We start from the raw sequence: 115,343 nt of genomic DNA on the forward strand, positions 1-115,343 counted from the left end.
TAGCTCAATCAGGATTGCCATACTACGGCCTCCATAAATTTACGGGCAAAGGCTTTGGCGTTATCTTGTGTTACTCCGGCTAACGTAAAATGGCTAATAAAGCCCTGTTGGCCGTCTGCAATGGTAGCGGCCATATAGAGTGCGTCAAATAGCCCTGGGTAATCTTTATAAGCCCTGACACAAAAAATAACCCGGGTAGCCTGGTTAGCCAGCGCCACAATATCGCTTTGGCAACTAAATTCAGTTATATCGCGTTTGCCAGCACGATTATCGGCATTGCTGTAGGCAATTTTTGCCTGATAATGGTGGTTAAATTTTAACGGAGGTAAATCGGTGCCATCTAACCATTCAAATTGCATTTCCAGTTTGCCGGTGGTTAGGCTTTGGCTTAAATAAATCTCTTCGCTCTGCCCGCAGCTGGCACTGGCCGAGTAGATGCTATTTACTTCTTTACGATCGCTAGAGCGCCCCCAACACTGCACAAAGGGCGCAATATCTTCCGGTACTCTGCCATTGCCAAGTGCCTGCATTTTCCATGCGTCACTTAACAAGGGGCTAAGCATTTGCTGCTGATTAGCCAGTAACTGCTGCAGAATTTGCTGCTGTAAGACGGCCATTTCCGGCACTGTGCTGCCGGCGCGGGCCATAAGTGTATTAACTTGCGCTACCGGCACTACAAAGCCAATTTGGTTGCCGGCGGTGGCCACATTTACCCCAATGACTTCACCAGTACTGTTAACGCTGGGGCCGCCACTCATGCCCGGGTTGATTGAGCCGGTAACATGAAGTCGTGGATAAAAGCTTTGTTGTTTCATGCCATTGAAAGTACCGGGCACCACAACCATGCCTAAGTCATGTGGGTTACCCAGGCTAAATACTTGCTCGCCTTGTGCTGGTAAGCTGCCAGCCAGAGTAAACGGGTGTTGCTGCAATTGCGGCGCGCGAAGCAGCGCTAAATCGTTTATAACGTCAACGGCAATAATGTCTAGCTGCTGGTTGCTGCCAGTACCCAGATTCGCCATTAATTGATATTGTTGCTGTTGCTGAATTTTTTCGGCAATAACATGGTAATTAGTAATAACTAAGTTGTTACTAACGTAAAAACCACTGCCAATAGCCGATTTGCGTTGAGTTTGGTTTTCAATAACCTGCACCTGAATAAGCGCATCCTGGTAATTACTAAACACATTTTGCGCGGTATCGGCCCAAACCGGCTGCGCCAGCATTAACCCTAAACCGCAGAATACTCGGTACCACATAGTGTGCATCCCTGTTAATTAAGTAGCCAAATTAACGGCTTGCGGCCAGAAATACAAGTAACTATCGCGCTTTTAACCGCGGGTTGCCCTTACTGGCACGAGATACCAACTTAATAATACTAAGCAGGCGAAGCTGGTGTAAAGCGCAATAAACACCCAGTTTGGCGCGCTGTAGTACAGCAAATATTGTAGCCAGTGCTGAATAAACGAACCAGTGTAAGTTGCCGCCCCGGCTTGCTCTCTTAAGGCCATTTCCCAAATAGTTAACGGGCAAATAACCCCAAGCCACGACTGCAACACGACGATGCCAATGGCTATCAAATGAAGGATGCGGAATTTTCTATTGCTAACCCAGTGCCACTTTAGACAGTAGCCGAGGTAAATAGCCAGCAGGCCAGAAACTACAAATACTACAAACAAGACGTGGAGCACTAAAATAGTGTCGGCCAGTAGCAGCAGTAACGTCGGGTTAGTCGTGGTCATTAGTGGTGCCCCTTATCATCAAAGTCGATATGCTTTCTTTATTACTGGGCGTAACAGCAGTCTACTTACTGTTGAGTAATTTAGCTGGGTTAATGTTATTCACTACTACTGCGTATGCTTTGGTTTACCCCAACCAGGGGTAGTTGGCTTTGCGGCGCTGCTCGTAGTGGGCAATGTCGGTATCTAATTGCTCGCTGCTGCCAATAAAATCCAGGCCAGATAATAAACGCTGTTTAATGTCGGGGTCGATACTAAAACCCAGTGCGGCATTGTTACCAAACATAATTTCCTGACTGGCTAAGTCAATTTGCCATTGTTGCGGGCCCTGTTGGCAGCGATTAAACAGTAAGTCGATATTGGTTTTGCTTAGGGTAATTAATAACATGGCGTTGTTAACGCTGTTATTAAAGAAAATATCGGCAAAGCTCTGTGCAATAATCACATTAAAGCCCGACTGTTTAATGGCCCAGGGCGCGTGCTCGCGGCTGGAGCCGCAGCCAAAGTTGGCGCGGGTGAGTAATATGCTGGCGTCCTGGTACTGTGGCTGGTTAATAACAAATTCCAGATTGGGGCTGCCATCGGCTAAATAGCGCCAATCGAAAAACATCGCTTGTGCAAAACCGTCCCGGCCAACACTGGTTAAAAACTGTTTCGGAATGATCTGGTCAGTATCAACGTTGTTTTTATCCAGTGGGCATACCAGCCCTTGTGCAAAAATTTTACTCATGGCTGTGCTCCTGGCGTGGTGTTTACTGCCGCAATATTTACGAATTTGCCGGCAATCGCTGCGGCTGCGGCCATGGCCGGGCTGACTAAGTGCGTGCGGGCACCGCGGCCCTGGCGGCCTTCAAAGTTACGGTTACTGGTTGAGGCGCAGCGCTGGCCGGCTTCTACTCGGTCATCGTTCATACCCAGGCACATACTGCAGCCGGGTTCACGCCATTCAAAACCAGCGTCTTTAAACACCGTGGCTAAGCCTTCTGCTTCGGCCTGGCGTTTTACTATGCCCGAGCCTGGCACCACTAAAGCGCGCACTCCAGCAGCTACTTTTTTGCCCCTTACCATGCTGGCGGCGGCGCGTAAATCTTCAATGCGGCTATTGGTGCAACTGCCAATAAACACCACATCTACTTTACAGTCGGTTAGCCGTTGCCCGGCCGTTAAACCCATATACGCTAACGCCTGTTCGGCCGCGTCACGTTTAGTGGCATCGGTAAAGCTGGCGGGGGCTGGCACGCATTGGTCTACCGCCATAACCTGCTCGGGGTTAGTGCCCCAGGTAATTTGCGGCGTAATAGCGCTGGCATCAATGGTTACCGTATGGTCAAAAGGTGCATCGGCGTCAGAGTACAGGCTTTGCCAATACTGCATTGCGGCGTCCCACTGTGCCGCTTTTGGGGCGTGAGCTTTACCTTTTATATACTCGAAGGTGGTGTGATCCGGGGCAATTAAACCGGCTTTGGCACCCATTTCAATACTCATATTGCACAGCGTCATGCGGCCTTCCATGCTCATGGCACTAATGACATTGCCGCTAAACTCGGCAACATAACCATTGCCGCCAGCGGTGCCTAATTGACCAATAACCGCTAAAATGACGTCTTTTGGCGTAACATGCGCACTAATCTCACCGTTAATTTCAACTTTTAAGGTTTTTGCCTGTTGCTGTGGCAAAGTTTGAGTAGCCAGCACATGCTCTACTTCTGAGGTACCAATACCAAAAGCTAAAGCCCCAAAAGCACCGTGGGTAGAGGTGTGTGAATCACCACACACGATAATCATTCCGGGCTGAGTTAAGCCCTGCTCTGGGCCAATAACATGCACTATGCCTTGATCAGGGTGGGTTAAATCCAGTAATTCAATGCGGTTTTCGGCACAGTTTGCCGCTAACGCTTGCAGTTGCTTGCGCGAGGTTTCACCGGCGGCGTCCATGCTGCGGCGTTGGGTTGAAACGTTATGGTCCATGGTAGCAAAGGTTAAGTCGGGCCGGCGCACGCTGCGGTTAGCCAACGTTAAACCAGAGAATGCTTGTGGCGAGGTTACCTCGTGAATTAAATGCCGGTCTACGTAAAGTAAATCGGTGCTGGGGTTTACTTTACCCACCACATGGCTGCTGTATATTTTCTGATATAGCGTCTGGCCCATCATTTTTTCTCCTGGCGTAAAGTGGCAACAATGGCGGCGCCAACTGCAGCAGTGCCATAGCTTGATTTCGGGTTAATATCGCGCGTAACAATGTGTTGCGCTAAGCAGTGCTGTACTGCCTGTTCAATAGCACGTGCCGCCGGCTCTTCGCCAAAGCTGTAACGCAGCATTAAGGCCGCGCTTAAAATTTGCGCGATGGGGTTGGCAATGCCCTTGCCTGCAATATCAGGTGCACTGCCACCTGCGGGCTCATATAAACCAAAGCCACTGCCGTTTAAGCTGGCAGAAGGTAATAAACCCAGTGAGCCGGCAATAGCGGCAATTTCATCCGATAAAATATCGCCAAACAGGTTATCGCACAGCAATACGTCAAATTGCTGTGGGCTGCGAATAAGCTGCATGGCGGCGTTATCAATGTACATATGCTCTAGCGTTACGCCGGGGTAGTTTTTGCCGATACGCGTAACGGTTTCCCGCCATAAAATGCTGGTTTGCAATACATTGGCTTTATCAATAGAGGTAACCTTATTGCTGCGTTTTGCTGCGGCCTCAAATGCTACTTTGGCAATCCGTTCTATTTCCGCCACGCTGTACCGCTGGGTATCGAAGGCATCGGTGGCGCTGCGGCCTTTTTCACCAAAATAAATGCCACCCGTAAGTTCGCGTACACATAATATATCCATACCCAGGCTACTAACCCGCGGGTGCAGCGGCGATAAGTCGGCAAAGGCCGGATAAATTTGGCCGGGACGTAAATTGCAAAATAAGTCGAAGGTTTTTCGCAGTGGTAATAATGAACCACGCTCCGGTTGTTGATCGGGTGCTAAACCACTCCACTTTGGCCCACCCACTGAGCCAAATAAAATGGCGTCGCTTTGCTGGCATACCGACAAGGTTTGCGCTGGCAGTGGCTCACCGGTGGCATCGATGGCGGCACCGCCAATTAGTGCGGGCGTTAAGCTTAAGCCAAACTGGAATTTGTCGGCTACTACTTCTAATACCTTTACTGCTTCGGCCATTACTTCCGGGCCAATGCCATCGCCGGCTAGCACGGCTACCTGGTAGTGTTTGCTTTGTTGTTGGTTTATGGGTTTGCTCATCGTTGTTCACCTGCTGCAATTTTTACTGTGTGCTGTTCACGCGTATGTTTCTGGGCATGTTTATGGGCGTCAATAGTTTGCGCACGTTGGATCATATTTAACACATGCACATAGGCCAGCACTGAGCTGCGCACAATGTCGGTAGCCAAACCGGCACCGTGAAAACGTCGGCCTTCGTGCTCGGCAATAATGTCTACCTGGCCCAGTGCATCTTCGCCGCTGCCTTTAGCTTGTAAGTTAAAATCAACCATCTTAATCGTCAGTTTACTAATGCGGGTAATGGCGCTAAAGGCCGCTTCAACCGGGCCGTTGCCGGTGGCGGCTTCGGTAAACACGTGTTCACCACAGCGCACACCAACCGTGGCGCTGGCAACGTGGCCGGTGTGGGTAGACGAGCTTAAAAATTCCAGTGCGTAGTAATCGTTTTGCTCTTGCATATTCTCAAAAAACACCAGTGCTTCTAAGTCATAATCAAACACCCGGCCTTTTTGATCAGCCAGCGCCACAAAGCTTTTGTATACGGCTTCTACATCATAATCGTCTTTGGTGTAACCCAGCTCGGCTAAACGGTGCGTAATAACATGCCGGCCCGAGCGCGAGGTTAAATTTAGCTCGTTCTGGCGAATACCCACCTGCTCGGGTGCCATAATCTCATAGGTGTTTTGCGCTTTTAATACGCCGTCTTGGTGAATACCAGAACTGTGCGCAAAAGCATTTTCGCCAACAATGGCTTTGTTCGGTTGAATGGGCATATTGCAAATTTGGCTGACTAAGTGCGAACTGCGGTATATCTCGGTAGTTTTAATGTCGGTATACAACGGTGTTAATACATCTTTACGGGTATTGATAATCATTGCCACTTCTTCCAGCGAACAATTACCCGCGCGCTCGCCAATGCCGTTTACCGTGCATTCAATTTGCCGGGCACCTGCCTGAATAGCACCAATGCTGTTAGCTACTGCCAAGCCTAAATCGTTATGGCAATGCACGCTTAAACGGGCTTTATGCATGTTCGGCACTTTATTGCGTAGGGTACTGATAATGGCTGCAAATTCATTAGGAATGGTATAACCGACGGTATCCGGGATATTAATGGTGGTAGCGCCGGCGTTAATGGCTCGCTCAACTATCCAGCATAAATCGTCAATTGGCGTACGGCCTGCGTCTTCACAGGAAAATTCAATATCGTCGGTATAGCGGCTGGCTAATTTAATGGCGGCAACGGCCTGTTCGCTAGCCTGGGCTAATGTTTTACGCAATTTATACTGTAAATGCAGCGGTGAGGTGGCAATAAAGGTATGAATACGGCGCTGCTCGGCGTCTTTTAAGGCCTCGCCGCAGGCTTCAATATCGGCGGCTACTGCGCGCGCCAGGCCGCAAATAACCGGGCCTTTTACTTCGCGGGCAATACGCTGCACTGAGACAAAATCGCCAGGGCTGGACACCGGAAAACCCACTTCCATTACATCCACTTTTAAACGTGCTATGGCATGCGCCAGCTGAATTTTCTGCTTCTGGCTTAAGCTAGCCCGCAAGGCTTGCTCGCCATCCCGTAAGGTAGTGTCAAAAATCCAAATTTTATTATCGCCGCTCATTTGTTTATCCTGTTCCGTTGTTTCGGGTTAGGTGGCAAGCTGTGGCGGGGGCTTTAAAATGCAAAAACCCCGGCCAGTGGCACGGGGTTTTTTGTTATTGGTTCGTTACGTAGTTACCAATAAGCGACACCCCGCGCGCCGATAAGGAGCACGAGGAGGCTAATGGTAGAAACGCGACGATTAAAATTCATTTATTGCTCTTTTTGTTTAATTATTATGATGTCGTTAGCAAGATGCCATTAGTAATAACATGGTTATTTTTTAACTGCAACAGTATAGATGGCTATATGTTGTAAAAAGTTGCTGCCTGTTGGGCAACACGCTAGGCTAGCAGCATAATAATCTTCACACTAAAAAAACAAGGAAGCGGCTTATGCCATACTCTTCGCGAATTGCCATAGCAACATCTTTACCACACCGCCTGTTTATACCGTTATTGCTGTCTGCCAGCCTGCTGCTGGCCACCGCCTGTGGCAAAGCGCCTGAGCCGAGAGTTGCCGCTACTGTCGATGCTGACAATATTGCCCGCCAGTATATGCAGCTGGTGTTAGCGCTGGGCGAGCATGACAGCAATTATGTTGATGCCTATTATGGCCCGGCGCAGTTACGTGATGAGGCGATAGCGCTTGAGCTGAGCGCAGGCCAGATAGCGGCGCAGGCGAAAAATTTATTGCAGAAAATTGATACCCAGCCGGTTTCCGACAACGACATGCAAAAGTTACGCTTGCATTATTTAGATAAACAGCTGCAAGCAGTGGCATTTCATGCTGACAGTTTAAGCCGCGGCAACAAGGCTAATTTTGAAGCCCAGGCCCAGGCGTTATACGACACCACGCCACCGAATTATAGCCTGAGCGATTTTGATGAAGTACTCGCTGGCATTGCTGAGCTGGTACCTGGCGAGGGCAGTTTAACGGAGCGAGTGGTGGCCTACCGCAAAAATTTTGTTATTCCGGCCGATAAACTCGATGCCGTGTTTCAACGGGCCATCAGCGAATGCCGCCAACGCACTGCAGCGTATATTAGCTTGCCCGAACATGAAGACTTTAGCTTGGAATATGTGCAAGACAAACCCTGGAGCGGTTACAACTGGTATAAGGGTAAGGCATACAGCTTAATTCAGATTAACAGCGAGCGGCCGATTGATATTTCCCGCGCGGTCGATTTAGGCTGCCATGAAGGCTACCCCGGCCACCATACTTACAATGCACTGTTAGAGCAGACACTGGTAAACCAGCTTGGTTGGCAGGAGTTTAGTGTTTATCCGTTGTATAGCCCGCAATCGTTAATTGCTGAGGGTAGCGCCAATTATGGCATTGAACTGGCGTTCCCCGGTGAGCAAAAGCTGCAGTTTGAACGTGATGTGCTATACCCACTGGCGGGGTTAAACCCTGCCACTGCCGCTGAGTACGCTGCCTTTTTAACATTAATGGCCCGCTTAAGTTACGCCGGTAACGAAATTGCCCGCCAGTACCTTAATGGCGACATCGACGGCGAACGGGCAGTGGTACTATTGCAGCAATACAGCCTGAACAGCGAGGCCGAAGCACGGCAGCGGCTACGCTTTTTTGACAGCTACGGCGCCTATGTTATTAACTACAACTGGGGTAAAGAGTTAGTAAAACAGTATGTTGAGCAAACGGATGATCAAAACGAGCGCTGGGCCCGTTTTATCCGGCTATTATCATCGCCACGTATTCCGTCATCGTTAGATTGGTAAATAAAAACACTTGCATAAGTAGGCGGCGTTCATTATCATGCGCGCCGTCCTGCCAGTACTTTTCAGTACAACGCAACTCTGCCCGGGTGGTGAAATCGGTAGACACAAGGGATTTAAAATCCCTCGATCGAAAGGTCGTGCCGGTTCAAGTCCGGCTCCGGGCACCATTAACTCCAAGCTTTACAATATCTTTTTGCTCCCAATCTCATACAGACACTAAAAGCCATACAACCATGCTTTGTAGTCAATTTGCAGCGTATTGTTTTTTTTCGAGCCAAATCACAGTTTTTAGCTGCATTGTTGCAAAAAAAAGCATAGTTTAAGGTTTTAATTAACAATTGGATCTGACCCCCAAGGTTAAACAACAACTTCTTACTATTATTGTTTCTAGTAGAATTGGCGACTAGTATTTACTTGCAGGGCTAATTAATTGTAACTGTTGATTCTTCCTTTTCATTACTTGTTTAACAACAGAGGTTTTTACTTTGAAATTTGACGCCCACGGCAGTTACCAGTTGAGCTTGAGAAACAATGTTATTGTGATGACGGTAAGCGGTGAATGGAACAAAGAAGCTGCTGAGCAAGCTTTTAGTGATATTCGAGCGCTTTTGCCAAAGATAACAACCTCGACGTTCGGGAAAATTATTGACGCTCGTCAATGGTCTTTAGGTACTCCTGAGTTTCAATATTTTACTAAGCAAGCGCTGCAAGACCTTGTTGAAAAAGGCTTGCGCTGTGAGGCTTATATTGTATTGTGGGTGAAGGTATGCTTAAAAAAGAACAAATTAGATCAATGACCCCAGATAGTGAACGCTATTCACGAATATTATGCAGCACCTTTGAAGAAGCAGAGCAATGGCTTGCGAACAAGGGGTACACCTAAAGCGTCATCCGTTTTACGCCTGCTTCTTAATAAAAAGGGTCCGGCTTTGGCGTTAATGCGTTAGTCCGTAATTCAACTATCTGCCAAGCTCATCCATGTTACCTAGCATTAGCAGCAACAGAAACAGCGCGACTCAGCACGGGGCTAAACGAGGGCGGCCCGTAGGTTGGCGTAAGCAGGCTTAATTTTGCTCTGACCCCAATTATTTTCTAACCCCAATTATTTCTTGAGAAACATCCTCCAAGCCAATTCGAATGTCGAAAAACTTTACGCATCTAGCCCCACATACTCCGACTTGGCTGCGCATAAGTGTGGCAATGAATTGATATATATAAGAAATTTATTTCTGGTGTAAAAAATGCATTTATAACGTTAGGCGGTTGAACTTTAAGCTGTAGCGAGCCTGATTGTTTTCATCATTTATCCCAAAAGGAAATCATTATGAATATCATATCTAAGCATGCGAGCAGTATACGCAATATCAACGCGCCGAAATCATCATCGGTTCTGGTATTGGCGGTGGTGGGCGTGTTTTGCTGCGCCTCCCCTGCATGGGCCACGCCCATTTTGGGTTCGGCTCAAAGTTTCGCGGTCCTGGGTGCCTCAACAGTGACCAATACCGGCCCGACCACGATCTGGGGAGATCTGGGTCTCTACCCAGGCACTTCGTACACGGGTGGGGGAAGCGTTACCCAGACAGGAACGGTACACCTAACGGATGGGGTCGCGCAGCAGGCTCAGCTCGATGCCCTCACTGCATACAATGTGCTTGCAGGTTTATCGTTCACCAGCGACTTAAGTGGTGTTGATCTGGGCGTCTACAACAGTTCAAACGCGCTGACCCCGGGCGTCTATAAATTTACCTCGTCGGCTCAATTGACTAACAGTCTATATCTAAACGCCCAAGGCAATGCCAATGCACTCTGGGTGTTTCAGATCGGGACGACGCTCACGACCGCAAGCGCCTCGAGTGTCAAGGTGATCAATGGCATTCTTGGTGCAGATTACGGTGTGTATTGGCAGGTAGGCACCTCCGCTACGCTTGGTACCAGCACGGCGTTCGCAGGAAACATTCTCGCGGATCAGAGCGTTACCTTGAATACCACGGCAACGATCCTGTGCGGTAGGGTCATTGCGTTGAATGCGGCGGTGACCATGGATACCAACACCATTTCCAACGATTGCCTCGCTGACAATATCAGCGGCCCCACCGACTACGGCAGCAAAGGCTTCAGCGGTAGCGGCGTCGGGGTCGTGGCCGTACCCGAACCGGTAACGCTGGCGCTGCTGGGCCTTGGATTGGTGGGGCTCGGATTTACCCGCCGTCGCCTGGTCTGAGAGAAAATTTCTCCATAACAGACCCCGCTGCGGCGGGGTTTGTCGTTTCTGAAACTTTGGAGTCAGGTCTTGCTTTTTGCTTGTTTGATGTTTGTGGTTTTTGACTTGTAGCAGTAAACGACATAAATGGCTTGGCAGGTACTTATTTTCAGTAGTTTTTCGGGTTGGCTATGCCGCTAACTTAGCGTAATTATTCAGCTTTTCAATATTGTGTATTAAACAGAACAGCTGCCATTAGCGTTGCAGTTTTTTATTGCTGGTGATGTTACCAAACACCGGCATTACTACTCAGATAACCCGTTTAAGCAGGAAGTTGAAATTTTAATAGCGCGACGCCAGCATGCGGCTAAACGAGGGCGGCCCGTAAGTTGGCGTAAGCAGGTTTAATTTTGCTCTGACCCCAATTAATGACCCCAATTAATATGCAGCATGTAGCGGCTTGATCCGATCCACTTCTTGCTTGACCGACTGCTTTGCCGTCCAAAGATCAACAGATCGCTGCGCGTTCAGCCAAAATTCCGGAGAGTTACCAAACAAACGAGCAAGCCGAAGCGCCATTTCGGGACTGATAGCACGGCGCTCGCGCAATAATTCATTTACTGACTGGCGAGAAACACCCAGAGATCCAGCCAACCCCGCAACGGTCAGGGCATAGTCCGGCAGAAAATCCTCTCTGAGCATTTCACCAGGGTGAGTCGGCTTGCGCTGCATGCCGGCAGTATTAGGTATAGCCATAGTCATCACCTCACTTAGTGGTAGTCACACACTTCGACCTCATGCGCATCGCCATCCTCGAAACGAAAACAGATACGCCACTGATCGTTTATTGAAATTGCGTGCTGCCCCTGTCTGCTTCCCGATAGTGGGTGAAGGCGATTGCCAGGCGGCACTTTCAAATCCTCTAGCTGTTCAGCCAGATCAACGTATTCAAGCTTTCTGGCAGCTCTCGGTGCGACATCCGCAGGAAACTTCTTAAATGTACCTTTAGAGTACAGCTCTTGAGTTCGTTTATCAGCGAAGGATTTGATCATGGGACAAAGTGTATTGCGTCACGTGACACTTGTCAATAAGGATGGGGAATGACTGCATAATGCCCCGTTAACAGGCAAAAAATAGTTGGCTAAAATTAGCGACGAAGGAGCAAAAGCCAACTGTTTTTGTCCTTTTAAGTGACTTGTTAGCATTACGGCCAGCGCTTCTTAAAGTTGTTTTCATGCGCCCACTGACTAAACTCACCATAGCTCTTCGTTGGAATTATTGCGGTAACGGGTTTTGTACCGCAATAACCTTCGGCGCTTGCTAGTAGTATTTGAGATTATCGGCTTTACCTCTGAACGCATAATAGGCTACTGCGGTATAGGCGGCGATAACCGGAATAACCACTACTGCACCCCAAAATATGATCAGTAACGATTCTCTGGAGCTGGCCGCCTGATACAGCGTCAATTGGTTGGGGACGATAAACGGGTAAAAGCTTAGCGCCAGACCCAAAAAGCTGCAGATAAAAATAATGTTACAGATAAAAAACGGCAGCCAGGCGCCATGGTCTTTGGGCAGTGGCAGCCGTTTCAGGGCTAAATAGCCAATAACAAACATAGCAAAACACAAAAGCGGTATGGCGGCAAATACATAGGCCATTGGTGGCTCTGTCCATACTTGAAACACATTGGCATTAACCAACGGGTTAATGGCGCTGACCGCCAAAATACCGCTAAGCGTTAATACTCCGGCTATTTTGCACTGTTTAATGGCGTGCAGTTGCAGCTCGCCACTGGTTTTGCCAATTAACCAGGCATTGCCGATCATGGCATAGGCGGCGGTAACACACAGTCCGCTGAAGCAGGCAAAAATAATGCTGCCTGTATTATATTGCAGCCCCATAACATAAATACCCAGCATAAAGCCTTGGCTAAAGGTGGCGAGCAAAGAGCCTGCTTTAAAGGTGTAATCCCAGCGCGCTTTGCGGTTGGCTTTTACCTTGGCCCGAAAATCAAAGGCTACGCCCCGTAATATCAGGCCAATCAGCAGCAACGCTGCCGGTAAATATAACACATGCAAAATGGCGCTATGTGCCTTCGGAAACGCCACCAGCAGTAAGCCCACTGCTAACACCAGCCAGGTTTCATTGGCATCCCAGAACGGGCCGATAGAGGCAATGGCGGTGTCACGCCACGGCTCATTGTGCATCGGCAGGGTAATACCGACGCCCAAGTCATAGCCATCTAAAATGGCATATAACAGTATTGAAAAAGCGGTAAGGCTGCCAAAAATCAGCGCCAAATGCTCTGCAGTAAGCCAGCTCATAACGATGCTCCTGTTGGCGCGCTTGGTTTCGCCCGGCTTTCGGCTAAGCCGGGTAGGGTTAAGTCGTACTCTTCTACCTCTACCGCACGGTTTGCCAGCCAAAACAGCGTTTTAATATAGGCCGTGAGTAACACGGCATACAGCACCAGATACATGACCAGGGTAAGCGCCACATGCTCACCCGGCACGGTGGTGACCGCATCACGGGTTTTTAATATGCCATACACTAAATAAGGTTGGCGGCCAATTTCGGTAACATACCAGCCGGCTAACGTAGCCACCCAGCCAGAGAATGTCATGCCAATCAGTATTTTAAGCTGCAAGGGCGAGAGTGAGTTGTAGCGCAATAAGCGGTAACTGCTCCACCAGGCCATTAGCAACATCAGCATGCCAATACCCACCATTACCCTGAAACTGTAAAATACCGGCGCCACCGGGGGGTGTTTACCGACAAATTCATTTAAGCCTTTTAGCTCGCCGTTTGCGTCATGCGTTAAAATTAAGCTGGCCAGTTTCGGTATTTCAATGGCAAAGCGGTTTTGTTGGGTTTCTTGATCAGGAATGGCAAATAATACCAGCGGTGCCCCCCGCTGGGTGTGCCAGATACCTTCCATCGCCGCAACTTTTTGTGGTTGGTGCTCAAGGGTATTTAAGCCATGAAAGTCACCAACCACGGCCTGCGTTGGCGCTAAAATAGCGGCGCTAAGCAGTGCCGTTTTAAGAGTAAGCCTGGGGGCTTTTTTGTTGTCACCGCGCAGTATGCGGTAAGCTGAAATACCGGCCACCAGAAACGATACCGTTAACGCTGAGGCTATCAGCATATGGGTAAAGCGATAGGGGAATGACGGGTTAAAGATAATGGCGAACCAATCGGTAGCATGCGCCACGCCGTCGCGCATTTCAAAACCGGCGGGGGTATGCATCCAGGAATTTAGTACGATGATCCAAAAGGCCGAAAACGTGGTGCCCAAGGCAACCAGAAAGGTGGCTAAGGTATGGGCCCAGCGTGGCACTTTATTAAAACCAAACAACATAATGCCCAGCATGGTGGCTTCTAAAAAAAATGCCGTGAGTATTTCATAAGCTAATAACGGGCCGGCGATATTGCCAATGCTTTCCATAAAGCCCGGCCAGTTGGTACCAAACTGAAACGACATAGTAATGCCGCTTACCACGCCCAAGGCAAAGGTTAAGGCAAATACTTTTACCCAAAAACGGTAGGCCCGCATCCACACCGGGTGTGTGGATATATCAAAGCGCACTTTGAAATAAAACAATAACCAGCCCAAGGCGATGGTAATGGTAGGAAATAAAATATGAAAACTGATATTAGCCGCAAACTGGATGCGGGACAAAATTAAGGTATCTAACATAACCACCTCAGTATGATGCTGCTAGGCATCTTTTTTCGAGCGAAATTTATCAGTAAATTCCAGTACCTTGCTCACGCCTGAACCCAGCTTCATTAGCGTGTTCAGTTTTTCCGGTGACAACGACTGCAGGCTTTGCGTCCATTCGGTAATATTTTCCAGTAAATCATGAATTTCAGTAATGCGTTGCTGGGCATATGCTTCGTGTTTATTGCCGGCTTCATCCATCATAATGTCGCGTAGTAGCGACAAGGTCGGGTCCATTTCGCGCTTTCTGCGCTCTTCAAATACTTTGTTTGCCATGTCCCAGATAGTGCCGCGGCAAAAGTAATATTCTTTCCGGTCGCCGGCTTTGTGTTGCACCTGCACCAATTGCCAGCTGCCCAGCTCTTTTAAACCCATGCTGACATTGCCGCGGGAAATGCCCAGTAGCTCGCCAATGTCGTTAGCGCAAATCGGTTCTTCACTCACTACCAGCAAGGCGTAAATTTGCCCTACGGTGCGGTTAAATCCCCAGCGGCTACCCATTTCGCCAAAGTGAAAAACAAAAGACTCAATCATTGGTGTCATTTGCATATATCAATCCTTATTGAACTTTCAGAAATTATTGAAACATATTACGGCAGAAGTTTGATCTGGATCAAGTGCTTTGCTAAAAACTAAGGGTGTATGTAGTTGTGGGCGAGTGTGCTGCATTATTGACAGTTCGGCAGCGGTTGCTCTGGCATCGCAATTGCCAATTCGTATTGGCTTGATATACTGTATACATAAACAGTATTGGTAAGCAGTATTGGTAAAAAGTATTGAGGTGTTCTATGTCTGCAGTATTTCTCGGCAACGCCGATGTGTGGCCAACCCAGCGCATGCCATTTTACAGTGACCCGGTAAAGGCCGGTTTTCCATCCCCGGCGCAAGACTATATTGAGCGCACACTAGACTTAAACGAGCTGTGTATTCGCCATCCTAATGCCACTTTTTTTGTGCGGGTAGAGGGCGACTCTATGATTGACGCCGGTATTTTTGATGGCGATGTGCTGGTGGTAGACCGCTCAATAGATGCCGAGCATGGTGATATTGTGGTAGCGGCTGTGGGCAGCGAATTCACGGTAAAACAGCTTTGCACCCAGCCAGTGCTGCAGTTACTGCCGCGTAATCCGGCGTATCCGCCTATTTGCCTGCAGGATGGCGACGAGCTGAATATTTTTGGTGTGGTTACCAACGTTATCCGGCAAATGAAGCGAAAATGAGCCGCCAATGTCGCTGAAACACATTGAAACGGTATTTGCGCTGGTTGACTGCAATAACTTCTATGCCAGCTGTGAAAAGCTGTTCCGGCCTGATCTTACTGACACGCCGCTGGTGGTGTTGTCGAACAATGACGGCTGTGTGGTAGCTCGCTCGAAAGAAGCGAAAAAACTGGGTGTAAAAATGGGCGTGCCGCTATTTCAGGTACGTGAATTGATGCGCCAGCACGGCATACTGGCGTTTTCATCAAATTATGCGTTGTATGCCGATATATCGCAGCGGGTAATGAGTACGCTGGAAAACCTGGCGCCCCGGGTAGAGGTGTACAGCATAGACGAAGCTTTTTTGGATTTAAGCGGCATGCAGCAACTGCATAACCTGACTGAGTTTGGTGTAACGGTGCGACAACACATTCAAAAGTGCGTTGGTATAACGGTATGCGTCGGTATCGCGCCCAGTAAAACCCTGGCTAAGCTGGCTAACCATGCGGCTAAAACCTGGCAGCAAACCGGCGGGGTGGTTGATTTAACCAGTAAAACCCGCCAGCGTAAGTTACTGGCGCTATTGCCGGTGGCTGAGGTGTGGGGTATAGGCAGTAAGCTGAGTAAACGCTTACAACAGCTGGGTATTGACACGGCATTGCAGCTGGCCGATACCGCGCCTGAGTTTATTCGACTGCATTTCTCGGTGGTGGTAGAGCGCACTGTGCGCGAGCTTAACGGTGAGTCTTGCCTTGCGCTGGAAGAGATGGCGCCAACTAAGCAGCAAATTATTTCTAGCCGAGCCTTTGGCGAGCGCATTACTGATAAAGGGCAGATGGCTGAGGCCATTAGTGAATACATTAGCCGCGCCTGTAAAAAGCTGCGGCATGAGCAGCAGCAAGCCAAGCAGTTAACGGTGTTTTTACGCACCAGCCCGTTTAGTGATAAAGACGCCCCCTACAGCGCCAGTAAAAGCGTGGCACTTGAGCGCCCCAGCAGCGACACCCGGCTATTTTTAGCCAAAGCGCTGCAGCTACTGGATGCACTGTGGGTTAACGGCTACCGCTACGCCAAAGCTGGGGTAATGCTGGCCGACTTTTACGACCCGGGCGTGTATCAGCCAGGTTTGTTTGACGAGCCGCGGATGCAAAAGGGTGCAGACGACAAGCTTATGCAATTAATGGACACGCTAAATGCCAAACACTGCCATACTATTTGGTTTGCCAGCCAGGGCGCCAAACAAGAGTGGAGTATGAAGCGGGAAATGCTGTCACCGGCCTACACCACTAACTGGCAAGAGATACCGAAAGTCAGGTAGGAAAAGAGCCAGGTAGAAAATAGCCAGGCAAACAAAGAGTCAGGTAGGTTAACTTTTGCAATGATGTGTGCTGTACTGTCGTTAGCACTGCCAGCAGCAGGCGATAATGTAAGTACTAAAAATTAACGGAGCGCCACGTATGTCATCTGACAATACTGAACAAAATGAACACGGTATCGCTCAATTTGCCGCCTTGAAAACCGCCATTGCAAATGGTGAAGAGGCCTTGGTAAAAGAGTTATTGGCAAACCAACCGATGGCAGAACTTGAAAAAAACTATTTAATTGACTTAGCTAAGCTGGGCAATAACCGCACTATTATAGCGTTACTTGAAGACATTCCGCTAAAAGAATAGGGTGAAATATCAATCGAGGTATTTTGATCACAGGATGGCTCCGGCGGGGCAGGCAACGTTACGTGGCCTATAAACTAATGTACTGTACGATACGTAAGCTTATTTGATAATACACTGGTTTACTAGTAAGGCTAATGTGTAGCCTGTAACCTAAGCCCATAACCCGGGGCTAGAGACATCAATATGCAGCTTATTTGTTTTGACTTAGACGGCACGCTTTTAAACGACGCCTCTGAAATATCCCCTTTTACTAAAGAGACCCTGCTGCTGTTAAGCGCAAAAAACATAGCCTACACGGTAGCAACCGGGCGCACTATGCTCTCGGCGCAGCGTGTGGTAGCCGGGCATAATTTTGTGTTGCCTCATATTTATAATAATGGGGTAACTGTATGGGACCCTAAGATTCAACAACTTACGTTAGAAAACGTGCTGAGCAGTGCTGAAATTTCCACCATTGTTACTGTAGCGCTTGCCGCGGGTATTTCGCCTTTTGTTAATGTTATCGATAAGCAGCAGCATGTTATTTTTCATGCGGATACACGCCACGAAGTAGAAAAAAATCTGGTACAGAAATATTTTGTTAATACCAGCGCAACGCTGTTGCCGTTGGCAGCATTACCGCTTAATAGCCAGGTAACCAACATTAGTATGATTGGTGATGCCGATATTATTCATGGTATGTGGTTAGCGCTTAATCGCCATGCAAATCTTATTGCTTACTCAGGGCCCGCTTTAGAAGGCAAGCAATTCAGGTGGATGGATGTGCATCATTGCCTGGCCAATAAGGGTGCTGCAGTAACCAATTTAAAAAAACAATTAGGCGCCACTAACGTGATTTGCTTTGGCGATGGCGATAACGACTTAAGTATGTTTGCGCTGGCCAATGAAAGTTATGCCCCCGCCAATGCCACCGCTGAAATTAAGCAGGCTGCAACGGCGGTTATTGGGCATAATCATTTGGATGGTATCGCGCACTTTTTGCGTGAGCGCTTTTCGTTATAGTGGGGCTATTACCACGCCAGTTACAGTGCCAGTGTTAATATTTGCCGCGCTTTGGCTAAGGTAATATCGTTATGTTCACCCAGTGCCGTCATGCCGTTGCGTTCCAGGTTAGCAATTAGCGTATCGATATCGGCTGCGGCCAGGTTGTAATCGGACAACCGGGTTTTTACGCCCATATGTTCAAAAAAGTCCTGAGTCGCTTTAATGGTTTTATCGATTATTTCCTCGTCGCTGCCACTGCTGATATCGAACACCCGCTGGCCAAACTGCAGCAACTTCTGCCGCTTCTTATCGCGCTGCACATACAGTAAAGTGGGCAGTACAATCGCCAGTGTTTGGGCATGATCCAGGCCAAACAGCGCAGTAAGCTCGTGACCAATCATGTGGGTAGCCCAATCTTGCGGCACACCTTTACCAATTAAACCGTTTAGCGCCATGGTAGCAGACCACATTACATTGGCTCGCACGTCATAATCTTGCGGCGTAGCTAAGGCCTTAGGGCCTTCAGTAATTAATGTTTGCAAGATGCCTTCGGCAAACCGGTCTTGTAATGGCGCATTAACCGGATAAGTCAGGTATTGCTCTATAACATGCACAAAGGCATCAACTACGCCATTGCCCACTTGTTTAACCGGCAGTGAAAAGGTATAAACCGGATCGAGCACCGCAAATACCGGCTGCACTAAGTCAGAGCCAAAGGCACGTTTTTGCGACGTGGCTTTATTGGTGACCACGGAGTTGCCGTTACTCTCAGAGCCGGTAGCCGGCAAGGTTAGCACCGCACCTACTGGTAAAGCCTTAGTAAACGATGCGCCTTTGGCCAGAATATCCCATGGCTCGCCGGCAAAATGCGCCGCGGCTGCAACAAACTTAGCACCATCAATTACGCTACCGCCGCCCACAGCCAAAATAAAATTAATGTCTTTGGCGCGCACCAGTTCAACGGCTTGCAGCAGTTTCTCTAAACTAGGGTTAGGCTCTACCCCACCAAACTCATGATACGTTACGCCATCCAGCACCTTAACAACATCATCATAAACGCCATTATGTTTTATTGAACCACCACCGTATAACAGCAGCACTTTGGCATCAGCCGGCAAGCGGCTGGTTACTTCGCTTATCTGGCCTTTACCAAATAAAATCTCGGTTTGGTTCTTAAAATTAAAATTTAACATTACAGCTCCGGTATTTATCATCTGCTGCTACTTAGCAGCCAAACAGTATTATTTAGTGGCTAGTTGTTTTAGCACGGCAGCGGCCAGTGCTTTATCTGAAAAGGGGTTTTGTCCGGTGATGAGCTCACGGTCAACCACCACATTCGGTGTCCAGTTTTCGGCATACTGCATGTTACCACCGGCTTGTTGCATCGCTTTGCCGGGGTAGTATTGCAATTTTTCACCATTAAGCGATGCTTCAAATACCGCCTCTTCTGTGTTGGAAAAAATGGTCATGTTGTAGCCGGCATAAATCCAGTTTTGTGCGGTGGCAGGGTTTTGTTTAACCAGCGCTTGCTGAAATGCCTGCGGGTTTTGTTGCGCTGATAACAGTGCAATAGGTCCGTGGCAAATGGCTGCAGTGGGCTTAGCGTTCGCGTTAAAGTGGCGTAAAATTTCGCCTACTTGCGGATTATCCGCCAAATCAATTAACGGTGCATGGCCACCCGGAATAAATACCGCGTCGTAGTGCGCTAGGCCTCCTTGCAAAATTTCGGTGAGCGACAAGGTGTCGTCAATACCCGGTAGTGCGGCAATTACCTGAGTAATGCGTTGCATTTCGGCTTCGCTACCACCAAAGTAATCAGTAGTAACCGACTTTTTATCCACTGCCGGTGCATTGCCTTTGGGTGACGCCAGTACCAGCTTATAACCAGCTTTTATAAACGCATCGGCCGGTACACCAAACTCGTTTAGGTAGTAACCGGTAGGTTCGGTTTTGCCATCTTGCAGTTGCAGTTGGCGCTCGCTCGATAACAACACCAGTATCTGGCCTTTACTGTCCACGGCCAATGCGGCATTGCTTAAAAGGCCAAATAATGCCAAAGATAGAATGGTTCGCTTGGTCATGCAGACTCCACATTAATGAGGCAGCGACTTAAATGTCAGCTACGTTTTTAGTCAGTAAAGCTTACGGCGTTTTACTTGTGGTTAGAACTCAGCTCTTTTATCATTAGCCATCATATTTCTGATGGCTGGTAAGTTATGTCTTATTTTGTGCAGTTACGTACCTTTGTCGAGGTGTACCGCTGCGGCACTATTACTAAGGCTTCCGCCAATTTAGGCTTGTCACAACCGGCTGCTACTGCGCATATTCAAAGCATTGAGGCATTAGTTGGCTTTGCCTTGTTTGAACGCAAGGCCCGCGGCGTTGAGCCAACGGCTGCGGCGCATGATTTAGCATTACAAGTGTCTGGGCACTTAGATGCGGTAGAGCAAAAACTGGCCTCGGTGCGTAATCGCAGCAATGCGGTGTATGGCACGCTGAACATTGCCGGGCCTGCTGAATACATTAGCAGTATCGCCGGGGCACAGTTTGCTAATTTATTACAGGCTGGCGAAGTAAATTTAGTGGTGCACATTGGTAATAAAGACCGCATTTACCAGTTGCTGGCCGACGGCAGTGCAGAACTGGCGATTACAGCATCAACGCCAGATGCGGCGTTATACGATTATCACATTATCGACAGCGAGCGGTTAATGCTGGTGGCCAATCGTTTTACTGCGGGCCATTTAGCCGAAAAACCGCTTAGTAGCGAGCGACTAAGGTTGTATCCGGTGGTCAGTTATGATCAGACTTTACCGCTTATTCGGCCGTATTTTAATGCGGTGTTTAATGATAGCTGCCAATCGCCCATCGCCGCCATTTGCCCGGATATTCGCGCTATAGCAGGCATTGTTAAGGCGGGTATTGGTTACAGCGTGTTGCCCGATTATTTATGCCGGGCGGCAATAAAAAGCGGCGAGTTAATGCAACTAGGGCAATTAGGCCCAGAAAATTTTATTTATTTAGTCTGGCGAAAAGGGGCACTAAAACACCCACGGGTAAGTTATGCCAAAGATATTTTAATGGCCTTTGCCAATATTAATAAATACGCGGGTACCAGCTAGCGCTCATAAACAGGTAACGCTTCTTTTCTCACTGTCTCTAACCAATATCGCAACTCGTGATCTAGCCGTCGGTCAACTTCGAGCATATTAAAGCTTGCGCTAACATATTGAATAAAATCGTTAAGTTGCTGACTGATTGGCATGCTTACAGCTGTTATTTTTGTTCGTAACTGGCATGCTTGCCAAGCCGCGAGCATAGTGGCAACCGTTACTTGCTCTGTCAGCTCAATGACCCTTATTGCGTCACGTGCGGCGATGGTCCCCATACTTACTTTGTCTTGATTGTGGCACTCAGTTGAACGCGAAAAAACCGAAGCAGGCATAGTAAGTTTTAATGCCTCTGCCGCCCAAGCTGAGCAGCCAATTTGCACGGCTTTAAAGCCATGATGAATGGTCACTTCTGCTGCTGGTGGGGCAGATAAATTTGCAGGTAAACCATTATTAACGCGGTTATCTAACAACAGCGCTATTTGCCGATCATGCAGATCAGCCAAGTTTGCTACAATAACTTTTAAGGTGTCCATGGCCATAGCGATATGACCACCATAAAAATGGCCGCCATGTAACACGCGTTCACCTTGGCCATCAATAATAGGATTATCGTTGGCACTGTTAAGCTCATTTTGGATAGTGTGTTGCAAAAACGGTAAGGTATCGCGAACAACACCAATAATATGCGGCGCACAGCGTAAGGAATAACGGTCTTGTAACCGTGCTGTGTTTCTTGACGCTTGGTGGTCTATTAAATCTTCACGTAACCATGCGGCCACTTGTTGTTGGCCAGCATGAGGTTTGACTGAGAAAAGCATTTCATCAAAATGGTAGGCATTACCGGCAACACCAGCACAGGTAAGCGCTGTAACTTTAGTCGATAGGCGACTAAGATAATCTGCCCTTTGCCAGGCTAAACAGGCAACTGCTGTCATTACTGCAGTGCCATTCATTAGCGCCAGCGCTTCTTTAGGTTTTAGCACGTAAGGACTAACCCCAAGCTTAGCAAACGCTGCGGTAGCCGTCATTTCCTGCCCTTTCAACCAAACTTGCCGCTCGCCAATTAACGCACCTGCCACATATGAAAGGGGCGTTAAATCACCACTGGCGCCAACGCTGCCCTCTTGTGGAATAAGCGGCAACATATCTTGATTTAGCATCAACACCAGATAGTCTAGTAGCGCCATACTGACACCAGAATAGCCCTGAGTTAAAGAACACAAGCGTACAGCTAAGATAGCGCGAGTTTGCTCTGCTGAAAACATTTCACCCAAGCCACAGCCATGAAAACGAGTAAGGTTAATGGGTAACTGTGCCGTTAATTCATGAGGTACAGCTACGGTGCAACTGTCGCCATAGCCTGTAGTTACGCCATAAACTTTGCCTTCTTCTAAAAGTAAGCGCTGCACAAACAGTTCACCGGTATGTATTTTATCGATAAACGCAGTGTCTTTAGAAATACATGCTTCAGCAGTACCCCGAGCTAATGCCACTATATCGGCAAGACTAAGTCGGCTTTCACCATATACAATACTTCTTTTCATTGCTGGTTTTCCTTGTCGTGCCAATCAGTCTCTTTACCTATTTCGTTAACAGGTATGGAGGTTGCAACGGTATAACGTTGGGGAATTTCATGCACCGATAGGTTTTTTATCGCCCACGCGTGTACCTCATTAATTAATGATTTTTCGTCTTCTGCTGACAACTTAACCGCAACAATTAATAAGGCCTTTAAACCACGACTATTATACTCTGAGAGTAATCGTACACGTGCATCATCTACTCTGACATGACGCGCCAACTGCTGTGCAATGTGTGCAGGGAATACATTAATGCCATTAACTGACACCGCCTTGTCTACTCGTCCGACTGGACGAAAGAGCTGCTCGTTTTGCCAGTCTAGAGTATCAGGCAAACTTACTTCAGCCTTGGCAAGGTAATCAAATAGAGTTTTATCTGCCTGCCTTTGCCAGCGGGGTAATAATTGGTAGGGTGCTGCTGCGTCGTTGCGGACACCAATGCCAGCTGTTTCTGAACTGCCATATACTTCTATTATGGTGTCAATGCCTCGTTGCTGCAGAGATTGCAACGTTTGTGCCGGACACGGGCCCGTTGAACTCAGTAGTGTAATGCCTGCAGGCACAGTCCATGTTCGTTTTTCAAGTTGTTGTAATAAAGCGGGGTAAGCAATGACTACATCACCTTGCTTTAAGCGAGCATTTAATAAAATAGCGTAGCTGCTTAACCCACGAGTCACTGGTACAGCGAGCAAGGCAGGTAGCATTACGGTGAATAAAAAGCCATAAATATGATGTGTTGGCACCATGCTTATTACGCGCTCAGGTGTAATGGCCAGTGTCTGAAAATAGTCTTTAAAAAATACAATCTCTGACAGCAGCGTTTGCCAGGTATGCACCATATGCTTTCGGGTACCAGTTGAACCAGAAGTAGAGAAACAAATGTCGGTGCTGCCGAGCTCACGACTTTTAACCACCACTTCTGCCCATTCAGCCAAAGTGTGAACACGAAGCAAGTAATCTTCAATGCCGCTGTGTTGCATTTGAAAAAAAGTAACAACCCGAGACGCGATAGACATCCATTCCAGAGAATCTATAATAATCTCATTGTCAGCACCTTTACTGCGGTGCTGTAAAGTTATAACTGAAGATGCTTGCCACTGAACACTGTTAAGTAAATCGGCGTCTTTGTCGTTGGCTGCGCCCCTACGCATTAGCACCAGCTCATCGGCAATAAGTGAGCCGATTACTGGCACTAAGGTATTGGCAGCTAAGTCAATTGGGCTGGAAGCGTTGGGGATCAAAGGCGTTTAACAAAAACCCAGTAAGAGTCACCAACCGTGGCTTTTTTCATGTGTACTTTAACTTTGGTTGGTTTCATTTCATAGTCGAAGGTGTACTCGAACATGGTATTCAAATTACCGTTTTTTATGCCATCATCAAAGCGGCCTTTAAATTCTTTACTATTGGTACAAGGTGCGACTTCACGGAAAAAATTTTTGCCTATTACCGCTTTTGGATCGCGTCCGGTAATATCACCTTCAGCGGCGTTGTACATTAGCACTTTGCCTTGGGCATCAAGCTGAATGGCGCCAAAAGCAACTTTGTCTAATTGTTCCATAGACATATTTGCTAATTTGTTTTCGATGTCAGTAGTACCAAACTTAATTACTTCCACGATATACCTCATTGGTTAATTGGTTCATTGTTTGAGATTGTTTTAGTTATAATTATGAATGTTAGATCACTCAAAAGGTGTTTTAGGCATTCAGCTAAGCAGTGGTTAGCGAATATATAGATTTTAGCATACATCAAGAAGAATAAGGCTAAAATCAAATGGGATGTGTAAAAGCCATTAGCGATTTTCAGGGGCTCACGATGCGTATTGTTTTATGGTTCGTCATGGTTTTTTGCTGTCAGCTTAGCGCTGCTGATAAAACGCTTACTGTAGCGGTGAATATTGGTCCTCCATGGGCGTTTTATGAAGAAGGAAAAGGTATTACCGGCATAGATGTCGAAATTATCCGGCATGTTTTTACTAACATGGGTTATAAAACGGAGTTTCAGTTACTGGCCTATAACCGGCTGATAAAAGAATTTAATGCGGGTAAGTTTGATGTGGCAAGTCCGGCTGCTTTTTCGTCAGAAAATGGTTATTTAACCATAGCTTATTTGCCCTTTAAGGATGTGGCGGTCTCGCTTAAAAGAAATAATATTACACTCAATTTTATAGGCGATTTAAAAGATAAAAAAATCATTGCTTATCAATTTGCCAGCGCTGTATTAGGTGATGAATTTACTACTGTAATAACAACAGCACATTATTTAGAAGTGGCTGAACGAGAGCTACAATTAAAGCTGTTGGTAAACGATAGAACCGATGTGGTTATTGGCGAGCGACGGCTGTTAACTTATATTGGCCAAAACTTCTTTCCTAATGAAACCCTGGCTATTCACCCTATATTTGTTACAAAATCCTATGGCGCAATTCTAAAAGATAAACACTTACAACAACTATTTGATCAGGAGTTGGCAACGTTAAAAACATCGGGTGTTTACCAACAGATATTAAGTAAATGGCCATAATGTTGCATTGCCAACTTAACCCCGAAGCTTAACGAATAATATGCCAGGCAGTTTGGCGGCCGGCCAGGTAGATAACCCGCTTGCCGTCAAAATAGGCACTTTGTTCCAGTTTTATTTGCAGTTGCTGCTGGCTCCACTCGGGTACTGCCTTTTTAATATTACCCTCAATGGCATGCGCAGTATTAGCATAAAGTGGCCAGTCGCCTTGCACCGTAGTAGGTCCCTGATTATCCCACATACCAATAGTGGGGCCCGGTGCATGGCCGACAAAGCCAATGGCATGGGTGTAAGTGCTGCTATTAATGCCGGCTTTTTTTGAGGCGTTTATGGTGGCCGCCAGTATTTGATTGCCGCTGCGGCCGGTTTTAAACTCGCGGGTCAATAAATCCTGCCAGCGATTACCGGTTGCCAGTGCCGCTTTTAAACCTTCAGGTACAACAGCCTCGCCAATTTTCAGCACATAAGCCATTTCCTGGGTATCGGTACACAATTTCAGGTAACAAATGCCAACATCGGTATGCAGCACGTCACCGCGCTGAATAATGCCGCTGCTGCCACAAAATGGGTTGTCTGCCTCACAGGCGATACCGGCCCGTTGTAAGTTAACGTCGGGCATAAACCACACCGGTAAATTAAGTTGCTCAAACCGCTCACGCATATACCAGGCTACATCGTCGGTAGTGGTTACCCCTGGGGTAATCACCATATTGCTAAAGGCCTCGGCAATGACTGAACGCGCCAGGCTAACAATTTGTGGGTATAACGCCAGCTCGGAAGTGGTGCGCTGTTCCAGCCAGCGTACGACTAGCTTCTCAGCCGACACTAGCCGGCTGTGGTATTCAGTAGGTAACGCCTTAAGCAGCTGCTGGTGTAAGCCAGAGGTTAAGCCATCGGCCACCGGCCAATGTTCAGATATATTAATACCAATATTTTTGGGGTTGCGTTTAACCATTTCGTCGGCCAGTGCCTGCCATTGTGCTGTTAAGTCTCCGCCGGCCCAGGCCGACTGATAAGGCGCCCCTAGCGGATAACGGTTAACCGACAGTTTGGCTACTGAACCATCGGCCTGGCGGCTAAATAGCAGCATGGTGGTGCGCCTTGCGGCAAAGGTAGGTTGCGGTACCAGGGTAAAATACACCGGGTCTTCGGCGTATTCGCGGTTAATTACCAGCCACATATCTAAGTCGGCCTCTGCCATCAGTTGCGGTAGCAGCTTGTCCAGCCGTTCCAGCAGAATATGGTTTTCTGGGGCTATGCGCTGTCGCGGGCTTAGCACCTGGTAATCAGCAGCCGAATTATGCAGCCGGCCTTGTTCAAATTGTGGTTGAGCTGTCTGCGCAAAAGATGCCAGCAGCAGCGTAGCCATTGCCGGAAGTAATATGCCTGCCTTCATTAATGTCTCTACTTATAGTTTTGGTTAGCTTGTTTTAAGCCAGATACTTGTTGAATGCAATATTCCCAAGCGCTAAAGCTCGGTCTTGTCAGTGAAAATAAGAAACGGCTGGCCGCCGGTTTTGGCCTGATACATTGTGTGGTCAGCCTGTTGCAGCAAAACGGCTTGGCTAGTGGCATGCTTTGGCGCCAGGGTAATACCAATACTCATATCCAATTTTACCGAGGTAGTTTCACTGCTATTTTCTGACAAGGTAATATTCAGTGGTTGAACGGTAACCTGATAAATGCGCTCTGCAATAGCGGGCACGTCATCATCGTGCTGAATATGCGCTAATAATGCAAACTCATCACCGCCAATCCGGGCAAGCAATTCATTATTGCGAATGGTGTGTTTTAAACGTTTTGCCAGCGCAATAAGCACCCGATCGCCGGCAGCATGGCCATAAGTGTCGTTAATAAGTTTAAATCCATCCAAGTCAATAACAAACAATGCTAGGCTGTTATTGCTTTGGTCGTTTTTTTGTAAGCCGGCTAAGTGCTCGGCGAATTTTTCTTCAAAGTAACGGCGGTTAGGCAGACCGGTTAGCGGGTCTACATGCGCCAGTCGCTCCATTTCAACTAATTTTGTCATACGCTCGGTAATGTCGGTTTGCATTGAAATGTAACCAGTATAGCGCTGCTTTTCGTCATATAATGGCTCGGCATAGACATGCACCCAAAAGGGTTTGCCCAGCTTGTTGTAATACAAAATATCGACGTTAAGCGGTTGTTGCAGGCGCACATGTTGACGAAATTTTTGAATGGTGACAGGGTTGGTTTCAGGGCCTAACAGCAGTTCTGCCGGGGTTTTTCCCGTTAACTCCTCCAAGGCATAACCGCATAACTTGCTAAAGCCACTATTGCACCACACCATGCGATTATGCAAATCGGTATACAGCACACCATTAGCCGTTTGCTCGGCAATCCAGGCCAGCCGGCGGTGTTCGGCTTGCAGGCTGCGTAAATAATGCAGCTGAAACTCGTTTTCAGCATCTTTTGCCAGATCAAGTAATAGGCTTTGCTCATCAACAGTGAGGTTTCTGGGCTTACTATCGAGTAAACACAAGGTACCCAAGGCATGCCCATTAAATGTCCGGATAACGGCGCCGGCATAAAAACGGATATAAGGCTCTTTTGTTACTAATGGGTTCGTTGCAAATCGCGGGTCGGCCATGGCATCAGGAATAACCAGTATTTTTTCCTCTAAAATGGCATAAGTGCAGAAAGAGATATCACGTGCTGTTCCCTGCAGGCAGGTGCCTAAACGGGCTTTAAAGTATTGAGTTTTTTCATCCAGCAGCGTTAGTAAGACGATGTCGGGATTAAATAATGCCTTAGCCAGCCGGGTGATACGGTCGAATCGTTCTTCTGGCGGAGTATTGATCAGGCCAAGTTGCTGCAGCGCAGCCAGCCGGCTTTGTTCGGTGATTAACGGCATATTGTCAGGCATAGAAATTATCTTACTCTTAAGCGTCTGCAATTAGTTATAAACGTTTGCAGCCAAAAAGCGAGTTTACTAACAGCTTGTTTTGCCTAATACGGTAGCGGTTTTAATGTAGTTTGCAACTCAATCAGTAATAACAACTGTCAACCTGCCTGATAATTTGCGATACACTATTGCCAGAATACGAAAAAGGAGCGGTTATGCCACGTTACTCTGCTGATTTTATTAAAGCCATGCCTAAATCTGATTTACACTTGCATTTGGACGGTAGCCTGCGGCTGAACAGCCTGATTGAGATGGCAAAACGAACCAATACCACACTGCCGTCGCAAAGTGTTAGCGGTTTGAAAGAGTTGGTGTTTAAAGACAAATATCAGAACTTGGGCGAATACTTACATTGTTTTCAGTATACCTGTGCTGTGCTACGTGATCCGGAGAACTTAGAACAAGCCGCTTACGAGCTTGCTATAGATAACCAGGCAGAGGGCGTTAATTATATTGAAGTGCGCTTCGCGCCACAATTACTAATAGATTTAAGCCGCGGTATCGACTTTGACCAAATAATGCACGCGGTGAATAACGGTTTAAAGCGGGCCATGAATGAGTATAATCGCACGGAAGTGGTGCTTAGCGGCGACAAACCCGCATTTGGCTATGGCATTATAAATTGCGCCATGCGCATGTTTGGCGATAAAGGGTTTTCACCTTATTACACTAATTTATTTCAGCTAATGCGTGACTTTGCGCCAATGGACGTGATTAAACTGGCGGCGATGGAGCTGGTGCGGGCCAGTGTGCGGCTTCGCGATGAAAGCGCCATGCCGATAGTGGGCTTGGATTTAGCCGGTCAGGAGTCGGGTTATCCGGCCAGTAAGTTTAAAGAAGTGTACGAGTATGCTCATCAGCATTTTATGCTGAAAACCTTACACGCTGGTGAAGCTTATGGCGCTGAAAGCGTATTTGAAGCCATTACCGAGTGTTATGCCGACCGCATTGGCCATGGTTATTCGATGTTTATTCCAGACATGATCCACAGCCCGGACATTACCGATAAAGCAGCCTATATTCGTAACCTGGCCAGCTACATAGCCGACAAACGTATTGCTATTGAAGTGTGCCTGACCAGTAACCTGCAAACGAACCCGCAAATAACCGATATTCGCCAGCATCAGTTTAAAGCGATGCTGGATAACCGAATGGCAACGGTAATTTGTACCGATAACCGCCTAGTGTCGAACACCACCGTTTGCAATGAATACCAGCTGGCCCTGGATAATTTTGATATTCCGTTAAAGCGCTTAAAAGACATGGTGGCCTACGGTTTTAAAAAAAGCTTTTTTCCTGGTAGTTACGTGGAAAAACGCCAGTATGCTAAAAACTGCTTGGATTATTTTGACCGGGTTGCTAAGCAATATGGTTTTATTAATTAAAACAATAAGATAGTGGTTTTGTCGCAAAACGCATACAGTATAAGCTGTTGATTTTAAACAATTATAATTTAAAGTGATTAATGGTGTCGCTAATTGCAGACACAAATAGTATGTTTAACGGTGTTTAAACTTAAAATGTTTTTTAAAGCACTGATAAATAACAATAAATAAAATATGGCACAACACTTGTATATACCTAAGGTAATTACCGGAGGTGTGTATGGATTTGTTCTTAGTTTTTATCACGATGTTCCTGGTTGCTAACATGATGCTAGTAGTAACACTGTTGCGTCGGGTCGATTTAAATAATCCCAGTGTTCAGGCCTGGGAAATGCAGCACGCTGCAGCTCGGTTGCAACAAGCACCGGCAACGGCCACTTTTACCCCGGTTTATGATGTGTCTAAAGCACAGTAACGCCCAACACATTCCCATGAGTTCAGCACCTTGCTGAATGCTTGTTCAGGCCAGCGCCCCTTACTGGCCTGTTTTTTTTAGTTAAACAGGTTATGCTAGCGCTAACGACTATTGAGTTTAACTACCTATGCGTTTTCCATTGCAAACTGCCTCGTTACGCCAACTGGTTATACTGAGTTTTTTACTGGCGATGATCCCGGTAGGCGTGCTGATGTGGCAAAGCCATAAAGCGCTGTCAGGGTTAAGTCGCTTTGCTACCAGCGAGGCCGAAAGCGCGGTGACCAGTGTACGCCGGGCTGAAAGCATGCAAAATCTGGTGGTTGATATTGAACGGGCCGCCCGCCAGTTTGCTGTGGTAAAAACCGAGGCACTGGCAAAAGTGGCGCAAAACCATATTAGTAATCAGCAAGCTAGCCTTAGCCAACTTTGTAACGACTTACCTGCGCTGAACGACTGTGCTCAGCAGCAGGCCGATTTACAGCTGTTGGCTAGCCAGTTTAAGCAGTTAACCGGCAGCCCATTAGAGCAATTATTGCAGCAAATCAGGCTACGGCAGCAGCAAATAAGCCAGCAAATTTGGGATTTATTAGAGCAGCGGTTAGTAAATCAACAACAGCTGGTGCAGGATACGCAGCAACGACAAGCCTGGCAAACGGTAGCGCTGGTGCTATTAACCTTACTATTGGTGCTGTGGGCGTCGGGTCGGGTAGCGGCACCAGTTAAAAAACTCGATAGAATGATCCGGGCGATAGGCCAGCAACAACAATTTCCTGAAGAAAAATTGCAGGGCCCGCGTGAACTTTCAGAGCTGGGCGAACAATTACGTTGGTTAAGTTCACGTTTACAGCAATTGGAAGCGCTGCGACTGATTTTATTGCGCCATGCCTCGCATGAATTAAAAACGCCGTTATCGAGCATTCGCGAGGGTTGCGCCTTATTGACAGAACAATTGTTGGGGCCATTAAATCCGCAGCAATTAGAAGTGGTGATGCTGCTTAATGGCAGTGCCGACCGGCTCAGCCAGCTTACCGAGCAGCTACTGGATTACAACCGGTTATTGCAACAAGCTAAGCCGGAGTTAAGCCATCAGGTGCCACAGCAGTTGCTACAAGCCTGCTTTGCCGACCATGCGCTGTCATTACAGCAACGGCAGCAACAAATAAAGCTGGATTGCCAGCTTACTAGTATTTATACCGATGACACCCTGTTTCGGCGAATTCTGGATAACCTGATTAACAACGCGCAAGCCTATGGTGCTGAAAGTAGTCCGGTTTGGGTTAACCTTTATAAAAAAGACGGTATGCTAGTGCTGGACGTGGCGAATAACGGCGCGCCCATTCCCACGGCATTGCGTGAGAAATTATTTGAGCCCTTTCAACGTGGTACCACGCCGCGATTTGATGCGGTGCAAGGCTCTGGCCTGGGGTTATCTATTGTGGCTGACTGTGCCCGTTTACTCGGTGGTCATGCCGATATTGTTGATGTGGTGTACGCCGATGTTTGCATCAGAGTGCGTTTACCACTGTTAGAGGAAAAATAAAATGAGACGATTGCTGATATTGCCGCCGATGTTATTGTTACTGGTGTCGTTGTCAGGGTGCCAGTTGTTAAATAAGCAACCATTGCTGCCCACCGCAGAGCCTGAGCTGAGTGAAACAACAGAGCCAACGTTACCTGATACCACCGCACCGTTATTGCAAGATGTGTCGCTTAGTCTGAATGACGATGTGGCGAACTTGCAAGCTTGGGTGAATTACCGTGCCAGTCTACTAGACGACCGCTCGTTGTGGCGTGAGTCATTAGCGGAGTTAGTCGAGCCCGATCCGGTGCAAATGCTGCAGCGCGTTATGCTACAACTGCATCCGGACACGCCTTATTTAACCCGGTTACGTATACAAATGAAGTTGGCCGAACAAATTGCCGCGCTACCGCCCGGCTTGGCAGCGTTAATTAGCTGGGACTTAACCTTTAATCAGAAATTGTTGGAAACCGAGTCGGCAGTCAGTGCCCTTACCCGGCTAAATGCCCAGCAACAGGAAAACATTGAACGGTTGCAAAAAATTAATAAAGATCTGCAGAAAAAAATTGATGCGTTAACCCAAATAGAAGCTCAGCTTAATCAAAGTATTAACGGGGGTAATAATGGCCGACCCTAAACCACGTTTACTGCTGGTAGATGATGATCCCAGCTTACTAAGGTTATTAACCCTGCGCCTTGAAGGCGAGGGCTATCAGGTGATCAGCGCCGATTGTGCTGAAACGGCGCTAACCCTTTTAACCAAACAAAGTGTTGATGTGGTGCTAAGTGATCTGCGTATGCCAGGTTTGGATGGTATGAGCCTGTTTGATGAAATTGCCAAGCGCTATCAGGGCCTGCCGGTCGTATTGATGACCGCCCATGGCTCTATCCCGGAAGCTGTAGCGGCTACGCAGCGCGGGGTATTTGGCTTTTTAACCAAGCCACTGAATAATATTGAACTGCGCGATATTTTGACCCAGGCGGTGCACCAGTCGGTGCCCGAGCAAGCCGACTGGCGCGAAGAAATTGTCAGTCGCAGCCCGTTAATGGCGGCGTTGCTAGAGCAAGCGTATCGGGTAGCGCAGCGCGATGTCAGTGTGCTAATTACCGGCGCCAGTGGTACCGGTAAAGAACTACTGGCCAAAGCTATTCATAAAGCCAGTCCACGTAATGGCAAAAATTTTGTCGCCATAAACTGTGGTGCCTTACCCGAACATTTGCTGGAGTCGGAATTGTTTGGCCACAGCAAGGGGGCGTTTACCGGTGCCGTGTCAGAACATGGTGGTTTATTTCGCGAAGCCGACGGCGGCACACTGTTTTTAGATGAAATTGGCGATATGCCGGTGGCATTACAGGTTAAATTGCTACGGGCGCTACAAGAGCGGCAAATTCGTCCGGTAGGCAGTAGCAAGACCATTGCCATTAATGTGCGGCTACTGTCGGCTACTCACCGTGATTTACAACAAGCGATGGCTGATGGCAGTTTTCGGGAAGATTTATACTATCGTTTAAATGTCGTTAATTTGCACTTGCCCGGGCTGGAACAGCGGCCTGAGGATATTCCACTGTTAGCCCGGCATGTACTGGCACTTAGTGCCGAGCGCCATAATGTTAAAGTTACCCGCTTTGCTGATGATGCGTTGCAAACACTGGCCACGGCAAAATGGCCCGGCAATGTGCGACAACTGGTTAATGTGGTAGAACAATGCGTTGCTCTTACCCAAAGCCCGGTCATTAATCGAAGCCTGGTAGAGCAAGCATTGTCACAAAATACCCGCTATTGGCCAACGTTAACCGATGCTCGGGATCAGTTCGAATGTCAGTATTTGGTGCGGGTGCTAAAAATGACAGAAGGTAATGTCACCCGGGCAGCCGAGCTGGCCGGGCGCAACCGTACCGATTTTTATAAGCTATTAAAAAAACATGAATTGAGTGCCGCACAAGTCGCTAGTGACACGGAAGAGCTGGAATAACACCCACATTTACATTACGCTGGCCTTTTTCGACAATGGAGTCTGCCATGAGTGCAATAACGCCTGCCGATGCCTACCTGGCTGAAGATGCCGAAAGCCCCGAGCTGATTAAAGCGAAAATTATCAGTGAAACGGCGCGTATTAACTGGCCGCAATTACAAAAGTTTTATGCCGCCGGCTCAGTTGTTAGTGTCAGCGCGGCGCACGATTTAGTTACTGTTGCCTATGCCTTTAGTGCCGATAATAAAACGCAGGTAGCAGACTGGTTAGCCAGCGGTGCGGTTGAACGCACTACTGAGCAGCAAGCACAGCAATGGTTTGATAATAATACCGAGTTGTGGGCCGTGGTCATTTCGCCCTGGGTACTGGTGCAGGATAAACCGGCACAGTGTCATTAACCCGGCTAATATAAGGCTTTTCTTTTTATGACAGGGCAAAAAATGGCGACAGTGTTTAAAACGGCGCAACAGTTTAGAACCGTTACCAGTTCAGAAATTACCTTATCGCAGCTGATGCTGCCGACACATTCTAATTTTAGCGGTAAAATTCATGGCGGCCATTTGTTGTCGCTGATGGATCAAATTGCCTTTGCCAGCGCCTCTAAATTCAGTGGCAGTTATTGTGTTACTGCCTCGGTAGACAGGGTTGATTTTTTAAACCCGATTGAAGTAGGCGAGCTCATCACCTTAAAGGCGTCGGTAAACTATGTTGGCAACACGTCGATGATGGTCGGTATTCGGGTAGATGCGCAGAATATTCAAACTGGCGAGGTAAAGCATTGTAATTCTTCTTACTTTACCATGATCGCCAAAGACACCAGTGGCGCCACTATGCCGGTGCCAAGGTTACAATTAACCAATCGCGAGCAAGTAATGCGTTATTTAAAAGCCGCAGAGCGGATCAATGCACGCAAGCAACGCATTGCCGCCGAGCCTTTTGGCGGCGATTTAAACCAGGCGCTGGCTTTGATGGCCAGCGAACACACCGATGTTAATGTCGATATGGCGGGTGTTTAGGTTTAAGGCCTAGTAACCTGCCACCTGGCCATCTTTACGTGACTCAGAGGCGCCAATATACGTACCGTTAACGTGGTCTTTCATAATGGCTTGGTAGCCGCCAAAGCCACCTAAGCCATAGCGAATGTCGTGGCCTTTACCCATTAGTTCGCGCACGGTGCTGTAGGGAATGCCGCGTTCAACTTCAATGTAGCCGCCATTGGTTAAATAAGCGTCCTGGCCATCGGTTGGCTCGGTATTACCCAAGTGTTGCCAACGTGCTGCATCGCCGGCTTCCTGCAGGTTCATACCATAATCCACCATATTGACTAAAATTTGCACATGGCCTTGCGGTTGCATCGCGCCGCCCATAACACCGTAGCTAATCAGTGGCTTGCCGTCTTTAGTAATAAAAGCCGGAATAATAGTATTAAATGGCCGCTTGCCTGGCTGGTACACATTGGCATGGTTTTTATCCATGGAGAACAGCTGGCCGCGGTCTTGAAAGACAAAGCCCAGTCCCGGGACCACTACGCCAGAGCCCATACCACGATAATTGCTTTGAATTAATGACACCATATTGCCGTCTTTGTCGGCGGTGGTCATGTAAATGGTATCGCCTTCATATAAATTGGGGTTACCGGCATCAACCCGGCGGGCGGCTCTGTCACCAATCAGTTTGGCCCGTTCAGCGCCATATTCGGCTGAAATCAGACCCTTTAGCGGTGTTTTATGAAAGTCTTGATCAGCATAAAACTTGGCCCTGTCTTCAAACGCCAGTTTCTTTGCTTCTACCATGGTATGAATACTGGCCGGGCTATTAAACCCCATGGCTTTTAAATCGAAATTTTTCAGAATTTGTAGCATTTGCAGTGCGGCAATACCCTGGCCATTCGGTGGCAGCTCCCACAAGGTGTAGCCCTTGTAGTCAACGCCTGCCGGCTCAACCCAGGTAGAGCGATGGTTGGCAAAATCGGCATAGCGCAGATAGCCGCCGTTATCCCGCATAAAACGGTCGGTTTGCACCGCAATATCACCTTTGTAAAAGGCATCGCGGCCGCCCTTTGCCAGTGCTTTGTAGGTATTGGCTAAGCCCGGGTTTTTAAAGATTTGGCCCTTGGCCGGCGCTTTACCATCAATAGTAAAGGTGCCTTTAAAATCACCAGGTTGCGGGCTTAACAGCGGTACTGAGCGGTTCCAGTAATAGGCAATAAGTTCGGTAACCGGAAAACCTTGTTCGGCATAGTTAATGGCCGGTTGTAAAATGGTGGCCATATCCAACTTGCCAAATTTATTATGTAGCTCAAACCAGCCATCTACTGCACCAGGTACACTAATAGGCAACATGCCATGTGGGGGTAAATCGGTGCGGCCCAGTTTTTTTAGTTCGTTGGCCAGCATGTCATAGCTTAAACTAAGGGGGGAGCGGCCTGAACCGTTTAAGCCATGCAGTTTGGCTGTTTTGGCGTCCCAGACAATGGCGTATAAATCGCCACCAATACCATTACCCGTCGGCTCCATTAAACCCAGCGCCGCATTGGCCGCAATAGCGGCATCAATGGCGTTGCCACCTTGTTTCATCACATCCAGGGCAATTTGGGTGGCTAGCGGATGGCTGGTGGCTGCCATGGCATGCTGGGCAATAACTTCAGACCGGCTGGCAAAATCGTGGCCGGTAACCCGATCATAAGCGGTACTGGCACAGCTTGCCAGCAAAGTGGCGCTGGCGAGCAAACGGAGCGAATAGCGAAATTTCATAATGCGTTACCTTAATTATTGTTAACGCCACGCTAGCGGCTGGCGCAGCAAATTACCAGTCTGTTTCGACCAACGGCGGTTGGTTATCGGTCAGCCGATGGCGGCAAATGGTCTGACAATGCTAATTTTTGTTGCGCCGTTAATACTACAGCCTGTTGTTGCTGATAGCTAAACTGCACCATTACGGTAGTGCCTGTGGCGCATTTAACACCATTTTGCCAGGCTTGTTGCAGCACATCGAACGAACTGCCGCCAATACGGCTAATAAAGGTTTTAATTTCTACCGGCTGGCCATACTGCGTTTGAGCATGGTAGTCGATAGTTACCTTGGCAATAATCAGTGGCCATTGCGTTAAGTTAAGTTCTGGGGTAAAAATGCGGAAAACAGCAGTGCGTGCCCCTTCAAACCACACCGCAAATACGGTGTTATTAATATGCCCTAGGGCATCGGTTTCAGAAAAACGGGGCTGTATTACTTCGCTAAACATAACCAAGGATACTCATGACAGACTTTATTGAGGTGTACGATAATGCGTTAAGCCCGGCGTTTTGCCAACAGCTAATCACACTTTTTGACACTAGCAAGCATCTGGTGCCTGGCCGCACTGGGGCTGGAGTAGACACCAGTAAAAAAATCAGTACTGACTTATATTTAAACCAGCATCCGGAATATCAGGCTGCTTTACAGCAGATTGTTGATGTTACCAGCCATTATGCGGCCAAATACTTTGCCAAGTATCATTTTGCATTAATAGCGCCGGTAGGCTTAACGGTAAGCCACCCAGAAACCGGCCAGCCACTGCCTATTACCCATGAGAATTATGCTGAGTTTGGGGCGCCGAAAGCCAGTGACTTTATGCGCACGTTATACCGCTTAGGGCCGATACAGGCGCAAAAGTATCAGGCGGGAAAGGGTAACTATAACTATTGGCATTGTGAGGTTTATCCGCAGTTGCCACAAAACGAGCCCTTGCACCGTACCTTGTTGTTTATGTTTTATTTAAATGACGTTGACGAGGGAGGCCAAACTGAATTTTACTATCAGGACAAAGCAATTCAACCCAACGCTGGCCGCATGGTCATTGCACCAGCTTACTTTACTCACACCCACCGCGGTTGTACGCCGGTATCAAACGATAAATATATTTTAACCAGCTGGATCTTATTTAATCGCGCCGAGCAATTGTATGGCCCGGCACAAAGTTAATTAACAGGTTGCGGAAGATTACGCGGCTATTGGCATGAAACGCTAACTGTTTTTGGATACCAGATAGGGGCGACAAGATTTACTGCACCACTGGCTAAACCGTTTAAAAAAGTGAGTTCTGTGGTGACGGTTGACCAGTCCCTATCTGCACACTCTTGTTGCAAGTTAACGGGTTCTGATACTTCAAATAATGCTAAAGCAACGTTGTGATGCCACTTTTCAGTTTCACTGTTCACCGCAACATCTGTACCGTTTTTAAAATGGATTGTTGAACACCCAGACGATAGAAGTGCAATAAAAAAAATACAAATTTTCATATAAATTCTCTTAATTTTAGTTTGATCGTCAAATTTTTTAATCACACCATACTTTTACTGTGTGGGGTGCATAGATACCCAGGGTCACTGAAGCTGCAAGCCCGTTTATAAATGTCTGCTGCGTTTGCATTTGTCTTACGGATTTGCTGCCACAGATATTCTTAACATCCACATGCTTTTCCCCGACTAAACCCCAGAGATAAAAATGTTCGGTTTTTTGGTAAGACGGAACTGACGTATCTTTAGGAACTTGTTTGGGTTGAATTGTTACTGTAGAACAGCCTCCGATTAATAATGTTGTTGTGAGAAGGCACGTTATTGTTTTCTTCATTTGTTAGCCTTTTTAATAAAGTTAAATGTTAATTATTTCAAATTTTAGATGTTAATTTAGGCAACGCTTAGCCCACTATAAATTAGCAATCACTATGCGTATAAATTGATTGTGTTTTTACAGGCTGGCGTAACTTACTGGGTATTCTACGAATTTACAACACTATTAGGTGGAGAACGTAGTTAGACTTTTCTGAGTGTCTCGATCTAATACATCTCATAAAGTTAACAAAAAAGCCTCTGAAGTGCAGAGGCTTTTTGTGGTAACCGTCAGCTTAAAAGCTGTAGCTTAGGCCCAGCTCAAATGCGCGCTCTGGCCCGACATAAATACCCTGGCGTAAGCCGGTGATATAGCGTTTGTCGGTCAGGTTTTTCACCGCAGCAAATAGGCGGACATTGTCGGCTAGGTTATATTGTGCGGTTAAATCCAGCACGGTGTAGGAGGGCAGCAAACCACCCCAGATACCGCCGGCCGCATTGGTCGGAATAGCTACGGTGTTGTCGCCATTGCCATATTGCTCACCGCGGTGGTGCGCGCTTAATGCGGCGCTTAATTGCTCCAGCTGGTAGTTCAGCGCTAGGTTAGCAATAATTTTCGGCGCGTAAGGCAAGCGGTTGCCTTGGTTATCGCCACTTTTAAACTCTGAGGTTGGCACCCAGGTAGCATTGCTGTCGATACTAAAACCGCCAGCTAGCTGATAACCCAGCATAAATTCCATGCCGCTATGCTCGGTAGCACCAGCGTTAGATTGCGATAAATTCGGGTCGCTGTTACCAGTTACCACCTGATTGCTAAAATCCATTACAAAGGCAGCAACTTCGTAACGTAGCTGCCCCTGTTTACCGCGCAGGCCCAGCTCAAAATTAGTGGAACGCTCGCCATCCAGTTGCTGATCGGTCAGGCCGTCCAGCGCCACGCCATTTGAAGCTGGCGAGAAAGCACGATACACGCCACCGTATAACTGGGCAGAGTCGCTCAGGTTATAAGTGGCGCCAACTCCGGGTAAAAACTCGGTATTGCTGGTTTTAGCTGTCGCATTGCCATTTGAGAGCACCAGGCGTGTTTGCTCATAGGATTCAACCCGTAAGCCCGGCGTTATAGCAAAGCGGTCATTCAGCTCAAGCCGGCTTTGGGCATAAGCGGCTACACTGTCGGCAGAATCTATCCGGTGCCGGTCATTTAACCCGGTACGATCACTACTGCGCACTGCCCGAATGCGGGTATCGTTGGCTTCTTCTTGCATAAATCGCAGGCCAAATTCACTGTTAGCCAAAAGGCCCAGCAGGTTGTGGTCTACTGTTAAGCGGGTCTCAATGCCTACCCGGTCAAACGAGCGGTTATTACCGGTTAATGCATCGGTATAGACCCAACGCCCGGCATTAGTTGATGCGGCTGTATCAACATTGTAACGCCAATAATCGCGGCTCATTTCGCTCCAGTACAGCAGCGTTTTCAGGGTAGCCTGATTTGAAAGTGTCCACTCGTGGTTAATATCAAAAGCAGTACGGTCGGTTAAAAAGTAATCATCGGGTGCCGGGTTATAGTTGGCACCGGCTTGATAATCTGCCAGAAGTAAGCCGCGATAGGAAATATTGGCATCGTTTTCATAGCGCGATATTTTAAGACCCAGTTTCTGGTTGTTACTAAAAATAACCCCGGCCTTGGCCATCACATCGGTCATCTTATAGTCTTTATCCATAAAACCATCACTGCTGGCATGGGTGGCTACAATGCCGGCAAAGGCATCGCCTGAGGCACTTTTGCCACCGGCTTCAACACTAACTTCCTGCAAATTAAACGAGCCAGCCCGGCCGGTAACAGTAACACCGTCATCCGGGGTTTTGGTCTGGTAATTCACCACGCCGCCAATGGTAGACGGGCCGTAACGTAATGAGGCAGAGCCTTTTAATACTTCAATTTGTTCAACGCGCTGTATGCGTGGGTTAAAGTAACGGTCGTTGCCGACAAATAAACCCGGCGCAACCGGTACCCCGTCTTCCAGCATCAGCGATTTTGACTCGCTGGCCGATAAGCCGCGAATACCAACGTTGGCAACTATGGCGGTTTCTTCTTCACTTTTAATATTAACACCCGGAATACGGCGTAGGATATCTTCGGTAGACAACGGCTGAATTTGTTCAATTTGTTTACGGTTAATCAGCACAACGGTGCCGGTTTGTTCCAATAACACGGGTGTAGCAGAGCCAACTACCCGGATAACTTCCAGTGCCGGCATAATACTTTTTTGCGTTTCGCTAGCGTTTGCGGTGGTGCTGGGTTGCTGAGCAACGGCATTAAGTGATAGGCAAGCCAGCGCGACAGCCAGCGCCACCGGTGATAATGTATTCTGCTGTAATAAGGTACTGCGCATAACAACTCCGTTTAAAATTAGGCAAATTGCAACGGCGTAATTAGAACACGGATGTAAATGCGAATCAATATCATTATTGTATTTGTCTGAGGTGTTACCGCTAATGCCGGTTAACGGTTTTGGCTAACCGGTTTAATCATTTTTAAATGCGGAATATCGTCTTCCAGATAAGGCTCACTGGCGCTTTTAAAGCCTGATTCCTGATAAAACTGCTGTAAATAGCACTGGGCAGAGATGTGTATGTCACTTTTTGGCCAGTATTGTTCAGTGACATCCAGCGTTCTGTCCATTAACACCCGGCCAAGGCCTAGCCTGCGGGCTGTTTGTGATACACAAACCCGGCCAATACCCGGAAAACCTTCAAAGCTAACGCCGGGTGCCAGTACCCTTGAATAGGCAATAACTTTGTCACCTTTTTTAAGGATAACGTGACGGGTTTGCGGATGCAGATCCTTATCATCAAGCTCTGGATAGGGGCAATTTTGCTCTACTACAAACACGTCTACCCTTAACTGTAATAACGAATATAAGGTCAATGTGTCCAGTTCGGCAAAGGTTTGTACTTGCCATTGCATAAGCTTGGTTCCCTGTAGTTTCGTTAGTTTGACATTAATGCTGTTGCGGAACTATATCAGAGGCAACCGTTGTTTCGCCAGTGGCACACGCGGCGTAAGCTTACTTAAACACGCGATAATTATCATAAAAATGCTATTTTATTGTAACTAAACTGACATCAAACCACGCTGTAATGACAGGGCCTAATTATTCGCCTTTTTGTGGAGTAGAAAAATGTCAGACAAAAATAACCACGTTAGCATCGATAACTCGGGTTTGGACCCACAAACCAACTTTTCACTTAACCCTACTTTTGCCGCTATTGTCGATAGCCGCATGGCGCGACGTAATTTCTTAAAGGGTAGCGTTGGTGCTGCTGTTGTAGCTTTTATTGGCGGTTCACTGGTGGGTTGTAGCAGCAGTGATGACGGTGAGCTAGCTGCCCTTATCCCGCCACCCGTTGCAGGCACTGCGCCGCTGCTGGGTTTTGCGGCGGTAGCTACCGGCCGCACCGATGGTATTGTGGTGCCCGCAGGCTATACTGCTCGCGCTTTTTTACCCTGGGGTACGCCATTAACCGGCAGTTATCCGGCTTTTTTAGCTGATGCCAGTAATAGCGGTGGCGAACAAGAGCAGCAGGTTGGCATGCACCATGATGGCATGCATTTTTTCCCAATTGATGCCCGCAGCAGTGGCGAGAGCTCAACCGAAGGCTTGCTGGTTTTTAATCACGAGTATATCGACAATAATCTGGTGCATACCAATGGTATTACTACCGTACCGCGTATTGCCGATGAAGCACGTAAAGAGATAGCGGCACACGGTGTATCCGTTGCGCATATTCAGCAGCAAGCCGATGGTAGCTGGGCGCTGGTAAACAATAGTCCGTTTAATCGGCGTATTACCGGTGCCACGCCAATGGAATTGGCTGGTCCGGTGCGCGGCAGTGCCAAAGTAGTGACTAAATATAGCCCTGATGGCAGCCGCACCCGGGGTACCTTAAATAACTGTGGTAATGGTTTTACCCCCTGGGGCACCTACTTAACCTGTGAGGAAAATTGGGCCGGTTATTTTGTTAATACCGACGCCGCACAACCGCGGGAGCACAGCCGTTATGGCGTATCCAGCAATAATGGTCGGTACTTATGGGAAACGGCTACACCCGCAGCTGATCAGTACCAGCGCTTTAATGCCAGCACCGTGGGCGCCGATGCCAGCGCTGACTACCGAAATGAACCCAATACCTTTGGCTGGATAGTCGAGATTGACCCATTTAACCCCGACAGCGTGCCACAAAAGCGCACTGCCTTGGGCCGCTTTGGCCACGAAGGTATTATTTTTGGCAAACTGGAAGAAGGCCAACCACTGGTGTTGTACTCTGGTGACGATTCGCGCTTTGAATATATTTATAAATTTGTCTCAAGTGCGCCTTACTTTAAAACCACTGCCGGCGGCCACCTGTTAAACGATGGCATCTTATACGTTGCTCGCTTTAATGATGATGGCAGCGGCGACTGGTTACCATTAGATATCAACAATACTGACTTTGCGGCCAAAGTGGCTGCAGCAGGCGTTACCTTTGAGGATCAGGCAGATGTATTGCTAAATACCCGGTTAGCGGCTGATGCCTTGGGTGCGACCAAGATGGATCGTGCAGAGTGGGGCGCAGTGCATCCCGACACCGGTGAAGTGTATTTTACCCTAACCAATAACAGCCGCCGCACCGAAGAGCAAATTGATGCTGCTAATCCGCGTGCCCGTAATGTTACTGGTCATATTATTCGTTGGAACGAGCGACAGAACCAAAGTGCCACTGCCTTCGACTGGGATATTTTTCTGTTAGCGGGTGATGTGGGTACTGTCACGCCAAATACTGATTTAACCCTGACGACTGACAATCATCTGGCCAGCCCGGATGGTCTGTGGTTTGATAAAAATGGTTTATTGTGGATCCAAACCGACATGAGCGGTAGTCAGCAAGGTGAAGGGCCTTATGGCAATAACCAAATGTTAGTAGCCGATCCGGTTACCCGCCAAATTAAACGTTTTCTGGTGGGGCCGACCGATTGTGAAGTCACTGGCATTAGTGCCACACCTGATATGAAAACGCTGTTTGTGAATATTCAGCACCCTGGTGATCGCTCTAAGCCTAATAACTTCACCAGTAACTGGCCAGATGGCGGCAACAGCCGGCCACGCTCGGCTACCGTTATTGTTACGAAAGATGATGGTGGTGTTATCGGTAGTTAAGTTAACACCATAATTCGCTAACTGGCGTGTCTGGGCTGAATCTGTGGGCAATTTGTGCTTGCAGTAATTCCGCACTGGCAATAGCGTCGGTTACAGCGTGGTGTGGCTGGTACGGCGGCAGGTTATATCGATTACGGCTGGCATCCAGCCGAATTGACACGTGCTGGCGTCGTCGTACTTTATCCCACCAGTTTAGTGGCTTAGCCCGGTGCAGCCGGGCTTCCAGTTCTAAGGTGTCTATTAACGGAAACAGCATTCCTTCACCCAGACGGGCTGTAATAGCAGCATTAAAGAATGGCCGCTCTATTTGTCGATAATGCACCACTGCTACCTTACCCGCGAGCAGCGCCAACAGTTCGGGTAGTATACTGTTTAGGTCGGGCGCATTACTAATTTCTGAGTGGGTTATCCGGTGTACCGTTACAGAAGCGTCGCTTAACTGAAAGCGTGGTTTTAACAGCCATTGCCGCGCTTTGGAGCTAGCAATATATTGCAGATTAAACGGCACCAAACCAATGCTGACAATGCCATTATCGGTGGGATTAAAACCGGTAGTTTCAAAGTCGATAGCCACCAGCGGAACCTGACTGATCGGGGTATGGCCTGCTAGCATGCCTTTAGCATAAAACTGTTGCAATAACGGCTGTTTCAGCTGTGCCGCTTGCTGCAAATAGTATTGCTGCCAGTTTGTACTTATGGCGTTATCTTCAGTTTTTTTGGCTTTTTGCGGCCCCAGATAAAGCATGTTTTACCTCAGGCTTTAAAATGAAACTTTAGGAACTTCTGGGCATTACTGAGCACCTGAAAGGCTTCTTTTAAATGTTTGCGCTCAAATTCGGATAGCTGCTCGGGCAGCACATTATTGTCCGGTTCCAGCCCTTGTTGCAGTGCCGCGGCCTGATGACGAATGCGGGTCATGGCAATGACTTCAAAGGCATCGCGTAAGTCTTCAGCGCGGCCTTTTGGCAGCACGGCGGCATCGGTAATATCTTTTAGGCGATTAAACGAGTTGCTGGCTTCAGATCCAATGGCCAACGCGTGAATACGTATCAAGTCAACAAAAGGCGCGGTGCCGCGGCGTTTTATGTTTAAACTATTATTATGTTTGCCGTCTTGTTCCATTACAAAGTCTTTAAAAAAGCCCAGCGGCGGGGTGCGGCTTAGCGCATTGCGGGTCATGCTGGCTAAAAACAGCGGTTTGCGCCTGGCTGTGCTGCTAACCAGTTGCTGCAGTTGCTCAGCCCATTGGGTTTGCCCCCAGACACCATCAATATCAAAAAAAATCGAGCTGTGCAGTAACCTTTCTGCCGTTGGCTGCTCTATCCAACTTCTAAAATACTGCTGCCATACGGTTAATGGCTGGCGCCATTCGGGATTAGTCGCCATTATCTTGCCGGTGCAATAAGTGTAACCGCAGGCGGCTAGTCCGTCAGAAACAAATTGCGCCAGTTGCTGAAAGTAGCTGTCGTGCAGGGCTGGTTCAAAGCGGTTATCTAAGATCAGCGCATTGTCCTGATCCGTTAGAATAAGCTGCTCATCGCGGGCCATCGAACCTAAAGCCAAAAAACAATAGGGTACCGGTGGTGGTCCCAGTGCCGTCTCTGCCAGTTCCAGTAAGCGTTGTTTAACACTGCGGCCAATTGCCGCCATGGCACTGCCAATCATTTGCGAGTTGGCATCTTCGTTTACCATCCGCACAAAACAGGCTTGCACATCAGTTGTGAGTGCCTGCAACTCAGCAACCGTTTGTTGGCGAAAAATCCGGCTAACAACAAATAAGCTATGTTGTGACTCGTAGCGAATAATATCGGAAATAGCGATAACCCCAACGGGATGACGCTGTTTTAATACCGGTAAGTGATGCAAGTTGTAACGCAGCATCAACGTCATAGCTTCAAAAATATATTGTTGTTGGTCAATAGTTATCGGGTCTGGCGACATAATATCAATAACCGGCGTTTCTGATTTCAGGCCTGGTGCAACCAGCCGTGCCCGTATATCTTTGTCGGTAATAATACCGGCCAGGGTACCGTTAAGCGCAGGCTCGCTAGCGTGGTGTAATATCAGTAACGATGAGACATTTTGTTCGGTCATTAGCTCGGCCGCTTGCCAGACAGTGGCGTTGCTACCGATGCTAACTGGTTCGCGATTTAGTAAAGAGCTGACGGTACTACTTAATAAATTAGACTGAGCTTGGCGCGCGGCTTTGGTTGTTTTGCGTCGTTCACTGTCACCGACTTCAACGTAATCAGCAAAAAACTCGTTGTCATCAAACAGCTGCTGAAATACTTCCCCCGGAATAAAGTAAATCAGGGTATCTTCCAGTGCAGTAGCCGGAAAACGTACCTTAGCGCCACGCAATAAGCCTTGCTCGCCAAAGATACCGCCTTCACTCAGTCGGTTGTACAAATCACCATTACGACGAAAGGTTTCTACTGCGCCGCTACGGATCAGGTGCAAGGCATGTAACGGGTCGTTAAAGCGTAAAATAGTAGTGCCGGCTTTAAAGTAACCAATATCAATACTCAGTGCTACCTGATGCAGTTGCTCAGCTGGCAGTTCCTGAAACGGTGAATGCCGCTGCAAGAATGCCAGTATTTCAATTTGCTCTATTTCCATTGACGGGTCCGGCTACGTGCCACGAGGTTCAGACATCAGCCCTTTTACCACGGCCACGCAAGAAGCTAACAATACTATGGTAAAGGGGAAGCCAGTTGATACCGCCATTGCCTGCAATGCCACTAAGCCACCGCCCAAAATGAGTGCTATAGCGACTAAGCCTTCGAAGGTGCACCAGAATACCCGCTGCGGTGTGGGCGCATTAACTTTACCCCCCGCGGCAATGGTATCAATCACTAATGAGCCAGAGTCAGACGAGGTAACAAAGAACACCACTACCAGAATAATTGCCAGAAACGAGGTAATACCGGCCAGTGGTAAGGCGTCAAGCATAGTAAATAATTGTAACGGTAAGGCGGCTTCTGCCGCTGCCATGTAGCCATCTTGCACCACCTGACTAATAGCGGTACCGCCAAATACGGTCATCCACAATACACAGGCCAGCGATGGAATAAGTAATACTGAAATTAAAAACTCCCGCACCGTACGGCCGCGCGACACCCGGGCGATAAACATACCGACAAAAGGCGACCAGCTGATCCACCAGGCCCAGTAAAAGGCGGTCCAGCCTTGGGAAAAGTTTGCGTCTTCCCGGCCAAAGGGGTTGGCTAACGCCGGTAAATGCTGAAAATACGCGCCTAAATTAGCAAAAAAACCGGTTAAAATGGCCACAGTGGGGCCAACAATAATCACAAAAAGTAGCAACACAGCGGCCAGGGTCATGTTAATTTCTGATAGCCGTTTTACGCCGGCTTCCAGGCCAGCCAGAACCGACAACAGGGCAATCATAGTAATGCCGATCACCAGTAATATCTGGGTAGTTACCCCTTCTGGCCAGTTAAACAGATAATGTAAACCGGCGCTGGCTTGCGATGCGCCCAAGCCAAGCGAGGTCGCCAGGCCGAATAGGGTGGCGAGCACCGCCAGAATATCAATAATATGCCCGGGCCAACCCCATATCCGCTCACCGAGTAGCGGATAAAATACCGAACGAATGGTTAATGGCAGGCCTTTATTAAAGGAAAACAGCGCTAAACCCAGCGCCAAAATGGCATAAATTGCCCAAGGATGTAGCGCCCAGTGATAAATAGTGGCTGCCATACCCAGCCGCTCAGCCGCCAGTGCATCGCCAGCAGCACCCGCTAAAGGCGCCCAGTCGGTGCGCACACCATCTACCACAGTGGTACCGGCAAAGGCACTGTTAAAATGTGACAGCGGTTCCGATACGCCGTAAAACATCAGGCCAATGCCCATACCCGCAGCAAAAAGCATCGAAAACCAGCCAATATAACTAAAGTCGGGCGTCGCTTCTGTGCCACCCAGCCGAACTTTACCCAGCGGTGACACAATTAACACTAAACATAATAAAACAAAAATGTTGGCCGCACTGATAAAAAACCAGTCAAGATTGCTGGTAAGCCAGCCGCGCATGTCACCGAACAGCGGTGCGGCCTGTTCACGAAAAATAAGCGTTAGCAGCACAAAGACGATGATGGCCAGGCCAGAAATAACAAACACCCGGTTATGAATATCCAGACCAAAGGGGCCAACCTTAATTACGATGTTATCCTGCCCTATCTGGTAATCGGTATCGATGGGATTAACTTTGCCATCCGGGATCATCGGATCCTTTTCAGTTGTCATTATTATATCCTTCAGGTTAATGTGCCCGGCAGCAGAGCACTGATATTGGCCTTAAAAGGCGCTAATGCCGTTAAAAGTAATAGCCAATATTAATATTAAAGCGACGCTCGGTTTCAGTGCTGTCACCACTGGCACTGCCGCCAACAAAGGGTTGGTTTTTAGCGTGCACCAGATCAAAATAAGTAAAAAAACCGCCGGCAGCAACCGAAACGCCGGTCACATTCATCATGGTATCGCGGCTGTTGTCTGACTTGTCGTACACCAGTCCGTAGTTGTTATAAAACTGCAAGCCAGTAACCGGGCCCCATTCGACTGGCAGGCTGTAAGCAAGGTTAACCGTAGCCGAGGTTGCTTGGGCGGCAATAGAGTCATAGAACGCATAGGCGCCAACAGCCATCCGTTCTACGCCATCAATATCATACTGATACTCACTGTATTGCAGTTGCAGATTCCAATTATGGAAATAACTATTGCTGTGTAGCGCCCAGGCGTTGTAGTTACCGGCCTTGGTCTGGCCATTATGCAGGCTACCGGCCAGTGCCGAGATACCCAGTTCGGTTTTCAGCTCGCCTTGCGTAAGATGATAGCCAAAGCGGCCACTAAAGGTATTATATTCGCCCAAGGGTTGCGCCGGATCGTCAAAAACGCCGTCGCCATCAAGCCGTGCGCCAACAATATCATAGGAATAACGATCAGCCCGGCTTCCTACGTAACCATCGACACCACCAAGTTCGTCATTTTTAAAAAAAGCTAAGTCGAGTTGCCAGTTATCACTGAGCTGGCGTTTAAATAAAATACCCAGGTCGTAATCATCTTCCAGTCCCAGATAATAATTGGTACTAAAAAAGTAATTATGAGAGTTGTAAGGCCAGTTCCCAAACGGCACCTGAGTAATGCCGGCTTGTACTTGCCAGTCTTCGCTAAACTGATAGCCAACGTAAGCGTATTTAACCGCGGTCATATAATCAAAAAAGCGAATTTCAGCATTAAGTAATACATCGCCGATGCTGCCATGTAAATTAAGCCGGAAAATATCAAAATCGAAATCGCCGCCGCGGTTTTTATTGCCATCACTGTAAGAGGTATGGCTGTAGTTGGTTCGAATAGCACCGCCAACAGTAATGCCGTCTTTACTGGCATTTTCTACCTGCTCGGCAGCTCGTATGGTGCTTAACTGAGCCTGTTGTGCCGTTAGTTCGGCTTGTTCTTGTTCTTGCTGCGCTAAACGCGTCTCTAGTGCAGAAATTTGTGCTTTTAATTGACTAAGCTGCTGTTTTATTTCAGAAGTATCAGATGAGGTGTTAGACGGTGTTGCGGCATAGCTTGCTGGTAAAGCGAGACACCCAGCAGCAGCAATCAAGGCGATTCTGCAGTGGCTTTTCATAAGCGAACCTTAATAATTAGCGGATTTATAATTTACGCAATAGCTTACAGGATAGCAAAGATCGCCAATATCACCAAATTAGGGGGGTGGTGAATAATTACTTGAATCAGCTTTTAGAATAACCCTGCTGATAAGTAGCGGTCACCACGGTCACAAACAATAGCAACAATAACGGCATCATCCAGCTGCTCTGCCAGTGTTATGGCGGCATGCACGGAACCGCCGGAACTTACCCCGGCAAAGATACCTTCTTCTTTTGCCAGTTGCCGCATAGCATCGATTGCTTGTTGCTGGCTAATGTCGATGATCTGATCAACCCGGTCTTTTTCAAAGAAGCCGGGTAAATAAGCTTCAGGCCAGCGCCGGATCCCTGGAATGCTGGCACCTTCTGCCGGTTGCAGGCCAATAATTTGGATAGCTGGATTTTGCTCTTTCAAATAACGTGATACCCCCATAATGGTACCTGTGGTGCCCATGCTGGAGATAAAATGGCTGATTTTACCGTTGGTTTGCTGCCACAGTTCCGGCCCGGTACTGGCGTAATGTGCCGCCGGATTATCAACGTTATTAAACTGATCTAACACGATACCCTGGCCGGCAGTTTGCATTTTTAAGGCCAAATCACGTGCACCTTCCATACCTTGCTCTTTGCTTACCTCAATCAGTTCGGCGCCATAGGCACGCATACTGGCCTTGCGCTCTTCGGTAGCATTGGCAGGCATAATCAGTGTCATGGCATAGCCTTTAATGGCCGCGGCCATGGCTAAAGCAATGCCGGTATTACCACTGGTGGCTTCAATAATCCGATCGCCCGGTTTAATGTCGCCACGTTGTTCAGCCTGCACTATCATGTTAAGTGCTGGCCGGTCTTTTACTGAGCCTGCCGGATTATTCCCTTCCAGCTTACACAGCACTACGCTGTTGGTATGGCTCGCCATTCGCTGCAAGCGCACTAAAGGCGTGTTGCCAACATAGTTGGCTATTGTTGGGAATGACATACGCAGTTACCGCTAAATTAAAAATATAATGGCGCCAAGTGTAGCCCAAAGCAGCCGCACTGTTAATGCTTAAACACCGGGCAATAAGTTACTACAGCAATTTAGTTGCAGCCACTATTGGCTAAGCCTGAGTAAATTATCGCAAATTATCGCGGCGGCCATGCCAACATTGAGCGATTCTGCGCCACCAAAGGCCGGGATGGTAATTTTATGGTTAATATGCTGGCCCACTGCTGCGCTGATACCATTGGCTTCATTCCCCAGCACGATATAGCCGCCGGCCTTAGCCAGTTTCAGTTGATGCACATTGTCGCCGCCAAGATAGGCACCATACACTGGCGCACGGGTAGTGGTTAATAGCTCTGCTAATGGCAAATAATGTAACTGTACCCGCAAGAACGAGCCTTTAGCGGCTGCAATTACCTTGGGGTTAAAGCAATCGGCAGTATCGGGTGAGCAGAGAATATGGGTAATACCATACCAGTCGGCAATGCGAATAATACTGCCCAAATTACCTGGGTCATTAATATTATCCAGCACTAGAGTCCACTGGCAGCTGTTGCTGCTAAACAGTGGCCATTGCGGCATTTCAACCACGGCCAGCGCGGCATCATTGCTACTAAAGGTGCCCACTTTAACCAGTTCAGTAGCACTACAGGCTTGTACCAGTTGCACGGAGTGTTCGGCCGCTTGTAGCGCCGCCTGCTGCTGCTGCAAAAAGTTATCGGTGGCAAACAGGGCCGGTATATTCCAGCCAGACGCCAGTACTTCTAATACCGCTTTTTCGCCCTCAACAAAAAATTGCTGTTCGAACTTGCGATATTTTTTCAGGTGCAGCGATTTAATAAGCTTAGTCCATTTAGTACTAATCATACGGCTGGCAATAGTTGATGAATAATAGGACTATTTTAACCAGACTTTGTCGTGCTGTCTGATTTTATCCACAACAAATTACCGGGGTGCCCTTGACTGTGTAGTGCATCGTCACCAAATAAGTTACAGCAGGCGGAAACATTTAGGCGTTTGTGGGGTCAATAAGCACAACAGATCCCGCTAAAGGGTTGAAAAACAGGAGTACCATATGCAAATTCAAATTAACAGTGACCGTAATATTCAGGCTGACGAGCGGCTGGCAGAGTTTGTTACTACTGCGCTGCAAAGTAAGTTAAGCCGTTTTGCCGACCATATTACCCGGGTTGAAGTGCATTTAAGCGATGAAAATGGTAGTACCAAGCATGATGGGAATGACAAGCGTTGTTTGCTTGAAGCCAGGCTGGAAGGAGTAGATCCGGTAACTGTAACGGAACATGCCGCCACGGTGGGGCAGGCGGTATCAGGTGCAGCCGATAAATTGCAGCGTAAGCTTGGCTCTATAATTGGCAAATTGCGAGATAAACAAACCCGTGCTGGCAGCCCTGATTTTAGTGAACCTGTTGTAGCTGAACCTGAAGCAGTGGAGTCCCAGCAGTTATAAACAGCTTAAAAGTAAAAGGTTAGAACAAAACAGCGGCGCCTCAGGCGCCGTTGTTTGTTGGGGATGACCAAGTCGCTTATACTTCACTTAATCAGCCCGGGTATAGACTTTTTTGCCGTTTACCCAGGTTTGCTCAGTTTGAACCTGCCATAACTGGCTGGGGTCGACATTGAAAATATCCTGATCGACCAGAATAAAATCGGCCCAGCTTCCCGGTGCTAGCGTGCCCAGTGTATCTTCCTGAAAAGCGCCATAGGCGGCGTCAACGGTAAATGAGCGCAAGGCTTCTGTTAAGCTTAAACGCTGCTCAGGTAACCAGCCACCGGATGGTTGATTTTGCTGATCTTGCCGGGTAACAGAGGCATGCAGGCCATGAAACGGATTGGCCAGTTCTACCGGAAAGTCGGAACCGCCCACAATAATGCTGCCCTGGTCAATAAAGCTGCGCCAGGCATAAGCACCACGTAGGCGCGCCACGCCCAGCCGATCGCCAGCCATGTTTTTATCTGAAGTAGCATGTACAGCCTGCATCGATGGCAACACATTCAGCGTTTTAAAACGAGGAATATCGTTTGGCGCGACTATTTGGGCATGTTCAATGCGGTGGCGTCCGGCTAAGCGCTGCTCATTGTTGGCCAATAGTTCAAAGCGATCTAATACCAAGCGGTTAGCCCGGTCGCCGATGGCATGCACATTAGCCTGAAAACCAGCATCGATAGTTAATTTCATTATTTGGCTCAGCGCATCTGGTTGGGTAACCAGTAAACCGGTCTGGCCTGGCTGATCACTGTAATCGGCCAGTAAGGCAGCACCGCGGCTACCAAGCGCGCCATCACCGTATATTTTCACTGAGCGAATATCTAGCCAATCTTCTGGATCGTTAACAATACCTTGCTGCAGCCAACGGCCCAGTTCAGGATCCTTGGCCGATAACATGGCATACAGCCGCAGCGGTAACTGATTATTATCGGCCAGTTGCTGGTAAATATCGGCCAGTGCGGTGTCTACCCCGGCATCATGCATACTGGTAATGCCCAGTGCTAACAAGTGCGTAAAGGCGAGCTGCAGAGCCGCCAATTTATCGTCAGGGCTGGGGGCTGGAATGCGGCGCTGTACTAGCTGCATCGCGTTGTCAATTAACACCCCGGTTGGGTTGCCTTGCGCGTCACGGATAATTTCACCACCCGGCGGGTCAAGCGTTTCTTTACTGATCCCCGCTGCAGCCAGCGCTTTACTGTTAGCCCAGCCGGCATGCGCGTCTACCCGCACCAGCCAAACTGGCCGGTTGGCAACGGCTTCGTCCAGCAAGTTTTTGCTGGGAAAAGCCTTATTATCCCACAATACCTGGTTCCAGCCGCGGCCAATAACCCACGCCGCTTGCGGCTGGCTAGCCGCAAAACGGGCTACTTCGGCAACCGATGCTTGTTCGCTGTTTATACCGCGCAAGTCGGCCTGATTTAAATACTCCCCTAAGCTCAGCATATGGCCATGGCCGTCAATCAGACCAGGTAACAGGGTTTTAGCTGCACCGTCCAGCCGTCGCGCATCAGGGTATTGCGCCAGCAATGCTTTGTCACCGCGGGCCAGTACTTTGCCATTGGCATTATCAAACGCCAACACCGAAAATGCGACCAGCTCGCGTTCAGCGTTAAAGCCATAGCCTTTAATATTATGCAGCAATACCGGTTCGGCGGTAGCTGCTGTGCTTGCCAATAAACCTGACGTAAGCAGGCTGGCCAGCAGAGTGAATTTAAAATGTTTCATCGAAAACCTTTAATGTTGTCAATAAGCTGGCAATTACTATAGCAGCAATATTAGCCGGTTTATATCGGTCGCGCCTGCTACCCTGTACACTGCGATAAATACCGGTGTTAATACAATTCCTGCGAAATGCGCAATAAAGTGCGTGACGGTATACTTAATGTGTATTCTTAGTGAAGTTTTGCCATAATGGCTTTTTTATCTTGCTGGCTCGGTCAGCTCTAAAGTACAAGTGTAGTAAATGATATTGAATTATTATCAGCAATTACGGCAACAACTACCGCCAATTCATCAGCGCATGATTGTGTTGTGTTTCTCGCTATTAGCAATACTGCTTGTCTGGCCGCAGCCGCGCAGCACGAATTTAAATTTATCATCATTGTTGTTTGCTGAAGGGGTGATGCTAAGCCACCGGCAAAACTACCTGCTTATTGAAGATGGCTGGCTGACCCGCTGGCAGCAATGGCTGCAGCCAGAGCCTGTTGAAAACCCCTACCTGAAAACTTATGCTATTACCTCGGGTGATAGCTTAAGCCGGATTTTTCAGCAGTTTGGTTTTGGTTACAGTGTGGTACAACGCATTATGGCGGCTGATGAGTCGTTGCTGGCGTTAGATGTTTTACAGCCGGGAAATCGGCTGACGTTGCAGTTAGATGAGCAACTGCAACTGCATAGCATGGAGTTATATATTCATGCCGGTAAGCGAATAGTGTATTTACGAGATGAAAGTGGTGACTTTAGCTATCAGGAATTACTGGACGATGGCCATTGGCAAAGTACTATATTGCAAGGTGAGATCAATGGTAGTTTTTATCTGTCGGCAAAACAAGCCGGGCTGACCGATTTTGATATCGCCAGTATTAACCAACTGTTCCGGGAGCGGCTGAATTTTCAACGGGATATTCAAGCTGGAGCCGCATTACAGGTGATGCGTAGCAATAATTTTGTTGGTGAGACGAGTACCGGTTTAAGCCGGATTGAAGGGGTGCGTATTTTAAACCGACGGCAGACGTTCAGCGCTTTTTTGCATAGCGATGGCCAGTTTTATGATGAAAAAGGGGACAGTCTGGAGCGCGCGTTTTCCCGCTACCCACTGCAGCGGCGGTTCGAGGTAAGCTCGGCTTTTAATCCGCGACGGTTGCATCCAATAACACAGCGGGTATCACCGCATAACGGAACTGATTTCCGAACACCAACCGGCACCCCGGTATTGGCGCCGGCTGACGGGGTAGTTACCCGGATTGAAAATCATCCTTTTGCCGGTAAATACATCGAAATACAGCACTTTGGTAGCATTAAAACCCGCTATTTACACTTAGATCGTTTTTTAGTAAAACGTGGCCAACGGATAACCCGGGGCCAGCGTATTGCATTATCTGGCAATACCGGCCGCTCTACCGGGCCACATCTACATTACGAATTGCATATTAATAACCGGCCAGTTAATCCGATTACAGCAAATATTCCGCTAGCCCGGCCGGTGCCTGATGATAGCAAAACTGCCTTTGCCGACAAAGTTAAACTTATGACAGAGCACATGCAGCAACCTAGCACTGTTAGTGCAGTCACTAACCCAGCCCAATTAAAGGTTGCTGGTGCACTGAGTAGGAATTAACTACCGTACCAAGCTATACTAAGTTAATTCGGTAAGCTCTTACGCTACTACCAACTCCAGTCGCTGTTATTGATAAGACTGCATATATGGCTGCCGTTCTGCAGCCATATATGCAGTCGAGGGACGAAAAGTGACTCTTAAGAGAAATTTTGTATTAACGGTCAGCGTACTACTTAACTGCTTAATGCCCAGCATAGCGCAAGATCGTGAGCCAAACGCCATTAGCTCAATTAATTGGGTGATTAACACAGCGCCACCATTTCATATCTTAACTGGCCCGCTTTCCGGGCAGGGAATTTGTGATGTCCTTATCGATGTAGTCGATGCCCACTTACCTGAGCTGTCAACTAACAGATTTGTGCTACCACAAACACGAATACGCCAGCAGTTTCAACGCGAAGTAGACCAATGCTTTCCATGCATGATTTATCGACCAGTACCTGGCGAAACGATTCAAAGCGATCCAACCCACTTTTATTATCCGCATGGCATTATTACTACCAAAGAAAAATCGTTGGCAATGCAAGCGCGGCATGGTAATCCGGTTCGCCTTGCAAGTTTAATTACCGACCGGAGTTTTCGTTTCGGCTATCCCGATGGCCGGCATTATCCCGCGGTACAAAGTATCTTAGATAAAGCGGTGCAAAGTGATATTACCCGGGTAGCGCACACAGGTGAGAATGCTACGGTAGCCATTTTATCTATGATTAAAATGGAGCGAATTGATTTCACCCTTGATTACCAAATTCTGCACAATTTTGATGTAGCCGAAAATGACGCTACCAATTTGGTATTTTTGGACATTGCAGAAACGCAAGGTCAGCATGTTTTAGGTGCTATTGGCTGTACCAATACCGAATGGGGAAGAGCAGTAGTGCAACAAATCAACCGTGTGCTACCCGAGATTCGCCAAGACCCAGAGTTTTTAAGAGTACTTGGGCTATGGTTTAATGATGATTCAGCGTCTGGTCCATATCGTGAGTTATTACGCGAGCGTGTGTGGAAGGCTAAAGAATAAGCCAATGCAGCGTCTAGTTTATAAGCGCCGTCACCACCTTAGCGTGTCAGCTGTTACGCGTGAGTCTGGCCGGGTTAAGCAGTTCTTGTAGTTTCTCTTTGCTTAAATCAGTTTGTTCTAACGCAACTTCCAGCACGGGGCGTTGTTCTTTGTAGGCCTGCTTGGCAATTTCGGCTGCCTTTTCATAGCCAATTACTGGATTTAATGCGGTAACCAGAATAGGGTTTTTATCCAGCGACTGCGCAATATTGGGCTTATTAACTTTAAATTCGCTAATGGCTTTATCGGCCAGTTCGGTACAACCGTTGCTCAGTAATTCAATGCTTTGCAACAGGTTATAACCAATAACCGGCAGCATAACATTCAGCTCAAAGTTACCCGACTGGCCGGCAACGGTAATCGTGGTGTCATTACCGATGACCTGTGCACACAACATGGCGACGGCTTCCGGGATCACCGGGTTTACTTTGCCCGGCATAATGGATGAGCCAGGTTGTAGTGCCGGTAGTTCAATTTCAGCCAGGCCAGCCAGTGGCCCGGAATTCATCCAGCGCAAGTCGTTGCTTATTTTCATTAGCGCCACTGCCAGTGTTTTTAAGGCACCAGAGCACGCCACCGCTAAGTCTTGAGAGCTAATATTAAAGAAAAAATCATTGCTGGCGCTTAGGTCAAGCCCAACATTACTACTGAGTTGGCTGGCAAAACGGCTGGCAAATTGCGGGTGAGTATTTACGCCGGTACCTACTGCGGTGCCGCCCTGAGCTAACTGTTGCAGGCGGAGTAGTTGCTGTTGCAACAATTGCTCGGCATGGGCCAGCTGGCTTTGCCAACCGCCTAATACCTGGTCAAAGCGCACGGGCATAGCGTCCATTAAATGGGTGCGGCCGGTTTTTACAATATCACCCACTTGCTGACTTTTAAGCACCAATACTGCCTGAATATGTCGCAGTGCCGGTATTAACTGGTGGTGGATGGCCAAAGCACTACTCAGTTGAATGGCGGTTGGCATAACATCGTTGCTGCTTTGGCCGGCATTAACGTGATCATTGGGGTGAACTGGTTGGCCTAGTTGTTTACTGGCCAGGGTGGCCAGCACCTCATTGACATTCATATTGCTGCTGGTGCCGGAGCCGGTTTGAAACACATCAATAGGGTAGTGCTGCATATCAGTATCGTTCAGTTGTTGTTCGGCAGCGTCGATGATGGCTTTGGCAATGGCCGTGTCTAATACGCCCAGTTCGCTGTTGGCGACGGCAGCGGCTTTTTTAATTTGCAGTATCGCCTGAATAAAAGCCCGCGGCAGGGTAAGCGGGCTTAGCTTAAAATTATTAATGGCGCGCTGAGTTTGTGCCTGATATAGCGCCTTGGCAGGCACCTGCAGTTCGCCCATGCTATCGTGTTCAGTTCGGGTTGCCATTGCTGGCTCCTTTATTTGTGGCTGAGCTTATAGCATGGGATCCTTTTTGGTGCTTCTCAAGGCCAAAGGCCGATAACTTAGTATTTCGCCGGCTCACCCTCTTTCGGTAGGGCGTTTAAAATAAACTGGCGTAAATCGTCATTCGACTTTTTCAAGTCTTCGGCGCGTAAATACATCATATGGCCGCTGCGATAGCCCTTAAAGCTCATGCGGTGTTTCATTTTACCGCTCGGGTCCAACTGCCACATATTGTATTTTGCATCAAAGTAATTGGTGGCGCCGTCATAATAGCCAGACTGGGTTAGCACCTGCAGGTAGGGGTTCTGTGCCATGGCCTGACGCAGGTTTTCGCCGGTATTGTCGTTGCTTCTGTCCCATGGGTGCACCGGGCCAAACATGTTGTATTTAATGTCCGTTTTATAGTTTAGCTCAGTGCGCAGGTAATGGTTAATGGCCGGCGTGAACGAGTGTAACCAGGACGTCAGTTCGGCGTTGTAATCTGGCTTGTCGCCCACGTCGTTTTTATCCAGGCCCAAATAGCGTGAGTCTAGCCGGCCAACGGTTAGGCCGCGGTCGCGCAGCAGTTCTTTCCAGAAGTAATTGGTGCTGATGTCCAGGTTGCTGCGCAGCACATTTTGCACGCTAATGCCAGAATAACGGCTCACCTGCTCGGCAATGGCTTGTTTTTCGTTATCGCTAATCATATTGCCTTTAGCCAGCGCCGGCAGATACTGATTCAGGGTAAAGGCTTCTACTTCAGGCAATATGTCGTATAAATCTTTTTGCTGTAAATCGGTAGCCAGCGCCTTGTGATACCAGGCAGTGGCAGTAAAGTAGGGTAAGCGGTTCGCCATTTTTACCGGGCCATTGCGCTCTATGCCAATATCGGTAGGTGACACCAGTACCACGCCATTTAAGTACATCCATTGCTGGTTTTGCAATGCCAGTGCCAGGCCAGCGACCCGCGTAGTACCGTAGCTTTCACCAATTAAAAACTTGGGTGAGCTCCAGCGCTCATAACGGCTAACAAAACTATTAATCCACTCGGCCAGGTAGGTAACATCGGCGTTGGTGCCAAAAAACATTTTTTGCTGCTGCTCTTTACTGGGCATTTTGCCATCTTTGTCTGGTAGTACCCGCGAATAACCGGTATTAACCGGGTTTACAAATACAATATCGGCAACATCTAATACCGAGTGCGGGTTACTTTTAACGCCATATGGCTGAATGGGATAGCCTTCATCATCAACGTTTAGCGATTTTGGGCCGGTATAAGCCACATGCATCCATACCGACGCCGAGCCGGGGCCACCGTTAAATGAAATAAGCAATGGTCGCCGAGCGGTATCTTTTATATCGGTGCGCTGGTAATAGGTGTAAAACAGCGTGGCGGTAGGGTTACCCTCGCTGTCCCATACCGGCTGGGTACCTGTGTGGGCCTTGTAATTAACCCGTTTACCGTTTATGTCAGTACGATGCTCAGTGATGACCACGTTATCGGCGTCAATTTGAATTTGCTCGGCGGCCAGCTGCCAGCTGGCACTTAGCAGGGCGGCGACTAAACCGCTAATTTTAATAAAACGAAGCATAAAAAGCGCTCTTGGTTGCTATAGTTACTTGTAATGTAACTGATAACGGCTGCTGCTGCGATCGGCGATGCGACTGGTAACAGATTTATGGGATAATCTGGCCATTGGCTTGATGAAAATGCGAATACGTATTAATACTAATATTATGATTTTAAATGTTTTTTTGCTAAATATTACTACATGCCCTAAGCTATATTCATAGCTATAATCAATTGGAGCTGCTCTATGCAAGGTAACCCTAAGGTGCTTAGTAAGTTAAATGAAGTACTTACTAGCGAACTCACCTCAATTAATCAGTACTTTTTACACGCCCGAATTTATAAAAACTGGGGCCTGAAAGCGTTAAATGACGCTTGCTATAAAAAGTCGATTAAGGATATGAAACAAGCAGACCAATTAATTGAACGGATTTTAATGCTGAAAGCCTTACCCAATTTGCAGGCTCTGGGTAAATTGCGCATTGGTGAAGATACTGAAGAAATGCTGCAATGCGATAAAGATTTTCAACACGAACAACTGCCAATACTGCGGGATGCTATTGCCTTGTGTGAAACCGAGCAAGATTACGTTAGCCGCGATATGTTAACTGAGCTGCTGGAAGACGAAGAAGAGCACTTAGACTGGCTAGAAACCCAGCAATATCAAATTAGTGTTATGAGCCTGGCGAATTACTTGCAAGCTCAGTTAGGAGGTGATTAATTATGAAAGGTAATCAACAGGTTATTGCGGCATTAAACACATTGTTAGCAAACGAATTAGCTGCAATGGATCAGTACTTTATTCACTCTCGTATGTATCACGATTGGGGCTTACACAAGCTTTTCGAGCGGATTGACCATGAATTTGATGATGAAAAAGGTCATGCGTCTAAATTAATTGAGCGGATCATCTTTTTAGAAGGCACCCCTGATCTGGCCAATCGTGACGCTATTCAGGTGGGTAAAGACGTGCCTGCCATGCTGCAAAACGATTTAAACGTAGAATACACCGTGGCCAAACTACTGAAAAAAACCATGGCATTGTGTGAACAACAACAAGACTATGTTACGCGTAACATGTTACAGCAGTTGCTAGACGATACCGAGAATGATCATGCCCATTGGCTGGAGCAGCAATTGCGGCTAATTACCATGCTGGGTTTGCCAAATTACCTGCAATCGCAACTGTAGCGCCAACTTCTATCTTGTTATAGCCTACTACCCGCCGGCACCTGTTAAGGGCCGGCTTTTTATTACACTCGCTTACACTTTAAAGTTTTCAGGTTTAGCTAACCGCGGCGGCGGCGTGTTAACGTAATGCTACGCGTTTTAATTGAAAATTTCTTATCTATGCAAAAGATTCCGGCTATGCAAAAAAACAGGTTTATTCATAACAATGTGCTGTCGCTGTTGCTGACGGCCAGCTGTGTTAGTAGTTTTTGGCTTGCTGCGGCAGAGCAGCCGGCACCCATTGCGATACAACAGCCTTTTACGGTGAGCTCAGCACATGGCGATAGGCAAGACCCCTACTATTGGTTACGCGATGACAGTCGCAGTTCGCCGACAGTGCTGGATTATTTACACCAAGAAAACGACTACTTTACTGCCTATGCCAGTAAGTACCAGCCGTTAACTGATAAGTTAACCCGTGAGATTATTGGTCGTATTAAGCAAGACGACAGCTCGGTTCCTTATAGTAAAGGCGATTACAGTTATTACAGCCGTTATGAAGCCGGCAAGGAATACCCGATTTATGCCCGAAAAGCGCTAAAAGACGGCACCGAGCAAGTAATGCTGGACGTTAACACCCTTGCCGCTGGCAAAGATTTTTATCAGGTAGCGAACTGGCAGGTTAGCCCGGATCAAAACTTGCTGGCGTATTTAGAAGATAACAGTGGCCGGCGCCAGTATACCCTTAAAATTCGTGACTTACGTACTGGTAACGATTTACCCGATGAGCTTAGTGGGTTGTCGGGCAGCGTGGCCTGGGCAGCCGATAACCAAACGTTATATGTTATTCAGAATGATCCGGTTACCCTGTTAAGCACCACGGTATTGCAACATAAGCTCGGTAATTCGCCAGCGCAGGCAATGGCGCTGTATCGGGAAGCAGATAACAGTTATTTCTTAAGTGTGGCCAACAGCAGCGATGATAACTATGTGATGATTAACGCTGGTAGCACAGTATCTGATGAAATTCTGGTACAGGATGCTACTAAACCCGCAAGTGCTTTTATGGCATTAGCGCCGCGTCAACGTGATTTTAAATACAGTGCTAACCACATTAACGGCCGCTGGGTGATCAATACCGACTGGAATGCCCCTAACTTTCGTCTGATGAGCGTTGCCGCTAACAACATTGGCGATCGCAATAACTGGCAAGAGCTGGTAGCGCACAACGACAAGGTATTTATTCAGGACATTGAACTGTTCGACAATTACCTGGCTATTAATGAGCGCAGCGACGGCTTACGTCGGATCCGGATAATGCCTTGGCAGTCGCCCGATAAAGCCTTCTATATTGCTGCAGAAGAAGCGGCTTACGTGACCGGTTTTGACGTTAACCCAGAGCAAAAAACCGAATGGTTGCGTTACAGTTATACCTCGCTAACTACGCCGAACAGCGTATACCGTTTAAATATGAAAACCGGCGAAAAGCAGCTGCTAAAGCAAACTGAGGTATTGGGCGGTTTTGATAAAAATAACTATGCCACAGAGCGGGTATGGGCTACGGCCAGCGATGGCGTTAAAGTGCCGGTATCATTGTTGTATCGGAAGGGCTTTAAGCGTGATGGTAGTGCCCCGCTGTATCAATACGCCTACGGCTCTTATGGCAGCTCATCTGATCCGGCGTTTCGCTCTACCGTGTTTTCGTTAGTAGACCGTGGTTTTGTTTATGCGATTGCCCATATCCGCGGTGGTCAGGAAATGGGCCGGCATTGGTATGAACAGGGTAAACTGCTGAATAAAGTGAATACCTTTACTGACTATATTGCGGTTACTGACTACCTGGTAGCCAATAACTATGTGGCCAAAGATAAAGTATTCGGTATGGGCGGCAGTGCCGGTGGTTTATTGATGGGCGCAGTAGCTAATATGGCACCAGAAAAATACCGGGCCTTAGTAGCACATGTGCCTTTTGTTGATGTGGTTACCACCATGTTGGACGAGACTATTCCGCTTACCACTAACGAGTTTGATGAATGGGGTAACCCAAAAGAAAAAGCCTATTACGACTATATGCTGGCCTATTCGCCTTATGATCAGCTAAGTAAACAGGCTTATCCGGCATTGTTGGTCACTACCGGCTTATATGACTCGCAAGTGCAATACTTTGAACCGGCGAAATGGGTGGCTAAATTACGCACCCATAAAACAGACAAGCAACCATTATTATTTAAAACCAATATGGAAGCTGGCCATGGCGGAAAGTCAGGGCGTTTTGCTCGGCTGGCAGAGCATGCTCAGGAGTATGCCTTTATTCTGAACTTGTTGGCTATAGATCACTAAAATAACAGCTAGTAAATTAAGTATTAGTAAATCAAGTTAAGGTTTTCATGCGCCATGTCCGTGTTGTATTGTTAACGCTGCTGGCGCTTTTTGCCTTTGCGGGTAACTCGTTGTTATGCCGTGCCGCGCTAGCTCACACGCAAATAGATGCTGCCAGCTTTACTGCGATCAGACTGATTTCCGGTGCGATGGTGCTTTGGCTATTGCTGCTGTTACGCCGAGATAAGCAGCAGAGAACCCTTTTGGCTAGCGGTAATTGGCTATCTGCGTTGGCGCTGTTTGTTTATGCCGCTGGTTTTTCATTTGCTTACATACAGTTAAACACCGGTGTTGGTGCGCTTATTTTGTTCGGCGCGGTGCAAACCAGTATGATTGGCTATGGCCTGTTGCACGGCGAGCGCTTTGGGAAAACCCAGTGGCTGGGTTTAATGTTGGCAAGCAGTGGTCTGATAGGCTTGTTGTTACCCGGGTTATCTGCGCCGCCATTGTGGAGTGCTTTACTTATGCTATTAGCCGGTGTGGCTTGGGGCGTCTATTCTTTGCGTGGTAAAGGTGTGGGTGATCCACTACAGGTTACCGCGGGTAACTTTATACTTACTATACCAATGGCCTTACTGCTTTGTGCACTGCTTATCAGTCGGGCCGCATTAGACCGCAACGGTGTTTATCTTGCGTTGCTATCGGGTGCTGTAACCTCAGGTATCGGCTATACCATGTGGTACAGCGCCTTACCGCTGCTAAAATCGACTACGGCAGCTACGGTGCAACTTAGCGTGCCTTTGCTGGCGGCGCTGGGTGGTGTAATACTGTTGCAAGAGCCGGTAACGCTGCGCTTAGGGCTGGCTGCGCTGGCCATTACTGGCGGTATTGCGTTGGTAGTACTGGCAAAAAGTGCTGGCAAAAACCAATAGAATAACTGCCTGAACAGGCCAGCGCTCAGTCCGAAACAACAGGAGCAGAGATGAAAGGAACGTTGTTGCAGCTACCACGACTAAATGGCCGCCAATGGTTAGGCGCACTGATTGTGCTACTGGGTAGCAGTTATGCGGTACAGCAATTAATATTACTGATGCAACAGCAGCAAAATGTACGTTACGCCTTTTACGCCGGCATGGTTGCAGCCGGCGCAACAGCCGCCGGTGCCATACCAGCGTTATTTTTCCAGCGTTTATCACAAAAACTGCATGATGTTATGCTGGGCTTTGGCGCCGGTGTGATGCTGGCTGCTTGCATGTTTTCGTTAATTGTACCGGCGCTGGCGTTACTCATTGACAGCGGTGCTTCGCCCTGGCGCAGTTCTGGCAGCGTAGCACTGGCCATTTTGCTTGGCGGGGCATTAATGTTGTTAATAGAACGATTGGTGCCGCATCAACATTTTATTAAAGAAGAAGACCGTTTACGGAGTTTAAAGCTACGCCGCAGCTGGTTATTTGTGTTCGCCATAGTGCTACATAATATGCCGGAAGGGTTGGCGATAGGCGCGTCGTTTGCCAGTGGTGATATTGCCGCTGCAACGGCACTGACGGTCGGTATATCGGTGCAGGATATTCCAGAAGGATTGGTAGTGGCCATGGCGCTGCTGAGCGTGGGTTACAGCCGACTTTTGGCGGTTAGCATGGCAATACTGTCGGGTTTAACTGAACCACTAATGGCGGTTATTGGCGCCGCGGTACTAGGTGACTCCAGTTTGTTATTACCCTGGGGGCTGGCTCTGGCCGCCGGAGCCATGTTGTTTGTGATAAGCCATGAAATGATCCCCGAATCGCATCGGCAAGGCCATGAGCTGGCTGCTACCAATGGCCTGATGCTGGGCTTTGTGCTGATGATGCTGCTTGATACGGCACTTGGCTAGACACATTTTATTACACTCCTTTTGGTAGTGGCGCTGGTCGCCCGCTCGCCATTTCATTAAAATAGCGTTAATAAATTCGTTATCGATAGAGAGTATCATGAAAAAAATATTGATTATAAGTGCCATGACACTGGCGGTACTCACCGGTTGTGCCGGCGAGCGTAGCGTGTCGTCAGATCCTCAAGCTATGCAGCAACAAATGCAGGTGCTGGTTAGCCCCAATGATAAGCGCGCTTATAAAGTATTGACCTTGCCAAATAAAGTAGAAGTAATGTTGGTATCAGATCCCGAGGCGAAAAAATCTGCCGCGGCGTTAAGCGTCGGCGTTGGTTTGCTGCAAGATCCCATGAGCCAACAGGGCATGGCACATTACCTGGAACATATGCTGTTTTTGGGCACTGAACGCTATCCTGATACCAAAGGATACAGCGAATTTATGACCGCCAATGGCGGTGCGCAAAATGCTTATACCTGGTTAGACATTACCAATTACATGTTTAAAGTAAACAATGGCGCCTACGACGAAGCGCTTGACCGTTTTTCTGACTTTTTTAAAGCGCCGAAGTTGTATCCGGAATATACTGATAAAGAAAAAAACGCCGTTAATGCAGAGTGGTCGATGCGCCGCGAAATGGACTTTTTTGGTCAATACAAGCTATCGCGCAGCATGATGGGCAGCCACCCGGCTAACCGGTTTTTAATTGGTAATCTGGAAACCTTGGGTGACAAAGCCGACAGTAAATTACACCCGGAAACAGTAGCATTTTATAACCGCTTTTACTCCGCCAACATTATGAAAGTGGCGCTGTTAAGCAACCTGCCTTTGGCTGAAATGGAACTGCTGGCCATTAAGCATTTTAGTAGTATCGAAAATAAAAATATTGCTAAACCTGAAGTAAACGCTGAGCTGGACTTCAGCCAGCTTGGTGGCAAACGTATTCATTATCTGCCGAACGAAGATGTAAAACAGCTGCGGTTAGATTTTACCATTCGCAATAACAGCGACCAATTCGCGGTAAAACCAAACGAGTTTATTACCTATTTGCTTGGCTCTGAAATGCCCGGCACGCCAGCGCAGCAGTTAAAAGAGTTAGGGCTTATCTCTAACCTTAATGTCAGTGCTTCACCCGATTTGTATGGTAACTATGGCTCGCTAAGTATCGACGTTGATTTAACCGATACCGGTATGCAAAATCGCGAGAGTATTGTCGCCACGCTAATGCAATACATTGCGCTGGTTAAACAGCAGGGTGTAGACAGTAAATATTTCAGTGAAATTCAAACCAGCCTGAACAACCAATTCCGTTTTCTGGAAAAAGGCGACGAATTTGGTTATGTGTCTAACCTGGCCGATGCCATGCAAAAAGTACCTGCCCGTAATGCCATTAATGCACCATTTTACTACTCGCGTTTTGATGCTGAGGCTATTAATGAGGTACTGCAACAACTTACACCAGCACATTTGCGGGTGTGGTATATCAGCCAGCAAGAACCGCATGACAGCAGCCTGCATTTTTATGATGGCCAATATAAAATTGTTGATATTAGCGCTGCAGAGCAGCAACGCTGGCAGCAAACCCCGCAGCTAGCATTAACCCTACCGGCGGTGAATCGCTTATTACCACAAAACTTTGATGTGAAACCGATGGTGGCACAGAACAAACCAGAAATTGTGCTGCAGCAAGACGGTATTAGCGCCTGGTTATACCCTAGCCAGCAATTTGCCAGCCAGCCACGGGGTGTATTAGAAATTTTCTTTAATACCAATGCACCACAGCAAAATATTAACGCCAAGGTACTACTGGCCTTGTGGCTAGATGTCTACAACCTGCAACAAAGTGCCCTGGCAACCGAGGCCGCTATCGCCGGTATGCAGCTGCGTTTAACCCCAGGCAGCGGTATGGCACTGACTATTGGCGGCTTCACCGATAAGCAGCCACAACTGTTACAGCAAGCGTTGGCCGGTTTAATGCTCAGTATCGATCAGCAAAGCTTTGCGCAAGCGAAAGACCGTTATATTCGCGGTTTAGAAAATCAAGGCAAACAGTTCCCATTTTATCAGGCGTTTAACGCCTATAGCAGTGTAGTGCGCAGTGGTAACTATGAAACGGCACAACTGATTGCCGCGGCAAACCAGCTAACACCAGCTGATTTGCAGGCTTTTATTAGCAATACCATGGCTAATAATCAGCTGCGGCTATTTGCCTTTGGTAACTATGACAAAGCCAGCATAGCGCAGGTACTGACCGAGATAAAACAAGTGCTGCCAACACCGCGCACAGAACTACCTTACAGCCGGAGCGCGTTTTGGAAACCCAGTGCCGGGCAAACCTTGGTAGTGCAACAAGACATTGATGTTGCCGACGTAGCTTTAGTGGATGTGCATATTCATCCAGAGCCATCTTATGCCCAGTTGGCGCGTGCTACCGTGCTACGTAGACACTTTAGTAATATTGCCTTTGACAAGCTGCGTACCGAAGAGCAATTAGCTTATGCGGTAGGCGGCGCCGCCATGCAGCTGGAAGATTATGTTGGTTTTGCCATGTATATTCAGACGCCGGTAAAAAGTGTGGCGGAAATACAGGCACGCTTCGACTTGTTTAAACAACAATATGCCAAAGCGCTGGATGGCTTAAGCGAAGAAGCGTTTGCGCAGTTAAAAGCCAGCACCTTAGTCACGTTAAAAGAGCCACCGAAAAATCTGCAGGACGAAGTAAGCCCGCTAATTAGTGACTGGTATCGTGAAAAGTTCAGCTTCGACAGTAAACAGCAGCTGATTAGCGCTGTAGAAAATGTCACGCTGGCCGATGTAAAAGCCTTTTATAGCGAAACCATGCTAAACGCCAAGGCGCCACGTATTTCAGTACAAATGCGCGGCACTACATTCCGCGATCAGCCGTTTGCCGATATACCCGGTCAAACCAAAATAACGGACGTGGCCAAGTTCCACCAGCAGATGCAAAAGCAGTAAGGTATTTTCACCAACAAAAACGCAGCCCAGGCTGCGTTTTTTGTTTAATGGCACTGCGTTAATTGCCGCGCTAAAACCTATTTTATAGCGGCAATAATAAAATAGTTTGAGTAATCACTTTAAACGACTGTTAGTTTTTTAATTTCGAGGTGGTTGCTGCTTAGCGCTTGCATGCTGGGCGATGCTGCACCTTGGCTTAGCCGTAAGCTTTAACCTATGTGCTGCTGTGGGCGTTTGACGGCAAGTTAACCTCGGTGAACGGCCCATCCAGTTTTATGCCTTACCACTACCCTATGCTGATGAGCGAAGGTTATAGCCATGGTGGCTTGATTGAAAACACAGTGCAGGACGAAGTAACCGCAGCCAGTAGCAGTAATAGTTATTTGAATGGTGATCGGTTGCAGTTTAGTACTTATGATGAACGCCGTGGCTGGTGGGTTTTTAGTTCGCGTTATCGGGTGGTGCGCGATTCAAATAACACCAGTATGTCGGCACTGGTTTATCAGGCAGCGAATTAAACCGTTATGCATAAAGTCGTGTGGATAATAGTTGGCCTGTCAGCGTTGCTAACAGGCTTATGGTTAGGGTGGCCAGCAACTAAAGTGCCAGCAACGCCCGCGCCGTTGGCGCAAGTAGTACCGGTGGCGGCAAAGCCTGCCACACCTGCCAAGCTTAAACCTCTTGCCGCGCCGACCATTACGGTTACTGAGCGCCTTCCTGAACCGGTTAGCCGCAGTTTTAAACTTATTGCCTCAGCTTATGCAGCTGAACTGGAATACCCGGCCTATGCCCGGCCGCTTTATGCTGACGATAACCATTTACTTAACCCAAACCATTATATTGTGCAGTCGGTGCCTCTGACGGGCGGTGCCAGCGCGGCAATTGTGTTAGATAAATATCGCTTCAGTTATCCTGAGCCGGTAACGGTAAGCTTGCAGGTAAGCGGTTTACAGGTTAACGATGTTAGTGTGCAACTGCATAGCGAGCAAAACAACCAATTGCTTGGCAGCGAGACCATGCTAAGCGTAGCATTACAAAGCGATGCGACTCAAAACGCAGGGCAACACTGGCAGGCTGAGTTAAACCCGGAAGTGGATTGGGATGGCCCATTGCAAGTGAGTGTTAGCTTTAGTAGCAATGGCAAACAGCAAACCCTGAAAACCGGTATCGTCTACAGTTATCCGGTCGCCACTATTACCGGCGTGGGCGCTAGCCGCGGCGCAGGCAGCGATATGCTTATTCCGGTACACATTGACGTTAAAAAGGCCGGTTACTACCGGCTTAGGGCGAACTTGTTCACGGCAGCGCGCCAACCGTTAGCCCACCTGAGCGTAACCGAAAAGCTGGCTGAGGGCGAGGGCAAGCTCATGCTTCGTGCTTACAAAGGCGTACTTCGCCAACAAGAAGGGCCTTTTATTCTCAGTAGTTTTATATTGGAAAAACGCTCTGCAGTGCCGGGTGAGTTAACCCGTTATGGCGACAGCGAACAAAGCGAATATCTACTGGAGTACTTTTCGCTTAGCCAGTTAACCGATGAGCCCTGGCAGGCTAGTGCCGAAGAGCAGCAGCGGTTGCAGTTTTTACAACAAATGGCCGAGCAGTAATAGCATATTTTATCAGTAATATGCGCTAAGGCCGGCGTTTTATTAGTTTGCGCTGCAAGGTGCGCCGATGCATGCCAAGTAGCTCGGCAGTTCGGCTGATATTGCCTTGCTGTTCGGCCAGCACCCGGTGAATATGCTCCCATTCCAGCTGATCGGGTGACAGTGGCGTTGGGTAAGTTGTTGCGTGACCTTTTACGGCAATGGCAGTATTACCACGAATTGCGTGGTCTAATTGCAGTAAATCGACCGGTTTGGTCAGGTAGTCGTCCGCCCCCAGTTTTACCGCCTGAACGGCATTGGCAATGCTGGCATAGCCGGTAAGCATGACAATGCGGCATTGTGGCAGTGCCTGGCGCAACGGCGTAATAAAGCTAAGCCCAGACTGGCTGGCAAAGCGTAAATCTAATAAATAGGTATCTGCACGCTCAGCAATTAATTGTCCGGCGCTTACGGCGTCGGCAAACAGCGTTACATTATAACCCCGCTGACTAAAACGGCGAGACAGAGCGCTTAGTAACGGTTTGTCATCATCAACAATAACCAAGTGCATTAAGTCTGCTCAGCCTTGGGGCGAGGAATAGCTATCAGGGTTAAGGTGCCGTTATCTAAGCTACTGCGGGACACACTGCCGCCCAGCCTTTCAATTGACACATTAGCCAGAAACTGACCAATACCCAAGCCCTGCTCGCTTTGTTGTGGCATTTCACCCAGTTCTGCTAATCGATTGTCTGATAAACCCTCACCAAAATCACGAATACCAATAGAAAAGTGACTGAGTTGCAGTGTAATACTAACGCTAAGTTCTGCCCGGTTGTTGGCCAGACTGGCGTCTGCAGCGTTGTCTAATATATTAATTAATGCGGCGCCAAAGCCCTGGCTGTCGGGTAACGTAAAATCAGCGGCGTGTAACGATCGCTTTATAACTAAGTCAATATCAGGCCGGCTATTTAACCAGCGTTGCAGTTGCTGTTCGGTTAGCGCCAGCACTGATAAACGTTGCTCGTTGTTGCGTAAACTGCCGGCATCGGCTCTTAACTGTCGCACAATTTGCTGGCAACGGTTTAATTGTTGGCACAAATCGTTTAATGCCGGGTTGTCGTTGTCGGCGGAAATTTCAGCAACCAGTAAACTCATGGTCTGAATGGGGCTAGCCAAGTCATGGGCGGCGTTGGCCGCAAAGGTTGCCAGTGCCAGCATATGTTCATGCCGGACTTGTTGCTGTTGCAGCGCACTAATTTGCTGCGACTTTAAGCGGATTAAGTTGGCCTGGCTGTTAACAAACCAACTAATAAGCAATGCCGACAAGGTAAAAGCCCACCACATTTGCAGCATATGCTGGTTAAACGCTTTGCCTGCTTCGCTGCTTAAATGGTGCATGTGGCCATTATGCTGTGCATGTTGAGCCTGCTGCAGTAGCAGGTCTAAGTCTGGAATAGTTAAATCGCCAATCAACAAAAGCAGGCTGTATGCCATGATGGCAAGCAAAGCAATAAGGTAGCTAACTTTGCCCGGTAACATTACCGCTGCTACGGCAACTGGCAAAAGCAGTAGTGCTACCAGACCATTGCTGACGCCACCACTTAACAGCAGTAAGCAACCCAATAGTAAGATATCAAGACAACAGCTAATGGTATAAATGTGTACCAGCTGTTTCTCTGAGCCGGCAAATAGTATAGGGATAAGGTTAGTAGAAATATGGGTTAATAAAATTAGCCCGATAAGCGGCCAGGAACTAACCTGGTAGTCCAGCAGCCACCCTGCAATAGCGGCTATACTGGTGAACGCGATAAGTCCCCAGCGGAAGTTGGCGAAGTGTCGAAGCTGGTGCTGTGGTGACAATTCAGTTGAAATAATAAGTTTTTGGGCCATAACACCACATAAAAAAGACGGCTGCCAGGCAGCCGTTTGCAAATGTCAGAAAAGACTAAACCATTAATGGGGTAATGTCATGTCTGAATAAGACTAGTGTAACGCTTAAGGTTAATGTCGTCGCTGCGACAAATTGTCGCACTATTCATCTTTATTTAATGAAACAACAGGCTGTTGTTCATGTTTCCCCGCCATTGCGGTTAATCCACTGCCGCTATGCTGTACTTATCAAACAGCAAACAGTCGCCCCATAGCGGGGCTAATGAAAAGGTGAACACCATGAAAAAATTATCACTTACTCTGCTGAGCAGTGCAGTACTTTTGATGAGTACCGCGCATGCGGCTTCATATAATAAGGACATTACCGAAGCTGAGCTTAACGCGGCCCAACAAGCCTGGGGTAGCGCGCTAATCGCCATAAGCCAGGCGTATGATGAGGGTGGTCAGGTGCTGGCTGAGCAAAAAGCCCGCACGGTATTAGATGCGGCCTACGGCTACAACCTTGGCCCGGTATTGTTTAAGCCGACGTTAGCTAGTGGCGAGCAAACGTTCCGCACTCAATATGATGGTGCTTTATCGTATTTTGTTGGCGGTAACAGTGCTTATGCCAATGACAGTGGCTTTGCTTTAAAAGGGTGGCAAGCTTACGAATTTACTAATGCCGCAATACACTTTAATGGTGATTTAGCGCTCACCATGGGCCAGGTAATGGTAACAAATAACGCTGGTCAGGTAACCACGGTAGATAAAACCTGGGGCTTTAAAAAAGATGAGCAGGGTGTATTACGTATTGTGCTGCACCACTCTTCTTTACCTTACCGTGCTAATTAGTTAGTAGTAATAGGTTTCAACTGAGCTGCAACTGAGTTCCACAAAGGGTTCCCACCCTCTCTTGGCTGGTAAAGTACCTCTGTCTACCAGCCTTTTTTTATTCTGCTTGTAAACAATAACCAAGGCCACGCCGGGTATGCAGTAATTTAACCGGATATGTGTCATCAACCTTTTTCCGCAGCCGCGCCAGGTATACATCGACAATATTGGTTAGCGGATCTTCGTTCAACCCCCACACATTGGTTAAAATACGTTCACGGCTATATACTTTGCCACTATTGCTCATCAGTAATTCGAGAATACCCAGCTCTTTGGCGGTGAGGGTTAAATCATTACCACTTCTTTGGACCCGCATGCTGTCTAAATTCAACACTAAATCGGCTACCTGCAATTGCCGGCTTTGTTGTGGACTAATGCTGCGTTTCGCCAGTGCTTCTATTCGTGCCAGCAGTTCTTCAAAATGAAAAGGCTTACCTAAATAATCATCTGCGCCAGCCCGTAGCCCTTTGACCCGCTCGTCTACCTCAGATAAGGCAGATAAAATTAAAATACGCGCGGTGGTGTGCTGGCTGCGCAGCTGCTGGCATAATGTTAACCCATCTAGCGTAGGTAACATTCGATCAAGAATAATAACGTCAGGCTCAAATTGTTTCACCGCATCTTGAGCATGCAGGCCGTCGCTAAGCAATAATGTCAGATAGCCCTCGGCTTTCAGGCCGCGAGATAAAAAACTGCCCACCCGTTCATCATCTTCAACGATCAGTATTTTCATCAATGGTTCCGTTAAATAGCGGTAACGATAGCACCACTATGGTGCCTTGCGGTGTGTTAGCGACAAGCTTGATGGTGCCATCATGCGCCTGCATAATGGCTTTGGCGATACTCAAACCAATACCCAGGCCATCAGGGCGGGCTTTACGGGCGGCTTCGCTACGATAGTGCCGGTCAAACAACTGCTGCCCATCTTCCGGTTTTAAGCCAATACCCTGGTCAGACAATTGTATCGTAATATCGTTATCAGTAGGCCGTAATGTTAGCTGCAACTGGTTACTTTGTTTGGCATAGTGCTGGGCGTTTTCGGTAATAATGCCTAACACTGTGGTGAACTTTTCAGCATCTAGCAGTAACCACTGCTCGTCAGGTAGTGCGGGCAGCGGACTAATGGCCAGCTGAAAACGGCTATTTAGCTGCTGTTGAATCAGCGAACAAACCAAGCTGGCAAACTGCGATAAGCTGATCGCTTTTAAACTTACTTGCAGCAGCCGTTCTTCACCGCGTGCTAAAAATAATAAATCATCAATACGTCGGTTTAGTTGCTGGCTAGAGGCTAAAATTCGGCTAAAAGCCTCTTTATATTCCTGGCTATCTTTGTCTTTGCCGCGCAGACTAATTTCGGCTTCACCCTGTATGCTGGTAGCCGGAGTACGTAATTCATGGCTAATATCAGTTAGCAGTTGTTTCTGGCGAAACTCGGCCTGATGTAATTGGGCTAAAGCTTGTTGTAACTCTGCAGTGCGGGTTTGCACCCGTTGCTCGGTAGCTTGCTGGCTTTTCTTTTCTTGCTCAGTAATCGTATAAATATAACTCGACATCAGGTTGAACTGACGGGCCAGCTCGGCAAACTCGGTAGGTCCTTGCTCATTGATGCGATGGGAAAAATTGCCTTGTTGTAATTGTTTAGTACCATCCAGTAACTGTTGCAATGGTCGGCGCAGTGCTTTAGACAAATGGAAACCCAGTAACACCGCCAGCATAATACCGGCAATACTAATCAGCAGCATAACTTGCTTAACATTTTGTACTGCCTGTAGTGCATCGTTTTCGGTGGCGTTGGCCCGTTTTTTTTGTTGGGTAATGGCTTGCTGCAGCAATTCGGCCAAATCGGTATCTTGAAAGGTATCAAATAGTGAAATTAAGATTTGCCAGCGCTCGGAAGCATCCTGATACAAGTCAATTTCGCGGGTTATGAGTACTTGCTTTAAGTTTTGCAGGTTGGTTTGTAATAAAGAAATCACTTTAACTTGCTGCATAATATGCTGCAAATCAGCTTCGCTATTGCTGAAAAGTTGATCGCGAATAGCTAGTTGATCCAGCGTAGTTAATTGTTGCTGCATGCGGCTAAATAGGGTGTCACGAAAGCCAGTGTTGGCTTTTTCGGTGATTAAATATTCAGCTAGCCACACTTTCAGGCGCTGTTTATCTGCCCGTAACGAAATAAACTCGGTCAGCATTTGGTTGGCAATCCGATTACGCTCGGTATGAAACTCAGAATTTTGGTGAGCCCAAAAACCAATACCCGATTGCAGCACAATAATAGCCATTAAAATACACAGCGATATAATTAGTTTGCGTAAATACATACGAGCTAACCGGCAGTGAAGAATTACAGCATTATAAGGCGTTGCTAAGGCTAAAGCATGAATATCAGGTTAACTTTGCTGATTAACGGTGCTGAAAAGGTCACTACATCGGGTCTAATGTTAATAATACTCTCGGTAAATTTGTTGCAGGTGAGCGGTGCACAATAGCTTGCTGCTCATTGCCTTCCCAACCAGAGCCTTTCAGCAGCGTAACCGCAAAAGCGGTTGCCTGGGCAATGTCCTCTTTGGCCGCACCTTGCCATTGAGTACCAGGGCCTAAATAGGTGCACACCAACCGGCATACCAAATGGTCGGTATGAAATTTTGGGCACATTGCTTTACTCAGGGTTTCCAGTCGCAGCCCAAGTTGCTGGCAATCCATCAGGCAACTAAACATGTCGCACTGCAGCGCAATGTCAGCCAGTAGTTCAGCCTTGCCTGGCGCATCAGGCAGCTTTGCTGCAATATCAGTTTGTAACGAAGCTGCCGTAACGATGCGCTTTAATGGCATAGCAAACGCCAGCTGCGAACAGTATGCGGTAATCAGCGGATTAGCAGAGCGCTGCCAGCTTACCAGATTAACATCAGGGGCAAAGATATCAGTTAGTACTTCCGGCGTGCAGCTTAACCGTTGTCGGCTGATGGCTTTAAAAGCAGTAAATGCTAAGGCGTTCATACCGGCAACTCCGCGGCAAAAGGGCTTGGCAAGTGTTGCCAGTGTGGTTCGCCCAGCGCCAGTTCGGCGTCGCTAAGCAGGCAGTCAGTAAGTTGGGCCAGCATGGCGCTTTTATCCAGCTGTTGGCCAATAAATACTAGTTCCTGGCGCCGGTCGCCAAATGGCTCCTGCCAGCTTTGCATAATGGCATCCTGCATGTCGGTTTCTTGTGGCCATTCAGCTTGCGGTACTGCCTGCCAAAATAAACCGGCCATATTGTAGCGGGCAATGCCACCGGCCTGATGCCATAACCAGGCATACTCGGGGCTGCTAGCCAGCCAGAAATAACCTTTAGAGCGCAGCAGCCGGCCGCTGGGCCAGTCTTGATGCAAAAAATCATAAAACCGCGCCGGGTGAAATGGCTTACGGGCCTTAAAGGCAAAACTACTGATGCCATATTCCTCAGTTTCCGGCTTATGCTCACCGCGCAGCTCTTGCAACCAGCCCGGCGCTTGCTGCGCTTGTTCAAAATTAAACAAACCGGTATTTAAGATGTCGGTTAAGGCTACCCTGCCGTGTTCGGCCTTAATAATTCTGGCCCGGCTATTTAAGCTGCGTAAAATAGCACTCAGGCGCTGTAATTGCTGCGGGGTGACTAAATCGGCTTTGCTTATTACCAGTACATCGCAAAACTCAACCTGTTCAATTAATAAATCAGCTACACTGCGCTCATCGTCTTCACCCAGACTTTCACCGCGATCAGCTAAGTCTTCGGCGGCTTCAAAATCGGTTATAAAATTCACTGCATCTACGACGGTAACCAGGGTGTCAAGCCTTGCAATATCAGCCAGACTCTGGCCGTCTTCGTGCTCAAAGGTAAAGGTTTCGGCAATCGGTAGCGGCTCTGAGATACCGGTTGATTCAATCAACAAATAATCAAAGCGGCCGGCTTTGGCCAGCTTACCCACTTCAAGCAGTAAATCTTCACGTAGGGTGCAGCAAATACAGCCGTTACTCATCTCTATCAGCTTTTCTTCGGCCCGGTTTAAGCTCACCTCTTTGTTTAGCTGGGTAGCATCAATATTAACGTCACTCATGTCATTCACTATCACCGCCACCCGCAAGCCGTCGCGGTTATGCAGCACGTAGTTAAGCAAGGTGGTTTTACCGGCACCTAAAAAGCCTGACAGTACTGTTACCGGTAAGCGGTGATCTTTAGCACTAGTATTGTTAACACTATTAGTGAGCAGCATGGAGTATCTCCTGGGTGCGCTTTAATAAAACCCGGTTACGCAAGTGAGCGGCAGCGAGCAGTAAACCACCGCTGACTGACAACGGTAACTCAGCATCGTGGCCGGCAAACAGCGAAATAACTAATAATAAAAAACCACTTAAGCCCAGAATAAACGGCGTTTTATTACGATGCACGCACCAGCCGCCGGGCAGGCTCCACACCAGCAACCCACTGATTGGCAATAACATCAGATAGTGAAACCATTCAGAGCTAACTAGTCCCAGTAACAGGCCGGAACTACCTACAGCCAATAAAATGGGCAAGGCCAAACAATGCACTACGCAAAGACTAGAGAGGGCTGCAGCAATAACATCTTTCATAAATAGTCTCCGTTAGGTGCCTGTGCTGGGCAGGCGTTATTTAACAGCAGGGATTGCGTTCATGGCTGAAAATGTTATAACATCACAAAACTTGAAATGATGTTATATTATAACAGTAGCGTCGTCAAACCCTGTTGCTGGCTAAGGCTGTTGGCTTAAACGGAAAATGAATGAGGAATAAGATGTTTAGAAAAACCATTGTTGCGAGTGTTGTTGCCGCCAGTTTACTGGCCAGTCAGGTTATGGCGGAGTCTATTTCCGGAGTGGTTAAAGATGAAAATGGCCAGCCGGTTGCCGGGGCTGAAGTAAGCGTTGTGGGTGAAAACCAACGGGTGATGACCGATGCAGAAGGGCGCTTTACGGTAATAAATTTGTTGGTAGGCAAAGCGGAGTTACACATTGAGGCGCGTCGCTTTGGCCATCGTAATTTTCGTTTTGCCCTGCCCGAGCAAGGGCTTAGCGATGTTAGCCTGCAATTACTCAGTAGCACCATAGAAGTAATAGATATAACCGCCAGCCCATTTCATGCCTCTGCTACTGAATCCTCATTACCGGTAAGTGTGCTGGCCGGTGATGCCTTAAAAATGCGCCAGGCAGCAACGCTTGGCGATACGCTGAAAAATGAAGTCGGCGTGCATTCTAACTTTTACGGTGGTGTCGCCAGTAGCCCGATTATTCGTGGCCTGGATGGCCCACGAGTACTCATTACCCAAAATGGCCTGGATGCCGGTGATGCTTCACGCATTGGGCCTGATCACAGCGTAGCAGCAGAGACCAGTACCGCTACCCAAATTGAAGTACTGCGTGGTCCGGCTACGTTGTTTTATGGTAGTGGCGCCATTGGTGGTGTGGTAAATATAGTGGATGAGCGTATTCCTACTGATAACACTACCCGGGCTGAGTGGCTGCTTCAAGGCACCTCAGTGAATGATGAAAAACTGGCATCCGGCTCACTGGTAACGGGTGTTGATAATATTGCTGTATATATCGATGGTTTCTGGCGTGATAACAACGATTACCGTATTCCGGGTTTTGCAGAAGCTGAGCCGGATGCCGATGCAGTAAAAGGCCGGGTAGACAACACCGCAGCTACGGCGAAAGGGTTTACTTTGGGTGGCAGTTATTTACTGGATAACGGTTTTATTGGTATGTCTTATGGTCGACTGAACCGCGAGTACGGTATTCCCGGGCATGCACACGGTGGCCATGAAGACGAGCACACTGACCATGCCGATCATGCCGCTGATGAACACAGCGAAGAAGAAGGTGTTTATGCTGATTTAGCTCAGAACCGCTATCAGTTATTAAGTGAACTGAGTTTCTCATCCGGCTTTATCCGGGCAGTTAATACCAAACTGGCTTACACCGATTATCAACACAGCGAAATTGAAGAGGGTGCCATAGGTACCACGTTTAAAAACCGCAGCCAGGAAGCCCGGGTAGAAATATTGCACCGGCCTTATCAAGATTGGCGCGGTGGCTTAAGCTTGCATTATAAGTTCAGTGATTTTGAAGCCATTGGGGCAGAAGCTTTTACGCCACCATCGGAAACACAAATGTTGGCGCTGAGCTTGCTTGAAGAGCGACATTTTGGCCCTTGGTTATTGCAAGTAGGGGCAAGGGTTGAACGCGTTAATATTGATGCTACCGATGTGTTGCTACCGGATATTGGTGCTCATGAACATGATGCTGATGAGCACGATTATGACCACGGTACAGAGTTTATCCGGGTATTTGATGTTAGTCAGCGTTTTACTCCTTATAGCTTGTCTGCCGGCGCAGTTTGGGATTTTACTGAGGGTTACAACGTCGGGTTATCAGTATCGCGTTCGCAACGTGCACCTTCTGCTGCAGAGTTGTTGTCGTTTGGTCCACATATTGGTACTGCGGCTTATGAAGTCGGTGCACTGTTTGCGTTAGATGATAATAAATTTGTGTTGAACCGCCAGCCAATAGAGCTGGAAATTGCCAATAATCTGGATATTACCCTGCGCAAGTTTAGTGGTAACACGGGCTTTGTATTCAATGCTTTTTATAACCAAATAGATAATTACTATTACCAGCAAAATACCGGTTTGTTTGCTGAAGCAGGTCATGACCATGGCGCTGCTGAAGAGCATGGTGATGAGCATGAAGACGAGTTGCCGGTCTATCTGTTCAGTGCCGCCGATGTCACCCTGCATGGTTTTGAAGCAGAATATCACTGGCAAATTAATGACCCATTTAAGCTAACCTTACAAGGCGATTATATTCGGGCCCGGCTGCAAAATGGTGGTGATTTACCGCGTACACCGCCAATACGCTTAGCCGCTGAACTGGCTTACGAGCGCGATGCACTGAGTGCTGACGTGCGTGCTACCCGTTACTTTAAACAAGACCGCGTATCGGAGTTAGAGCAGGCTACGGCTGGTTACACCTTAGTTGACGCCAGCATTAGCTATCGTTTTGACGTAGGGTCACAGCAGTTAACGGCTTACCTTAAAGGCCAAAACCTGACCGATCAAGATGCCCGGGTGCATACCTCATTCTTAAAAGACCTAACACCACTGCCCGGCCGCTCGTTAGCGCTGGGTTTACGCGGTAGTTTCTAATTTTTGTGCAACAGGTCTGTATGTTTCAGGCTTGTTGCACCTTTTACTGATAAAAAAGGAGTTGTAATGTTACAGACAAAATTAAGCCTGGCGGCAATACTGGTGAGTGTGTCTTTGCTTAGCGGCTGTGGTGACAGTACCACCACTATTATCGAGAAAGACCCGATAGCGGTGGACGGCGATCACGACGACCATGTGCATGATGAGGTCAATACCGCTGGCCGGTTGGTGATATCGGCCATTGACAGTGATTTTGTCCAGGTTTTGGCTTTGCCTGAGAAAACCGAACTGGATACCTTTTTGGTTACGGCTACGCCCAGCGCCATTTATGCATCGGGTGATCATCGTTTTGCTGCGGTGGTGCAACGTAATGAAGATGTAGTCCAATTTATCGATGGCGGTTTATGGCAGGAAGACCATGTTGATCATATGGATGACTTTCAGGCTGAACCACGTTTAATGCCATTTCAGCTGAGTCAGGTACGGCCAACTCATTTCAGCAGTGCTGAAGGCCAGCTAGCGGTGTTTTTTGACGGCAATGCCGCTACTGGTGCCGCTGCCGGCGTGGCTGTATTAACCGATGCTGATATTGGTGAAGACCGCAGCGATTACCCGCAATTAAGCTTAACCACCCATCAGCATGGCGCTGCACAGCCGCGCGGCGAGTTCTTGCTTAGCTCCCTTCGCGATGCTAACAGCAGCACTACTTTGCCAGATAAGGTGGGTTTATATCATCAGCATAGCGACCACTTTGATTTGGAAGAAACCTTTGCTGTGACGTGCCCTAATATACACGGCAGTGCGCAAAACCATGATTTTGTCGCCTTTGGTTGCACCGATGGTGTATTACTTATTGCGCAAAGTGGTGACACCTTTACCGCCAGCAAGCTGGAAAACACGGCTGATTTTAGCGGCAGCATGCGCATTGGCACTTTAGCGGGTGATCATGCTGCTGAGCACTTTGTTGGCATAGCGGGCAGTGCCGTATTCGCTATTCACGCTGAAGATGCTGAAATGGAATTGCTGGACTGGCAACCAGGCGCTGCCAGTGCCATATGGGGTTACGGTTTTGCTGAGCAAGGTGAAAAGTTTGTACTACTGGATAACACCGGTGCGCTTACCATTTTTAACTACCATGGCCACGCGCATTCAGATGGCGCAACTGAAAAAGCGGCGTTTGAATTTTCCGCAAAATTGCCATTAACGACAGCAAATTTGGCCAATTTACCTGCGGGTGCTCGCTTCCAACTGGCCATTTCTGCTGCGGACGACAAAGTATATGTAACTGATCCTATTACTAAACAGTTGCATACTGTCGACTTACACGACGCTGAAGTGCTCAGTACCAAGCAGTTGAGTTTTACCCCGCATCGGTTAACCTGGTTGGGCATAGCTAACCCGTCAGCTGATCAGCATAATCATTAATGTGCTAAGTTATTAAACCTATAAAAAAACCGCTGCAGGTTAACACCCTGCAGCGGTTTTTATTTCGCTTCTTTTCTGCTTAATACTTGCTATTTACAGCAGCTTTTACTGTTAGCGTAAATCAAAACGATCTGCGTGCATTACCTTGTTCCAAGCTTTTACAAAGTCATTAATAAACTTCGGGTTGGCATCAGCGGCAGCATACACTTCGGCAATGGCACGTAACTGTGAGTTTGAACCAAATACCAGGTCAACCCGGCTGGCCGTCCACTTTTGCTGGCCAGTACTTCGATCGATACCGGAAAACTCTTCGGCAGACTCTGAAGTAGGCTGCCATTTTGTCCGCATATCCAGCAAGTTTACAAAGAAATCGTTAGTCAGGCTGCCTGGTTTGTTGGTCAGTACACCCAGCTGGCTTTGCTGATAGTTAGCATTTAACACCCGAAGTCCACCAACTAAAACGGTCATTTCTGGCGCAGTCAGGGTGAGCAATTGCGCCCGATCAAGTAACAGCTCTTCCGTTGCCACGTTATATGACTTTTTAAGATAGTTTCTAAAACCATCTGCTACAGGTTCCATTACCTCAAACGAGGCGGCGTCAGTTTGGGCTGCACTGGCGTCCATGCGGCCAGGGCTAAACGGTACCATAATGGTGCTACCTGCTGCTTTGGCGGCGTGTTCAATAGCGGCTGCACCACCTAGCACAATTACATCAGCCAGCGACACTTTTTTGTTACCACTTTGGCTGCTGTTAAAGTTTTGCTGAACTGTCTCAAGCTCTTGCAATACTTTTCGTAACTGCTCGGGCTGGTTGGCCTGCCAGTCTTTTTGTGGTGCCAGGCGCAGTCGGGCGCCATTGGCACCGCCGCGACAATCTGAACCACGAAAGGTTGAAGCTGACGACCAGGCAGTGGCCACTAACTCGGCAATACTTAAGCCGCTAGCCAAGATCTGCTGTTTTAACTGGGCGATATCATTTGTATCAATTAATGCATGGTCTACTTTTGGCAGTGGATCTTGCCAAATCAGCTGTTCTTGCGGTACTTCCGGGCCAAGGTAGCGCGCTACCGGGCCCATGTCGCGGTGGGTAAGTTTAAACCAGGCGCGGGCAAACGCATCGGCAAATTCTGCCGGGTGCTGATGAAAGTGCTCAGAAATTTTACGATAGGCCGGATCTTCTTTCATGGCAATGTCGGCGGTAGTCATCGCCAGCCGCACTTTATTGGCACTACTTTCAGCGTCGGGTGCATGGTCTTGCTCGGCCAGATCTTTTGCTGCCCATTGGTTAGCACCGGCCGGGCTTTTGGTCAGTTGCCACTCATAGCCAAACAGCACGTCAAAATAGCTGTTATCCCACTGGGTAGGTGTAGGAGTCCAGGCGCCTTCTATACCGCTGGTAATAGCATCGCGGCCTTTTCCGCTTTTAAAACTGTTTTTCCAGCCAAAACCCATTTCTTCCAGAGCCGCGCCTTCCGGGGCAACGCCAACATGGCTATCAGGTGCAGCGCCATGGCTTTTGCCAAAAGTATGACCACCGGCGGTTAATGCCACGGTCTCATAGTCGTTCATGGCCATCCGCTCAAAGGTTTCGCGGATGTCACGGGCAGAACCTAACGGGTCAGGCTTGCCGTCCGGACCTTCAGGATTAACATAAATTAAGCCCATTTGCACCGCAGCCAACGGCTGTTCTAATTGACGATCGCCGGAATAGCGGCTGTTAGCTTTATCACTGGTGGCCAGCCATTCTTTTTCTGCACCCCAGTAAATGTCTTCTTCCGGCTCCCAAATATCAGCACGGCCGCCGCCAAAACCAAAGGTTTTAAAACCCATAGATTCCAGCGCCACGTTACCAGTAAGCACAAATAAATCGGCCCACGACAGCTTGTTGCCATATTTCTGTTTAACCGGCCACAATAAGCGGCGGGCTTTGTCTAAGTTAGCGTTATCTGGCCAGCTGTTTATGGGCGCAAAACGCTGGTTGCCGGTACTGGCACCGCCGCGGCCATCAGCCGTGCGGTAAGTGCCCGCGGCGTGCCAGGCCATGCGGATCATAAAGGGGCCATAGTGGCCATAATCAGCGGGCCACCAGTCTTGCGAGTCGGTCATCAGGGCCGTTAAGTCTTGTTTTACTGCAGCTAAATCAAGTTTGTTAAATTCAGTGGCATAGTCGAAGTCTTCACCGAGCGGGTTCGATTTTTTGTCATTCTGGTGCAAAATTTTTAGGTTAAGTTGTTCTGGCCACCACTCTTTAATTTTGGTGCCACCACTGCCAACGCGGGTATTGCCGCCATGCATTACCGGGCATTTGCCGCCAGTATTATTGTTACCGTTATCCATATTTTACTCCTGATACTGTATTGATAGGGTATGTGTTCACCTAACCCTAATGGGTATACCACTGACTATAATCGCTATTTTTCAACAGTTAAAGCCACTTTAAGTGGCTGGTCTAATCGATTTTATGAATTAGAAGGCGCGTGCATTGCCAAGCTTATTCCCAGCGGGCGTCGTCTTCGCTAATGTTAAACGCAATAGCCTGGCCTTTTACACCCAGCTGCACTACCCGCTTGGGGGAGCCGTCGCTATTAAGCTCCACTAAACCAATACCCGCCATATTCAGTAGCCGTTCGCCGGCTTTAGCATTGTCGGGTTTGTGTGGCACAATTTTCATCTGGCGGCGTTTGGTAAACCAGTTTAGTGGTGAGCGGGGCGAATAAAGCCATCGGTTTAGTCGGTCGAGTACATTAAGCAGGCGGGGTGGGAACTCATTTTTTAACCCGCTACTGGTAATTTGCCAGATATCGGGACCTCGCTGCCGGCCACGTAGATGCACTTCATAAACAAAAGAGTAATGCACATCACCGGACAAAATAACAAAGTGTTTTGGTGTTTTCGGGTGGCGGAATAAGTTCATCAATGCATAAGCGGTGCCACGGTGCGCCATCCAGTTTTCGGCATCGACCAACAGTGGCCGGCCAAATAAGGTAAAGATTTTTTGAATACCCTCAATTAGCTTAACGCCAAACACTGGTGCGGGTGAAACCAACACCACGGCGTCATGGCCAATTAAATCTTGCTGTAATTCAGAAAGGGCTTCCCAATCAAGTAAGCCAGAAGGGTTATCCAATGCCAGTTCAGAGCGCCAGCGCCGGGTGCGGGTATCCAGCACCAGCAGCGGTGGCTCAGTAGGCCATTTATAGTGCCACTGCTTATAGCGTAACAGCTCAGTGATAAGCTGCTGATGTTGAGCTGAGCCGCTGTTAGTCATCGCCAGCTCTGCTTGTTGCAGCAGGCCGTCATTAAACTGTTCCGGAGTATTGCCCCAGCCCTGACACAGTAAATAGCCAATCAGTGCATTTCCAATAATGCGCCTTGAAAAATCATGATTGTATGCGGTTTGCTCCCATTCTGCAGTCAGGTTCCAATCATCGGTAACATCATGATCATCAAAAATCATCGCGCTGGGTAAATGGGCCAGCAGGCGGCGTACCTTGCTAAGGCCTGCAGCAAACTGCTGAATAATATGCTGCTGCGCAGTATAGGTTTGTTGCTCGGTGGCACTGAGGGTGGCGGTGAGTTCGTTACTCAGCTCAGTGGCCTGGTCTTGCCAGCCAGCCGGCGACCACACTAATAAATACATGCCGAGCATTTCTGCTAGGCTTATCAGATGATTGCGGGCGCTATCGGAAGTAAAAACCGGTTTTTTTGCCCCTTTAAATACTTGGGTTAGCACAGCCTGGCTGGCGGCTGTTTGAGGCAGCAAGGTATCGCGTTGGAAATAATGCGGGCTGTGCTGATGCAGTACTGCCGATTGACTAACCTTAGAACAAGGCAGGCTTTCGTCAGCAAAATCCAGCTGAGTGATCAGCTGATGAATGGCCCTTAACATGGGCGCAGCCACATCGTCTGCGTAAATTTGATCGCCACTTAATAATAACAGTGACGGCCATTGTTCTGGCGGCTGTTGCTGCAGGTATAAGTCTGCCGCTAACAAGCCATCATCGGTGTCAAAATGCGGCTTGCGGCAAGAGCCATGTAATAAACGTTGTAGCTTAGGCTGAATGACAAAGCCTGGGTTGTTGCGCCCGGCATACACCAGATCGGGTGCCCAGTGTTGCCAACCAAGCCACTCTGGTGGCTCACCGTCTGGCTGTTCATCGTCGTGTTGCCCGGCCAGACGTAAGTCATATTCTATCCAGCAACCGGTAGGAAGGGGCGATGATAACCGAATATGGATAAGCTGCAAAAAAAGTTTACCGGCACAGCGCACGCTCTGACAATGTTGTTGCATGTCTGCTGCACTGAAATGGTGTGTTTCATAACTGCCATGGCTAAGTTGTAATTGCAGCTGCACCGGCTTGCTGGTCGCAAGCCACAGGGTTACGCTATTGGCCGTTACGGCGCGTAGCAGCGGCCCTGCCAGTACTAATGGCAGGGTGTCATCTGGTATTGTGGTCGAAACGTCAGGGCGGGTCATTTAGCGCGTTATCATCTTAGCGTAACAAACTCTTCGGCACTGGTGGGGTGCAGCGCGACGGTGCTGTCAAAGTCAGCCTTAGTGGCGCCCATTTTCATGGCTACCGCAAAGCCCTGGATTATTTCGTCCATACCCTCGCCAATACCATGCAAACCAACTACTTTTTCATTAGCGCCAGCACAGACCAGTTTAAAACGGCTGAGTGCGCGGTGGCTAGTAATGGCGTTATACATGGCAGCAAAGCTGGAACGATACACGGTAATGTTGGCAGCACCGTAGTGCAGCTTTGCTTCATCTTCCGTTAGCCCAATAGTGCCAATAGGCGGGTGGCTAAAGACAATGGTGGGAATAAGCGAGTAATCCATATGGGCGTCGGGCATCGCGCTATTAAACAGCCGCTCGGCCAATAAGCGGCCCGCTTTAATGGCAACCGGTGTTAACTGCGCTTCGCCGGTAATATCACCCACTGCATAAATGCCGCTAACATTGGTGTTTTGGTATTTATCGGTGCGAATATAACCATGTGGGTCGGTTTCTACCCCAGCGGCTGCCAGGTTTAAATTAGCAATGGCCGGCTCGCGGCCAATGGCCCAAATTAGGCAGTCAACATCGCTAAAAGTGATACCGTTGTCGCAGTTTACCGTTAAATTACCATCGTTGTTTTTGACAATACTCAGCACATTAATGTGAGCGTGTAACTGAAATTTGTCCTGGGTAAGCCGCTCTAGCAGCATATCGGTAATATCGCTGTCAAAATGACGCAATGGCCGGTTGTTGCGCACCAGCAACTGAGTGTCGGTACCAAGCGCGTGTAGTACCCCGGCAATTTCCACTGCAATATAACCGGCACCAACTACCAATGCTTTTTTTGGCTGGCGGGTGAGGGCAAAAAAGCCGTCGGAGTCAATACCATGCTCGGCACCTGGAATAACGGGCAGGGTAGGTTTGCCGCCGACGGCAATGGTAATGTGGTCGGCAGTAATGTGCTCGCCGTTAACTTCCACGGTATTAGCATTAATAAAACGGGCAAAACCCTGAATATATTCAACACCATTATTAGCGAAACCACGCTGGTAACCGCCGTGTATACGTTCAATATACGCTTCGCGATTTTTAACCAGTGTTGCCCAGTCAAAGCCATTATGGGTAAGTTTAAAGCCGTAATCTGGGCTATATTTTAGGGCTTCGGCAATATGCGCGCCGTACCACATTACTTTTTTAGGTACGCAGCCAACATTAACACAGGTACCGCCAATCGCTTTTGCTTCAATTACCGCTGCACTGGCGCCGTGCATTGCTGCCCGGTTTGCCGAGGAAATACCGCCACTACCCGCGCCAATGGCTAAATAATTAAAATGTCGTGTCATAGGTTTTGCCATATAAAGTACCTTAAATTTTTTATTAACTTTGCCAGATATAAGGCTGCGCAGCGTTAAAAGCAAGCATTGAACTAAAAGCGTTAACCTGATGACCTTGACAAATGCTGGCACAAACCCAACATAAACGGTTATTGTTTTATTTAAGATTTAAGCAACTTGACAGGACTTTTATATGTCGCAATCCGTGCAGGCAGGCAGCAACCCATTGCTGGCTTTTTCCGATTTACCGCCTTTTTCTGCTATTAAGGCCGAACAGGTTAAACCCGCTGTCGAAACGGCAATCGCTGAAGCCCGCGCTGCCGTTGAGCGGCTGTTAAGTGCCGGCGAAATAAGCTGGAACAGCCTGGTGACGCAGTTAGAACAAGACAGCGACCGTTTAGGTAAATTATGGTCACCGGTGTCGCATTTAAATTCAGTATTAAACAGTGCCCCACTGCGAGAAGCCTATGAAAGTTGCTTGCCGTTGCTGTCTGATTTTAGCACCTGGCTGGGTCAGCATGAAGAGTTGTATCAGGCTTATCTGCAGCTGGCACAAAGTGCTGAATTTAGTGGCCTAAGCCTAGCGCAACAGAAAGTGGTTACCAATTCACTGCGTGATTTTAAATTATCAGGTATTGGTTTGTCGGCAGAGAAAAAACAGCGTTATGGCGATATTCAAAGCCGCTTATCGGAGCTTGGCTCTACTTTTTCAAATAATACTCTGGATGCAACGCAGGCCTGGTTTAAGCATATTACCGATGAAACGCAGTTAGCCGGTTTGCCAGAAGATGCCAGGTTAGCGGCTGCGGAAGAAGCCGTAAGCCGCGAGCTAAACGGCTGGGTGTTTACGCTGGAATTTCCCAGCTATATTGCCATAATGACCTATGCCGGTAACCGTGACCTGCGTGAGCAGCTGTACAGTGCTTATTGCACCCGGGCGTCGGATCAGGGCCCGCACGCCGGTCAGTTTGATAACAGCGCTATTATTGATGAAACGCTGGCCCTAAAGCATGAATTGGCGCAGTTACTTGATTTTAATAATGCGGCTGAAGAATCATTAGTAACTAAAATGGCTGACAGCCCGGCGCAAGTGCTGGATTTTTTAGCTGATTTAGCCAAGCGCGCTAAGCCGCAAGCGCAGCAAGACTTAGCTGAACTTACTGCCTTCGCCAGGCAGCAAGACCCGGCTATAACGCTGGCGGCCTGGGATGTAACCTACTACGCAGAACAGTTAAAACAAGCTAAATATGCGGTGTCGGATGAGCAACTGCGGCCATATTTTCCTGAACATAAAGTGGTGTCGGGATTATTTGAGGTGCTTAATAAATTATTTGGCGTAACGATAACCGCGCGTGCGGGCGTTGATGTCTGGCACCCCGATGTGAAATTTTTTGATATTACTGACAGTAGCGGCCAGCTTCGTGGCAGTTTTTACCTGGATTTATATGCCCGCAGCCAAAAGCGCGGTGGGGCCTGGATGGACGACTGCCGTGGCCGGCGCATTTTGCCTGATGGCAGCGTACAAACCCCGGTAGCGTATTTAACCTGCAATTTTAACAAACCGGTCGGTGGTAAACCGGCGCTGTTTACCCATGATGAAGTGGTGACCTTATTTCACGAGTTTGGCCACGGCTTGCACCATATGCTTACCCAAGTTGACGCCGCTGCGGTTGCCGGTATTAACGGTGTTGCTTGGGATGCCGTAGAGCTGCCCAGCCAGTTTTTAGAGAACTGGTGTTGGGCGCCGGAAGCGTTGGCCATTATCTCTGGGCATTATCAAACGGGCGAGCCATTACCACAGGATTTATTGGAAAAAATGCTGGCGGCGAAAAACTTCCAGTCAGCGATGTTCTTAGTGCGTCAGCTAGAATTTGCATTGTTTGACATGCGTTTACATAGTGAATATTCCAGTCAGGACGGTGCCCGGGTGCAGCAGTTGCTGGACGAGGTGCGCAATCAGGTGTCGGTGATTGTGCCACCTAGCTTTAATCGCTTTCAGCACGGTTTTGGGCATATTTTCGCTGGTGGTTATGGCGCCGGTTACTACAGTTATTTATGGGCTGAGGTACTATCGGCGGATGCCTTTAGCCGTTTCGAAGAAGAAGGGGTATTTAACCCTGATACCGGTCGTGACTTTTTAAGCTGGATATTAGAGCGCGGTGGTAGTGCCGAGCCCATGGAGTTATTCAAAGGTTTCCGCGGCCGCGAGCCGTCTAATGAGGCGTTATTGCGCCATATGGGCATATCGGCTTAAATAATTAACATATTATTAATTGCTTATCCGGTTTTGCTCTGTCAGGATTAAACTAAAATGGAGGTGGGGTATGAATGTTAAAACAGGGCTACTGGCATTGTTGGTGCTGGCGGCAACCGGTTGCCAGCAAGGGCAGGCAGCAAATGAAGCGCGGCAACCGCCTATGCCGTTGGTCGAAGCAATAGATCCGCAGAAAGATCCGATTGCAGCGGTAAAAGCGAGGGACAAGCAAATGAATATGAAAGTGGATGCAGATGTAAACGTGCTGCGCCGTGAAGCACTGACCTTAATTGGTAATGCCAGTGCCGATGATAATAGCCAGTGCCGGATAACGGGTTTTGGCCATAAGCCTTGTGGTGGGCCAGCACAATATGTGGCGTACTCGACCAAAGACGGCAATGAAGCTGACATTTTACGCAAAATTGCCGCTTACAATGCTGCGGCAGAAGCAGAAAATATGCGACTGGGTCTGATGTCAGACTGTGCCGTAGTTCCCAAGCCGGCAGTAGAGCTGTCGGGAGGTCAGTGTAAACTGGTACAAAGCCGCAGCTACTAACGGCAGTAATTATCGCCATAAAATTAACAGTAATACGCTAATAACACGGGGCAGTATGGCGGGCACAGTAGAACATTTTTCAGCAATTTATCAGCGGGCTTGTGAGCGTAAAGGTGGTGTTGCTGCCGTTGCGGCGTTAACCAGCAAACCCTTAGTGCCGGCTAAGCTGACGCAATTACCTGACAGCCTGTTTCTTGCTGAATTGACCAAAAAGGTCTTTCAATCAGGGTTTGTCTGGCGGGTGGTACGGCAAAAATGGCCTAACTTTTGTGAGCTGTTCTTCGATTTTGATCTTGAAAAAGTGTTATTGCTTAGCGATGAAATGCTGGAAAAAAAGGCCGCCGATCCGCGGATTATCCGTAATGTAAATAAAGTATTTACCATTCGTGCTAATGCCCTGATGATTTACGATGTGCAGCAAAACCACGCCAGCTTCGCCAGCTTTATTGCCAACTGGCCCAGTGACAATATTATTGGTTTGTGGGCCTATTTAAAACAGCATGGTGCCAGGCTTGGCGGTAATACCGGGCCTTATGCGCTTAGGGCTATGGGTAAAGACACCTTTTTATTAACCGGGGACATAGAAGGCTATTTACGCGCTTATGCGGTGTTTGACGGTGGCATAAACAGCAAGCGTAGCCAGCAGCAAATTCAACAGCAGTTTACTAGCTGGCAGCAGCAGTCGGGGTTAAGTTTGCAGGAAATTAGCCAAATTGTGGCGTTAAGTTGCGGGGAAAACCAGTTGGGCATGCAGCGCTAACATGCCCAGCATTGGTTACGTTAACACTAGCGATTTTCCGGCTGAACTTGTCACACAGTTGCAGCAACGGTTTGCTATTATGCCGGTGGTTGCAGTACAAGGCTGGCATTTAGCTTGGCAGGATAACGCCTTAGTGCTGCGCCATACCGATTTACCACAGCAAGGCGATATTCTGGTTGATTTTGCCAGCGGTGCCGCCAGTTACCGCCGACTGCATGGCGGTGCTAAAAGTGAAGCCATTGCCAAGGCGTGTGGTTTGCATAAAAAGCGTGATTTAACGGTGCTGGATGCCACGGCCGGGTTAGGCCGTGACGCCTTTGTGCTGGCCAGCCTGGGCGCCAGTGTTACGTTGGTTGAGCGTAACCCGATAGTGGCGGCTTTGTTATTTGATGGCTTGCGCCGGGCTGCCGCTAACCCACAGCTGATGGCAGTAGCATCACGTATGCAGTTACAACATTGCTCGGCGTTGCACGCGTTAAGTACTCATGCCGCGGTTGATGTAGTGTTTTTAGATCCGATGTTCCCTGCCCGAGAAAAAACTGCCCAGGTTAAAAAAGAAATGCGGGCCTTTCATGACGTGGTAGGCAGCGACGATGACGCCAACAGTTTACTGGCACCGGCTTTACAGCTGGCGCAAAAGCGGGTGGTGGTAAAACGGCCGGGTTATGCTAAGTGGTTGGCTTGTCAGGCGCCCACCATGGCCGTTACCGGTAAAAATAACCGCTTTGATGTGTATGTTAACGCTACCATCTAGCACAGCAGCTGCAGTGTAGCCTTATAAGCGCTTAGGCGCATAAATTCTTAAACCAGCAAACTCAGGAAAACACCATGATCAAGACAGGCGATAAGTTACCCGAAGTTAGTTTTTCACAATTGACTAAAGAGGGCGTAATGAACCCTACCACCAGCCAAATATTTGCCAATAAAAAAGTAGTGGTGTTTGCTGTGCCCGGTGCTTTTACCCCGACGTGCTCAGCAGCGCACTTACCCGGTTATATTACTCTGGCCGACCAAATTAAAGCCAAAGGCGTAGACACCATTGTCTGCACAGCAGTAAACGATGCCTTTGTAATGAGTGCCTGGGGTAAAAGCCAGAATGCGGAAGACATTGTGTTTTTAGCCGATGGCGGCGCGGCATTTCATCAGGCTACCGGCCTTACCATGGAAACCGCTGATTTTGGCGGTGTTCGTGCCCAGCGCTACGCCATGATTGTTGAAAACGGCGTGGTTACGCTATTAAATGTAGAAGCGCCAAAAACATTTGAAGTCAGCAAAGCTGAAACTATTTTAGCGGCGCTTTAAGCATAACCCTCTCTTAACCTAAACTAAGCGGGCGAAGAGAGGGCCGTTATTAGCTTTTTATCGGGGCTGCGCAAAGCAACAATTTGCCAGCCATCGTCCCGATATTTGTCAACAATAGCCGAGCGGGTACCGCGATGATCCTGGGTTTGGTAAGTAGCGACTTTTAAGCGCCCCACTGCTTTACCGAAGTCTGGCCGGCAACTCCAAAGTGATTGGTCATCTGCAGGGTGCGGCGGCACCAGCGTTTTTATGCCGCCATGTTTTAACGCCATATAAGACAAGTGAATATCTTCACCGTTATCCCAGTATGCTGGCTCTTCAATCCACATATAACGCACATGGGATTTTCGCATAAACCAGGCATGCCCAACTAAATCTACCTCTGTTACGTTGTTGCTTTGCAAACCATTCCATCCGGCTTTACTTTTGCTGGAGTAACCGCCTTCGGCTGGCAGAAGCACGCCTGAGCCCCCAAGTATGCCATCGTTGCCAGCGTCAATGGTTTTTAGACAATTTTCAAACCAACGTGGTTGTGGCAGAATATCATCGTCGAAAAAAGCGACATATTCAGTACGCACCAAACTCGCTAAGGCAAAGCGGCCCCAGAATAAAAAATTGGTATTAGAGACAATAACCCGGTCGGCCAATGCAGAGATATCCAGTAACTGATCTTCGCTGCGATTAGACCATACCCAAATTTCGTCTGGTGGTATGGTTTGACTGCGTAATGCCTGAATTTGCTCAGCAAGATATTCTGCCCGGCGATAAGCGGTAAGAATAACGGTTATGCCACTTTTTTTTGCTGCTGGCATAGCAGGTGCATCGCGATTAAAGACAATAGTGTCAGCGGGTGCGGCTAGCTTACGTTTTACCGCACCAGATAATTTAACCCGCCAAAACCCCAATACACGGGTAGACCACCACCAGCGAATGCTTTGTCTAATTGTTTTCTTTCGTGCCATAACAGTCTCTGCGAGTAATAATATTACTTATTAATTAGTGCCGATTTAATTCGGCGAATGGTTTTACGAATAACCGATACTTTGCTGTCTTCTTTATAACGGCCTTTTTCGGCGTGGCGAATAAGCAGTAAGTTAGGCAATGCTATCGGTACTCCTTGCGTGCCCAGTAACCAGCGTAAGGCGCGGTCTTCATAGGTTTTAGTCCAGTGGTATTTCGGTTTCTGATACACCGCTAAATCGTCACAATAACCGCAATTGCGGGCCACTTCGCCATGAATAATTTGAATGGCACCGGTAGCACGGTCAAACTTGCGTGGTTTAAATTTGCTGGTATCTACTTCTAATAACTCGGTTTTATCTTTACCGGCTGAAATCATCGGGTCGGCTTCGGTTAATAACGGCGTTACCAGCAAGGTGTCGGGGAACAGTAAAATCTCCTGACGACCGGTTAACAATTGCTGCAAGGTATCCAAACAGTTTTCATGAAATACCATGTCGCAGTCGGCAAACCACACCCAGTCGGCTTGCGTTTGTTTGGCAGCCCGGTTACGGCCTATTGCCCGGCGCAGCAACATTGGCGTGGGCAACACCTGAAAATTCCATTCGACATTCGGTACCACAATAGTTTGAAAATGCTGCAATAATTTGGCGGTAGCCTGATCTTCTGCAGAGTAAAATACAGTAAAACGCACTTGCATATTAGCCGGTGGGTATTTTACCAGCGAGCTAAGCTGATAAACAAAAAAGCGGGCGTAATTCCAGCAGTGGGTCACAATTTCCAGTTTAATATTGTCATATGCTATGGGTAAATCAGCTTTTACCGGCTGGTTTTTAATAAATGCACTAGCCGGAAAGTAGCCCGAAGCGGCAAAGCGCAGTAATACTTCTTTAATATTATCGAGCAAGGTCGCTTTTTCTAAAGTGGTGTTATTTGAATTAACGTTAGGCATGCACGACTCCAGCGCTGGGTTTTACTAAGATAAAGCAGCTTAAAAGGCAAAAAGTTTAGCATTAAAGCCGAAATCAAAACAGATTCTTTTGGTGTAGGCGGCTGATATTTGGCATCATAGCCGTTTATGGCAGTGCAGCCTTATTGTCGGGTGTACACAGGAATTTATTATGGCTCAGGCGTTAAACCGCTTTGCATATCAGTTATTACTGTATCTGGGGTTAGTACCTTTACTGGCTTATCTGGGCTGGCGCTCGCTGCGCGATAAGCGCTATCGGCAGCGGTTGGCTGAGCGTTTTTGTTGGTTGCCCAGCAACCTAAAGGCGGGTGGTATTGTGGTGCATACCGTTTCAGTCGGAGAAGTGATTGCCGCTATTCCGTTGATTAAGCAATTACAGCAACGCTACCCATCGCAGCCCATTACCGTTACCTGCACAACGCCTACTGGCAGTGCGACTATTGTTAGCCGTTTGGGTAATACGGTGCAGCATTGTTATTTACCTTTTGATTATCCAGGCGCCATGCGCCGCTTTATTAACACCTTACAGCCGCAGCTAGTGGTTATTTTAGAGACTGAACTGTGGCCAAATTTATTACAGCAGTGTTATAAGGCACTGATCCCCACGGTGCTGGTGAATGCCCGCTTATCGGCACGCTCGGCCAAAGGCTACCGGCGTTTTGCCTGGCTTACCCTGGGACTATTGCAGCACATTAGTCTGTTATTAGCGCAAGATAAGGCCAGTGCCCGGCGGTTTCAGGCTCTGGGGCATAATAACGTGCAAGTGTGTGGCAATGTAAAATTTGATATGCAGCTGCCCGATGGCTTTGCTGCCATTAGCGTGCAGCTTGAGCCTGCGCTTAATGGCCGTGTAGTATGGGTAGCCGGTAGCACCCACGAAGGCGAAGATGAACAGCTATTGCAGCTTTACCCAACGCTAAAGGCACAATTTCCTACGCTATTACTGGTGCTGGTACCGCGTCACCCCGAGCGTTTTAATAAGGTGGCAACTCTGGTTAGTAATGCTGGCTTAACCTTGTGGCGACGCAGTGAAGGTGGCTTACCAGCTGCGGCAACGCAGGTAGCGTTAGTGGATAGCATGGGCGAGTTGTTGGCCTGGTATCAGCACGCTAGCCTGGTGTTTATTGGTGGTAGCTTAATGGGCCGGGGCGGCCATAACCCGCTGGAAGCTATTTGCTTTGGTAAAGCCGTGCAAACTGGACCGCACTACTTTAATTTTGCCGATGCCTATAACCAGCTGTCGCAACAACGGGCTGTTAGTATTGTGCAGAATGCCGGGCAGCTGCTGGCCAATACTGCCGAATTGTTGGCCGATACGGTTTCGCGTCAGCAGCAAGGTGAGCGTGCCCGCCAGTTTTATACTGAGCAGCAAGGGGCTGTGGCACGCAGTATGTTGGCAATTCATCAGCTGTGTGGCGATAGCCTTTTACACCGGCAGCGCAACAACGTTGCTCAGGCAATATATTGGTACCGCTCGGATGTATTTAGCAATATTGCTACGGCGCAATTTAAACCGGCCTGGTGGCAGCAGCAAAGTGCGGTGACCGGAAGCTCCACTGGCCGCAATACTGCCTGGTTTGTGCAGCATCAGCAAAAAAATCAGCCGCATCAATTGGTATTGCGCCATTATTACCGGGGCGGCCTGATTGGCAAGGTATTAACTGACCGGTTTTTTTATAAAGATGCGTTATACAGTCGCGCAATGCAAGAGTTCAGCTTGCTACAGTGGATGCGCGAGCAGGGGTTAGCGGTACCTAAGCCGGTGGCGGCACATTATCAGCGCAGCGGCTTCAGTTATCGAGCCGATTTACTGATTGAGCGCATTAATGGTGCCCGTGATTTAGCAACACTATTACATACCGAGCGGGCGCTACACGACCACGAATGGCGGGCGGTTGGCGTAGCCATCGCTAAACTACATCAGGCGGGGGTTGATCACACCGATTTAAACTGTCGCAATATTTTGCTGGACCAGGCCGATACGGTCTGGCTGATTGACTTTGATAAATGCCAGCGGCGGAAAGCCGGCAACTGGCAACAGCAAAACCTGCAGCGTTTATTGCGTTCTTTGCATAAAGAGCAAGCAAAGTTAACGCCGTTTCATTGGCAAAGTAGTGCCTGGCAACATGTTATTACTGGCTACCAGTATCAAAAACGCGGTTAAACCCGCATAAACAGCGCTTTGTCGCAGTTTTAAGCCGTGGTTGGCTTATAATTTTCTGTTTATATTATGGATTAAGCTGTTGGTGTCTTAGTTGAACTTTGGTATAACTATGGCAGCGGAGGGGCATCTATGCGTCTAAATAAAATAATAACAGCATTGCTCGCAGTCAGTTTGGTGGCAGCAGCAGATAATTCCGAAATAATGGCAGAGGCTAAAGCGGCCTATGCCGAAGGCCGATATGTTAAAGCGGTAGAGCTTTGGCAGAACTTGGCCATGGCAGGGGTAACGGCGGCTCAATTTGAGCTGGCGAAAGCCTATTCTTTGGGCCTAGGCGTAGAGCAAGACCCTTTGCAAGCCGGATATTGGCTGGAACAGGCTGCATCAAACAGCAGTGATTTTGCCGAACTGGCTGCCGCCCAGCGTGATATAGAGCGCGGCGCGGCAAAACTAAAAGCTAAACAAGCTGCAACGCCAGCACCAGCCCTACTGGTGAACCCGCCCGCCATTGCTACCGAGACTATTACAGTTAGTAATACGGCCGAATTACAGATGCGCACCAGTAACCCTGCTGCAGCGCTTGCCGAAGCACAAAGCAGCGCTGACAACCGACGTAGCGAAAATGCGGCGGTTGAGCGCAGCGCAGATAAAAGCAGTGCTAACGCAGCTGTAGCGGCGGCAACTGTCAGCTCTATCGCGGTAGGGTCAGCCAATTTTGATACGGGTATGCGGGCATTTACCCGTGGTAATTTCAGCGATGCATTAGCGCAGTGGTTGCCGTTGGCGCAAAATGGACATCTTGATGCGCAGTTTAACCTGGCAGCGTCCTACGCTAATGGCCACGGTGTAGCAGTAGATTTTACTGAGGCCGCAAACTGGTTTGCCAGTGCCGCCGAGCAAGGTATGGCGGCAGCGCAGTATCATTTAGCCACCTTATTTGCCAATGGCCGCGGGGTAACTCAGGATGATGCTCAGGCAGTATATTGGTATAGTCAGGCCGCCGCGCAGCAACATGTGTTGGCACAATATAACCTGGGGTATATGCACGCCAACGGTCGTGGTGTAACTCAGGATGAGCGAACCGCGCTCAGCTGGTTTGAAAAGGCAGCCCAACTAGGTGACGTTGATGCGCAGTTTATTGTGGCTAATCGTTACTATGATGGCCGCGGAACGCCAGTAAATCTGCCGCAAGCGGCCAAGTGGTATCAGCTAGCATCAGCGCAGAATCATGCCCGGGCTGCCTACCAATTGGGCATGCTGTATCGCGAGGGTAGCGGTGTTAGCCAAAGTGATGATAATGCTTTTAAATTACTCCTTAAAGCTGCTGAGCAAGGTCTCGCGGCTGCTCAGCGTGAAGTAGGGGCGAGTTATTTGCAAGGCCGTGGCATTCGCGCCAATACTAATCGTGCTAAAGAGTGGTTGGAACGGGCAGCGGTGCAGCAAGATGGTGATGCCAGTTATTATCTTGGTATGTTGTTGCAACAAGGTAACAGCCGTCAGGAAGATTTAAGCCGTGCGGTTGCATTGTTTGAGCTGGCTGCCAGCCAAGGCTCTGCTAATGCTCAATATCAATTAGGGTTGGCTTATACCAATGGCACCGGCGTGTCGGTTGATGAGCAGCAGGCATTTCAGTGGTTTGAAGCCGCGGCTAAGCAAGGGTTGGCGATTGCCCAGTACACCGCGGCATTGCGCTTAGCGAATGGCAGTGGCACGGCTCAGGATGACGCCGCTGCAATTAGCTGGTATCAACAAGCAGCCGCCCAGGGTGAAGTGTATGCCATGTACAATTTGGGCTTTATGTACGCTAATGGCCGTGGGGTACCTCAGGATGAACAGCAAGCGGTTTACTGGTATCAGAAAGTAGCTGAAACCGGTGATGCCGACGCACAGTTTAATATGGGGCTGCGTTTTGAAACGGGCCGCGGCGTAAAACAAAATGATCAGCAAGCAGTCTATTGGTATCAGTTGGCAGCACAACAGCAACATAGCCGTGCACTAGCACACTTGGGCTGGTTATATGAAAAAGGTTATGGCGTACCGCAGGATGAAGCGCGTGCTTTGGCACTGTACCAGCAATCGATAGATGCAAAAGTACCGCGGGCACTCACCGCGCTGGGCATGTTTTATAAAAATGGCCGGCTGGTAAAAGAGGATGATAAAAAAGCGGTGGAGTTGTTTAGTCAGGCGGCAGAACAAGGCTATGCAACTGCCCAATACAATTTAGGCTGGATGTATGAAAATGGCCGCGGGGTTGGCCGCGATCTAATCAGAGCCCGTGATTATTATCAACTGGCAGCGGAGCAAGACGAGCCATTAGCTAAAGCGCAGCTTTACCGACTGTTAAATCCTTAATCGGCAGCAAGCCGGAAAGTAGCAAATGTCAGTATTAAAAAATAAGGGCGCCGAGGGCGCCCTTATTATTTAAGCTTATTTAACGCTTAGGGTTTATATGCTATGACCAATTTCAAGCCTGTGAAGCTGCTGTAAGCGCGCAAGCTAACATGGTAAATGGCTGCTTGTGGGTTACTAATGCTACAACTTTCATTGTTACCGGTTTCGTAAGGACGACAGTCATATTGAGTGGTTGTAGGCCGGTTACCACGACGCACATATAAGTCTGAATCGCCTGTGCCACCTGAGCTGGTTGCTGTTAACGAGCTCATGCCAGCAGGTACGGTAATTGTGTAATGTAACCAGTTACCCCTAGTGGCACTTAAATTATCTAACGTAGAGCCACCACCACTGGCAGCTGCAGTGTAATTTGCTACCAGTGACACGCCACTAAAGGCGCTATAACCACTGACCATTACATGGTAAATGCCGGGTTGCGGACTGGCAAAGCTACAACTTTCAGCGTTGCCACCTAGATATGGCCGGCAATCGTAGCTGGAGGTGGTGGGTTGACTACCAAAACGGACATAGAGATCGGCATCTCCATTACCGCCTGCCATGTTAAAGCTTAGGTTGCTTGCCCCGGCTGGTATGGTAATAGTGAAATATTGATTGGAATTGGCTGCGCCAGATAAATTGGTTTTGGCTTGCGCTTTTACCAGTTCGTTACCTGCCGGTGGAGGAGGAGTAACACCACCGCCCGTCCCGTCACACCCTTGCTGATTAATATAGTCATAGGCTACTTTCGCCCGGACCAGACCAAAGCCATAGGAATTGTCGCGCCCTGCTGTACCCAAATCTTCTGCCGTAAGGGCCAGAACGTTGCGGATTTGAGCATTGGTACATTGCGGGAAATGACTCCAGACTAAAGCAGCAACGCCGGCAACATGTGGCGATGCCATTGATGTGCCACTCATCAGGCCATAGTTGCTGGCACCTGAACTAATGTAAGCGGTCTGACCTAAGCGACTCATCAGAGCCTGACCAACCGCCTGGGTTACCGCAACTGCAGGAATGCGGGTGCCCGGGTTTTCGCCCAGCGTGCCACCAAAATCACCGGTGGTATTGTTGTAGATAATGGCGGCTAAACCACCGCCATTTTCACAAGATTGCACTTTTTGCACAAAGCCGACGTTACCTCGTTCGATAACACAAATTTTGTTAGCGACGCTGGCGCAGGTTGTTTCGCCTAGTCCACAATTCGCTAATTGGGCATTGGCATTGCCATCAGAAGAATTCGTCATTGGCGAACTATCATAATTTGTGCTGCCAACGCTGAGAATGGCTTCTAAGCCTGTCCCTTCTGGGTACGTTGAGCGAATGTCGACGCCAGGCCCCGCCAACTCTACCTGAATGTTGCGCTGAGAAAAGTCGGCCAGTTGTTTATTTTTGTCAATCGCGGCGACAGAAACTACGGCATTATAGGACGCAGGATAAGACAGCACGGTGTTACCGTCATTGCCGGCCGCGGCAATAAGCAATACACCCTGGTCAAAAGCCGCTTGCATGGCATTGCTTTCAGTGGTGTTTGCGCCGCCGCCACCTAAACTCATATTGATGACCGTCGCGCCATTACTGACACAAGTATTCACAGCATTAGCCAGCGTAGAGCTGTAACCCCAACCTGATTCGTTAAATACTTTAACAATATGCAGCTTAATATTACCATTAGGCATTACACCAACCATGCCAGTACTATTATTTAAGGCCGCTATTGTGCCGGCAACATGGGTGCCATGTGGGCCACCAGCCTGAAACCAGTTACCGGTACCGGCATCGGTAGTGCCGGTGATGTTGCCGGTTAAAAAGTCTTCGTGGGGTAAATTTAAACCGGAATCAATAACGCACACTTTTTGGTTTGAAGCGAACTGGTCACTCACCTGGTTTGCTTGCACCATGGTGTAACCAAAAGGAACCTGTTGTGCAAGGGGATACCGTTTGTAGTCTTCTTCAACCAACTCCACGCTATTATCAGCTTGCAATGCAATGAGTTCAGCACCGTCAAGCTCAACGGCAATAGCCGACTGAGCAGCCAGCAGCATTTTTACCTTAGCGCCGCGACGGGCTAACCGTTCAGATTTGCGCTCTAAATTATATAGCTTTCTTTCGTTGGTTGTAGCCGAGAATAAACCCGGTCCAGTTTGCTCTAACTCTACTGATTTGTATTTTACAATATAACGCTTGCGCTGCTGATTGTTGTTGTTAACAGTTGGTATGGCTATAGCGAAGGCTGGAGCCGCGCTGGCAAATGCGCTGGCATTATCATTATCATTAGCAAGCAGTGCCGGTGACATTAAAACACTGGCTGGTATACATAACACTGCAAGTTTACGGAGTTTAAATTGTGGTTTGTGCATGAATACACTCTTATTATTGTTAGTCATTATTTTTTCCTGGAAATTGACGACTACTTATTGCAAATCCGCAATAACATCACGACTACTAATAACCAAATTGTAATTAAGTGTAAATGCATGAAATGGTGACAACGATTTTCCTTACCCATAAATATTCTTTTTTGTTTTGTAAAAAGGTAAATGTTGACTCGAGCAAAAAGAGTAGCGCGTCAACCAGAGCAGGCTAATGCGGCCAACAATGTGCTGCAGAAAAGCGCTTTCATATATAGCGATTAGTTATTCATTAGAAGAAAAAAGCATAAGCAGAGTTATTTGCATCTGCTCAGACACTCGCCGACAATAGCGGCCTTTCGGGTGAATGAGCAGTGTAGTATGCAGCAGTGGGATGTAATTGTAGTCGGTGCCGGTGCAGCAGGATTAATGTGCGCCATTGAAGCTGGCAAGCGTGGCCGTAAAGTGCTGGTTATTGATAACGGCAAGCGCGCTGGCCGCAAGATCCTGATGTCGGGTGGCGGCCGATGTAATTTCACCAATACGTATACTGCGCCAGATAATTTCCTATCGCACAATATGCATTTCTGTAAATCAGCACTAAGCCGTTATACCCAATGGGATTTTATTGCGCTGGTGCAAAAGCATGCTATTGCGTATCACGAAAAAGCGCTGGGTCAGCTGTTTTGTGATGATTCTGCGAAAGAAATCGTCGAAATGCTGCTAACCGAGGCAAAAGCAGCCAATGTGCAGATTGCCCTGCAACAAACTATCAGCAGTGTTAGTGTGGCTGACGGCCAGTATACCGTCAGTACCGCCGAGCTAAGCCGGCAGTGTCACAGCCTGGTGATTGCCAGCGGCGGTTTAAGCTTACCCAATTTAGGCGCTACCGCGTTTGGTTTTCAGTTGGCAGAACAATTTGGTTTAAAGGTATTGCCACTGCGTGCTGCTTTAGTACCTTTAACCTGGCAACCCAGCGATAAAGCGGTATTTGAAGAAATAAGCGGTGTGGCACTGCCGGTCACCGCCGAGGCCAATGGTATGTTATTCCCGGAAGACATGTTATTCACCCACCGCGGCCTCAGTGGCCCGGCCATTTTACAAATTTCCAGTTACTGGCAACCGGGCGATAACATAACAGTAAATATGTCACCGCAAACGGACGTTGCAGCATTTTTAGCAGCACAACAACACGCTCACCCGGAGCAAGAAGTGAAAACAGCACTGGCGAAATTACTGCCAAAACGACTGGTAGAAAAGCTGATCGAGCAGCAGGTGGTCACTAACCAGCCACTAAAAGCCTTAACCCCGAAAAGCATTAAGCAGATAGCCGATAGCCTGCATGGTTATATTTTCAAACCCAACGGCACCGAAGGTTACCGCACCGCCGAGGTAACCATTGGTGGCGTTGATACCGATTATTTGTCGTCTAAAACCATGGAAGCAAAACAGCAACCCGGCCTGTATTTTATTGGCGAAGTGGTCGATGTTACCGGTTGGCTTGGCGGCTACAACTTCCAGTGGGCCTGGGCCAGTGGCTGGGTGGCCGGGCAGTATTGTTAACTATCAACACCGTAACAAAGAGCTAAATTTTAAATGAAAAAACTCTCGGTAGTACAAAAAAAACAACAGGCTTTGGTGTTGGCTGCGGTAACAATATTGGAGCAGCAAGCACTAACAGAACTGCCCGGTGTAGTGCAGTGCTGGTTTAGCCTGGAATATGAAGCCTTTCCCGGCTCGTTATTAGTGCGATTACAATTTGTTGACGTTGCGGCGCTTGAAACAGCACAGCCGCAACTGCTACTGTGGCAAAAGCGTTTAAGTGGGTTAATGTTAAAACGCGGCGTGGTGTTAAAAACTATGCAAAAGCATCTGGTGTTTACTTTAAGCTGCCCGGACGAATAGTTAGCCCCTGACGATTATGTATCAAAAAGGACATGCAAACTGATGAAGTACTACTTGGGTGCTTATGCCGCCTCACCCAATCACAGTGGCTGGGATGCTGAACTGGAAACTGCGTTTTATCATGAATTACAAGCCTTGCCCAATCTCAAAGGGCTGGAGCATCCGTTTTTGGGTAGCTTGCACCAGCATGACGACAACTGGTTTTTAGCTAATATCGCCCCTGATTGGGAATACGTGTTTACCTGCATTCCTGGCATTATGACCGCGCTTAGCCAAAATCCATTGTTTGGCCTCGCCTCTGATGATGCCGCCGGCAGAGACGCTGCGCTGAGGTTTATGCAGCAAGCGTGTGCGGCAATTGGCACCTTAAACGCGCATTTAGGTCGCCAGGCCGTAACGGCCGTTCAAATTCAGACCGCACCAGCCCGGCACAACGCCGCATCGTCGAGCGCTGCGCTGCTGGCCTCGCTTAACACCATGCTTAAGTGGGACTGGCAAGGCGCAAAAATCGTGATTGAGCATTGCGATGCCTATGTTGACAGCCATGCGCCATCAAAAGGCTTTTTAGCGCTAACTGACGAGCTGGGCGTACTGAGTCAGCTCAATGCCCAACTGCCGGCAGCGCAGCAGTTAGGCATGGTAATTAACTGGGGTCGTTCAGTCTTTGAAACGCGCCAGGTAGGCGGTGCGCTTGAGCATATTAAGGCAGCGCAGGCGGCAGGCTTACTTAGTGGCGTAATGTTTTCTGGTGTGTCAGATAAAGACAGTGAGTATGGTGCCTGGCGGGACAGTCATCAGCCAGCGCAGCAAAGTGGCTTGGTTAAACACGGCGAGCCAGGCAGTTGGATGACCGAGCAAGCCATGCACCAGTGCTTGGCAGCTTGCCAGCAACCAGCAGCCTTGCCGGTGCTGGGGGCCAAAATTGGCATAAGGCCATTTAACGCATCTATCGAGCAGCGAATTACGGTTATCCGCGAGACGCTGGCAATTTTAGACCGGTTTTTCGTTATCTAATTAGAAGGCGTACGGTACTTCTCAAACCAGGCCAACATATATTCTACTTTTTCAATCATTCGGCTGGGTTTATTCGAAATGCCATGCGGTGAGCCCGGAATGCGCACCAGCGCGGTGTCTACCCGCAGTATCTGTAATGCCTGATAAAACTGCTCAGATTCTGAAATAGGTGTGCGCCGATCTTGCTCGCCAGTGATCAGAATAGTGGGGGTTTTAACATTGCCTACCAGGCTTAATGGCGAACGCTGCCAGTAATGCTCAACATTTTCCCATGGTACGCCGGGGAATTGATAAAAGGTTTGATACAGGTAACTGTCGCCGGTTAATACTTTGCTTAACCAGTTAATAATTGGTTTAACCACCGCCGCTGCTTTGTAACGATTAGTGAGACCAATAGCATAGGCTGCGGCAATACCACCGGCCGAGCCGCCGGCAATAAACAGGTTGTTTTCGTCAATAAAGCCCAGTGCCAGCATGGCGTTTACACCGCTGTCATGGTCGGCGTAGTCTTCTGGTGAGCTGTATTTATTTTGCAATAACAGCGCAAAACGTTCGCCATACGACGAGCTGCCGCGGTGGTTATCATAAAACACCACATAGCCTTCTTTGGCGTAACGCTGCATTTCGGCACTCCACTGCGCGCCATAGGCCAAATGCGGGCCACCGTGAATTTCTAACAGCAACGGGTACTTTTTTGCCGGGTCAAAATTTGGAGGGGTCATGTACCAGCCTTGTATTTCTTCACCGTCAAACGAAGATTTGTAGATTATTTCATGCACCTGCGCCAGTTTTTTGTGCGCCAGCAAATCTTCGTTCAGCGCAGTTAATACTGTACTTTTACCTTTTTGCAATACGGCAACGTCACTCGGGCGCTGGCTGGTACCATAAGTGTAAGCAATAGTACCGTTAGCTGACACGCTATATTGACCGCTTAAATAGGGTTGTGGCTGCGACACGCCCCCTACGCTGGCGGTTAAGTCAGTCAGTTTACCTTTAGTGGTTAAGGTCGCCAGTTTACGTTGGCCGCGATCATCGTATTGCACTACAAAACTGGCGTTGGTTAACCAGTTTGGATTATCGATACTGCGGTCAAAATCGGCGGCGATATCGCTAATGTTATTGTTATTTAGGGTGAGTACTTTTAATTTGCTGTTGCTATAAGGCACCAGCGCATTACTTTGCCATAAAAAAGCCAGTTGCTTGCCATCGGGTGAAAACACCGGTGCCGACTCATCACCCGCCATACTGGTCAGGGCGAGTAGTTCGCTGCTGGCTAAATCAAGCCGGTACAAATTACTGTCACGTGGCTGAAACTCCCAATCAGGGTCCAAGTTAGCTGAAAACACTAATGCCTTACTGTCCGGGGTAAAGCGTAAATCACTGCCGTAATGAAACTCACCTTGCGTTAACTGGCGTGGTGAACCGCCGCTGGCGGGCAGTACAAAAACCTGCCGGAACTGTGGCTTTAAAAAGCCCTGACCGTCAGCCTGATAACGTGCCCTATCCAGCACTATAGCCGGCTCCGACCATTTAGCGCCGACTGGTTTTTTGACCTTTTTAACCCGCTGCTTTACGTCAGCTTCACGTGCATCGACATTCATGGTAAAGGCCAGGTGTTGGCTATTTGGCGCCCAGGTCAGGTTAGACGGGCTTTGGCGCAAGCTGGATAATTGGGCGGTTTTATTTTCGGTTAAATAATGCAGGTGAATTTGGCTTGAGCCGCTCATATCAGAAATAAAGGCCAGTTGCTGGCTGTCAGCGGACCAACGTGGTTGACCGTAATTAAAGGTATCAGCAAACAACGGTAATTGCTGGCCGGTTTTTACATTCAGCAGCCACAAGCTGGTTCGGGTGCTGTCAGTCATAATATCGTTGCTATGACGAACATAGACTATGTTGCTGCCATCGGGCGATATTTGTACATCGTTGGCATATTCCAACGCAAAAATGTCCTCCGCTTCAAAATACTGGCTGCTGGCGGGGGCAGTGCTTTTTACTGCCACTGGGTTGGCATATACGAAGTTGCCAGCCAGCATAGCGCTGGCCAACAAGGTGCTGCTAAGCAGCGATAGTAACAAGGGGTGTTTCACGTGGCGCATTCTCGTTTTATTAACCTTAACCGCTAAACTACCTGTTTCGTGGTTAAGGTTCAAACGTACCGCGACCAAATAAGGCTTTTACGCGCTAATGCTATCGAACAAGGTTAAAAAAGTCGGGGTTTGGCGTATGTGCACTGGCAAGTGTAAGCGCCGGGCAATATCTTGCGCGCTAATAACCCCACGGATCAGGTGTGACTCGCGGTCAACCACCACACAATGTTGCTCGCCACTTGATTGCAGCGTGTTTAACACATCAGCAATGGTGCAATGCTGAAGCTGCTGCCAGGCTAATGCTTTAATCCGCTCACGTGGCCGCATTAAATCAGCAACTTTAATCTCGCGCCGGTCATCACCCAAGGCTACCCGGCGCATAATTGCTTGATCAGAAAGTTGGTCTAAATGAATAATGCCGCTTAACTCACCTTGGTTATCGACCACCAATTTAAGTTTACTGCGCTCAATTTGCATCAGTGCCAGTAGATCGCTGGCAGGGGTGGCTTCACTTATCATGTCTGGCTGGTTTTGTTTAAAGTCGGTGACCAGTTGTAAAGCTGGCGACGATAAACGGGCATGGTCAAATTGACCTGGTTGAATTAAATGATCAATCGATTCTACTGCAAATAATGATAACGTTTTCATAAGTATTCCTTAGTACCGGTATGCACAGGCCGTACCGGTTAAATTAACGGTTGGAGCGATAGCAACTATGCCAAGCTAAACAATATGTTAATTAGGAATGTGTTGGTGGGGCGCGAACGGGGTGTGCAGTGTTATTCGATTTTAACGGTAAGGCCGTTGGCATTAATGCAATAATGCCGCTTAATAAAATGTCAGTTTTACAGGTAAAAATAGCAAAGCTGGAATCATTGTCATCACCGAAGTCTTGTTCGGTAACAACAGTAGTTTGACCTATTAACGGGCTTACTGCCTGAAACTGGTTACTGGCTAACGGTGATAAACGGGAGTCATGCGCTGTTGCTAACTGCGGTGTTACCAGCAGGCTTAGATACATTATTAAGGCAAAACAACTTAGCCAGCGCATTGTTTACATTCTATCTATTGAGGCTGTCGAACATCAGCCATTTATCGTTTTATAATAATGGGCCTGCTAAAGCATAACTGCAATAGTTTAATGAAAAATTACTTTACCATGACAAGTTTATTTTCATGATTACTGGCCGCTTATGCGTTTTCTGGTAGGCTTGTTTTAACTTGGCAGATTAACAATTAAGGAATTTGTATGAAAGCAGTTGGTTACCAACGCGCTTTGGCTATCACTGAGCCTGAAGCTTTACTGGATATTGAATTACCGCAGCCCGAGGCAACCGATCGCGATGTACTGGTAAAAGTAGCGGCTATTTCAGTTAATCCGGTAGACACTAAAATCAGAACCCGGGTAGCACCGTCAGCGGATGAATACAAGGTGCTAGGCTGGGATGCGGCGGGGGAAGTTGTCGCTGTTGGCACAGAAGTTAGCCTGTTTAAACCCGGCGATAAAGTCTATTACGCTGGGGCCCTTAATCGCAGAGGCTCAAACGCCGAATACCAATTAGTAGATGAACGCTTGGTTGCGTTAATGCCCAGCAATTTAAGTTACCCTGAAGCAGCTGCTTTGCCACTTACTGCGATAACCGCCTGGGAGTTGTTGTTTGACCGGCTGGAATTGGATAGACCCAGTTTAAAGCATCCAAGGCCAATATTACTGATTATTGGCGCCGCGGGTGGCGTTGGTTCAATGCTGCTGCAGCTGGCCCGAAAATTAACCAGTGTTTGTATTATTGGTACTGCCTCACGCCCTGCCAGTAAAGCCTGGGTAAAAGCGTTGGGTGCGCATTATATTATCGACCATAGTCAGCCACTGCTGCCTCAGCTAGCCGAACTGGGTATTGAAGAAGTAAGCCATGTGGCCAGTTTAACTCATACCGACCAGCATTACCCTGAGCTGGTTAAGTTGTTAGCACCACAAGGTAAACTGGCACTGATAGACGATCCGGCTGCTGGCCTTGATATTATGCCGCTTAAGCAAAAAAGCATTTCTCTGCACTGGGAGTTTATGTTTACCCGCTCATTATTTACTACTGCAGATATGCATATGCAACATCAGTTACTCACTGATTTAAGCCGTCTAATTGAGCAAGGACAAATTAAAACCACCTTACAACAAAATCTGGGAACCATTAATGCCAATAACTTGCGTCAGGCCCATGCTTTGCTGGAAAGCGGCAAGGCCATTGGTAAGGTGGTGCTGGAGGGGTTTTAACAGCAAGGCCTGAGTTTTTTTAACCGCAGTACTCAGGCAATTTGCTGATCGGTTTGATCATGGCTGTAACTGGCTTTAAACAGTACATGCTCCAGCGCTAATTGCAGGGCGGTGTTAATGCCGTAATGCGTTTGCCCCAGCTGGTAATCAAGTTCGTTTACCTGCTCCTTGCTTATCATCATTAGTGGCGGTGGCGAACTTTGCAGCATAATCAGGCTTTGCTGATACTGAGCCGCTTTGTCGCTTTTAATAATTTTACAGGTCGACAAGGAAGTCTGGCCGGTTTTATCGCGGGAACCACTAGCACCAAACATCCGGCAAATACTTGGGCGTTGCTGATAAACACTACATTGGCCCTGCTTTCCGTCAAAGGAGAGTTTTTGATAAAAAAAACAACCTTGCGGCTCGGTTAACTGCTCGAGTTGGCTTAGGGTGTGTTCTGCTTTGCCATGATCAAACAAATGCAGTGCCAGCGGTAACATTTCCAGTACGGTTGCTTCAATAGTGGGCGCCAGGCAACATTCGCCGCAACCACTGCGGCACTGTAAGCCCTGATTTTGTTGATATTTGCTGAATGTGTCGGCTATTTCGCCATACACAGCCTCAACCCGGCGCGATAGTTCACGCAACCGTTGCATACAGACTCCAAACGAAATACATAGGGTTATTGCTTAACAAAGGAACGACGGATTGCCGCGTAGCTATTCTACGCTGAGCCTGATCAACACAGCAAGGGCATGGCGTAAATATAGTCAACTGGTCAGCATAGGTTCGGTATAAAGGTGAATACGGTTTTGGCCTTTTTCACTGGCGATGGCGGCAGCGGCAGCGGCCTGAATTAAAAAATTGTCGCTGTCGAGCCGGCTGTTATCTATTAGTCTGATACCAATACTAGTGCTGAACGAAAAACGCTGTTGCTGCCAGCTAAATTCGAATGCTTTAATTTGCTCAACCAGCCGATAAGCCACCACAAGCGCTTCATTGGCGTTTTTACCCGGCGAAAGTAAGGCAAACTGGTCTTTCTCGAGCCGTGCCAGTATATCGGCGGGCGCTAAGTTGCCAGAAAGCTGTTTGCCAAGTTGTTGCAACAGCTGATCGCCGGCGTTATGGCCGAAGCGGTTAGTAATATCATTAAAACGGGCGATATCAACAAACAGTAAACTGCAGTTTCGTTTACCGCCCTGATATAAAGTACGGTTAAGCTGTTGCAATAAATAATGACGGTTATATAAACCGGTGATCGGATCATGATTGGCTTGATAACTCAGCTGCTCGTAAGCCAGTTTCTGTTTGCTGATATCGATAACTGAGCCATGAATAAACGCGGGTGTGTTGCTGGTGGCGGGCACTAACCTTACCGACAGCAGCGCCCAAAATGGGCTGCGATCGGCGCGTAAACCTCGGATCTCCGCCTGTTGCTGGCCACATTTATGCAGCTGAGCGATAAAATCCTGATGCTCACCCGGGTTCGCATAAAACCGAATAATGCCATTGCCACTAATGTCTTGTCGCAGCTCATTAATTTGCTGATAACCCAAAATGTGCAATAGTGCCAGGTTGGCATCCAGTAACTTACCTTCGACATTACCGACAAACAAGCCCTCGGCAGCCTGGTGAAACAGGGTTTTGTATCTGGTTAACTCTCTTAATGCGTCGTGATCTGTGGTATACGCTGCATGTATATGGTCCATGCTAAAATGAATAACAGTCATACTCAGTAAAATTAATAACAAAGTTAAGTAATGCCAATCTAGTAGCTGTTTAAAGTAGCCTAACTGCGCCATGGTGAGAATAGCGGCACTTAGCAATAAAAAACAACAAGCCAGTGCCAGAGAGCGGGCGCTTTTTTGGCCAGCAATAGCATGATGCAGTGTTAGCAAAATATTACTGCCGATGACCAGGCCAATGCTGGATAACAGTAACCAAAAGCGCCACTCGCCATTAATAAGTAGCGGGCTAAATAGCAGGCTCAGGGTCAGCAAATTATTAAATATATGCACCTTATGCCAGATTAATGACAATGGTTGCTCTAGTCTGGCGCGGATAAACAGGTTAAGACACAGCAGTGATAAGCCGGAAAAGATATACAGTATCGCCAGGTTAATCGCTGGCTTGTCAGGCCAGAGTAACGGAAAAGCTAAGCCATTCAAAATGGCCAGTACCATAGCAAAACAGGCAAAAAACAGTGCCTGATAAAGTCGTTGTGGTTGTCGCTGCTGCTGAAACAACAATAAGCTGTGTAACGCCAGCATTAGCAAAATGCCGCTGAGTACGCCATCAAAAACCGCATTGCCTTGTTGTACCCTAATAAACGACGACGGCTGCCACAGCGTAATATCACTGGGAATAATAGCGGCGTCGACCACACGTAAATACACGTCAATCTCTTGCTCACCCACCAGATTAAGCTCGGTAACATATCCCCGGTAAGGTAAAGCCCGTTCATTAAAAGGGTAATCGTTACCGGTGCGGTTAAGCAGTTCGATATCTTTTCTGGCTCTGTCTACCCGGTAAACCTCGAGTTTATCTACCATTGGAAAGTTATATTCCAATAACCATTGCACAGAATGTTCACTGTTATTGTGTAATCGGGCCATAAACCAGACAGGCTTGCCATTGCTGAACAAGATCCGTTTATCGCCCTGCAGAGGTTGAAAGCTGTGCAGATAGGCCGGATCAGTTAAAACATCTTCCAAGGTTAACTCGGCTGAGCTACTCATATAATAAAGGTATTGAATGCTGGTTTGATCCAAAGTGTGGGGAGAAAGCCGATTAACGTCAGCTTGTGCGGCTAAAAGCGGCCAGCTACAAAGCCATAGCAGCAAGGCGTACAACAGGGGTTTTGCTGTGGCCACTAAGCTCTCCGCAGGCTAAAAAGGTTAAAAATAAGTTTAAATTGTAGCATAGCATAATGTTATCCGGCAGTGGCTTGACAACGGTAGCAGTTAAATAATAACGTTTACGTTATGCAAAAATTACATTCTTTAGCCATTACTTGCCAGGTAATCACTGATTTCGCTGATAAATTCGCTGCCATAGCGGCTAAGCTTGGTATTGCCCACGCCAGATACCGCTAGCATTGCGCCATTATTGGTAGGCAGTTGCTGGCACATATCAATTAAGGTGGCATCGCTAAACACCACAAAAGGCGGCACATCGTCGCGCTCGGCCAACTGTTTACGTAACGTCCGCAGCCGGCCAAACAGTGCGCGGTCGTATTTCTGGTTACCCAGCTTAGCCGGCACCTTCTGGCTGCTTTGCAAACGCGGCACCGCCAGTTGCAAGCTGGTTTCGGCTCGCAGCAAAGGCCGGGCTGCCGGTAGCAGTTGCAGTACTGAGTTACGGGTTATGTCTTGTTGTAAATAACCAAAGTGCACTAGCTGGCGCAGTACACTTAACCAGTAATCGTGGCTGTGATCTTTGCCCAGCCCCCAGGTGCTAAGCGTGTCATGACGTAATTCGCGAATTTTTTGATTTTGGCTACCGCGCAGTACTTCTATAACATGTGCCATGCCATAGCTTTGTTCTACCCGATACACGCAAGATAATGCTTTGCGAGCCAGTTCGGTGGCATCAAATTGCTGTGGTGGGTTTAAACAGATATCGCAGTTGCCGCAGCGTTGCTGCCGTGCTTCACCAAAGTAATTAAGCAATACCAGCCGACGGCAGGTTTGGGCCTCGGCAAAGGCAGCCATTGCCTGAAAGCGTTGCCAGGCCACTTCGGCCCTGGCCGGGTTTTCTTCTGCTTCCAGCCAGCGCTTCATACGGGTAATATCGGCCGGATCAAATAACATTAAGGCTTCGGCGGCAACGCCATCGCGACCAGCACGGCCAGTTTCCTGATAATACGCTTCAATGGTACGCGGCAATTCAAAGTGGATAACAAAGCGGATATTCGATTTATTTACGCCCATGCCAAAGGCTACCGTGGCAACAATAACCTGAATATCATCTCGTTTAAAATCATCCTGTACCCGACCACGCTGCTCGCTGTCATGGCCGGCATGGTAAGCGGCAACTTTAAAGCCTCGTTCGCTAAGCTGACCGCTTAGTTCATCTACTTTACGCCTGGAGCTACAATAAATAATGCCAGCGCTGCCTTCCTGCTCTTTTAAATAACTGACGACTTGCTCCAGCGGCCGGAATTTTTCTTGCACTGTGTATCGGATATTCGGCCGATCGAAGCTGCCGGTATAAATACAGGGATGTTGCAGGGTAAGCTGCTGCACAATATCCTGGCGGGTAGCAATGTCTGCTGTGGCGGTAAGCGCCATTACCGGCACCGTTGGAAAACGCTGCTTTACTAATGCCAGTGCCATGTAATGGGGCCGAAAATCGTGGCCCCACTGCGAAATACAGTGCGCTTCGTCAATAGCAAACAGGCTGACACCGACGTCACTTAACCGGTCTAAAAATGCAGGCTGTAATAAACGCTCGGGCGCCACATATAATAGCTTTAGTTCGCCACGATGTAATCGGGTAAACACCTCAAGCACCGCCTCGCGGCTTAGGCTGCTATTAATAAACTCAGCAGCAATGCCGTTAGCTTGTAACGCATCTACCTGATCTTTCATCAGTGACATTAGCGGCGACACGACTATAGTGACTAGTGGCAAATGCAGCGCCGGTAACTGATAACACAACGATTTACCGCCACCGGTAGGCAGCAGCACAAAACTGTCGCGGCCGGTTAACGCCGCATCAATAATTTCGGCCTGGCCATCCCGAAAGGCACTGTAACCAAAAGCTTGTTTAAGCGTAGCTAATAACTGTTCTGACACGCGCCGTTAATACCTTAAAAAAAACAGCCGCTATTGTATGCGTTACGCCAGTCAATTTACAGTGTTGCAGCCTGCCGATTGTTCCACTGGTGGTTTTTCTGGTCAGACCAATTGCAAGACTGCGCATTTTACCTGCTGTTATTGGAGTTAAAGCTCTAATGCAAAGTGGTTTTTGCCTTTACGCCAGATGTCTGCTTTATTTACTTGTCAAAGAAAAACTGCTAACGTGGCCTACTTGAAGTTTTGGTAATACCAATTTACAATGTTGCCCAATAATAAAAAAAACAACATAGCCCTATGGCAAGCACGGCAGCAGTGCGGTATCACCACAGGCTAAACAGCAATAGTGAAACTACTCCGGCATGGCAGATTATAAAATTAAACCCGCTAAACTCTCTGATCGTATTGTAGAGCAGCTGGAAAACATGTTGCTTGAGGGCAGCTTTGCCGCGGGCCAGCGTTTGCCGGCAGAGCGTGAGCTGGCCGAGCGGTTTGCGGTGTCCAGGCCATCGGTGCGTGAGGCAATACAGAAACTGGAAGCGAAAGGGTTGTTAAACCGGCGCCAGGGCGGTGGCACTTATGTTTGCGATAATTTGACAGTAGGCCTCACCGATCCGTTATTTGCGTTAATCGGCCGCCATCCGGAATCACAGTTTGATTTGCTGGAATTTCGTCATGCCTTAGAAGGTATTTGCGCCTATTACGCTGCGCTGCGGGGTACTGCTGCTGATCACCAACAAATTAAAACACTGTACGACAGTATTTGTTTAAGCCAACAACAACAGGATGTTGATGCCGAAGCCAAAGCGGTGGGTCAGTTTTATCTGGCCGTGGCTGAGGCGTCGCATAATGTGGTGTTACTGCATTTAGTGCGCGGTTTAACACCACTGGTGGAACAAAATGTCCGGTTAAACCTGGCCGCGCTGGCACCCCGTGAGGGTACGGCAGCCCAACTTAATGCTCACCGTCAGCGCTTAATGCAGGCAGTGATAAATGGCGAGCCAGAAAAGGCCCGCCAGGCCAGTAATGGCCATTTAGCTTTTATCGAAGAAGCCTTGCTGGAAGTAAACAAAGAACGCTCGCGCATAGAGCGTTCGTTGCGTCGCTCCCAGCAAAGCTAACTATTTTTTTAAACGCATAGACGTGAATAACCATAGGAAACCTCGTTATGTCTGAAGTCAATAAAGTTGACATCGACGCTCTGGAAACAAAAGAGTGGCTGGAAGCGCTGGAATCAGTAGTGCGCACCGAAGGTGTTGAGCGGGCGCAATTCCTGCTTGAACAAGTATTAGAGCAGGCGCGCTTAGAGGGCGTGGCCATGCCAACCGGTGTAACCACTAACTATATCAACACCATCCCGCCACAGCAGGAACCGGCTTATCCTGGTGATGTTAATCTGGAACGACGTATTCGCTCGGTTATTCGCTGGAATGCGATAATGATTGTTTTGCGCGGCTCGAAAAAAGAGCTGGATTTAGGCGGCCATATGGCGTCTTACCAGTCTTCGGCGGCGTTCTACGAAACTTGTTTTAACCATTTTTTCCGCGCGCCAAATGAACAAGACGGTGGCGATTTGGTTTATTATCAAGGCCATATTTCGCCGGGTATTTATGCCCGTGCTTTTGTCGAAGGGCGCTTAACTGCGGCCCAGCTAGATGGCTTTCGCCAGGAAGTTGATGGCAAGGGTTTACCAAGCTACCCGCATCCGAAATTAATGCCCGAGTTTTGGCAGTTTCCAACGGTATCAATGGGTTTAGGCCCAATAGCGTCTATTTATCAAGCACGGTTTTTAAAGTATTTAAACGGCCGTGGCTTAAAAGATACCAGTCAGCAACGGGTGTATGCCTTTTTAGGTGATGGCGAAATGGACGAGCCAGAATCACGTGGTGCCATTAGTTTTGCGGCCCGTGAAAAACTGAATAACCTGTGCTTTTTAATTAACTGTAACCTGCAACGGCTAGATGGCCCGGTAATGGGTAATGGTAAAATTATTCAAGAGCTGGAAGGCCTGTTCCGTGGCGCCGGCTGGAATGTCATTAAAGTAGTATGGGGCCGTGGCTGGGATAAACTGCTGGCCAAAGACACTACCGGCAAGCTGTTACAACTTATGAATGAAACGGTTGACGGTGATTACCAAACCTATAAAGCCAACGACGGTGCTTTTGTCCGTAAGCATTTCTTTGGCCGTTATCCGGAAACCACCGCGCTGGTTGCCGATATGACCGATGAAGAAATATTCGCCTTAAAACGCGGTGGTCACGAGCCATCCAAGCTGTTTGCGGCCTTTAAAGCCGCAGAAAACTGCACCGACAAACCTACCGTAATTTTAGCCAAAACGGTTAAAGGTTATGGCATGGGGGATGCGGCCGAGGGTAAAAACATAGCGCACCAGGTGAAAAAAATGGACATGACCCATGTGCTGCAATTACGCAAGCGCCTGGGGCTGGAAGACTATATCAGTGAAGATGCGGTAGATGATTTACCCTACATTGAACTGCCCAAAGGCTCACCAGAGCTGCAGTATTTGCATGACAGACGTAATGCCTTGCACGGCTACACCCCGGTGCGTCTGCCAAACTTTAGCACGCCATTAACTCTGCCTGAGCTTGACGCCTTTGAGTCATTATTAACCGAACAAAAGCGTGATATTTCAACCACTATGGGGTATACCCGTATTCTGAATATTCTGCTGAAAGATGAGCATATCGGTAAGCAAATTGTGCCGATTGTGGCCGACGAAGCCCGTACCTTTGGTATGGAAGGGTTATTTCGGCAAATAGGTATTTACAACCCGGGTGGCCAGAACTATACGCCGGAAGACCGCTCGGTGGTGTCTTATTACAAAGAAGATATTGGTGGCCAGGTACTGCAGGAAGGTATTAACGAACTGGGCGCCATGTCGTCCTGGGTTGCTGCTGCCACGTCTTACAGCACCAACGACTTACCGATGATCCCGTTCTACATTTATTACTCAATGTTTGGTTTTCAACGGGTGGGCGATATGGCCTGGATGGCCGGCGATCAACAAGCGCGCGGTTTCTTGTTGGGTGCCACGGCGGGCCGTACTACGTTAAACGGTGAAGGCTTACAACACGAAGATGGCCACAGCCATGTGCTGGCCAGCACCGTGCCAAACTGTATTTCGTACGACCCGACTTATGTCTACGAGCTGGCTGTTATTATGCAAGATGGTATCCGCCGCATGTATGGTAAAGATCAGGAAAACATCTACTACTATATTACGGTAATGAACGAGAACTACCATCATCCGGCCATGCCAAAAGGCGCCGAAGACGGTATTCGTCGCGGTATTTATAAGCTGGAGTCGTATAACGGTGATCGGGCTAAAGTACAGCTGTTAGGCTCAGGCACTATTTTTAATGAAGTGCGTAAAGCGGCTGAAATTCTCAGCAAAGACTATGGCGTAGCGTCAGATGTGTACTCGGTAACCTCGTTTAACGAGCTGGCACGTGATGGTCAGGATGTGGAGCGTTACAATATGCTGCACCCCGATGCCAAAGAAAAAATCGCATTCGTCGCCAGCGTAATGGGCAATGCCCCGGCTATTGCCGCCACCGATTATATGAAAAACTACGCCGAGCAAATTCGCGGCTTTATTCCTGCGGTGTCTTATAAGGTGCTGGGTACTGACGGTTATGGCCGTTCAGACAGC

The 115,343-nt window shown here is 48.2% G+C and carries 98 protein-coding genes and 1 tRNA gene (2 of these 99 running past the window's edge); 46 read left to right on the plus strand and 53 right to left on the minus strand.

The genetic code is table 11. The annotated features are described in order from the left end of the window. The 7 genes from VT06_RS17485 to leuA all read right to left on the minus strand — a co-directional run. Window positions 1-21: the start of an FHA domain-containing protein gene (locus VT06_RS17485; protein ID WP_052750139.1), read on the minus strand. The gene continues 984 nt to the left of window position 1, outside the view; the window shows 21 of its 1,005 coding nt (coding positions 1-21); its start codon is at window positions 19-21; the stop codon falls past the left edge of the window. Beyond that, window positions 9-1,259: a S1C family serine protease gene (locus tag VT06_RS01725; RefSeq protein ID WP_052750140.1), complete on the minus strand. Its 1,251-nt coding sequence runs from the start codon at window positions 1,257-1,259 to the stop codon at window positions 9-11. Before VT06_RS01725 ends, VT06_RS17485 begins: the two co-directional genes overlap by 13 nt. Before the next feature lie 72 nt (window positions 1,260-1,331). Further along, window positions 1,332-1,742, minus strand: a complete 411-nt coding sequence (locus tag VT06_RS01730) for a DUF2784 domain-containing protein (RefSeq protein WP_046552544.1) — start codon at window positions 1,740-1,742, stop codon at window positions 1,332-1,334. 124 nt (window positions 1,743-1,866) lie between these two features. Beyond that, window positions 1,867-2,469, minus strand: coding sequence for a 3-isopropylmalate dehydratase small subunit (gene leuD, locus VT06_RS01735; protein ID WP_046552545.1), 603 nt, complete (start codon window positions 2,467-2,469; stop codon window positions 1,867-1,869). Continuing rightward, entirely contained in the window at window positions 2,466-3,890 is a 1,425-nt protein-coding gene (leuC, locus tag VT06_RS01740; RefSeq protein ID WP_200897882.1) for a 3-isopropylmalate dehydratase large subunit, read from the minus strand. Before leuC ends, leuD begins: the two co-directional genes overlap by 4 nt. Then, a complete protein-coding gene (gene leuB / locus VT06_RS01745; RefSeq protein WP_046552546.1) occupies window positions 3,887-4,987 on the minus strand; it encodes a 3-isopropylmalate dehydrogenase in 1,101 nt (366 codons plus the stop codon). Before leuB ends, leuC begins: the two co-directional genes overlap by 4 nt. After that, entirely contained in the window at window positions 4,984-6,582 is a 1,599-nt protein-coding gene (gene leuA / locus VT06_RS01750; protein ID WP_046552547.1) for a 2-isopropylmalate synthase, read from the minus strand. The genes leuB and leuA overlap by 4 nt, the downstream gene beginning before the upstream one ends. Before the next feature lie 373 nt (window positions 6,583-6,955). Between leuA and VT06_RS01755 the strand changes: the two genes are divergently transcribed. From VT06_RS01755 to VT06_RS01770, 4 genes are all read left to right on the plus strand, one after another. After that, window positions 6,956-8,302 (plus strand): hypothetical protein, encoded by a 1,347-nt coding sequence (locus VT06_RS01755; protein ID WP_046552548.1) that lies wholly within the window; start codon window positions 6,956-6,958, stop codon window positions 8,300-8,302. 80 nt (window positions 8,303-8,382) lie between these two features. After that, window positions 8,383-8,469 (plus strand) — tRNA-Leu (locus VT06_RS01760). A 318-nt stretch (window positions 8,470-8,787) separates the two neighbouring features. Beyond that, entirely contained in the window at window positions 8,788-9,099 is a 312-nt protein-coding gene (locus VT06_RS01765; protein WP_046552549.1) for a hypothetical protein, read from the plus strand. 527 nt (window positions 9,100-9,626) lie between these two features. Continuing rightward, window positions 9,627-10,523, plus strand: coding sequence for a PEP-CTERM sorting domain-containing protein (locus tag VT06_RS01770; protein WP_082122418.1), 897 nt, complete (start codon window positions 9,627-9,629; stop codon window positions 10,521-10,523). A gap of 417 nt (window positions 10,524-10,940) precedes the next feature. Here the strand turns inward: VT06_RS01770 and VT06_RS01775 are convergent, their stop codons facing one another. The 5 genes from VT06_RS01775 to VT06_RS01795 form a co-directional block, all read right to left on the minus strand. Then, on the minus strand, window positions 10,941-11,258 hold the full coding sequence (locus VT06_RS01775) for a HigA family addiction module antitoxin (RefSeq protein WP_046552550.1): 318 nt from the start codon (window positions 11,256-11,258) through the stop codon (window positions 10,941-10,943). Window positions 11,259-11,272: 14 nt separating this feature from the next. After that, window positions 11,273-11,554, minus strand: coding sequence for a type II toxin-antitoxin system RelE/ParE family toxin (locus tag VT06_RS01780; RefSeq protein WP_046552551.1), 282 nt, complete (start codon window positions 11,552-11,554; stop codon window positions 11,273-11,275). A gap of 268 nt (window positions 11,555-11,822) precedes the next feature. Then, entirely contained in the window at window positions 11,823-12,827 is a 1,005-nt protein-coding gene (locus tag VT06_RS01785) for a cytochrome d ubiquinol oxidase subunit II (RefSeq protein ID WP_046552552.1), read from the minus strand. After that, a complete protein-coding gene (locus VT06_RS01790) occupies window positions 12,824-14,200 on the minus strand; it encodes a cytochrome ubiquinol oxidase subunit I (RefSeq protein WP_046552553.1) in 1,377 nt (458 codons plus the stop codon). Before VT06_RS01790 ends, VT06_RS01785 begins: the two co-directional genes overlap by 4 nt. A gap of 21 nt (window positions 14,201-14,221) precedes the next feature. Next, complete coding sequence (locus VT06_RS01795; protein ID WP_046552554.1) at window positions 14,222-14,773, minus strand: GbsR/MarR family transcriptional regulator; 552 nt, start codon at window positions 14,771-14,773, stop codon at window positions 14,222-14,224. A gap of 287 nt (window positions 14,774-15,060) precedes the next feature. Here VT06_RS01795 and umuD point away from each other — a divergent pair, with 287 nt between their 5' ends. The 4 genes from umuD (at window position 15,061) to VT06_RS01815 (ending at window position 18,098) form a co-directional block, all read left to right on the plus strand. Further along, the gene (umuD, locus tag VT06_RS01800; RefSeq protein ID WP_369796878.1) at window positions 15,061-15,444 is read left to right on the plus strand and encodes a translesion error-prone DNA polymerase V autoproteolytic subunit; all 384 of its coding nucleotides are present in this window, start codon (window positions 15,061-15,063) and stop codon (window positions 15,442-15,444) included. Window positions 15,445-15,451: 7 nt separating this feature from the next. Then, complete coding sequence (gene umuC / locus VT06_RS01805) at window positions 15,452-16,741, plus strand: translesion error-prone DNA polymerase V subunit UmuC (protein ID WP_046552556.1); 1,290 nt, start codon at window positions 15,452-15,454, stop codon at window positions 16,739-16,741. A gap of 139 nt (window positions 16,742-16,880) precedes the next feature. Next, window positions 16,881-17,096: a hypothetical protein gene (locus tag VT06_RS01810; RefSeq protein WP_046552557.1), complete on the plus strand. Its 216-nt coding sequence runs from the start codon at window positions 16,881-16,883 to the stop codon at window positions 17,094-17,096. Window positions 17,097-17,279: 183 nt separating this feature from the next. Further along, window positions 17,280-18,098, plus strand: a complete 819-nt coding sequence (locus VT06_RS01815) for an HAD family hydrolase (RefSeq protein ID WP_046552558.1) — start codon at window positions 17,280-17,282, stop codon at window positions 18,096-18,098. A gap of 20 nt (window positions 18,099-18,118) precedes the next feature. Here VT06_RS01815 and VT06_RS01820 read toward each other — a convergent pair whose 3' ends face one another. Next, complete coding sequence (locus tag VT06_RS01820; RefSeq protein WP_046552559.1) at window positions 18,119-19,273, minus strand: iron-containing alcohol dehydrogenase; 1,155 nt, start codon at window positions 19,271-19,273, stop codon at window positions 18,119-18,121. A 48-nt stretch (window positions 19,274-19,321) separates the two neighbouring features. Further along, entirely contained in the window at window positions 19,322-20,161 is an 840-nt protein-coding gene (locus VT06_RS01825; RefSeq protein WP_046552560.1) for a type 1 glutamine amidotransferase domain-containing protein, read from the minus strand. A 135-nt stretch (window positions 20,162-20,296) separates the two neighbouring features. On the opposite strand from VT06_RS01825, the gene VT06_RS01830 reads away from it, so the two are divergent. Next, on the plus strand, window positions 20,297-21,202 hold the full coding sequence (locus VT06_RS01830) for a LysR family transcriptional regulator (protein WP_046552561.1): 906 nt from the start codon (window positions 20,297-20,299) through the stop codon (window positions 21,200-21,202). On the opposite strand, the gene hutH is transcribed toward VT06_RS01830, so the two are convergent. From hutH to pyp, 3 genes are read right to left on the minus strand one after another with little or no spacing between them, the layout of a single operon-like run. Then, on the minus strand, window positions 21,199-22,737 hold the full coding sequence (gene hutH / locus VT06_RS01835) for a histidine ammonia-lyase (protein ID WP_046552562.1): 1,539 nt from the start codon (window positions 22,735-22,737) through the stop codon (window positions 21,199-21,201). The two genes, VT06_RS01830 and hutH, sit on opposite strands and share 4 nt — an antisense overlap. Then, entirely contained in the window at window positions 22,734-24,014 is a 1,281-nt protein-coding gene (locus VT06_RS01840) for an AMP-binding protein (RefSeq protein WP_052750141.1), read from the minus strand. Before VT06_RS01840 ends, hutH begins: the two co-directional genes overlap by 4 nt. Next, window positions 24,011-24,388: a photoactive yellow protein gene (pyp, locus tag VT06_RS01845; protein WP_200897883.1), complete on the minus strand. Its 378-nt coding sequence runs from the start codon at window positions 24,386-24,388 to the stop codon at window positions 24,011-24,013. The genes VT06_RS01840 and pyp overlap by 4 nt, the downstream gene beginning before the upstream one ends. Window positions 24,389-24,588: 200 nt before the next feature. On the opposite strand from pyp, the gene VT06_RS01850 reads away from it, so the two are divergent. Continuing rightward, entirely contained in the window at window positions 24,589-25,296 is a 708-nt protein-coding gene (locus VT06_RS01850; protein WP_046552564.1) for an ABC transporter substrate-binding protein, read from the plus strand. 28 nt (window positions 25,297-25,324) lie between these two features. On the opposite strand, the gene VT06_RS01855 is transcribed toward VT06_RS01850, so the two are convergent. Further along, complete coding sequence (locus VT06_RS01855; protein ID WP_082122419.1) at window positions 25,325-26,689, minus strand: M24 family metallopeptidase; 1,365 nt, start codon at window positions 26,687-26,689, stop codon at window positions 25,325-25,327. Between the two features lie 72 nt (window positions 26,690-26,761). Beyond that, window positions 26,762-28,180, minus strand: a complete 1,419-nt coding sequence (locus VT06_RS01860; protein WP_082122420.1) for a diguanylate cyclase domain-containing protein — start codon at window positions 28,178-28,180, stop codon at window positions 26,762-26,764. A gap of 194 nt (window positions 28,181-28,374) precedes the next feature. On the opposite strand from VT06_RS01860, the gene VT06_RS01865 reads away from it, so the two are divergent. The 7 genes from VT06_RS01865 (at window position 28,375) to VT06_RS01895 (ending at window position 34,527) form a co-directional block, all read left to right on the plus strand. Beyond that, window positions 28,375-29,604, plus strand: coding sequence for an adenosine deaminase family protein (locus VT06_RS01865; RefSeq protein WP_046552567.1), 1,230 nt, complete (start codon window positions 28,375-28,377; stop codon window positions 29,602-29,604). Window positions 29,605-29,824: 220 nt separating this feature from the next. Next, a complete protein-coding gene (locus VT06_RS18375) occupies window positions 29,825-30,019 on the plus strand; it encodes a hypothetical protein (protein WP_046552568.1) in 195 nt (64 codons plus the stop codon). Window positions 30,020-30,146: 127 nt separating this feature from the next. Next, entirely contained in the window at window positions 30,147-31,559 is a 1,413-nt protein-coding gene (locus VT06_RS01875) for a HAMP domain-containing sensor histidine kinase (protein ID WP_046552569.1), read from the plus strand. A 1-nt stretch (window position 31,560) separates the two neighbouring features. Further along, complete coding sequence (locus VT06_RS01880) at window positions 31,561-32,175, plus strand: hypothetical protein (protein ID WP_046552570.1); 615 nt, start codon at window positions 31,561-31,563, stop codon at window positions 32,173-32,175. Next, on the plus strand, window positions 32,162-33,511 hold the full coding sequence (locus tag VT06_RS01885) for a sigma 54-interacting transcriptional regulator (RefSeq protein ID WP_046552571.1): 1,350 nt from the start codon (window positions 32,162-32,164) through the stop codon (window positions 33,509-33,511). Before VT06_RS01880 ends, VT06_RS01885 begins: the two co-directional genes overlap by 14 nt. Window positions 33,512-33,558: 47 nt before the next feature. After that, window positions 33,559-33,909, plus strand: coding sequence for a DUF2288 domain-containing protein (locus tag VT06_RS01890; protein ID WP_046552572.1), 351 nt, complete (start codon window positions 33,559-33,561; stop codon window positions 33,907-33,909). Window positions 33,910-33,951: 42 nt separating this feature from the next. Then, the gene (locus VT06_RS01895) at window positions 33,952-34,527 is read left to right on the plus strand and encodes an acyl-CoA thioesterase (protein ID WP_046552743.1); all 576 of its coding nucleotides are present in this window, start codon (window positions 33,952-33,954) and stop codon (window positions 34,525-34,527) included. Window positions 34,528-34,536: 9 nt separating this feature from the next. Here VT06_RS01895 and ggt read toward each other — a convergent pair whose 3' ends face one another. Further along, window positions 34,537-36,264 (minus strand): gamma-glutamyltransferase, encoded by a 1,728-nt coding sequence (ggt, locus tag VT06_RS01900; protein WP_046552573.1) that lies wholly within the window; start codon window positions 36,262-36,264, stop codon window positions 34,537-34,539. An 83-nt stretch (window positions 36,265-36,347) separates the two neighbouring features. After that, window positions 36,348-36,752 carry a thioesterase family protein gene (locus tag VT06_RS01905; RefSeq protein ID WP_046552574.1) on the minus strand — a complete coding sequence of 135 codons (405 nt, stop codon included), beginning with the start codon at window positions 36,750-36,752 and terminating at the stop codon, window positions 36,348-36,350. A 14-nt stretch (window positions 36,753-36,766) separates the two neighbouring features. Between VT06_RS01905 and VT06_RS01910 the strand changes: the two genes are divergently transcribed. Further along, a complete protein-coding gene (locus tag VT06_RS01910; RefSeq protein ID WP_046552575.1) occupies window positions 36,767-37,471 on the plus strand; it encodes a 2OG-Fe(II) oxygenase in 705 nt (234 codons plus the stop codon). A 26-nt stretch (window positions 37,472-37,497) separates the two neighbouring features. On the opposite strand, the gene VT06_RS01915 is transcribed toward VT06_RS01910, so the two are convergent. The 4 genes from VT06_RS01915 to VT06_RS01930 all read right to left on the minus strand — a co-directional run bounded on the left by VT06_RS01915 (window position 37,498) and on the right by VT06_RS01930 (window position 41,065). After that, window positions 37,498-37,788 (minus strand): Bor/Iss family lipoprotein, encoded by a 291-nt coding sequence (locus VT06_RS01915; RefSeq protein WP_046552744.1) that lies wholly within the window; start codon window positions 37,786-37,788, stop codon window positions 37,498-37,500. A 37-nt stretch (window positions 37,789-37,825) separates the two neighbouring features. Beyond that, entirely contained in the window at window positions 37,826-38,119 is a 294-nt protein-coding gene (locus tag VT06_RS01920; RefSeq protein ID WP_046552576.1) for a Bor family protein, read from the minus strand. Between the two features lie 274 nt (window positions 38,120-38,393). Then, window positions 38,394-40,490 (minus strand): TonB-dependent siderophore receptor, encoded by a 2,097-nt coding sequence (locus VT06_RS01925; protein WP_046552577.1) that lies wholly within the window; start codon window positions 40,488-40,490, stop codon window positions 38,394-38,396. A gap of 110 nt (window positions 40,491-40,600) precedes the next feature. Then, window positions 40,601-41,065, minus strand: a complete 465-nt coding sequence (locus VT06_RS01930; protein WP_046552578.1) for a GNAT family N-acetyltransferase — start codon at window positions 41,063-41,065, stop codon at window positions 40,601-40,603. Window positions 41,066-41,279: 214 nt separating this feature from the next. Between VT06_RS01930 and VT06_RS01935 the strand changes: the two genes are divergently transcribed. Further along, window positions 41,280-43,295 (plus strand): PhoX family phosphatase, encoded by a 2,016-nt coding sequence (locus VT06_RS01935; protein ID WP_046552579.1) that lies wholly within the window; start codon window positions 41,280-41,282, stop codon window positions 43,293-43,295. Between the two features lies 1 nt (window position 43,296). On the opposite strand, the gene VT06_RS01940 is transcribed toward VT06_RS01935, so the two are convergent. From VT06_RS01940 to VT06_RS01965, 6 genes are all read right to left on the minus strand, one after another. Next, window positions 43,297-44,040: a 3'-5' exonuclease gene (locus tag VT06_RS01940; protein WP_046552580.1), complete on the minus strand. Its 744-nt coding sequence runs from the start codon at window positions 44,038-44,040 to the stop codon at window positions 43,297-43,299. Window positions 44,041-44,048: 8 nt separating this feature from the next. Beyond that, window positions 44,049-45,914, minus strand: a complete 1,866-nt coding sequence (locus VT06_RS01945; protein WP_046552581.1) for a putative nucleotidyltransferase substrate binding domain-containing protein — start codon at window positions 45,912-45,914, stop codon at window positions 44,049-44,051. Window positions 45,915-45,926: 12 nt separating this feature from the next. Further along, the gene (locus VT06_RS01950; protein WP_046552582.1) at window positions 45,927-47,558 is read right to left on the minus strand and encodes a BCCT family transporter; all 1,632 of its coding nucleotides are present in this window, start codon (window positions 47,556-47,558) and stop codon (window positions 45,927-45,929) included. 70 nt (window positions 47,559-47,628) lie between these two features. Further along, entirely contained in the window at window positions 47,629-48,942 is a 1,314-nt protein-coding gene (locus VT06_RS01955) for a porin (RefSeq protein ID WP_046552583.1), read from the minus strand. Window positions 48,943-49,055: 113 nt separating this feature from the next. Next, window positions 49,056-49,940, minus strand: coding sequence for a cysteine synthase CysM (gene cysM / locus VT06_RS01960; protein WP_046552584.1), 885 nt, complete (start codon window positions 49,938-49,940; stop codon window positions 49,056-49,058). Between the two features lie 114 nt (window positions 49,941-50,054). Next, window positions 50,055-50,813: an RNA methyltransferase gene (locus VT06_RS01965; protein ID WP_046552585.1), complete on the minus strand. Its 759-nt coding sequence runs from the start codon at window positions 50,811-50,813 to the stop codon at window positions 50,055-50,057. 208 nt (window positions 50,814-51,021) lie between these two features. On the opposite strand from VT06_RS01965, the gene VT06_RS01970 reads away from it, so the two are divergent. Continuing rightward, window positions 51,022-51,414 carry an HPF/RaiA family ribosome-associated protein gene (locus VT06_RS01970; RefSeq protein ID WP_046552586.1) on the plus strand — a complete coding sequence of 131 codons (393 nt, stop codon included), beginning with the start codon at window positions 51,022-51,024 and terminating at the stop codon, window positions 51,412-51,414. 87 nt (window positions 51,415-51,501) lie between these two features. On the opposite strand, the gene VT06_RS01975 is transcribed toward VT06_RS01970, so the two are convergent. After that, window positions 51,502-53,178, minus strand: a complete 1,677-nt coding sequence (locus VT06_RS01975; RefSeq protein WP_046552587.1) for an amidohydrolase — start codon at window positions 53,176-53,178, stop codon at window positions 51,502-51,504. Between the two features lie 238 nt (window positions 53,179-53,416). On the opposite strand from VT06_RS01975, the gene VT06_RS01980 reads away from it, so the two are divergent. Then, window positions 53,417-54,790 (plus strand): peptidoglycan DD-metalloendopeptidase family protein, encoded by a 1,374-nt coding sequence (locus VT06_RS01980; RefSeq protein ID WP_046552588.1) that lies wholly within the window; start codon window positions 53,417-53,419, stop codon window positions 54,788-54,790. Between the two features lie 130 nt (window positions 54,791-54,920). After that, window positions 54,921-55,808: an ABC transporter substrate-binding protein gene (locus tag VT06_RS01985; protein ID WP_152658964.1), complete on the plus strand. Its 888-nt coding sequence runs from the start codon at window positions 54,921-54,923 to the stop codon at window positions 55,806-55,808. A 46-nt stretch (window positions 55,809-55,854) separates the two neighbouring features. Here the strand turns inward: VT06_RS01985 and VT06_RS01990 are convergent, their stop codons facing one another. Next, on the minus strand, window positions 55,855-57,225 hold the full coding sequence (locus tag VT06_RS01990) for an aspartate ammonia-lyase (protein WP_046552590.1): 1,371 nt from the start codon (window positions 57,223-57,225) through the stop codon (window positions 55,855-55,857). Window positions 57,226-57,302: 77 nt separating this feature from the next. Continuing rightward, window positions 57,303-58,814 carry a S10 family peptidase gene (locus tag VT06_RS01995; RefSeq protein ID WP_152658965.1) on the minus strand — a complete coding sequence of 504 codons (1,512 nt, stop codon included), beginning with the start codon at window positions 58,812-58,814 and terminating at the stop codon, window positions 57,303-57,305. 225 nt (window positions 58,815-59,039) lie between these two features. On the opposite strand from VT06_RS01995, the gene bfr (VT06_RS02000) reads away from it, so the two are divergent. The 8 genes from bfr (VT06_RS02000) to VT06_RS02035 all read left to right on the plus strand — a co-directional run bounded on the left by bfr (VT06_RS02000) (window position 59,040) and on the right by VT06_RS02035 (window position 68,729). Further along, window positions 59,040-59,513, plus strand: coding sequence for a bacterioferritin (gene bfr / locus VT06_RS02000; protein ID WP_046552591.1), 474 nt, complete (start codon window positions 59,040-59,042; stop codon window positions 59,511-59,513). A gap of 2 nt (window positions 59,514-59,515) precedes the next feature. Next, a complete protein-coding gene (bfr, locus tag VT06_RS02005) occupies window positions 59,516-59,983 on the plus strand; it encodes a bacterioferritin (protein WP_046552592.1) in 468 nt (155 codons plus the stop codon). A gap of 177 nt (window positions 59,984-60,160) precedes the next feature. Continuing rightward, a complete protein-coding gene (locus VT06_RS02010) occupies window positions 60,161-62,302 on the plus strand; it encodes a S9 family peptidase (RefSeq protein ID WP_082122426.1) in 2,142 nt (713 codons plus the stop codon). A 47-nt stretch (window positions 62,303-62,349) separates the two neighbouring features. Next, on the plus strand, window positions 62,350-63,213 hold the full coding sequence (locus VT06_RS02015) for a DMT family transporter (RefSeq protein ID WP_046552593.1): 864 nt from the start codon (window positions 62,350-62,352) through the stop codon (window positions 63,211-63,213). A 50-nt stretch (window positions 63,214-63,263) separates the two neighbouring features. After that, on the plus strand, window positions 63,264-64,154 hold the full coding sequence (locus VT06_RS02020; protein ID WP_046552594.1) for a ZIP family metal transporter: 891 nt from the start codon (window positions 63,264-63,266) through the stop codon (window positions 64,152-64,154). Between the two features lie 97 nt (window positions 64,155-64,251). After that, the gene (locus VT06_RS02025; protein ID WP_046552595.1) at window positions 64,252-67,125 is read left to right on the plus strand and encodes an insulinase family protein; all 2,874 of its coding nucleotides are present in this window, start codon (window positions 64,252-64,254) and stop codon (window positions 67,123-67,125) included. A 254-nt stretch (window positions 67,126-67,379) separates the two neighbouring features. Then, window positions 67,380-67,643: a hypothetical protein gene (locus VT06_RS02030; protein ID WP_235357327.1), complete on the plus strand. Its 264-nt coding sequence runs from the start codon at window positions 67,380-67,382 to the stop codon at window positions 67,641-67,643. Window positions 67,644-67,649: 6 nt separating this feature from the next. Then, on the plus strand, window positions 67,650-68,729 hold the full coding sequence (locus VT06_RS02035) for a hypothetical protein (protein WP_046552597.1): 1,080 nt from the start codon (window positions 67,650-67,652) through the stop codon (window positions 68,727-68,729). A gap of 25 nt (window positions 68,730-68,754) precedes the next feature. Here VT06_RS02035 and VT06_RS02040 read toward each other — a convergent pair whose 3' ends face one another. Together VT06_RS02040 and VT06_RS02045 are read right to left on the minus strand one after the other, a co-directional pair. Next, on the minus strand, window positions 68,755-69,279 hold the full coding sequence (locus tag VT06_RS02040; RefSeq protein ID WP_046552598.1) for a response regulator transcription factor: 525 nt from the start codon (window positions 69,277-69,279) through the stop codon (window positions 68,755-68,757). Then, complete coding sequence (locus tag VT06_RS02045; protein WP_152658966.1) at window positions 69,279-70,598, minus strand: sensor histidine kinase KdpD; 1,320 nt, start codon at window positions 70,596-70,598, stop codon at window positions 69,279-69,281. The genes VT06_RS02040 and VT06_RS02045 overlap by 1 nt, the downstream gene beginning before the upstream one ends. Window positions 70,599-70,877: 279 nt before the next feature. Here VT06_RS02045 and VT06_RS02050 point away from each other — a divergent pair, with 279 nt between their 5' ends. Beyond that, on the plus strand, window positions 70,878-71,429 hold the full coding sequence (locus VT06_RS02050; protein WP_046552600.1) for a phosphoribosyl-AMP cyclohydrolase: 552 nt from the start codon (window positions 70,878-70,880) through the stop codon (window positions 71,427-71,429). A 97-nt stretch (window positions 71,430-71,526) separates the two neighbouring features. Here the strand turns inward: VT06_RS02050 and VT06_RS02055 are convergent, their stop codons facing one another. The 5 genes from VT06_RS02055 to VT06_RS02075 all read right to left on the minus strand — a co-directional run bounded on the left by VT06_RS02055 (window position 71,527) and on the right by VT06_RS02075 (window position 76,058). Next, window positions 71,527-72,201: a response regulator transcription factor gene (locus VT06_RS02055; RefSeq protein WP_046552601.1), complete on the minus strand. Its 675-nt coding sequence runs from the start codon at window positions 72,199-72,201 to the stop codon at window positions 71,527-71,529. Next, on the minus strand, window positions 72,182-73,789 hold the full coding sequence (locus tag VT06_RS02060) for an ATP-binding protein (protein ID WP_046552602.1): 1,608 nt from the start codon (window positions 73,787-73,789) through the stop codon (window positions 72,182-72,184). The genes VT06_RS02055 and VT06_RS02060 overlap by 20 nt, the downstream gene beginning before the upstream one ends. Window positions 73,790-73,892: 103 nt before the next feature. Then, complete coding sequence (locus VT06_RS02065) at window positions 73,893-74,465, minus strand: DUF1826 domain-containing protein (RefSeq protein WP_046552603.1); 573 nt, start codon at window positions 74,463-74,465, stop codon at window positions 73,893-73,895. Further along, on the minus strand, window positions 74,462-75,697 hold the full coding sequence (gene zigA / locus VT06_RS02070) for a zinc metallochaperone GTPase ZigA (RefSeq protein ID WP_046552604.1): 1,236 nt from the start codon (window positions 75,695-75,697) through the stop codon (window positions 74,462-74,464). The genes VT06_RS02065 and zigA overlap by 4 nt, the downstream gene beginning before the upstream one ends. Further along, window positions 75,684-76,058: a MerC domain-containing protein gene (locus VT06_RS02075; protein WP_046552605.1), complete on the minus strand. Its 375-nt coding sequence runs from the start codon at window positions 76,056-76,058 to the stop codon at window positions 75,684-75,686. Before VT06_RS02075 ends, zigA begins: the two co-directional genes overlap by 14 nt. Window positions 76,059-76,240: 182 nt before the next feature. Between VT06_RS02075 and VT06_RS02080 the strand changes: the two genes are divergently transcribed. Then, the gene (locus tag VT06_RS02080) at window positions 76,241-78,649 is read left to right on the plus strand and encodes a TonB-dependent receptor (RefSeq protein WP_046552606.1); all 2,409 of its coding nucleotides are present in this window, start codon (window positions 76,241-76,243) and stop codon (window positions 78,647-78,649) included. Between the two features lie 66 nt (window positions 78,650-78,715). Then, the gene (locus VT06_RS02085) at window positions 78,716-80,074 is read left to right on the plus strand and encodes a hypothetical protein (RefSeq protein WP_046552607.1); all 1,359 of its coding nucleotides are present in this window, start codon (window positions 78,716-78,718) and stop codon (window positions 80,072-80,074) included. Between the two features lie 111 nt (window positions 80,075-80,185). On the opposite strand, the gene katG is transcribed toward VT06_RS02085, so the two are convergent. From katG to gorA, 3 genes are all read right to left on the minus strand, one after another. Continuing rightward, a complete protein-coding gene (gene katG, locus VT06_RS02090; RefSeq protein ID WP_046552608.1) occupies window positions 80,186-82,411 on the minus strand; it encodes a catalase/peroxidase HPI in 2,226 nt (741 codons plus the stop codon). A 154-nt stretch (window positions 82,412-82,565) separates the two neighbouring features. After that, window positions 82,566-84,551 carry an alkaline phosphatase D family protein gene (locus VT06_RS02095; RefSeq protein WP_046552609.1) on the minus strand — a complete coding sequence of 662 codons (1,986 nt, stop codon included), beginning with the start codon at window positions 84,549-84,551 and terminating at the stop codon, window positions 82,566-82,568. An 11-nt stretch (window positions 84,552-84,562) separates the two neighbouring features. Next, the gene (gene gorA, locus VT06_RS02100) at window positions 84,563-85,918 is read right to left on the minus strand and encodes a glutathione-disulfide reductase (RefSeq protein WP_046552747.1); all 1,356 of its coding nucleotides are present in this window, start codon (window positions 85,916-85,918) and stop codon (window positions 84,563-84,565) included. A gap of 184 nt (window positions 85,919-86,102) precedes the next feature. Between gorA and prlC the strand changes: the two genes are divergently transcribed. The 5 genes from prlC (at window position 86,103) to VT06_RS02125 (ending at window position 90,781) form a co-directional block, all read left to right on the plus strand. Beyond that, entirely contained in the window at window positions 86,103-88,163 is a 2,061-nt protein-coding gene (gene prlC, locus VT06_RS02105; protein WP_046552610.1) for an oligopeptidase A, read from the plus strand. A 70-nt stretch (window positions 88,164-88,233) separates the two neighbouring features. Beyond that, window positions 88,234-88,719, plus strand: a complete 486-nt coding sequence (locus VT06_RS02110; protein ID WP_046552611.1) for a hypothetical protein — start codon at window positions 88,234-88,236, stop codon at window positions 88,717-88,719. Window positions 88,720-88,774: 55 nt separating this feature from the next. After that, window positions 88,775-89,479 carry a DNA-3-methyladenine glycosylase I gene (locus tag VT06_RS02115; RefSeq protein WP_046552612.1) on the plus strand — a complete coding sequence of 235 codons (705 nt, stop codon included), beginning with the start codon at window positions 88,775-88,777 and terminating at the stop codon, window positions 89,477-89,479. Between the two features lies 1 nt (window position 89,480). Beyond that, window positions 89,481-90,233, plus strand: coding sequence for a class I SAM-dependent methyltransferase (locus VT06_RS02120; RefSeq protein WP_046552613.1), 753 nt, complete (start codon window positions 89,481-89,483; stop codon window positions 90,231-90,233). Window positions 90,234-90,307: 74 nt separating this feature from the next. Beyond that, a complete protein-coding gene (locus tag VT06_RS02125; protein WP_046552614.1) occupies window positions 90,308-90,781 on the plus strand; it encodes a peroxiredoxin in 474 nt (157 codons plus the stop codon). A gap of 23 nt (window positions 90,782-90,804) precedes the next feature. Here VT06_RS02125 and VT06_RS02130 read toward each other — a convergent pair whose 3' ends face one another. After that, a complete protein-coding gene (locus tag VT06_RS02130; RefSeq protein WP_046552615.1) occupies window positions 90,805-91,743 on the minus strand; it encodes a glycosyltransferase family 2 protein in 939 nt (312 codons plus the stop codon). 23 nt (window positions 91,744-91,766) lie between these two features. Beyond that, window positions 91,767-92,693 carry a glycosyltransferase family A protein gene (locus tag VT06_RS02135; RefSeq protein WP_046552616.1) on the minus strand — a complete coding sequence of 309 codons (927 nt, stop codon included), beginning with the start codon at window positions 92,691-92,693 and terminating at the stop codon, window positions 91,767-91,769. A 169-nt stretch (window positions 92,694-92,862) separates the two neighbouring features. On the opposite strand from VT06_RS02135, the gene waaA reads away from it, so the two are divergent. Both waaA and VT06_RS02145 read left to right on the plus strand, forming a co-directional pair. Further along, window positions 92,863-94,875 carry a lipid IV(A) 3-deoxy-D-manno-octulosonic acid transferase gene (waaA, locus tag VT06_RS02140; RefSeq protein ID WP_046552617.1) on the plus strand — a complete coding sequence of 671 codons (2,013 nt, stop codon included), beginning with the start codon at window positions 92,863-92,865 and terminating at the stop codon, window positions 94,873-94,875. A 129-nt stretch (window positions 94,876-95,004) separates the two neighbouring features. Further along, on the plus strand, window positions 95,005-97,224 hold the full coding sequence (locus VT06_RS02145; protein ID WP_046552618.1) for an SEL1-like repeat protein: 2,220 nt from the start codon (window positions 95,005-95,007) through the stop codon (window positions 97,222-97,224). Between the two features lie 86 nt (window positions 97,225-97,310). On the opposite strand, the gene VT06_RS02150 is transcribed toward VT06_RS02145, so the two are convergent. Next, window positions 97,311-99,557, minus strand: coding sequence for a S8 family serine peptidase (locus VT06_RS02150; RefSeq protein ID WP_235357328.1), 2,247 nt, complete (start codon window positions 99,555-99,557; stop codon window positions 97,311-97,313). Between the two features lie 435 nt (window positions 99,558-99,992). On the opposite strand from VT06_RS02150, the gene VT06_RS02155 reads away from it, so the two are divergent. Genes VT06_RS02155 through VT06_RS02165 form a run of 3 tightly spaced genes read left to right on the plus strand, consistent with a single transcriptional unit; the run spans window position 99,993 to window position 102,530 of the window. Further along, window positions 99,993-101,174 carry an NAD(P)/FAD-dependent oxidoreductase gene (locus VT06_RS02155; RefSeq protein WP_046552619.1) on the plus strand — a complete coding sequence of 394 codons (1,182 nt, stop codon included), beginning with the start codon at window positions 99,993-99,995 and terminating at the stop codon, window positions 101,172-101,174. Window positions 101,175-101,207: 33 nt separating this feature from the next. Further along, window positions 101,208-101,516, plus strand: coding sequence for a hypothetical protein (locus tag VT06_RS02160; RefSeq protein ID WP_046552620.1), 309 nt, complete (start codon window positions 101,208-101,210; stop codon window positions 101,514-101,516). Between the two features lie 42 nt (window positions 101,517-101,558). Beyond that, the gene (locus VT06_RS02165; RefSeq protein ID WP_046552621.1) at window positions 101,559-102,530 is read left to right on the plus strand and encodes a DUF4862 family protein; all 972 of its coding nucleotides are present in this window, start codon (window positions 101,559-101,561) and stop codon (window positions 102,528-102,530) included. Here VT06_RS02165 and VT06_RS02170 read toward each other — a convergent pair. The 3 genes from VT06_RS02170 to VT06_RS17490 all read right to left on the minus strand — a co-directional run bounded on the left by VT06_RS02170 (window position 102,527) and on the right by VT06_RS17490 (window position 105,671). After that, complete coding sequence (locus VT06_RS02170) at window positions 102,527-104,620, minus strand: S9 family peptidase (RefSeq protein ID WP_235357329.1); 2,094 nt, start codon at window positions 104,618-104,620, stop codon at window positions 102,527-102,529. The two genes, VT06_RS02165 and VT06_RS02170, sit on opposite strands and share 4 nt — an antisense overlap. An 87-nt stretch (window positions 104,621-104,707) precedes the next feature. Continuing rightward, window positions 104,708-105,268: a CBS domain-containing protein gene (locus VT06_RS02175; protein WP_046552622.1), complete on the minus strand. Its 561-nt coding sequence runs from the start codon at window positions 105,266-105,268 to the stop codon at window positions 104,708-104,710. Between the two features lie 91 nt (window positions 105,269-105,359). After that, window positions 105,360-105,671 (minus strand): hypothetical protein, encoded by a 312-nt coding sequence (locus tag VT06_RS17490; RefSeq protein WP_052750142.1) that lies wholly within the window; start codon window positions 105,669-105,671, stop codon window positions 105,360-105,362. 198 nt (window positions 105,672-105,869) lie between these two features. On the opposite strand from VT06_RS17490, the gene VT06_RS02185 reads away from it, so the two are divergent. Further along, window positions 105,870-106,889 (plus strand): zinc-binding alcohol dehydrogenase family protein, encoded by a 1,020-nt coding sequence (locus VT06_RS02185; RefSeq protein ID WP_046552623.1) that lies wholly within the window; start codon window positions 105,870-105,872, stop codon window positions 106,887-106,889. A gap of 32 nt (window positions 106,890-106,921) precedes the next feature. Here VT06_RS02185 and VT06_RS02190 read toward each other — a convergent pair whose 3' ends face one another. From VT06_RS02190 to recQ, 3 genes are all read right to left on the minus strand, one after another. Continuing rightward, entirely contained in the window at window positions 106,922-107,527 is a 606-nt protein-coding gene (locus VT06_RS02190; protein WP_046552624.1) for a YkgJ family cysteine cluster protein, read from the minus strand. A 114-nt stretch (window positions 107,528-107,641) separates the two neighbouring features. Then, window positions 107,642-109,744, minus strand: a complete 2,103-nt coding sequence (locus VT06_RS02195) for a diguanylate cyclase domain-containing protein (protein WP_052750143.1) — start codon at window positions 109,742-109,744, stop codon at window positions 107,642-107,644. Between the two features lie 129 nt (window positions 109,745-109,873). After that, complete coding sequence (gene recQ, locus VT06_RS02200) at window positions 109,874-111,670, minus strand: DNA helicase RecQ (protein ID WP_046552625.1); 1,797 nt, start codon at window positions 111,668-111,670, stop codon at window positions 109,874-109,876. A 362-nt stretch (window positions 111,671-112,032) separates the two neighbouring features. On the opposite strand from recQ, the gene pdhR reads away from it, so the two are divergent. Continuing rightward, window positions 112,033-112,791, plus strand: a complete 759-nt coding sequence (gene pdhR / locus VT06_RS02205) for a pyruvate dehydrogenase complex transcriptional repressor PdhR (RefSeq protein WP_046552626.1) — start codon at window positions 112,033-112,035, stop codon at window positions 112,789-112,791. Between the two features lie 47 nt (window positions 112,792-112,838). Beyond that, window positions 112,839-115,343, plus strand: partial view of a pyruvate dehydrogenase (acetyl-transferring), homodimeric type gene (gene aceE, locus VT06_RS02210; protein ID WP_046552627.1) — the 5' portion only. The gene runs 162 nt beyond the window's last position; 2,505 of the gene's 2,667 nt are visible here — the first part of the coding sequence; its start codon is at window positions 112,839-112,841; its stop codon lies beyond the right edge, outside the window.

Origin of the sequence: Arsukibacterium sp. MJ3 (genome assembly GCF_000987765.1) — a bacterium.
Classification (GTDB): Bacteria; Pseudomonadota; Gammaproteobacteria; order Enterobacterales; family Alteromonadaceae; genus Alishewanella.

Bases quoted from the DNA above. Each gene is read 5' to 3' on its own strand.
- VT06_RS02145 (WP_046552618.1), top strand. From the start codon at position 95,005: ATGCGTCTAAATAAAATAATAACAGCATTGCTCGCAGTCAGTTTGGTG.
- VT06_RS02015 (WP_046552593.1), top strand. From the start codon at position 62,350: ATGCGCCATGTCCGTGTTGTATTGTTAACGCTGCTGGCGCTTTTTGCC.
- leuC (WP_200897882.1), bottom strand. From the start codon at position 3,890: ATGATGGGCCAGACGCTATATCAGAAAATATACAGCAGCCATGTGGTG.
- VT06_RS02020 (WP_046552594.1), top strand. From the start codon at position 63,264: ATGAAAGGAACGTTGTTGCAGCTACCACGACTAAATGGCCGCCAATGG.
- VT06_RS01850 (WP_046552564.1), top strand. From the start codon at position 24,589: ATGCGTATTGTTTTATGGTTCGTCATGGTTTTTTGCTGTCAGCTTAGC.
- VT06_RS01880 (WP_046552570.1), top strand. From the start codon at position 31,561: ATGAGACGATTGCTGATATTGCCGCCGATGTTATTGTTACTGGTGTCG.
- VT06_RS02050 (WP_046552600.1), top strand. From the start codon at position 70,878: ATGAAAAAATTATCACTTACTCTGCTGAGCAGTGCAGTACTTTTGATG.
- leuB (WP_046552546.1), bottom strand. From the start codon at position 4,987: ATGAGCAAACCCATAAACCAACAACAAAGCAAACACTACCAGGTAGCC.
- VT06_RS02065 (WP_046552603.1), bottom strand. From the start codon at position 74,465: ATGAACGCCTTAGCATTTACTGCTTTTAAAGCCATCAGCCGACAACGG.
- VT06_RS01945 (WP_046552581.1), bottom strand. From the start codon at position 45,914: ATGGAAATAGAGCAAATTGAAATACTGGCATTCTTGCAGCGGCATTCA.
- VT06_RS01810 (WP_046552557.1), top strand. From the start codon at position 16,881: ATGTCATCTGACAATACTGAACAAAATGAACACGGTATCGCTCAATTT.
- VT06_RS01855 (WP_082122419.1), bottom strand. From the start codon at position 26,689: ATGAAGGCAGGCATATTACTTCCGGCAATGGCTACGCTGCTGCTGGCA.
- VT06_RS02125 (WP_046552614.1), top strand. From the start codon at position 90,308: ATGATCAAGACAGGCGATAAGTTACCCGAAGTTAGTTTTTCACAATTG.
- umuD (WP_369796878.1), top strand. From the start codon at position 15,061: ATGCCATTTTACAGTGACCCGGTAAAGGCCGGTTTTCCATCCCCGGCG.
- VT06_RS01770 (WP_082122418.1), top strand. From the start codon at position 9,627: ATGAATATCATATCTAAGCATGCGAGCAGTATACGCAATATCAACGCG.
- VT06_RS01970 (WP_046552586.1), top strand. From the start codon at position 51,022: ATGCAAATTCAAATTAACAGTGACCGTAATATTCAGGCTGACGAGCGG.
- VT06_RS02085 (WP_046552607.1), top strand. From the start codon at position 78,716: ATGTTACAGACAAAATTAAGCCTGGCGGCAATACTGGTGAGTGTGTCT.
- katG (WP_046552608.1), bottom strand. From the start codon at position 82,411: ATGGATAACGGTAACAATAATACTGGCGGCAAATGCCCGGTAATGCAT.
- VT06_RS01860 (WP_082122420.1), bottom strand. From the start codon at position 28,180: ATGCCTGACAATATGCCGTTAATCACCGAACAAAGCCGGCTGGCTGCG.
- gorA (WP_046552747.1), bottom strand. From the start codon at position 85,918: ATGACACGACATTTTAATTATTTAGCCATTGGCGCGGGTAGTGGCGGT.
- VT06_RS02045 (WP_152658966.1), bottom strand. From the start codon at position 70,598: ATGGCCCAAAAACTTATTATTTCAACTGAATTGTCACCACAGCACCAG.
- VT06_RS02035 (WP_046552597.1), top strand. From the start codon at position 67,650: ATGCATAAAGTCGTGTGGATAATAGTTGGCCTGTCAGCGTTGCTAACA.
- VT06_RS01915 (WP_046552744.1), bottom strand. From the start codon at position 37,788: ATGAAAATTTGTATTTTTTTTATTGCACTTCTATCGTCTGGGTGTTCA.
- VT06_RS02160 (WP_046552620.1), top strand. From the start codon at position 101,208: ATGAAAAAACTCTCGGTAGTACAAAAAAAACAACAGGCTTTGGTGTTG.
- VT06_RS01950 (WP_046552582.1), bottom strand. From the start codon at position 47,558: ATGACAACTGAAAAGGATCCGATGATCCCGGATGGCAAAGTTAATCCC.
- cysM (WP_046552584.1), bottom strand. From the start codon at position 49,940: ATGTCATTCCCAACAATAGCCAACTATGTTGGCAACACGCCTTTAGTG.
- prlC (WP_046552610.1), top strand. From the start codon at position 86,103: ATGTCGCAATCCGTGCAGGCAGGCAGCAACCCATTGCTGGCTTTTTCC.
- VT06_RS02095 (WP_046552609.1), bottom strand. From the start codon at position 84,551: ATGACCCGCCCTGACGTTTCGACCACAATACCAGATGACACCCTGCCA.
- VT06_RS01830 (WP_046552561.1), top strand. From the start codon at position 20,297: ATGTCTTATTTTGTGCAGTTACGTACCTTTGTCGAGGTGTACCGCTGC.
- VT06_RS01785 (WP_046552552.1), bottom strand. From the start codon at position 12,827: ATGAGCTGGCTTACTGCAGAGCATTTGGCGCTGATTTTTGGCAGCCTT.
- VT06_RS02130 (WP_046552615.1), bottom strand. From the start codon at position 91,743: ATGGCACGAAAGAAAACAATTAGACAAAGCATTCGCTGGTGGTGGTCT.
- VT06_RS01920 (WP_046552576.1), bottom strand. From the start codon at position 38,119: ATGAAGAAAACAATAACGTGCCTTCTCACAACAACATTATTAATCGGA.
- VT06_RS02150 (WP_235357328.1), bottom strand. From the start codon at position 99,557: ATGTCACCGGCACTGCTTGCTAATGATAATGATAATGCCAGCGCATTT.
- VT06_RS02165 (WP_046552621.1), top strand. From the start codon at position 101,559: ATGAAGTACTACTTGGGTGCTTATGCCGCCTCACCCAATCACAGTGGC.
- bfr (WP_046552591.1), top strand. From the start codon at position 59,040: ATGCAAGGTAACCCTAAGGTGCTTAGTAAGTTAAATGAAGTACTTACT.
- VT06_RS01730 (WP_046552544.1), bottom strand. From the start codon at position 1,742: ATGACCACGACTAACCCGACGTTACTGCTGCTACTGGCCGACACTATT.
- umuC (WP_046552556.1), top strand. From the start codon at position 15,452: ATGTCGCTGAAACACATTGAAACGGTATTTGCGCTGGTTGACTGCAAT.
- VT06_RS02060 (WP_046552602.1), bottom strand. From the start codon at position 73,789: ATGTATTTACGCAAACTAATTATATCGCTGTGTATTTTAATGGCTATT.
- VT06_RS01990 (WP_046552590.1), bottom strand. From the start codon at position 57,225: ATGGCAACCCGAACTGAACACGATAGCATGGGCGAACTGCAGGTGCCT.
- VT06_RS01820 (WP_046552559.1), bottom strand. From the start codon at position 19,273: ATGTTAAATTTTAATTTTAAGAACCAAACCGAGATTTTATTTGGTAAA.
- VT06_RS01795 (WP_046552554.1), bottom strand. From the start codon at position 14,773: ATGCAAATGACACCAATGATTGAGTCTTTTGTTTTTCACTTTGGCGAA.
- VT06_RS01975 (WP_046552587.1), bottom strand. From the start codon at position 53,178: ATGAAACATTTTAAATTCACTCTGCTGGCCAGCCTGCTTACGTCAGGT.
- VT06_RS01885 (WP_046552571.1), top strand. From the start codon at position 32,162: ATGGCCGACCCTAAACCACGTTTACTGCTGGTAGATGATGATCCCAGC.
- VT06_RS02040 (WP_046552598.1), bottom strand. From the start codon at position 69,279: ATGCACTTGGTTATTGTTGATGATGACAAACCGTTACTAAGCGCTCTG.
- VT06_RS01910 (WP_046552575.1), top strand. From the start codon at position 36,767: ATGACAGACTTTATTGAGGTGTACGATAATGCGTTAAGCCCGGCGTTT.
- VT06_RS01895 (WP_046552743.1), top strand. From the start codon at position 33,952: ATGGCGACAGTGTTTAAAACGGCGCAACAGTTTAGAACCGTTACCAGT.
- VT06_RS02185 (WP_046552623.1), top strand. From the start codon at position 105,870: ATGAAAGCAGTTGGTTACCAACGCGCTTTGGCTATCACTGAGCCTGAA.
- VT06_RS02025 (WP_046552595.1), top strand. From the start codon at position 64,252: ATGAAAAAAATATTGATTATAAGTGCCATGACACTGGCGGTACTCACC.
- VT06_RS01780 (WP_046552551.1), bottom strand. From the start codon at position 11,554: ATGATCAAATCCTTCGCTGATAAACGAACTCAAGAGCTGTACTCTAAA.
- zigA (WP_046552604.1), bottom strand. From the start codon at position 75,697: ATGCTGCTCACTAATAGTGTTAACAATACTAGTGCTAAAGATCACCGC.
- VT06_RS01865 (WP_046552567.1), top strand. From the start codon at position 28,375: ATGCCACGTTACTCTGCTGATTTTATTAAAGCCATGCCTAAATCTGAT.
- leuA (WP_046552547.1), bottom strand. From the start codon at position 6,582: ATGAGCGGCGATAATAAAATTTGGATTTTTGACACTACCTTACGGGAT.
- VT06_RS18375 (WP_046552568.1), top strand. From the start codon at position 29,825: ATGGATTTGTTCTTAGTTTTTATCACGATGTTCCTGGTTGCTAACATG.
- VT06_RS01875 (WP_046552569.1), top strand. From the start codon at position 30,147: ATGCGTTTTCCATTGCAAACTGCCTCGTTACGCCAACTGGTTATACTG.
- VT06_RS02080 (WP_046552606.1), top strand. From the start codon at position 76,241: ATGTTTAGAAAAACCATTGTTGCGAGTGTTGTTGCCGCCAGTTTACTG.
- VT06_RS17490 (WP_052750142.1), bottom strand. From the start codon at position 105,671: ATGCGCTGGCTAAGTTGTTTTGCCTTAATAATGTATCTAAGCCTGCTG.
- leuD (WP_046552545.1), bottom strand. From the start codon at position 2,469: ATGAGTAAAATTTTTGCACAAGGGCTGGTATGCCCACTGGATAAAAAC.
- VT06_RS01790 (WP_046552553.1), bottom strand. From the start codon at position 14,200: ATGTTAGATACCTTAATTTTGTCCCGCATCCAGTTTGCGGCTAATATC.
- VT06_RS02155 (WP_046552619.1), top strand. From the start codon at position 99,993: ATGCAGCAGTGGGATGTAATTGTAGTCGGTGCCGGTGCAGCAGGATTA.
- VT06_RS01995 (WP_152658965.1), bottom strand. From the start codon at position 58,814: ATGCTTCGTTTTATTAAAATTAGCGGTTTAGTCGCCGCCCTGCTAAGT.
- VT06_RS01925 (WP_046552577.1), bottom strand. From the start codon at position 40,490: ATGCGCAGTACCTTATTACAGCAGAATACATTATCACCGGTGGCGCTG.
- VT06_RS02190 (WP_046552624.1), bottom strand. From the start codon at position 107,527: ATGCAACGGTTGCGTGAACTATCGCGCCGGGTTGAGGCTGTGTATGGC.
- VT06_RS01940 (WP_046552580.1), bottom strand. From the start codon at position 44,040: ATGCTTTATCTGGGGCCGCAAAAAGCCAAAAAAACTGAAGATAACGCC.
- VT06_RS01725 (WP_052750140.1), bottom strand. From the start codon at position 1,259: ATGTGGTACCGAGTATTCTGCGGTTTAGGGTTAATGCTGGCGCAGCCG.
- ggt (WP_046552573.1), bottom strand. From the start codon at position 36,264: ATGAAATTTCGCTATTCGCTCCGTTTGCTCGCCAGCGCCACTTTGCTG.
- VT06_RS02120 (WP_046552613.1), top strand. From the start codon at position 89,481: ATGCCCAGCATTGGTTACGTTAACACTAGCGATTTTCCGGCTGAACTT.
- VT06_RS01905 (WP_046552574.1), bottom strand. From the start codon at position 36,752: ATGTTTAGCGAAGTAATACAGCCCCGTTTTTCTGAAACCGATGCCCTA.
- VT06_RS02010 (WP_082122426.1), top strand. From the start codon at position 60,161: ATGCAAAAAAACAGGTTTATTCATAACAATGTGCTGTCGCTGTTGCTG.
- VT06_RS01935 (WP_046552579.1), top strand. From the start codon at position 41,280: ATGTCAGACAAAAATAACCACGTTAGCATCGATAACTCGGGTTTGGAC.
- hutH (WP_046552562.1), bottom strand. From the start codon at position 22,737: ATGAAAAGAAGTATTGTATATGGTGAAAGCCGACTTAGTCTTGCCGAT.
- VT06_RS02135 (WP_046552616.1), bottom strand. From the start codon at position 92,693: ATGCCTAACGTTAATTCAAATAACACCACTTTAGAAAAAGCGACCTTG.
- VT06_RS02115 (WP_046552612.1), top strand. From the start codon at position 88,775: ATGGCGGGCACAGTAGAACATTTTTCAGCAATTTATCAGCGGGCTTGT.
- VT06_RS01825 (WP_046552560.1), bottom strand. From the start codon at position 20,161: ATGACCAAGCGAACCATTCTATCTTTGGCATTATTTGGCCTTTTAAGC.
- VT06_RS01755 (WP_046552548.1), top strand. From the start codon at position 6,956: ATGCCATACTCTTCGCGAATTGCCATAGCAACATCTTTACCACACCGC.
- VT06_RS01890 (WP_046552572.1), top strand. From the start codon at position 33,559: ATGAGTGCAATAACGCCTGCCGATGCCTACCTGGCTGAAGATGCCGAA.
- pdhR (WP_046552626.1), top strand. From the start codon at position 112,033: ATGGCAGATTATAAAATTAAACCCGCTAAACTCTCTGATCGTATTGTA.
- VT06_RS01930 (WP_046552578.1), bottom strand. From the start codon at position 41,065: ATGCAATGGCAAGTACAAACCTTTGCCGAACTGGACACATTGACCTTA.
- VT06_RS01775 (WP_046552550.1), bottom strand. From the start codon at position 11,258: ATGGCTATACCTAATACTGCCGGCATGCAGCGCAAGCCGACTCACCCT.
- VT06_RS02055 (WP_046552601.1), bottom strand. From the start codon at position 72,201: ATGAAAATACTGATCGTTGAAGATGATGAACGGGTGGGCAGTTTTTTA.
- waaA (WP_046552617.1), top strand. From the start codon at position 92,863: ATGGCTCAGGCGTTAAACCGCTTTGCATATCAGTTATTACTGTATCTG.
- VT06_RS01965 (WP_046552585.1), bottom strand. From the start codon at position 50,813: ATGATTAGTACTAAATGGACTAAGCTTATTAAATCGCTGCACCTGAAA.
- VT06_RS02175 (WP_046552622.1), bottom strand. From the start codon at position 105,268: ATGAAAACGTTATCATTATTTGCAGTAGAATCGATTGATCATTTAATT.
- VT06_RS02075 (WP_046552605.1), bottom strand. From the start codon at position 76,058: ATGAAAGATGTTATTGCTGCAGCCCTCTCTAGTCTTTGCGTAGTGCAT.
- VT06_RS02110 (WP_046552611.1), top strand. From the start codon at position 88,234: ATGAATGTTAAAACAGGGCTACTGGCATTGTTGGTGCTGGCGGCAACC.
- bfr (WP_046552592.1), top strand. From the start codon at position 59,516: ATGAAAGGTAATCAACAGGTTATTGCGGCATTAAACACATTGTTAGCA.
- VT06_RS01980 (WP_046552588.1), top strand. From the start codon at position 53,417: ATGATATTGAATTATTATCAGCAATTACGGCAACAACTACCGCCAATT.
- VT06_RS01815 (WP_046552558.1), top strand. From the start codon at position 17,280: ATGCAGCTTATTTGTTTTGACTTAGACGGCACGCTTTTAAACGACGCC.
- VT06_RS01955 (WP_046552583.1), bottom strand. From the start codon at position 48,942: ATGAAAAGCCACTGCAGAATCGCCTTGATTGCTGCTGCTGGGTGTCTC.